Annotated in this window: 105 protein-coding genes (2 of these 105 only partly in view); 50 read left to right on the top strand and 55 right to left on the bottom strand. The window is 67.7% G+C overall.

The annotated features are described in order from the left end of the window. Together ACYJSS_RS16820 and ACYJSS_RS16815 are read right to left on the bottom strand one after the other, a co-directional pair. Positions 1–1,120 carry the 5' portion of an acetate kinase gene (locus ACYJSS_RS16820; RefSeq protein ID WP_111260019.1) on the bottom strand. The gene continues 65 nt to the left of window position 1, outside the view, so 1,120 of the gene's 1,185 nt are visible here — the first part of the coding sequence; the start codon lies at positions 1,118–1,120; its stop codon lies off the left edge, out of view. After that, a complete protein-coding gene (locus ACYJSS_RS16815) occupies positions 1,120–1,449 on the bottom strand; it encodes a DUF3565 domain-containing protein (RefSeq protein ID WP_111260100.1) in 330 nt (109 codons plus the stop codon). The genes ACYJSS_RS16820 and ACYJSS_RS16815 overlap by 1 nt, the downstream gene beginning before the upstream one ends. Here ACYJSS_RS16815 and ACYJSS_RS16810 point away from each other — a divergent pair. From ACYJSS_RS16810 to ACYJSS_RS16790, 5 genes are all read left to right on the top strand, one after another. Beyond that, on the top strand, positions 1,418–1,903 hold the full coding sequence (locus ACYJSS_RS16810) for an FKBP-type peptidyl-prolyl cis-trans isomerase (RefSeq protein ID WP_111260020.1): 486 nt from the start codon (positions 1,418–1,420) through the stop codon (positions 1,901–1,903). The two genes, ACYJSS_RS16815 and ACYJSS_RS16810, sit on opposite strands and share 32 nt — an antisense overlap. Positions 1,904–2,040: 137 nt before the next feature. Then, complete coding sequence (locus ACYJSS_RS16805) at positions 2,041–2,523, top strand: glutathione peroxidase (RefSeq protein WP_111260021.1); 483 nt, start codon at positions 2,041–2,043, stop codon at positions 2,521–2,523. Positions 2,524–3,606: 1,083 nt separating this feature from the next. Continuing rightward, positions 3,607–4,197: a TetR/AcrR family transcriptional regulator gene (locus tag ACYJSS_RS16800; protein WP_178082917.1), complete on the top strand. Its 591-nt coding sequence runs from the start codon at positions 3,607–3,609 to the stop codon at positions 4,195–4,197. 59 nt (positions 4,198–4,256) lie between these two features. Then, positions 4,257–5,366 carry an NADH:flavin oxidoreductase gene (locus tag ACYJSS_RS16795; RefSeq protein ID WP_111260023.1) on the top strand — a complete coding sequence of 370 codons (1,110 nt, stop codon included), beginning with the start codon at positions 4,257–4,259 and terminating at the stop codon, positions 5,364–5,366. Positions 5,367–5,552: 186 nt separating this feature from the next. Further along, positions 5,553–6,512, top strand: coding sequence for a DegV family protein (locus ACYJSS_RS16790; RefSeq protein ID WP_236205775.1), 960 nt, complete (start codon positions 5,553–5,555; stop codon positions 6,510–6,512). Here the strand turns inward: ACYJSS_RS16790 and ACYJSS_RS16785 are convergent, their stop codons facing one another. Then, positions 6,513–7,727, bottom strand: a complete 1,215-nt coding sequence (locus tag ACYJSS_RS16785; RefSeq protein ID WP_373874018.1) for a glycosyltransferase family 4 protein — start codon at positions 7,725–7,727, stop codon at positions 6,513–6,515. Between the two features lie 68 nt (positions 7,728–7,795). Further along, a complete protein-coding gene (cysZ, locus tag ACYJSS_RS16780; RefSeq protein ID WP_111260026.1) occupies positions 7,796–8,545 on the bottom strand; it encodes a sulfate transporter CysZ in 750 nt (249 codons plus the stop codon). A gap of 277 nt (positions 8,546–8,822) precedes the next feature. On the opposite strand from cysZ, the gene trxB reads away from it, so the two are divergent. After that, positions 8,823–9,770, top strand: a complete 948-nt coding sequence (trxB, locus tag ACYJSS_RS16775) for a thioredoxin-disulfide reductase (RefSeq protein WP_236205773.1) — start codon at positions 8,823–8,825, stop codon at positions 9,768–9,770. A gap of 114 nt (positions 9,771–9,884) precedes the next feature. Here trxB and ACYJSS_RS16770 read toward each other — a convergent pair whose 3' ends face one another. The 7 genes from ACYJSS_RS16770 to ACYJSS_RS16740 form a co-directional block, all read right to left on the bottom strand. Beyond that, positions 9,885–10,487, bottom strand: a complete 603-nt coding sequence (locus ACYJSS_RS16770) for a putative glycolipid-binding domain-containing protein (RefSeq protein WP_111260028.1) — start codon at positions 10,485–10,487, stop codon at positions 9,885–9,887. A 170-nt stretch (positions 10,488–10,657) separates the two neighbouring features. Further along, positions 10,658–10,996, bottom strand: coding sequence for a HopJ type III effector protein (locus ACYJSS_RS16765; protein ID WP_111260029.1), 339 nt, complete (start codon positions 10,994–10,996; stop codon positions 10,658–10,660). After that, positions 10,993–11,286, bottom strand: coding sequence for a DUF1244 domain-containing protein (locus ACYJSS_RS16760; protein ID WP_236205772.1), 294 nt, complete (start codon positions 11,284–11,286; stop codon positions 10,993–10,995). The genes ACYJSS_RS16765 and ACYJSS_RS16760 overlap by 4 nt, the downstream gene beginning before the upstream one ends. A gap of 100 nt (positions 11,287–11,386) precedes the next feature. After that, complete coding sequence (gene folX / locus ACYJSS_RS16755) at positions 11,387–11,758, bottom strand: dihydroneopterin triphosphate 2'-epimerase (protein ID WP_031286921.1); 372 nt, start codon at positions 11,756–11,758, stop codon at positions 11,387–11,389. Positions 11,759–11,760: 2 nt separating this feature from the next. Then, positions 11,761–12,321 (bottom strand): GTP cyclohydrolase I FolE, encoded by a 561-nt coding sequence (folE, locus tag ACYJSS_RS16750; protein WP_111260031.1) that lies wholly within the window; start codon positions 12,319–12,321, stop codon positions 11,761–11,763. A gap of 22 nt (positions 12,322–12,343) precedes the next feature. Then, positions 12,344–13,054 (bottom strand): dihydromonapterin reductase, encoded by a 711-nt coding sequence (gene folM / locus ACYJSS_RS16745; protein WP_111260032.1) that lies wholly within the window; start codon positions 13,052–13,054, stop codon positions 12,344–12,346. 208 nt (positions 13,055–13,262) lie between these two features. Then, a complete protein-coding gene (locus ACYJSS_RS16740) occupies positions 13,263–13,832 on the bottom strand; it encodes an antibiotic biosynthesis monooxygenase (protein ID WP_111260033.1) in 570 nt (189 codons plus the stop codon). 284 nt (positions 13,833–14,116) lie between these two features. On the opposite strand from ACYJSS_RS16740, the gene ACYJSS_RS16735 reads away from it, so the two are divergent. After that, positions 14,117–15,067: a MerR family transcriptional regulator gene (locus ACYJSS_RS16735; RefSeq protein WP_111260034.1), complete on the top strand. Its 951-nt coding sequence runs from the start codon at positions 14,117–14,119 to the stop codon at positions 15,065–15,067. A 194-nt stretch (positions 15,068–15,261) separates the two neighbouring features. Here ACYJSS_RS16735 and ACYJSS_RS16730 read toward each other — a convergent pair whose 3' ends face one another. After that, positions 15,262–15,705, bottom strand: coding sequence for a PAS domain-containing protein (locus ACYJSS_RS16730; protein ID WP_111260035.1), 444 nt, complete (start codon positions 15,703–15,705; stop codon positions 15,262–15,264). A 102-nt stretch (positions 15,706–15,807) separates the two neighbouring features. Here ACYJSS_RS16730 and ACYJSS_RS16725 point away from each other — a divergent pair, with 102 nt between their 5' ends. Further along, complete coding sequence (locus tag ACYJSS_RS16725; RefSeq protein WP_111260036.1) at positions 15,808–16,260, top strand: flavodoxin; 453 nt, start codon at positions 15,808–15,810, stop codon at positions 16,258–16,260. Between the two features lie 22 nt (positions 16,261–16,282). On the opposite strand, the gene ACYJSS_RS16720 is transcribed toward ACYJSS_RS16725, so the two are convergent. Then, on the bottom strand, positions 16,283–17,173 hold the full coding sequence (locus ACYJSS_RS16720; protein WP_111260037.1) for a LysR family transcriptional regulator: 891 nt from the start codon (positions 17,171–17,173) through the stop codon (positions 16,283–16,285). A 98-nt stretch (positions 17,174–17,271) separates the two neighbouring features. On the opposite strand from ACYJSS_RS16720, the gene ACYJSS_RS16715 reads away from it, so the two are divergent. The 8 genes from ACYJSS_RS16715 (at position 17,272) to ACYJSS_RS16680 (ending at position 22,935) form a co-directional block, all read left to right on the top strand. Further along, entirely contained in the window at positions 17,272–17,652 is a 381-nt protein-coding gene (locus ACYJSS_RS16715) for a CidA/LrgA family protein (RefSeq protein ID WP_111260038.1), read from the top strand. Further along, on the top strand, positions 17,642–18,328 hold the full coding sequence (locus tag ACYJSS_RS16710) for an LrgB family protein (protein ID WP_111260039.1): 687 nt from the start codon (positions 17,642–17,644) through the stop codon (positions 18,326–18,328). The genes ACYJSS_RS16715 and ACYJSS_RS16710 overlap by 11 nt, the downstream gene beginning before the upstream one ends. Before the next feature lie 119 nt (positions 18,329–18,447). Then, a complete protein-coding gene (locus ACYJSS_RS16705) occupies positions 18,448–19,212 on the top strand; it encodes a class II aldolase/adducin family protein (RefSeq protein WP_178082920.1) in 765 nt (254 codons plus the stop codon). Further along, complete coding sequence (locus ACYJSS_RS16700; protein ID WP_236205771.1) at positions 19,212–20,096, top strand: alpha/beta fold hydrolase; 885 nt, start codon at positions 19,212–19,214, stop codon at positions 20,094–20,096. Before ACYJSS_RS16705 ends, ACYJSS_RS16700 begins: the two co-directional genes overlap by 1 nt. Next, positions 20,093–20,623, top strand: a complete 531-nt coding sequence (locus tag ACYJSS_RS16695) for a DUF1569 domain-containing protein (RefSeq protein WP_236205770.1) — start codon at positions 20,093–20,095, stop codon at positions 20,621–20,623. Before ACYJSS_RS16700 ends, ACYJSS_RS16695 begins: the two co-directional genes overlap by 4 nt. 134 nt (positions 20,624–20,757) lie before the next feature. Then, positions 20,758–21,009 (top strand): hypothetical protein, encoded by a 252-nt coding sequence (locus ACYJSS_RS16690; RefSeq protein WP_236205769.1) that lies wholly within the window; start codon positions 20,758–20,760, stop codon positions 21,007–21,009. A 121-nt stretch (positions 21,010–21,130) separates the two neighbouring features. Next, complete coding sequence (locus tag ACYJSS_RS16685) at positions 21,131–22,042, top strand: SDR family oxidoreductase (protein WP_111260043.1); 912 nt, start codon at positions 21,131–21,133, stop codon at positions 22,040–22,042. A 122-nt stretch (positions 22,043–22,164) separates the two neighbouring features. Then, entirely contained in the window at positions 22,165–22,935 is a 771-nt protein-coding gene (locus tag ACYJSS_RS16680) for a crotonase/enoyl-CoA hydratase family protein (RefSeq protein ID WP_236205768.1), read from the top strand. Positions 22,936–23,745: 810 nt separating this feature from the next. Here the strand turns inward: ACYJSS_RS16680 and ACYJSS_RS16675 are convergent. The 3 genes from ACYJSS_RS16675 to ACYJSS_RS16665 form a co-directional block, all read right to left on the bottom strand. Further along, the gene (locus tag ACYJSS_RS16675) at positions 23,746–24,090 is read right to left on the bottom strand and encodes a cupin domain-containing protein (protein ID WP_236205418.1); all 345 of its coding nucleotides are present in this window, start codon (positions 24,088–24,090) and stop codon (positions 23,746–23,748) included. Between the two features lie 55 nt (positions 24,091–24,145). Then, complete coding sequence (locus ACYJSS_RS16670; protein WP_236205419.1) at positions 24,146–25,552, bottom strand: NAD(P)/FAD-dependent oxidoreductase; 1,407 nt, start codon at positions 25,550–25,552, stop codon at positions 24,146–24,148. Between the two features lie 128 nt (positions 25,553–25,680). Next, a complete protein-coding gene (locus ACYJSS_RS16665) occupies positions 25,681–26,412 on the bottom strand; it encodes a helix-turn-helix domain-containing protein (RefSeq protein ID WP_111260102.1) in 732 nt (243 codons plus the stop codon). A gap of 293 nt (positions 26,413–26,705) precedes the next feature. On the opposite strand from ACYJSS_RS16665, the gene ACYJSS_RS16660 reads away from it, so the two are divergent. From ACYJSS_RS16660 to ACYJSS_RS16650, 3 genes are all read left to right on the top strand, one after another. Further along, positions 26,706–28,499 (top strand): DUF1302 domain-containing protein, encoded by a 1,794-nt coding sequence (locus ACYJSS_RS16660; RefSeq protein WP_111260048.1) that lies wholly within the window; start codon positions 26,706–26,708, stop codon positions 28,497–28,499. 19 nt (positions 28,500–28,518) lie between these two features. Continuing rightward, positions 28,519–29,886, top strand: a complete 1,368-nt coding sequence (locus ACYJSS_RS16655) for a DUF1329 domain-containing protein (RefSeq protein ID WP_111260049.1) — start codon at positions 28,519–28,521, stop codon at positions 29,884–29,886. A 186-nt stretch (positions 29,887–30,072) separates the two neighbouring features. Then, positions 30,073–32,622, top strand: a complete 2,550-nt coding sequence (locus ACYJSS_RS16650) for a LuxR C-terminal-related transcriptional regulator (RefSeq protein ID WP_236205420.1) — start codon at positions 30,073–30,075, stop codon at positions 32,620–32,622. Positions 32,623–32,804: 182 nt separating this feature from the next. Here the strand turns inward: ACYJSS_RS16650 and ACYJSS_RS16645 are convergent, their stop codons facing one another. After that, a complete protein-coding gene (locus ACYJSS_RS16645) occupies positions 32,805–33,614 on the bottom strand; it encodes a SirB1 family protein (RefSeq protein ID WP_236205421.1) in 810 nt (269 codons plus the stop codon). Between the two features lie 123 nt (positions 33,615–33,737). Here ACYJSS_RS16645 and ACYJSS_RS16640 point away from each other — a divergent pair, with 123 nt between their 5' ends. From ACYJSS_RS16640 to ACYJSS_RS16600, 9 genes are all read left to right on the top strand, one after another. Then, positions 33,738–34,757, top strand: coding sequence for a Leu/Phe/Val dehydrogenase (locus ACYJSS_RS16640; RefSeq protein WP_236205422.1), 1,020 nt, complete (start codon positions 33,738–33,740; stop codon positions 34,755–34,757). Between the two features lie 121 nt (positions 34,758–34,878). Then, positions 34,879–35,973, top strand: a complete 1,095-nt coding sequence (pdhA, locus tag ACYJSS_RS16635; protein ID WP_111260053.1) for a pyruvate dehydrogenase (acetyl-transferring) E1 component subunit alpha — start codon at positions 34,879–34,881, stop codon at positions 35,971–35,973. Next, on the top strand, positions 35,966–36,964 hold the full coding sequence (locus tag ACYJSS_RS16630; RefSeq protein ID WP_111260054.1) for an alpha-ketoacid dehydrogenase subunit beta: 999 nt from the start codon (positions 35,966–35,968) through the stop codon (positions 36,962–36,964). Before pdhA ends, ACYJSS_RS16630 begins: the two co-directional genes overlap by 8 nt. An 18-nt stretch (positions 36,965–36,982) precedes the next feature. Further along, positions 36,983–38,089 (top strand): dihydrolipoamide acetyltransferase family protein, encoded by a 1,107-nt coding sequence (locus tag ACYJSS_RS16625; RefSeq protein WP_236205423.1) that lies wholly within the window; start codon positions 36,983–36,985, stop codon positions 38,087–38,089. 262 nt (positions 38,090–38,351) lie between these two features. Beyond that, positions 38,352–39,488 carry a PAS domain-containing protein gene (locus ACYJSS_RS16620; protein WP_236205424.1) on the top strand — a complete coding sequence of 379 codons (1,137 nt, stop codon included), beginning with the start codon at positions 38,352–38,354 and terminating at the stop codon, positions 39,486–39,488. 9 nt (positions 39,489–39,497) lie between these two features. Then, a complete protein-coding gene (locus tag ACYJSS_RS16615; RefSeq protein WP_111260057.1) occupies positions 39,498–39,872 on the top strand; it encodes an STAS domain-containing protein in 375 nt (124 codons plus the stop codon). Positions 39,873–39,875: 3 nt separating this feature from the next. Next, a complete protein-coding gene (locus ACYJSS_RS16610) occupies positions 39,876–40,940 on the top strand; it encodes a SpoIIE family protein phosphatase (protein ID WP_111260058.1) in 1,065 nt (354 codons plus the stop codon). After that, positions 40,941–43,610 (top strand): hybrid sensor histidine kinase/response regulator, encoded by a 2,670-nt coding sequence (locus ACYJSS_RS16605; protein WP_236205425.1) that lies wholly within the window; start codon positions 40,941–40,943, stop codon positions 43,608–43,610. A gap of 11 nt (positions 43,611–43,621) precedes the next feature. Continuing rightward, positions 43,622–44,725, top strand: coding sequence for a response regulator (locus ACYJSS_RS16600; protein ID WP_236205426.1), 1,104 nt, complete (start codon positions 43,622–43,624; stop codon positions 44,723–44,725). A 157-nt stretch (positions 44,726–44,882) separates the two neighbouring features. Here the strand turns inward: ACYJSS_RS16600 and ACYJSS_RS16595 are convergent, their stop codons facing one another. Further along, entirely contained in the window at positions 44,883–45,335 is a 453-nt protein-coding gene (locus tag ACYJSS_RS16595; protein WP_236205427.1) for a BRO-N domain-containing protein, read from the bottom strand. 570 nt (positions 45,336–45,905) lie between these two features. Here ACYJSS_RS16595 and ACYJSS_RS16590 point away from each other — a divergent pair. Next, a complete protein-coding gene (locus tag ACYJSS_RS16590; RefSeq protein WP_236205428.1) occupies positions 45,906–46,583 on the top strand; it encodes a helix-turn-helix domain-containing protein in 678 nt (225 codons plus the stop codon). Positions 46,584–46,882: 299 nt separating this feature from the next. Here the strand turns inward: ACYJSS_RS16590 and ACYJSS_RS16585 are convergent, their stop codons facing one another. Then, positions 46,883–47,767: a sterol desaturase family protein gene (locus tag ACYJSS_RS16585; RefSeq protein ID WP_236205429.1), complete on the bottom strand. Its 885-nt coding sequence runs from the start codon at positions 47,765–47,767 to the stop codon at positions 46,883–46,885. Positions 47,768–47,933: 166 nt separating this feature from the next. Beyond that, entirely contained in the window at positions 47,934–48,197 is a 264-nt protein-coding gene (locus ACYJSS_RS16580; protein ID WP_111260065.1) for a YebG family protein, read from the bottom strand. A gap of 269 nt (positions 48,198–48,466) precedes the next feature. Between ACYJSS_RS16580 and ACYJSS_RS16575 the strand changes: the two genes are divergently transcribed. Continuing rightward, positions 48,467–48,958: a phosphate-starvation-inducible protein PsiE gene (locus ACYJSS_RS16575; RefSeq protein ID WP_111260066.1), complete on the top strand. Its 492-nt coding sequence runs from the start codon at positions 48,467–48,469 to the stop codon at positions 48,956–48,958. A 22-nt stretch (positions 48,959–48,980) separates the two neighbouring features. Here ACYJSS_RS16575 and ACYJSS_RS16570 read toward each other — a convergent pair whose 3' ends face one another. The 4 genes from ACYJSS_RS16570 to ACYJSS_RS16555 all read right to left on the bottom strand — a co-directional run bounded on the left by ACYJSS_RS16570 (position 48,981) and on the right by ACYJSS_RS16555 (position 53,792). Then, the gene (locus tag ACYJSS_RS16570; RefSeq protein WP_111260067.1) at positions 48,981–49,304 is read right to left on the bottom strand and encodes a DUF3509 domain-containing protein; all 324 of its coding nucleotides are present in this window, start codon (positions 49,302–49,304) and stop codon (positions 48,981–48,983) included. A gap of 364 nt (positions 49,305–49,668) precedes the next feature. Further along, positions 49,669–52,212, bottom strand: a complete 2,544-nt coding sequence (locus ACYJSS_RS16565) for a TonB-dependent receptor (RefSeq protein ID WP_236205430.1) — start codon at positions 52,210–52,212, stop codon at positions 49,669–49,671. A 108-nt stretch (positions 52,213–52,320) separates the two neighbouring features. Further along, complete coding sequence (locus ACYJSS_RS16560; RefSeq protein WP_236205431.1) at positions 52,321–53,283, bottom strand: FecR domain-containing protein; 963 nt, start codon at positions 53,281–53,283, stop codon at positions 52,321–52,323. Next, complete coding sequence (locus tag ACYJSS_RS16555; RefSeq protein WP_165676810.1) at positions 53,283–53,792, bottom strand: sigma-70 family RNA polymerase sigma factor; 510 nt, start codon at positions 53,790–53,792, stop codon at positions 53,283–53,285. Before ACYJSS_RS16555 ends, ACYJSS_RS16560 begins: the two co-directional genes overlap by 1 nt. A 172-nt stretch (positions 53,793–53,964) precedes the next feature. Here ACYJSS_RS16555 and ACYJSS_RS16550 point away from each other — a divergent pair, with 172 nt between their 5' ends. Continuing rightward, positions 53,965–54,363 (top strand): PA2779 family protein, encoded by a 399-nt coding sequence (locus tag ACYJSS_RS16550; protein WP_111260070.1) that lies wholly within the window; start codon positions 53,965–53,967, stop codon positions 54,361–54,363. Beyond that, positions 54,363–55,319 (top strand): PA2778 family cysteine peptidase, encoded by a 957-nt coding sequence (locus ACYJSS_RS16545; RefSeq protein ID WP_236205432.1) that lies wholly within the window; start codon positions 54,363–54,365, stop codon positions 55,317–55,319. Before ACYJSS_RS16550 ends, ACYJSS_RS16545 begins: the two co-directional genes overlap by 1 nt. Positions 55,320–55,493: 174 nt before the next feature. Here the strand turns inward: ACYJSS_RS16545 and ACYJSS_RS16540 are convergent, their stop codons facing one another. Beyond that, entirely contained in the window at positions 55,494–56,366 is an 873-nt protein-coding gene (locus ACYJSS_RS16540; RefSeq protein ID WP_236205433.1) for a helix-turn-helix domain-containing protein, read from the bottom strand. A 150-nt stretch (positions 56,367–56,516) separates the two neighbouring features. Here ACYJSS_RS16540 and ACYJSS_RS16535 point away from each other — a divergent pair, with 150 nt between their 5' ends. Then, positions 56,517–57,422 (top strand): DMT family transporter, encoded by a 906-nt coding sequence (locus ACYJSS_RS16535; protein WP_236205434.1) that lies wholly within the window; start codon positions 56,517–56,519, stop codon positions 57,420–57,422. Then, the gene (locus tag ACYJSS_RS16530) at positions 57,419–57,736 is read left to right on the top strand and encodes a cupin domain-containing protein (RefSeq protein WP_021220921.1); all 318 of its coding nucleotides are present in this window, start codon (positions 57,419–57,421) and stop codon (positions 57,734–57,736) included. The genes ACYJSS_RS16535 and ACYJSS_RS16530 overlap by 4 nt, the downstream gene beginning before the upstream one ends. On the opposite strand, the gene ACYJSS_RS16525 is transcribed toward ACYJSS_RS16530, so the two are convergent. The 19 genes from ACYJSS_RS16525 to yaaA form a co-directional block, all read right to left on the bottom strand. Beyond that, on the bottom strand, positions 57,733–57,969 hold the full coding sequence (locus ACYJSS_RS16525) for a hypothetical protein (RefSeq protein WP_111260074.1): 237 nt from the start codon (positions 57,967–57,969) through the stop codon (positions 57,733–57,735). The two genes, ACYJSS_RS16530 and ACYJSS_RS16525, sit on opposite strands and share 4 nt — an antisense overlap. A 58-nt stretch (positions 57,970–58,027) precedes the next feature. Further along, positions 58,028–58,564: a GNAT family N-acetyltransferase gene (locus ACYJSS_RS16520; protein ID WP_111260075.1), complete on the bottom strand. Its 537-nt coding sequence runs from the start codon at positions 58,562–58,564 to the stop codon at positions 58,028–58,030. Between the two features lie 255 nt (positions 58,565–58,819). Continuing rightward, entirely contained in the window at positions 58,820–59,362 is a 543-nt protein-coding gene (locus ACYJSS_RS16515) for a hypothetical protein (RefSeq protein ID WP_236205435.1), read from the bottom strand. 372 nt (positions 59,363–59,734) lie between these two features. Beyond that, entirely contained in the window at positions 59,735–60,076 is a 342-nt protein-coding gene (locus ACYJSS_RS16510; RefSeq protein ID WP_111260105.1) for a hypothetical protein, read from the bottom strand. 23 nt (positions 60,077–60,099) lie between these two features. Continuing rightward, positions 60,100–60,939: an SDR family oxidoreductase gene (locus ACYJSS_RS16505; protein ID WP_213626172.1), complete on the bottom strand. Its 840-nt coding sequence runs from the start codon at positions 60,937–60,939 to the stop codon at positions 60,100–60,102. A 54-nt stretch (positions 60,940–60,993) separates the two neighbouring features. Next, a complete protein-coding gene (locus ACYJSS_RS16500) occupies positions 60,994–61,458 on the bottom strand; it encodes a multidrug transporter (RefSeq protein WP_111260078.1) in 465 nt (154 codons plus the stop codon). 169 nt (positions 61,459–61,627) lie between these two features. Further along, a complete protein-coding gene (locus ACYJSS_RS16495; RefSeq protein ID WP_111260079.1) occupies positions 61,628–63,073 on the bottom strand; it encodes a mannose-1-phosphate guanylyltransferase/mannose-6-phosphate isomerase in 1,446 nt (481 codons plus the stop codon). Positions 63,074–63,213: 140 nt separating this feature from the next. Beyond that, the gene (locus ACYJSS_RS16490; RefSeq protein ID WP_236205436.1) at positions 63,214–63,858 is read right to left on the bottom strand and encodes an alginate O-acetyltransferase AlgF; all 645 of its coding nucleotides are present in this window, start codon (positions 63,856–63,858) and stop codon (positions 63,214–63,216) included. Between the two features lie 87 nt (positions 63,859–63,945). After that, the gene (locus ACYJSS_RS16485) at positions 63,946–65,094 is read right to left on the bottom strand and encodes an alginate O-acetyltransferase (RefSeq protein ID WP_111260081.1); all 1,149 of its coding nucleotides are present in this window, start codon (positions 65,092–65,094) and stop codon (positions 63,946–63,948) included. An 11-nt stretch (positions 65,095–65,105) separates the two neighbouring features. Further along, the gene (locus ACYJSS_RS16480) at positions 65,106–66,662 is read right to left on the bottom strand and encodes an MBOAT family O-acyltransferase (RefSeq protein ID WP_111260082.1); all 1,557 of its coding nucleotides are present in this window, start codon (positions 66,660–66,662) and stop codon (positions 65,106–65,108) included. A 171-nt stretch (positions 66,663–66,833) separates the two neighbouring features. Further along, the gene (locus tag ACYJSS_RS16475) at positions 66,834–67,940 is read right to left on the bottom strand and encodes a mannuronate-specific alginate lyase (protein ID WP_236205437.1); all 1,107 of its coding nucleotides are present in this window, start codon (positions 67,938–67,940) and stop codon (positions 66,834–66,836) included. 14 nt (positions 67,941–67,954) lie between these two features. Next, a complete protein-coding gene (locus tag ACYJSS_RS16470; protein WP_236205438.1) occupies positions 67,955–69,385 on the bottom strand; it encodes an alginate O-acetyltransferase in 1,431 nt (476 codons plus the stop codon). Between the two features lie 11 nt (positions 69,386–69,396). Further along, the gene (gene algG / locus ACYJSS_RS16465; RefSeq protein ID WP_236205439.1) at positions 69,397–70,956 is read right to left on the bottom strand and encodes a mannuronan 5-epimerase AlgG; all 1,560 of its coding nucleotides are present in this window, start codon (positions 70,954–70,956) and stop codon (positions 69,397–69,399) included. A 28-nt stretch (positions 70,957–70,984) separates the two neighbouring features. Then, positions 70,985–72,436 carry an alginate export family protein gene (locus ACYJSS_RS16460; protein ID WP_111260086.1) on the bottom strand — a complete coding sequence of 484 codons (1,452 nt, stop codon included), beginning with the start codon at positions 72,434–72,436 and terminating at the stop codon, positions 70,985–70,987. Positions 72,437–72,446: 10 nt separating this feature from the next. Next, positions 72,447–73,796: an alginate biosynthesis TPR repeat lipoprotein AlgK gene (algK, locus tag ACYJSS_RS16455; protein ID WP_236205473.1), complete on the bottom strand. Its 1,350-nt coding sequence runs from the start codon at positions 73,794–73,796 to the stop codon at positions 72,447–72,449. A gap of 40 nt (positions 73,797–73,836) precedes the next feature. Beyond that, positions 73,837–75,006: an alginate biosynthesis protein Alg44 gene (locus ACYJSS_RS16450; RefSeq protein WP_236205440.1), complete on the bottom strand. Its 1,170-nt coding sequence runs from the start codon at positions 75,004–75,006 to the stop codon at positions 73,837–73,839. A 26-nt stretch (positions 75,007–75,032) separates the two neighbouring features. Further along, positions 75,033–76,514: a mannuronan synthase gene (gene alg8 / locus ACYJSS_RS16445; protein WP_111260089.1), complete on the bottom strand. Its 1,482-nt coding sequence runs from the start codon at positions 76,512–76,514 to the stop codon at positions 75,033–75,035. A 116-nt stretch (positions 76,515–76,630) separates the two neighbouring features. After that, a complete protein-coding gene (algD, locus tag ACYJSS_RS16440; RefSeq protein ID WP_111260106.1) occupies positions 76,631–77,941 on the bottom strand; it encodes a GDP-mannose 6-dehydrogenase in 1,311 nt (436 codons plus the stop codon). Positions 77,942–78,687: 746 nt separating this feature from the next. Further along, entirely contained in the window at positions 78,688–79,467 is a 780-nt protein-coding gene (yaaA, locus tag ACYJSS_RS16435; RefSeq protein WP_111260090.1) for a peroxide stress protein YaaA, read from the bottom strand. Between the two features lie 360 nt (positions 79,468–79,827). On the opposite strand from yaaA, the gene ACYJSS_RS16430 reads away from it, so the two are divergent. From ACYJSS_RS16430 to moaE, 6 genes are all read left to right on the top strand, one after another. Beyond that, a complete protein-coding gene (locus tag ACYJSS_RS16430; RefSeq protein ID WP_111260107.1) occupies positions 79,828–80,958 on the top strand; it encodes a tetratricopeptide repeat protein in 1,131 nt (376 codons plus the stop codon). Positions 80,959–81,017: 59 nt separating this feature from the next. Further along, positions 81,018–82,148, top strand: coding sequence for a polysaccharide deacetylase family protein (locus ACYJSS_RS16425; protein WP_111260091.1), 1,131 nt, complete (start codon positions 81,018–81,020; stop codon positions 82,146–82,148). 331 nt (positions 82,149–82,479) lie between these two features. Continuing rightward, the gene (locus tag ACYJSS_RS16420) at positions 82,480–83,871 is read left to right on the top strand and encodes a PhoH family protein (protein WP_111260092.1); all 1,392 of its coding nucleotides are present in this window, start codon (positions 82,480–82,482) and stop codon (positions 83,869–83,871) included. Between the two features lie 116 nt (positions 83,872–83,987). Continuing rightward, positions 83,988–84,458, top strand: a complete 471-nt coding sequence (gene moaC, locus ACYJSS_RS16415) for a cyclic pyranopterin monophosphate synthase MoaC (RefSeq protein WP_111260093.1) — start codon at positions 83,988–83,990, stop codon at positions 84,456–84,458. A 2-nt stretch (positions 84,459–84,460) separates the two neighbouring features. Next, a complete protein-coding gene (locus ACYJSS_RS16410; protein ID WP_111260094.1) occupies positions 84,461–84,709 on the top strand; it encodes a MoaD/ThiS family protein in 249 nt (82 codons plus the stop codon). Between the two features lie 2 nt (positions 84,710–84,711). Further along, positions 84,712–85,176 (top strand): molybdopterin synthase catalytic subunit MoaE, encoded by a 465-nt coding sequence (moaE, locus tag ACYJSS_RS16405; protein ID WP_111260095.1) that lies wholly within the window; start codon positions 84,712–84,714, stop codon positions 85,174–85,176. 9 nt (positions 85,177–85,185) lie between these two features. Here the strand turns inward: moaE and ACYJSS_RS16400 are convergent, their stop codons facing one another. Continuing rightward, positions 85,186–85,350, bottom strand: a complete 165-nt coding sequence (locus ACYJSS_RS16400; RefSeq protein ID WP_178082919.1) for a hypothetical protein — start codon at positions 85,348–85,350, stop codon at positions 85,186–85,188. A 323-nt stretch (positions 85,351–85,673) separates the two neighbouring features. Here ACYJSS_RS16400 and ACYJSS_RS16395 point away from each other — a divergent pair, with 323 nt between their 5' ends. Then, positions 85,674–86,450 carry an ABC transporter substrate-binding protein gene (locus ACYJSS_RS16395; protein WP_111260096.1) on the top strand — a complete coding sequence of 259 codons (777 nt, stop codon included), beginning with the start codon at positions 85,674–85,676 and terminating at the stop codon, positions 86,448–86,450. A gap of 284 nt (positions 86,451–86,734) precedes the next feature. Here the strand turns inward: ACYJSS_RS16395 and ACYJSS_RS16390 are convergent, their stop codons facing one another. The 8 genes from ACYJSS_RS16390 to ACYJSS_RS16355 form a co-directional block, all read right to left on the bottom strand. Continuing rightward, the gene (locus ACYJSS_RS16390; RefSeq protein ID WP_111260097.1) at positions 86,735–87,376 is read right to left on the bottom strand and encodes a helix-turn-helix transcriptional regulator; all 642 of its coding nucleotides are present in this window, start codon (positions 87,374–87,376) and stop codon (positions 86,735–86,737) included. 73 nt (positions 87,377–87,449) lie between these two features. Continuing rightward, entirely contained in the window at positions 87,450–88,574 is a 1,125-nt protein-coding gene (locus ACYJSS_RS16385; protein ID WP_111260098.1) for an NAD(P)/FAD-dependent oxidoreductase, read from the bottom strand. Continuing rightward, on the bottom strand, positions 88,571–89,527 hold the full coding sequence (locus ACYJSS_RS16380; protein ID WP_111260099.1) for an ornithine cyclodeaminase family protein: 957 nt from the start codon (positions 89,525–89,527) through the stop codon (positions 88,571–88,573). Before ACYJSS_RS16380 ends, ACYJSS_RS16385 begins: the two co-directional genes overlap by 4 nt. A 238-nt stretch (positions 89,528–89,765) precedes the next feature. Further along, positions 89,766–91,244 carry an ATP-dependent RNA helicase RhlB gene (rhlB, locus tag ACYJSS_RS16375; protein WP_236205441.1) on the bottom strand — a complete coding sequence of 493 codons (1,479 nt, stop codon included), beginning with the start codon at positions 91,242–91,244 and terminating at the stop codon, positions 89,766–89,768. 159 nt (positions 91,245–91,403) lie between these two features. After that, the gene (locus tag ACYJSS_RS16370) at positions 91,404–92,564 is read right to left on the bottom strand and encodes a dipeptidase (protein WP_111263771.1); all 1,161 of its coding nucleotides are present in this window, start codon (positions 92,562–92,564) and stop codon (positions 91,404–91,406) included. Between the two features lie 74 nt (positions 92,565–92,638). Further along, positions 92,639–93,577 carry a GGDEF domain-containing protein gene (locus ACYJSS_RS16365; RefSeq protein ID WP_111263770.1) on the bottom strand — a complete coding sequence of 313 codons (939 nt, stop codon included), beginning with the start codon at positions 93,575–93,577 and terminating at the stop codon, positions 92,639–92,641. A 293-nt stretch (positions 93,578–93,870) separates the two neighbouring features. Next, the gene (locus ACYJSS_RS16360; protein ID WP_111263769.1) at positions 93,871–95,778 is read right to left on the bottom strand and encodes an acyl-CoA synthetase; all 1,908 of its coding nucleotides are present in this window, start codon (positions 95,776–95,778) and stop codon (positions 93,871–93,873) included. Between the two features lie 27 nt (positions 95,779–95,805). Continuing rightward, on the bottom strand, positions 95,806–96,465 hold the full coding sequence (locus tag ACYJSS_RS16355; RefSeq protein ID WP_111263768.1) for an alpha/beta hydrolase: 660 nt from the start codon (positions 96,463–96,465) through the stop codon (positions 95,806–95,808). 474 nt (positions 96,466–96,939) lie between these two features. On the opposite strand from ACYJSS_RS16355, the gene ACYJSS_RS16350 reads away from it, so the two are divergent. From ACYJSS_RS16350 to ACYJSS_RS16335, 4 genes are all read left to right on the top strand, one after another. After that, positions 96,940–97,968: an amino acid ABC transporter substrate-binding protein gene (locus tag ACYJSS_RS16350; protein ID WP_111263767.1), complete on the top strand. Its 1,029-nt coding sequence runs from the start codon at positions 96,940–96,942 to the stop codon at positions 97,966–97,968. Between the two features lie 63 nt (positions 97,969–98,031). Next, a complete protein-coding gene (locus tag ACYJSS_RS16345; RefSeq protein WP_111263766.1) occupies positions 98,032–99,216 on the top strand; it encodes an amino acid ABC transporter permease in 1,185 nt (394 codons plus the stop codon). A gap of 10 nt (positions 99,217–99,226) precedes the next feature. Beyond that, positions 99,227–100,321 carry an amino acid ABC transporter permease gene (locus ACYJSS_RS16340; protein WP_111263765.1) on the top strand — a complete coding sequence of 365 codons (1,095 nt, stop codon included), beginning with the start codon at positions 99,227–99,229 and terminating at the stop codon, positions 100,319–100,321. Positions 100,322–100,334: 13 nt separating this feature from the next. Next, the gene (locus ACYJSS_RS16335; RefSeq protein ID WP_111263764.1) at positions 100,335–101,096 is read left to right on the top strand and encodes an amino acid ABC transporter ATP-binding protein; all 762 of its coding nucleotides are present in this window, start codon (positions 100,335–100,337) and stop codon (positions 101,094–101,096) included. A gap of 263 nt (positions 101,097–101,359) precedes the next feature. On the opposite strand, the gene ACYJSS_RS16330 is transcribed toward ACYJSS_RS16335, so the two are convergent. Beyond that, a complete protein-coding gene (locus ACYJSS_RS16330; protein ID WP_111263763.1) occupies positions 101,360–102,310 on the bottom strand; it encodes a GlxA family transcriptional regulator in 951 nt (316 codons plus the stop codon). A 116-nt stretch (positions 102,311–102,426) separates the two neighbouring features. Here ACYJSS_RS16330 and ACYJSS_RS16325 point away from each other — a divergent pair, with 116 nt between their 5' ends. The 4 genes from ACYJSS_RS16325 to ACYJSS_RS16310 all read left to right on the top strand — a co-directional run bounded on the left by ACYJSS_RS16325 (position 102,427) and on the right by ACYJSS_RS16310 (position 104,970). Further along, positions 102,427–102,897, top strand: a complete 471-nt coding sequence (locus tag ACYJSS_RS16325) for a nuclear transport factor 2 family protein (protein ID WP_111263762.1) — start codon at positions 102,427–102,429, stop codon at positions 102,895–102,897. A gap of 81 nt (positions 102,898–102,978) precedes the next feature. Then, the gene (locus tag ACYJSS_RS16320) at positions 102,979–103,677 is read left to right on the top strand and encodes a glutathione S-transferase family protein (RefSeq protein WP_111263761.1); all 699 of its coding nucleotides are present in this window, start codon (positions 102,979–102,981) and stop codon (positions 103,675–103,677) included. Continuing rightward, positions 103,674–103,982: a GIY-YIG nuclease family protein gene (locus tag ACYJSS_RS16315; RefSeq protein WP_111263760.1), complete on the top strand. Its 309-nt coding sequence runs from the start codon at positions 103,674–103,676 to the stop codon at positions 103,980–103,982. Before ACYJSS_RS16320 ends, ACYJSS_RS16315 begins: the two co-directional genes overlap by 4 nt. A gap of 52 nt (positions 103,983–104,034) precedes the next feature. Then, complete coding sequence (locus ACYJSS_RS16310) at positions 104,035–104,970, top strand: glutathione S-transferase family protein (protein WP_111263759.1); 936 nt, start codon at positions 104,035–104,037, stop codon at positions 104,968–104,970. Positions 104,971–105,027: 57 nt separating this feature from the next. On the opposite strand, the gene yejK is transcribed toward ACYJSS_RS16310, so the two are convergent. After that, the gene (yejK, locus tag ACYJSS_RS16305) at positions 105,028–106,035 is read right to left on the bottom strand and encodes a nucleoid-associated protein YejK (protein WP_111263758.1); all 1,008 of its coding nucleotides are present in this window, start codon (positions 106,033–106,035) and stop codon (positions 105,028–105,030) included. Positions 106,036–106,208: 173 nt separating this feature from the next. On the opposite strand from yejK, the gene ACYJSS_RS16300 reads away from it, so the two are divergent. Continuing rightward, positions 106,209–110,404: the 5' portion of a tetratricopeptide repeat protein gene (locus tag ACYJSS_RS16300; RefSeq protein WP_158545629.1), read on the top strand. Its footprint extends 772 nt past the window's final position; the window shows 4,196 of its 4,968 coding nt (coding positions 1–4,196); the start codon lies at positions 106,209–106,211; the stop codon falls past the right edge of the window.

The raw sequence follows: 110,404 nt of genomic DNA, 5'->3' as shown, positions 1-110,404 counted from the left end.
TGCGCGTATGACCGTATTTGTGGATCGGGCCGGCGATGCCACGGATGCAGCGGGCGTTGGCTTCCTTGTCGATGGCCAGGTCGAAGAGCTTCAGGTGCGTCACCGTCTTGCTGCGGATCAGCGGCGAGTTCTCGCCGATGCCGCCGGTGAAGATCAGACCGTCCAGCTGGGGCAGGGCGCAGCTCATGGCCGCGAGGCTCTTGGCCAGGCGGTAGCAGAACACCTCGATGGCCAGGGTGGCGCCGGGGTGGCCCTGCTCGCGGGCCTGTTCCAGGGCACGCATGTCGTTGGAGAGCCCGGACAGCCCCTTGAGGCCGCTCTCGCTGTTGAGCACGCGGGTGATCTCTTCGAGGCTCCAGCCCAGGGTGCTGGCCAGGTGGCTGTGCAGGTTGGGGTCGATGTCGCCGCTGCGGGTGCCCATCGCCAGGCCTTCGAGGGGCGTCAGGCCCATGCTGGTGTCGCGGCTCTGGCCGTCGACGATGGCGCAGGTGGAGCAGCCGTTGCCCAGGTGCGCCGAGAGCCAGCTGCTGTCGCCGATGGACAGCCCGGCGATCTCCGCCGCGCGGTGGCTGACGTAGCGGTGGCTGGTGCCATGGAAACCGTAGCGGCGCACGCCGTGGTCGCGGTAGAGGTGCTCCGGCACGGCGTAGCGGTAGGCGTGCTCGGGCAGGCTTTGATGGAAGGACGTGTCGAACACCGCCACCTGGGGCAATTGCGGGTAGACGCTCATGGCCGCCTCTATGCCCTGCAGCGCCGCCGGGTTGTGCAGCGGGGCGAGGGGGGCGATGGCGCGGATCGCGGCGATCACCTCCTGGTCCAGGCGGTGCGCCGAGGTGAAGCGTTCGCCGCCGTGCACCACGCGGTGGCCGATGCCGTGCAGCTTGCCGCCGGTGGCCGCCTGCACCAGGGGGAGCAACTGCGAGAGGGCGACGCGGTAGTCCCCGTTGGGAATCATCAGGCTGTCCTTGTCGCCGCCGCGCTGCCAGCGCAGTTCGGCGTCGCGGCTGCCCAGGCGCTCGGCGATGCCGAACAGGGGGAATTGCGAATGGGCCTCGCTGACCAGGGCGAACTTGATCGACGAGCTGCCACAGTTGATCACCAGAATGTTGCGTGAGGGCATCATTGCTCCTTGGTAGTTTCGGGGGCCGCGCCACGGGCGCACCAGCCACAGGAAAAAGGCTGGCCGCGCCGTGCTTCGCGCTGTGCCGGGTCCAGCACCCAGGCACGTGATTGCCAGGGCGGCTGGTGGCGCAGGTGCTGGGTGTGGCCGCAGGACAAGACTGCCACCCAATGGCCGTCGTCATCCTGGCGGAAGTCAAGCAAGCGTACGATCCGTCCGTCATCCTTCGGGTCGCAATCGGCCGACTTGGCAGTTAGACTTGCACGTTCTTCAATCTTCTCCAAAAGGTCTCGCACCATGCTGATCGCCGCCAACAAGGCTGTCTCCATCGACTATACGCTCACCAACGACGCCGGTGAGGTCATCGACAGCTCCGCTGGCGGCGCGCCGCTGGTGTACCTGCACGGTTCCGGCAACATCATCGTCGGCCTGGAAAAGGCCCTGGAAGGCAAGCAGGCCGGTGATGCGATCAAGGTCGCCATCGAGCCCGAGGAAGCCTACGGCGAATACAGCGCCGAGCTGGTCGCCACCCTCAGCCGCGCCATGTTCGAAGGCGTCGATCAACTGGAAGTCGGCATGCAGTTCCACGCCTCCGGCCCGGACGGCGGCATGCAGATCGTCACCATCCGCGACATCGACGGCGACGACGTGACCGTGGACGGCAACCACCCGCTGGCCGGCCAGCGCCTGAACTTCGACGTGAAAGTGGTCAACGTGCGTGAAGCCAACGCCGAAGAGATCGCCCACGGCCACATCCATGGCGAAGGTGGTCACCACCACTGATCGGCGAGCGGCCAGGCGACTTGCGGCAACGCTCTGTCGCCATTGGGCTGCTAAGCTCTGATCAACCGAAAAGGCGCCTACGGGCGCCTTTTTTGTCCCGCTGCGTTGTTCCCCTTGCGACGATCCAGGAGTTTGTCATGAGTGCATTCCACGACCTCAACCTGCGCGCCCTCGACGGTCAGGAGCTGCCTCTGGCGCCCTACAAGGGGCAAGTGGTTCTGGTGGTCAACGTAGCCTCCAAGTGCGGGCTGACACCGCAATACGCCGGGCTGGAAAAGCTCCAGCAGCAGTACCGCGACAAGGGCTTCACCGTGCTCGGCCTGCCCTGCAACCAGTTCGCCGGCCAGGAGCCGGGCAGCGAGGACGAGATCCGCGAGTTCTGCAGCCTCAACTACGGCGTCAGCTTCCCGCTGGGCAGCAAGCTGGAGGTCAACGGGCCGGGACGTCATCCGCTGTATCGCCTGCTGGCGGGAGAGGGCGCCGAGTTCCCCGGCGACATCACCTGGAACTTCGAGAAGTTCCTCGTCGGGCAGGACGGCCGCGTGCTGGCACGCTTCTCTCCGCGTACCGCCCCGGATGATCCCGCGCTGGTGCTGGCCATCGAGAAGGCGCTGGGCTGAGTCGTTCCCCCTGCTCGACGGCGGTACCGGTGTAGGGTGGATGGCGCTTTTTCATCCACCAGGCGAGGCCACCGGGAAGCCCCGTGGTGGCAGCCCTGCGGCCTGCCTGGCGACTGAAGTCGCCCCTACATGGGCCGTGGTGGGGATTGTTGGTCGGGTGCAACCCGACAACGCCGCACCCACCCTTCGCGGGTTTCACCCGCCCTACGGCCTGAAGTCGCCCCTACATGAGTCGTGATTGGGAGGCACATTCCGTGGGAGCGAATTCATTGGCTCTGTCTGCGTTAAGTGTTGCTAGAAGATTTGAGCCCAGCTGATTGCCGAGCTCTGATGATGTTTCTGGTTTCGCCCCCCCGGGCGAGTCTCTTTTGGCAGTCGTCGGGGTGCCGAACCACCCAAAAGAAACCAAAAGGGCTTGCCCCATCATCCGGCCCCGGCTTCGCCGGGGTTCCCTCACTCCATCGCCGTTACTCGCTACGCTCGCCCTTCGGGCCGCACTGAAGTGCGTTCGCCGCAAGCGTCGTCTGGGGGCCGGCGCGATGGGCCATCCATGGCCTGGCGCGCCTCTCGCGACATCCATGCCGCTCGTCCCCCGGCGCAACGACTGCGTTCGGCCTCCTGGAGGGGCGTTGGCGGCTGCTCCAACTTCTTCGTCCAGCGCATCTCCATGTGGTGCGCACGGGCTTTCGTAGGATGGTGTAGAGCGAAGCGAAACCCATGCGGTGGCGGTGGCACGAACCCTTGGGTGCCCGGAAAGAGCCGTGCTTGAGGGCTTGCATTAAAGCCACAACAGCTAACGCAGACAGAGCCAATTCATTCGCGATGGAGCCCCCAGTCGCTCGCAGCCAGGTGCCGGCGACGGGGCTTTCGCGGCTGAAGCCACTCCCACAGGGGGCTCGCAGCGGGGCCGAACATCGCTGCGTTGGGCCTCGCTGCCCTCGGCGCCAACCTACGACGCCCACACAGCCCTTACCTTCACCACAGGCCATTACCGCTGGGTAAGGCGCGCCTGCTTTCTGACCCAAAATCACCCTGATCAATAGTGCTGTGCCGAGCGAGACGACCGGTCATATGCTCGGCGCCATGAACAGCATCCGACTCGACAAGCGTGACCTGATCCTGGCCAAGGGCACCGGCGTGATGACCCGCTCGGGCTATCACGGCACCGGTGTGCAGGAGATCGTCCAGGCGGCGGGGATTCCCAAGGGGTCCTTCTACCATTACTTCGCCAGCAAGGAAGATTTCGCCCTGCAGGCACTGGACTACCTCTACTCGCCGCGCCTGGAGCGCTATGCCCAGGCCCTGTCCGATCCGGCGAAGAGCCCGTGCCAGCGAGTGCTCGACTACTACGGTGAACTGGTCAGCCACTTCACCCGCCACGAGAAGCTGGAATACCACTGCTTCATCGGCAGCCTGAGCTTCGAGATGGCCGAACTGTCGCCGGCCATCGGCGCCCAGGTGGACGCCATCCTGCAGCGCTCGGCGGACATCCTCCAGGCCTGCCTGGAAGAGGCGCAGCGTGCCGGCGAGCTGCCGGAGGACGAGGACTGCGCCAACCTCGCCGGCTTCATCGCCAACGCCTGGCAGGGCGTGCTCACCCGCCTCAAGGTCGGCGCCGGTGCCCGGCCGCTGTTCGATTTCATGACCCGCCTGCAGCGCCTGCTGCGGGTGTGACCCCCTAAAAAGCCCTTAAACGAGACGACCGGTCACTTGGCCGGAATCAGGAGACCCCGATGACCGCATCCGTAGACGCCCTGTTCGCCCCCTTCCGCCTCGGCGCCCTGGAGCTGCCGACCCGCGTGGTGATGGCGCCCATGACCCGCTCCTTCTCCCCGGGCGGCGTGCCCACCGAGCAGGTGGTCGAGTACTACCGCCGCCGTGCCGCGGCCGGCGTCGGCCTGATCGTCACCGAAGGCACCACCATCGGCCACCAGGCCGCCAATGGTTACCCCCACGTGCCGCGTTTCTACGGCGAGGACGCCCTGGCCGGCTGGAAGCAGGTGGTCGATGCCGTGCACGCCGAAGGCGGCAAGATCGTCCCGCAGCTGTGGCACGTGGGCAACGTGCGCCGCCTGGGCACCGAGCCGGACGCCAGCGTCCCCGGCTACGGCCCCAGCGAGAAGCTCAAGGACGGCCAGGTGGTGGTCCACGGCATGACCCAGCAGGACATCGATGACGTCGTCGCCGCCTACGCCCAGGCCGCCCGTGACGCCAAGGCCATCGGCATGGACGGCGTGGAACTGCACGGCGCCCACGGCTACCTGATCGACCAGTTCTTCTGGGAAGGCACCAACCAGCGCACCGACGGCTACGGCGGCAGCCTGGCCAACCGCTCGCGCTTCGCCATCGAGGTGATCAAGGCCGTGCGCGAGGCCGTCGGCCCCGACTACCCGATCATCTTCCGCTTCTCCCAGTGGAAGCAGCAGGACTACACCGCCCGCCTGGTGCAGACCGCCGAGGAGCTGGAAGGCTTCCTCAAGCCGCTGTCCGAGGCCGGCGTGGACATCTTCCACTGCTCCACCCGCCGCTTCTGGGAGCCGGAATTCGACGGCTCCGACCTCAACCTGGCCGGCTGGACCCGCAAGCTCACCGGCAAGCCCACCATCACCGTCGGCAGCGTCGGCCTGGATGGCGAGTTCCTGCAGTTCATGGTCAAGACCGACAAGGTCGCCCAGCCGGCCAACATCGAAGGCCTGCTGGAACGCCTGAACAAGGAGGAGTTCGACCTGGTGGCCGTGGGCCGCGCCCTGCTGGTGGACCCGGACTGGGCGACCAAGGTCCGCGAAGGCCGCATGCAGGACATCCTGCCGTTCAGCCGCGACGCCCTGACCAGCCTGGTCTGAGCATGACCCCCGGTGCGCCGGCCTGGCCGGCGCACCCATTTCCAGCCCCGTCTCGTGCGGGGCTTTTTTATGCCTCGCGATATGCCGTCGAACCCTCAATCGGTTGGGCTGACTTGGCCGGGTGGAAGGCGCATGGTCGCGAACATCACAACAAGCGCCGGTTCACCGGCCGAAGGAGTAGTCGTCATGCGCACTGGACTGGTAGTGGATGCCACTTGTGACCTGCCTCAGGAGTTCCTCGCCGCCCACGGCATCCGTGTGCTGCCGATCCGTATCCACCTGGGGCGCGAGGCCCTGGTGGACCGTCGCGTGCCGGAAGCCACGCGGCAGTTCTATGCCGAGCAGCTGGCCGGCGTCGCCCCCGGGGACCACAGCGACGCGCTGTCGGTGGCGGAGATGCAGCAGTGGTTCCTCGAAGAGCTGGTGACCGCCTACGACCATGTCATCTGCCTGACCATCTCCAGCCTGCGCAGCCCGATCTTCGAGCACGCCACCCAGGCCTCCTTCGGCCTGCTCCAGCATTACCGCGAGCGCCGTGCCGAGGCCGGCCTCAACAGCCCCTTCGCCATGCGCGTGGTGGATGGCCGCAGCATGTTCGCCGGCAGCGCCGTGCTCGCAGCAGAGGCGGCCCGGCTGATCGCCGGCGGCGCCCACCCGAGCGCCGTGCGTGCGCGCCTGGAACAGTTGTCGGAAAGCGTCTGCACCTTCCTCATCGCCGACGACCTCGGCCACCTGCGTCGGCGCGGCTTCCAGAAGGGCGAGCGCGGCGGCCTGCTCGACCGCATGCGCGGCGCGGCCCTGGGGCTGGGCTCGCTGCTGGATGTGAAACCGGTGATCAGCGTGCAGCAGGGCGAGGACAAGCCGGTGTCCCTGGCACCCAGCTTCGAGCGCGCGGCGGAGAAGCTGCTGGCCCACGCTACCGCCCAGGTGTTGGCGGGCGAGCTGCTGGCGCCGCAGCTGTGCCTGAGTTACGCGGGGGATTTGTCGGTGGTGCGCGACCTGCCGGGGTTCGCCCAGCTGGAGGCGACCTGCGCCCAGCGCGAGGTGAACCTGCAGGTGGCGATGCTCAGCCCCACCGGGGCCATCAACCTGGGCAAGGGCGCCCTGAGCCTGGCCTTCGCCGCCCCACCCCGGCCCTTCGGCTGATCAGCGCTGCAGGCGGTCCAGCCCCGGCGCCGGCTGGGGCTCGGGCAGTGCCTGGTGGACGCTGTGCAGGTGCTGTTCAAACTGCTGGATGATCGCCTCCCAGCCCTGGCGGCCCGCATGCTGGCGTGCGTTCAGGCGCACCCGGCGCAGGGTCTCGCTGTCTTCCAGCAGCCAGCAGGCGGCATCGCTGAAGGTCACCGGCACGTCCGGCATCGCCAGTGCGCCGTTGTGCCCGTGGCGGATGTGCTGCGCCGCCGCGGCCTGGTCGAAGGCCACCACGCCGAGCCCCGAGGCGAGGGCCTCGAGCACCACGTTGCCGAAGGTCTCGGAGAGGCTGGGGAACAGGAACAGGTCGCTGGAGGCGTAATGCCTGGCCAGCTCCTCGCCCCGTTGCAGGCCACGGAACAGGGCGTCCGGCAGTTCCGCCTGGAGTTGCGCGCGCTGCGGCCCGTCGCCCACCAGTATCAGCTTCATGGTCTTCTGTGGATAAGCCTGCTGCAGGGCGCGGAAAGTCGGGCCGAGCAGCTTGAGGTTCTTCTCCGGCGCCAGGCGGCCGACGTGCAGCACGGCGATGTCGTCCGGTCCCAGGCCCCAGGATTCACGCAGCGCGGCGCAGCGCCGGGCCGGGTTGAACAACTGGCCGTCGACGCCGCGCGAGAGCAGCGCCAGGCGCTCGAAGCCGCGACGCCGCAGTTCTTCGCTCTGGCTGGCGCTGGGCACCAGGGTCAGTTGCGAGGCGTTGTGGAACCAGCGCAGGTAGTTGGTCATCAGGCGGGTCAGCAGGCCGACGCCGTAGTGCCCGGTGTACTGCTGGAAGTTGGTGTGGAAGCCGCTGATCGCCGGGATGCCCAGGCGCCGCGCGGCGCGCAGGGCGGAGAGGCCGAGCGGGCCTTCGGTGGCGATGTAGAGCACGTCCGGGCGCTTGCGCTTCCAGCGCGCGACCAGCTTGTGCAGGCTCGACTGGCCCCATTGCAGGCCGGGGTAGCCGGGCAGCGGCCAGCCGCGCACCAGCAGCAGCTCGTCGCTGCTCTTGACCCCCTGGTCGCAGGCCTGGCGCGGGCGCACCAGTTGCAGGCGGTGGCCACGGGCGCGCAAGCCGTCGCACAGGCGCGCCAGGGTGTTGGCGACGCCGTTGATCTCCGGCAGGAAGGTTTCGCTGATCAGCGAGATGTTCAGGGGCAGCAGGCTCATGGATGCAGTGTCGATCAGCGCCATGTAGCCAGTGTGAAATTTGTATGACGGCTGGGTGACAGCCCCGGCGCGAGCGGCCGGGGCAGGGTGGTTCAGGCCTGCGGCAGGGCCTTCTCGCCGCCTTCACGGACCCAGAAAAGCGTGGCCCCGGCGACGGCGGCGGGCATCATCACGATGTTGACGAAGGGGATCAGCAGCGCCAGGTACACCGAGCCGCCGAAGCCCAGGCTCTGCCAGCGCTTCTCGCGCAGCCAGGCGAGCATCTCGTTCCAGCCCAGCTTGTGGTTGTCCGCCGGGTAGTCGATGTACTGCACGGCCATCATCCACACGCCGAAGAGGAACCACAGCGGCGTCGCCACCAGGTTCACCCCGGGAATGAAGCTGAGGATCAGCAGGCCGATGGCCCGTGGCAGGAAGTAGCCCAGCTTGCGCAGTTCGCGGCCCACGGTGCGCGGCACCATGGCGGTGAGTTCGGCCCAGCTGAAGGGGGGGAAATCATCCTGGCCGCGCACCACCACTTCCACCTTCTCGGCGAGGAAGCCGTTGAACGGCGCGGCGATGATGTTGGCGATCATGGTGAAGCTGAAGAACACCATCAGCAGTACCAGGATCACGAACAGCGGCCAGATCAGGTATTCGAGGAAGCTCGCCCAACTCGGCAGGCTGGGCATGAAGGCATCGACCCAGCCGCTGAACTGCTGCATGGCGAAGCCGATCAGGGCGATGAACAGGACCAGGTTGAGCGTCAGCGGCAGCAGTACGAACAGGCGCAGGCCTGGGCTGAGGATGAGTTTCAGGCCTTCGCCGAGGTATTGCGGGCCGGACAGGGCGGGGGCGGGCATCGAGGGCTCCAGAGGGTGGACATGGCGCGACCTTACCGGCTTTGCGTGACCGGTAAAAGCGGCTGCGTCGCGCTTCCCACCGAGCGATAGGACGGCCCTATGGTCGGGATAAGGAATACACATTTCCCGGCCCCGGGGGCGCTCGGTAGCCTTGCCAGCAATTTCGGGGCTCCGGCAGTCGCCAGGCCCGCCCCACCGGTTCGCGAGATCGCTGCATTCCTGAAAGCCTTCCCCAAGTGCCCGCAGCGATCTCCTTTTATTTCACGAGGTGTCAGCCATGTCCGCCACGCGCCATTCCCGGGTCATCATCCTCGGCTCCGGCCCCGCCGGTTACAGCGCGGCCGTCTATGCCGCGCGTGCCAACCTCAGGCCGCTGCTGATCACCGGCATGCAGGCCGGCGGCCAGCTGACCACCACCACCGAAGTCGACAACTGGCCCGGCGACCCCCACGGCCTCACCGGCCCGGCGCTGATGCAGCGCATGCAGGCGCACGCCGAGCGTTTCGAGACCGAGATCGTCTTCGACCACATCAATGCCGTGGACCTGGCCGGCAAGCCCTTCACCCTGCGCGGTGACAGCGGCACCTACACCTGTGACGCGCTGATCATCGCCACCGGTGCCAGCGCCCGCTACCTGGGGCTGTCGTCGGAGGAGCGCTTCATGGGCAAGGGCGTGTCCGCCTGTGCCACCTGCGACGGCTTCTTCTACCGCAACCGCGAAGTGGCGGTGGTGGGCGGTGGCAATACCGCCGTGGAGGAGGCGCTGTACCTGGCCAACATCGCCAGCAAGGTGACCCTGGTGCATCGCCGCGAGACCTTCCGTGCCGAGAAGATCCTGCAGGACAAGCTCACGGCGCGCATCGCCGAAGGCCGCATCGTGCTCAAGCTCAACGCCCAGGTGGAAGAAGTGCTGGGCGATGACATGGGCGTCACCGGCGTGCGCCTGCGCCACAACGACGGCAGTGCCGACGAGCTCAAGGTGGATGGCCTGTTCGTCGCCATCGGCCATACGCCTAACACCTCGCTGTTCGAGGGTCAGCTGGCCCTGCGCGACGGCTACCTGGTGGTCAACGGCGGCCGCGACGGCAATGCCACCGCCACCAACATCCCCGGCGTGTTCGCGGCGGGCGACGTGGCCGATCACGTCTACCGCCAGGCCATCACCTCGGCCGGTGCCGGGTGCATGGCGGCACTGGATGCGGAGCGCTACCTCGACGAGGTCTGAGGAGTGTGACTGTCCAGGTGTTGGGCCTCGCTGCGCTCGGCGCCAACCTGCGGTGCACGTCATCCTCGTGAACAAAAGGCCCCGCTTCGGCGGGGCTTTTTCATGGCGCGCGATTCACACCAGGGTGCTGATGGGCAATTCGTCCAGGCTCAGGGTGCGGGCGCTGATGCGCAGGAACTGGTCGCTGGCCTTGAGCACCAGGCCGTTGGGGTCGAGGGCAAGTTCTGTGCTGCGTCGGCCCTGGGGTTCGCAACGGTAGAGGGTCTGTTCCGCTTGCCGGCGCAGGCATTGGTAGCGCTGGCTGCGAGCCTGCACGGCGAGGCTGGGCAGGTCGATGAAGACGATCTGCATCTCCTCGCTCTGGCCGCATTCGAGGGCGCTGCGCTGCAGGATCGGCGTGTGGGTGAAGGGGCTGGCGGAGAGCATCACCTGCTGGCAGGCGTCGAGGTCGCCGCGCGGCTGGCCGTCCAGGCGCCACTGGCCACGGATGTCGCGCTGCAGGCGCAGGCTGGCCTGGCCGTGGTTGTCGACCTTTATCCACAGGCTGCGAAAGCGCCAGCAGGGGTCGTAGTCGAGCACGTAGGTGGCGGCGAAGCTCTGCCCGCCGGCACTGAGCATGAGGTGGCTGCTGGCGTGGATGCCGGCGCTGTCGACATGCAGGCGCAGGTTCTCGATGCCGGGGTTGGTCCAGGGTTTCCACACGAGGGTCTGTTGCATCCATGCGACTCCGAAACTGCACGGGAAGGGGAACGCACAACGGGCGTATATGCGTAGGACACCGTCCCTGGTGTTCCCGATACGTCGCGCAGAATACGTTGTTCCCTTTGTGACGTCTGTCAGCTTTCTCTGACAGATGAGCAGCGCCCGGAGCGCTGCCCGGCACCGCCTCAGGCCTTGCGCTTGAGCGGCTCGCCGTCGAAGCGAACACCGGCCAGGCCGGTTTCCATGAGGGCGCGGATGTTGCCGTGGTCGCTGCCCTGCGGCGTGGCCAGCACGGCGCGGTAGTGCTCGCCGAAGGCCAGCAGCGCCTCGTCCAGGCCCAGGCCTTCGAGCAGGGCCAGGCCGAGGGTCTTGCAGGAGCCCTCGTTCTGCCCGGCGGCGTTTTCCACCTTGCCGTTGGCGAAGGCGGTGGGTTGGTAGTCGTAGCCGGCGGCGATGAACGCCAGGGTGTCGGCGAAGGCGTGCTGGCCGCTGCGCAGGCGGGCGCGGAAATCGATCAGGGTCATTCTTTGTTCGCTTTGTTGAAGGCCGCTTGCTGCTCGGCACTGGCTTCTTTCTGGTACTTGGCCTTCCAGTCGGCATAAGGCATGCCGTAGACCTCTTCGCGGGCCTGGTCGGGAGTGACCTCGACGCCGAGGTCGTCGGCGGCGGCCTTGTACCACTTGGACAGGCAGTTGCGGCAGAAGCCGGCGAGGTTCATCAGGTCGATGTTCTGCACGTCCGGGCGGCTGCGCAGGTGCTGGATTAGTTGGCGGAAGGCGGCGGCTTCGAGTTCGAGGCGTTCTTGCTCGTTCATCGCAGTACTCCTGGGCTCGGGTGGCGGGTGCGCCGGGATGATAAGAGTGGCCCGCGGCGGCGGCAATGCCCGGAGAGCGCCCGGGCATCACGGGGTTTCGTCAGCGGTGGCCGGCGAGGGTGATGGACACCGACTCGGCGAAACGCAGGGCGTGGGGCTTGTCCACTTCCACTTCGGCGTAGCGCACGCTGGGGTTGGCCATGACCAGGTCGAGGATCTCCTGGGTCAGGCGCTCCAGCAGGGCGAAGCGGTTCTCCTCGACATGGCGGATGATCGCCTTGGTGATGGTGCGGTAGTTGAGTGCGTGCTCGATGTCGTTGCCTTCAACGGCCTCCACGGCGGGGTAGAGGATGGTCAGGTTGATCAGCACGTCCTGCTTGTTGAGGATCTCTTCTTCCTTGATCCCGATGAAGGTACGCAGGCGCAGGTCCTTGACGCGGATTCGCGCCATTCCGGGCTCCAGTCGCGGCATTGTTACTTGCTCCGTCCAATCAGTTGCAGGAATTCGTGACGGGTCGTCGAGCTCTCGCGGAACGCGCCGAGCATCACCGAGGTGAGCATCTGCGAATTCTGCTTCTCCACGCCACGCATCATCATGCACATGTGCTGGGCCTCGATGACCACGGCCACTCCGGCCGCGCCGGTCACGCTTCGGATCGCCTCGGCGATCTGCCGGGTCAGGTTCTCCTGGATCTGCAGCCGGCGCGCGAACATGTCGACGATGCGCGCCACCTTGGACAGCCCCAGCACCTTGCCGGTGGGAATGTACGCCACATGGGCCTTGCCGATGAAGGGCAGCAGGTGGTGCTCGCAGAGGGAATAGAGCTCGATGTCCCGCACGATGACCATCTCGTCGTTGTCGGACGCGAACAGCGCGCCGTTGACGATCTCGTCCAGCGATTGTTCATAGCCGTGGCACAGGTAGCGCATGGCCTTGGCGGCGCGCTTGGGGGTGTCCAGCAGGCCTTCGCGCTGCGGGTCCTCGCCCAGGCCGAGAAGGATTTCCCGGTAATGGTGGGGCAGTTGTTCGCTCATCGATGGTTTCCTCGCGGCCGCCTCACTTGAGGTGGCGGCCACCGTTCAGTGTCAGGGTGGTTCCGGTGACGTAGGGGGTGTCCAGCAGGTAGCGCAGGCCCTGGTAGACCACCTCGGCGCCCGGCTCGATGCCCAGCGCGGATTTGGCCAGGGTCTTCTCGCGGTACGCCGCGTCGTCGTTGTCGTTGAACATCACCAGCGCCGGCGCGATGCCGTTGACCTTGATGGCCGGGGCGTAGCGCGCGGCGAAGGAGAGGGTGAGGTTGTCCAGCCCGGCCTTGCTGGCGCAGTAGGCGATGCGCTTCTCGCTGCCCTTGCGCGCCACGTCGTCGCTGATGTGGACGATGTCGGCCGGGCCGCCGTGGCGCAGCAGCGCTTCGGCATGCAGGTTGATCAGGTAGGGCGCCAGCATGTGCACGCTGAACATCCGCTGGAAGGCCTCGGCTTCGTGGCCGGGGGCTTCGGTGAGCCAGTCGGAGGCGTTGTGCACGATGGCCCGCAGGTGCGGGGTGGCGGCCTTGAGACGTTCGATGAAGGCGAGGATCCCGGCTTCATCCGAGAAGTCCGCCGCGATCACGCAGGCACCGCGCTCACGCAGGCGGTGCACGCCATCGCGCTCGGTGCGGTAGCTGATGATCACCGGCTGGCCGTCGTCCAGCAGGCGCTCGGCGCAATGCAGGCCCACGCGCTGGCTGGCGCCGGTGATCAGGATGGGAGCGGCCGAAGGGCTCATGAGGGGCCTCGAGGCAGGACGATGCCCGGGGAGGGGCGGAATGCTGAAAACTTATACCAGAAGCCCGTATTTGTACAATTGTTGGCGCCGCAAAAATACGGATTCCGACTGTGATTTCAGCCAAGGCCTTGATTTATGTGGGGTTATAGAAGAGCTGAGCGCTTTTTTTTGGTTGTACAGGTGTGGCGCCTGTACAACCTTTGTGACGTTATCGCGAGGGAGCGGTGGCGCCTGGGCGGCGGGTGCGGGAGGCGGGTGCGTTGAGCCAGAAGGCCAGCAGGCGGGTGGACAACGGGATGAACCAGTAGGTCATCAGCGGCGTCAGCGCCAGGGTGCTGATCAGGACGCGCACCACCAGCGGCAGGTCGGTCAGCCAGGGACCGAAGCACAGGTTGAAACCCAGCGACACTGGGAAGAACGCCAGCCAGATGGCCACGCTCTGCTTCCAGCGTGGCGGGCGGCGATCGGCACTGCCGAACCACGCGTCCAGGCCCAGGGCGCGGTGTTCATGGGGCTGCTCGAAGAGGCCGGTGCCGCGCTCCAGCCAGGCGCGGCGCGAAGCGGAGTGCTCCCAGGCCGACAGGGTCGACTCGTCGGCAAAGCGGAAGATCATCTGGAATTCGTCGTCTTCAGGAGGCGGCGCGAGCACGCCGGAGCCGAGGTAGCCGGGGAAGTCGGCAGCCAGTTGCTCGCCTTCGCGCAGCCAGGCCATGAAAGCGGAGTAGCGCTCGCGGGAAACGCGGCGCGCCACCATGAGGGTGACGGGATCGGCAGACATCGTGTATCTCCACTGAACGGGCACCCGGCCGGGTAGGCGGGGCGCGAAACGCAGCCCGGGGTGATGGGCTGCGTATTCGAAGAGGCAAGGATTATTCCGGATTCGCGAAAAATCGCCAGGGGTACGTCTCCTTGCGGGGTGCAGGCAGACAGCCGGTCGCTGGCGTCGCGCGGGGTGGCATGCGCTGCACCGGGCTGGTGCAGCCCGCCCGTCAGAGATGCATTCGAGCGCGAGGCCCGTGCTGGGTTAAACTCAGGCGCATCGTCCATCCACCGCAGCCGATCATGATCGAACCCGCCGCCGCCCCTCAGGCCGATATCGCCATGCAGCAGGAAGAACTGTTCCCCATCCGCGAGGTTTCCCGCCTCACTGGCGTCAACCCGGTCACCCTGCGTGCGTGGGAGCGGCGCTATGGCCTGATCAAGCCGACCCGCACCGACAGCGGCCATCGCCTCTATTCCTTCGCCGACATCGAGGCGGTGCGCAACATCCTCGCCTGGATGGATCGCGGCGTGGCGGTGAGCAAGGTGGGCACCATCCTGGCCCGCAGCGCCCAGGCCAAGGCACCGGCGGTGCCGGCCTACCAGGGTGTGGCGAGCGCCGAGTGGGTCGAGCTCCAGGCGCAGCTGCGCCGGGTCCTGGCGAGCTTCGACGAAGCGGGCGTGGAGCGTCTCTACGGCCAGGTGTTCTCCACCTACCCGGTCCCGGTGGCGTTCCAGGATGTCCTGATGCCGGTGTGGCGCGACCTGCTGCTGCGCCAGGACGAATACGGCGCAGCCAGCGAATGGGCCTTCCTCGACGCCTTCCTGCGCGCGCGGGTGCTGCAGCGCCTGCAATTGGCGCGCAACCTTGCGGATGACCGCGTGCTGTTGGCACCCATTCCCGGCGAATGCCGCGAACTGGAGCTGCTGGTGGCCGGCCTGTTGATGGGCAGCGATGAGGTGGCGGTCAGCGTCCTGGGGCTCGAGCAACCCCTCCAGGAGCTGGCGCTGGTCTGCGAGAAGATGCGGCCCCAGGCGCTGGTGCTGTTCTCCAACCACCCGCCGCAGGACGATGCGGCCAGCCGCCTGTCCCGTCTCGCCCTGACCCTCGATTGCCCCCTGGCCCTGGCCGGTGAGGCGGCGGACCTCCTGGGTGACAGCCTCGATGGTTCGCCCGTCGCCTGCCTGGGCAATGACGGCCGTTCGATGCAGCGGCGCCTGGCGCAGTTCCTTGCGGGGCACCTGGACACCTGAGTCGGCTCGGGTTTGAAGTTTTTTCGATGCGATCCCTGTACAAATCTGTTTTATGTACAAGAATCGTCAGTGAACCTTCCAACTGCGCAACCGGCCGCCAACGCGTCCCCCTCCTTGTTCCTCTTCGGCCGCCGGTCTTTTATTCCCACAGGACGCCTCGCCTCGCGCGGGGCGTCCTGTCTCGTTTCCGCCGCTCAGCCCTTGGCCGCCAGCTCCGCCTTCAAGGCCGCCACTTCCGCCTCCAGCTCGCGGACCCGCTGCCGGGCCTCGATCTCGGGCGTGACGTTCTTCTGGATGCCGATGAAATAGGTCAACTGGTCACCCTCGTTGAACACGGGGGTGATCGACAGCTCGTTCCAGAAGGGGCTGCCGTCCTTGCGGTAGTTGCGCAGGATCTGCCGGCACGGTTCGCCCTTGCGGATCGCCTGGCGGATGGCGGCGAGGCCGATCTGGTCGCGGTCCTCGCCCTGCAGGAAACGGCAGTCCTGGTAGAGGATGTCGTCGCGGGCGTAGCCGGTGAGTTGCTCGAAGGCGCGGTTGGCGTAGATGAGGATGTTGTCCTCGCCCTCCTGCTCGGCGACGACGATGCCGTCGTTGGACGCGTCGATCACCAGTTGCAGCAGCTTGGCGTTGATCATGTAGAGGCTCTCGGTTCGGTGGCTCCGAGATTCTAAGACATCGGCCCAGGCTTTCCACTTGCGGCATAATGCGCGCCGTTTGCCAACGTTTCAGGAGTTGTCATGAAAGTCGCCATTCTCTCCGGGTCGGTCTACGGCACCGCCGAAGAAGTTGCCCGCCATGCCGAGCGCCTGCTCAAGGCCGCCGGTTTCGAGGCCTGGCACAAGGCCCACATGGGGCTCGACGAGCTCAAGGCCTTTGCCCCGGACGCCTTCCTCACCGTGACCTCGACCACCGGCATGGGCGAACTGCCGGACAACCTGCTGCCGCTCTACCACAGCATCCGCGACCAGCTCCCCGACTGGCGTGGCCGCCCCGGCGCCGTGCTGGCCCTGGGCGACTCCAGCTACGACCAGTTCTGCGGGGGAGGCGAGCAGGTGCGCGAGCTCTACGCCGAGCTGGGCATCCGTGAAGTCGTGGAAATGCTGCGCGTGGACTCCAGTGAGACCGTGACCCCCGAAGTCGACGCCGAGCCCTGGATCGCCGGGCTCATCCAGGCCCTGCGCGGCGCCTGATCCCGCCCTGATCGCGGCCCGGTCAGAGCCGGGCCAGCGGTCCCTTCTCCCGCAACAACGCCAGCCAGGCCTGCGCCGCCTTCGACAGGTAGCCGCCGCGTCGCCAGACGAAGGCGATGTCCCAGCGCAGGTCCGGTTCGCGCAGGGGCAGCCGGATGATCCCCGGCCGTTCCAGCTGGCGGGCGACGATGCGCGGCAGCAGCACCACCCCCTGGCCGGCCGCCACCAGCGCGGCGAGGAAGTCTGCCTGGCCGCTGCGCCCGGCCTCGCGCGGGGTGAAGCCGGCCTGCTTGCAGGCCTGCAGCAGGCGGTCGTTGAGGGTGAAGCTCTGCTGGTAGAGCAGGAAGGCCGAGTCGGCGAGCTGCGCCAGGGCCAGGCTTTGCTGGTCGTGCAGGGGATGGTCGGCCGGCAGCAGCACGTCCAGCGGCTCGTTGCAGAACGGCTGGTGGTCGAACGCCGGGTCGGTGGGCGTGAGGCTCCCGCTGAGTTCCAGTTCGCCCTGCAGGATGGCCTGCTCCAGCAGCTTGCTGCCGCCCTCGGCGAGGTGCACGTTGATGTTCGGGTAGCGCCGCCGGTATTCGCTGAACAGCTCGGCGAACAGCACCTCGCCCCCCAGCAGCGGCAGGCCCAGGCGCAACTCGCCGCGCTTGAGCTGGCTGAGGTCGTGGAGCTCGCTGTGCAGGTCCTGGCGCAGGCGCAGCATCTCCTCGGCGCGGCGCAGCACCAGCGCGCCGGCCTCGGTCAGGCGCAGGTGCGGGCCGTTGCGCTCGAGCAGTTGCACGTCGAGGCGCTGCTCCAGCTGCGCGACCTGTTTGCTGATGGTCGACTGGGTGGCGTGCAGGGCGCGCCCGGCCTGGGTGAAGCCGCCCTGGCGGACGACCTCGACGAAGCTGCGGAGCTGGTTGAATTCCATTGAGGTATTCCAGTTTCGAATGGCGGCAAGTCGAACAATTCGCTTTTGGGATGATAGGCGTCGCCCTAAGCTGGTGACCAGTCCCGGAGTCACCCGCCATGCCCCGTCTCATGCACCTTTCCCGTCTTTGCCTGCAGCTCGCCGTGCTCATCGGCCTCTACCTGCTCGGCTGCCAGATCGCCACCTGGCTCGCCTGGCCGATTCCGGGCGGGGTGATCGGCCTCGGCCTGCTGCTCGCCGCCTTCGCCAGCGGCCGGGTACAACCGGCCGCGCTGCAACTGGGCGCCGGCCTGCTGATGGCGGAGATGCTGCTGTTCTTCATCCCCGCCCTGATGAGCCTGCTGGACTACGGCGCCCTGCTGCGCAGCGAGGGCTGGCGCATCCTCCTGGTGATCGGCGCCAGCACCCTGATGGTGATGCTCGCCACCGCGCTGACCGTCGAGTTCGTCTGCCGCTGGAGCGACCGTCATGAACATTGAGCCCATGTCCTGGTTCTGGCTGGCGCTGACCCTGGGCGGCTACCTGTTCAGCCGCTGGCTGTACCGGCGCAGCGGGCGCTACCTGCTGTCGCCGCTGATCCTGGTGCCGGCGCTGCTGCTGGCCGTGGCGGTGCCGCTGCACACCGGCTACGCCGAGTACTCCGGCGCCACCCACTGGCTGATGCTGCTGCTCGGCCCGGCCACCGTGGCCTTCGCCGTGCCCATCTGGCAGCAGCGCGCCTTGCTGGTGCGGCACTGGCCGGCGTTGTCCCTGGGCATGCTCATGGGCAGCAGCGTCGCCATCGCCAGTTCCTGGTGGCTGGCCCACGCGCTGGCCCTGGAAGCCTCGGTGAGCCTGTCGCTGGTGCCGCGCTCGATCACCACGCCCTTCGCCATGCCGCTGGCCCAGGGGCTGGGTGGCGTGCCCGAGCTCACCGCGGTGTTCGTGATGGTCACCGGCGTCTTCGGCGCCCTGGCCGGCAGCCTGCTGATCCGCTGGCTGCCCCTGCGCAGCAGCCTCGCGCGGGGCGCGCTGTTGGGCGTCGGCGCCCACGGCGCGGGCGTCAGCCGGGCCCGGGAGGTGGGGGGCGAGGAAGGCACCGTGGCCGGCCTGGTGATGGTGCTGATGGGCCTGCTCAACCTCTTCGCCGCGCCCCTGGTGGCTGTCCTGTTGTGACTCCTGCGGTCATTCGGATGGCTGCCAAGGCGACTATCGGATCGCCGCGCCCTCGCTAGACTCCTGGGTCATTGCACACAACAAGAACCGAGGTGATCGCCGTGACCGCTGCCCAACCCCTGCACCCGAACTCCGTCAAGGACCAGGTTTCCGCTGCCGAGTGGCAGACCCGCGTCGACCTCGCCGCCTGCTACCGGCTCATCGCCCTGTACGGCTGGGACGACCTGATCTTCACCCACATCTCCGCCAAGGTGCCCGGCACCGAAGACTTCCTCATCAACCCCTATGGGCTGATGTTCCACGAGATCACCGCCTCCAGCCTGGTGAAGGTGGACCTGGCCGGCAACAAGCTGATGGACAGCCCCTACGACATCAACCCGGCCGGCTACACCATCCACAGCGCCGTGCACGAGGTGCGCCACGACGCCGCCTGCGTGCTGCACATCCACACCCCGGCCGGCATCGCCGTCTCGGCACAGAAGCAGGGCCTGCTGCCCTTGTCCCAGCAGTCGCTGTTCGTGCTCGCCAGCCTGGCTTACCACCAGTACGAGGGCGTGGCGCTGAACCACGAGGAGAAGGCCCGCCTGCAGGCCGACCTGGGCAACGCCAACTTCCTGATCCTGCCCAATCACGGCCTGCTCACCGCCTTCGGCAGCATCGCCGACGCCTTCCTCGGCATGTTCACCCTGCAGCGCGCCTGCGAGATCCAGGTCATGGCCCAGAGCGGCGGCGCCGAGCTCATCCACATCCCGCAGCAGATCCTCGACGGCGCCCGGGCGATGATCGCCGGCGTGATGAAGACCTCCTCCGGCATGGGGGGCGCGCTGCCTTGGCCGGCATTGCTGCGCAAGCTGGACCTGCAGAACCCGGGATACGCCGACTGATGGCCCTGCCGGGCATCCCCCTGGGCGACTGGCGCGCCCAGGGACGCGACCTGCTGTTCCACCGCCACCGCATCCGCTACTGGGAAGCCGGGCAGGGCGAGCCGCTGCTGCTCATCCACGGCTTCCCCACCGCCTCCTGGGACTGGCACTACATCTGGGGGCCGCTGGCCGAGCGCTACCGGGTGATCGCCTGCGACATGCTCGGCTTCGGCGATTCCGACAAGCCCCGTGGCCACGACTACCGGCTGCTGGAGCAGGCCGACCTGCAACTGGCGCTGCTGCGCCACCTGGGCATCTCCGGGCCGGTGCACCTGCTGGCCCATGACTATGGCGACAGCGTCGCCCAGGAGCTGCTGGCGCGGCACCACGAGGGGCGCTGCGTGCTCGGCAGTTGCGTGTTCCTCAACGGCGGCCTGTTCCCCGAGACGCACCGCCCGGTGCTGGTGCAGAAGCTGTTGCTCAGCCCGCTGGGGCCGCTGATCGGCCGGGGGTTCTCCCGCGCCAAGCTGGGGGCCAACTTCGGCAAGGTGTTCGGCCCCGCGACCCAGCCGTCGGAGGCGGAGCTCGACGACTTCTGGAGCTTGATCGCCCAGCAGCAGGGGCCGCGCGTCATGCACCGGCTGATCCGCTACATCCCCGAACGCCGCGAGCAGCGCGACCGCTGGGTGGCCGCCATGCAGAAGGGCGCTTTGCCGCTGCGGGTGATCGATGGCGCGGTGGACCCGATCTCCGGGGCGCACATGGTGGCGCGTTACCGCGAGCTGATCCCGCAGCCGGACACCGTGCTGCTCGACGGCATCGGCCACTACCCGCAGACCGAGGCGCCCGAAGCGGTGCTGGAGCACTACCTGGCCTTCCGCCAGGGGCTGGAGGTGCGCCCGTGAACCGTCGGCAACTGCTGAAACTGACCGCTGTCGCCGGCGTGGCCGGCGCCGGAGCCGGCTTCTGGGCGCTGCCCCGGGGGCCGCAGCCCGGTGTCACGGACCTTGCCGACGCCCAGCGGGTATTGGCGGGCCTGGCCGACAGGGCGCTGGTGAGCGTGCGCGGCTGGAGCCCGGCCGAGGTGTTCAACCACTGCGCGCAGAGCATCGAGTACTCCATGAGCGGCTACCCCGTACTCAAGCCGGCCTGGTTCCGTGGCAGCGTCGGGCCCCTGGCCTTCGGCGTGTTCGCCACGCGCGGCGCCATGCGTCACGCGTTGGACGAGGCCATTCCGGGGGCCCAGCCCCTCGACCAGCCCGCATCCCAGGCCCAGGCGCTGGCCCGGCTGCAACGGGCCTTCGCCGATTTCGCCAGTTACCGGGGCGAGCTCAAGCCGCACTTCGCCTACGGTGCGCTGGACCCTGCGGATTACGCCCGAGCCCATGTGATGCATCTCTACGACCACCTGAACCTGATCCGATCGGCGTAGGGCGGTCGATTTTCCGAGGCATCCGTCAGCCCCTGTCGGAATCCCCCGGCAGCCGTGGCTGGCCGGGTTTCCTAGCATCGCGACTCCACTCAACGACGATTCGCCGGGCCCTCGCCCGGCGCCTGGAGATCGCAATGCTCTACAAGCTGCTGGTGTTGCTGCACCCCTTCGTCCAGGGGCCGGGGCGGCCCCTCGCGTTTCTTCTCCTGCTGGGCAGCATCGGCCTGGTGGTCTACGGCTGCTATTACGAGAGCAGCCCGCGCATCTGGTGGTCCGCGGCAGGTGCTTTCGCAAGTTGCCTGGCGCTGACGCTGCTTTGCACCTTCCATGGCTGGTGGCTGTTCAAGCTGCGGCCGCGGGGGCGGATCTTCATGCCCTTCGAGTGACGGCCCCGGAGTCATCCCCTGGCGTTATCAGCCACCATTCATGCCCGCTGCCTTACTTGTGAGGCGGGCCCGGGCTGCAGGAAACTCGGCCGATACCAAAAACTGCCCTGGAGTCCATTGCATGAGCGAGTCGATCCGTTTCGAAGACAAAGTGGTCATAGTCACCGGCGCCGGTGGTGGCCTTGGCCGCGCCCATGCCCTGCTGTTCGCCAAGCACGGTGCCAAGGTGGTGGTGAACGACCTGGGCGGCAGCACCCATGGCGAGGGCGCCAACGCCTCGGCGGCCGACCGCGTGGTGGCCGAGATCCGCGAAGCGGGCGGCACCGCCGTGGCCAACCATGACTCGGTCACCGACGGCGACAAGATCGTGCAGACCGCCCTCGACAGCTTCGGCCGCATCGACGTGGTGGTGAACAACGCCGGCATCCTGCGTGACAAGACCTTCCACAAGATGGACGACGCCGACTGGGACCTGGTCTACAAGGTCCACGTCGAAGGCGCCTACAAGGTGACCCGCGCCGCCTGGCCGCACCTGCGTGAGCAGGGCTTCGGCCGGGTGATCTTCACCTCCTCCACTTCCGGCATCTACGGCAACTTCGGCCAGTCCAACTACGGCATGGCCAAGCTCGGCCTCTACGGCCTGACCCGCACCCTGGCGATCGAGGGCCGCAAGAACAACATCCTGGTCAACGCCATCGCCCCCACCGGCGGCACCCGCATGACCGAAGGCCTGATCCCGCCGCAGGTGTTCGAGCAGCTCAAGCCCGAGCTGGTCAGCCCGCTGGTGGTCTACCTCGGCAGCGAGCAGTGCCAGGAAACCTCCGGCCTGTTCGAAGTGGGCGGCGGCTGGATCGGCAAGGTGCGCTGGGAACGCAGCCTGGGCGCCGGCTTCGATCCGCGCGAAGGCTTCAGCGTCGAGGACGTGGCCGCCAGCTGGAAGCAGATCTGCGACTTCGAAGGCGCCGCCCACCCGGCGGACAACGTCGAGGCGCTGAAGGAAATGATGGCCAACCTGCAGAAATACGTGGGTTGATCCCGCCAGACTCCTAGGGAGTTCCGCCAGCGGGCTGAACATCTCCCCGGGGACGCACTATGTTGAAGGCCGTCAACCTTGCCGGCCTTTTTCATGCCCGTGTTTCAACCCGAGGAGTCCCGATGAGCATCCGAGTCGAGAAGAACGGCCCCGTCACCACCCTGACCATCGACCGCCCGCAGGTGCGCAACGCCGTCGACCGGCCCACCGCCGAGGGGCTGGCCGATGCCCTGCGTGCCTTCGAGGCGGACGACGAGGCGCGTGTGGCAGTGCTCACCGGTGCGGGCGGCACCTTCTGTGCGGGGGCGGACCTGGCGGCGGTGGCCGAGGATGGCGAGCGGCGCAACCGCCTGGAGGTGGACGGCGACGGGCCCATGGGGCCGAGCCGCATGCAACTCGCCAAGCCGCTGATCGCCGCCATCGAGGGCCATGCCGTGGCTGGCGGCCTGGAGCTGGCGCTGCTGGCGGACCTGCGGGTGGTGGCCGAGGACGCGGTGCTCGGCGTGTTCTGCCGGCGCTTCGGCGTACCGCTGATCGATGGCGGCACCGTGCGCCTGCCGCGCATCGTCGGCCAGGGGCGGGCGCTGGACCTGATCCTCACCGGCCGCCCGGTGCAGGCCGACGAAGCACTCGCCATGGGCCTGGCCAACCGCGTGGTGCCGCCCGGCTCGGCACTGGAGGCGGCGCAAGCCCTGGCCCTTGAGATCGCCGCCTTTCCGCAGCGCTGCATGCTCGCCGACCGCGCCAGCGCCTACGCCCAGTGGCAGCTGCCGTTCGAGGCGGCCATCGCCAACGAATTCGAGGGCGGGCTCGAGGTTATCCACAGCGGCGAGACCCGCGCTGGCGCCCAGGCGTTCAGCGCCGGGAAAGGCCGTCACGGGCAGTTTTCCTGACGGCGGGCCGTCATCCGCCGAACCCCGTCCGTGGGAGCGAATTCATTCGCGAATGGGCAGGCTTGGTGCGACCGATGGCGTTCGTTTGGTGGAGGTAAAAAGCGACCTCCACCCTACGCCTGGCATCCGCCCCGGCCCTTCCCGGGGGCGAATTCATTGGCTCTGTCTGCGTTAAGTGTTGCTAGATGATTTGAGTCCAGCTGATTGCCGAGCTCTGGTGATGTTTCTGGTTTCGCCCCCCCGGGCGAGTCCCTTTTCCAATCGCTGGAACGCCAGCCCGGTGAAAAGGAACCAAAAAACTTGCCCCATCATCCGGCCCGACTGCGTCGGGTTCCCTCACTCCATCGCCGTTACTCGCTACGCTCGCCCTTCGGGCCGCACTGAAGTGCGTTCGCCGCAAGCGTCGTCTGGGGGCCGGCGCGATGGGCCATCCATGGCCTGGCGCGCCTCTCGCGGCATCCATGCCGCTCGTCCCCCGGCGCAACAACTGCGTTCGGCCTCCTGGAGGGGCGTTGGCGGCTGCTCCAACTTCTTCGTCCAGCGCATCGCCACGTGGTGCGCACGGGCTTTCGTAGGATGGTGTAGAGCGGAGCGAAACCCATGCGGTGGGGCGCGCGACCCCTTGGGTGCCCGAAAATAATCGTGCTTGAGCGCTTGCATTAAAACCACAACAGCTAACGCCGACAGAGCCAATTCATTCGCGAATGGGCAGGCTCGGTGCGACCGATGGCGTTCGTTTGGTGGAGGTAAAAAGCTACCTCCACCCTGGCATCCGCCCAGGAGTTGCGCTCCCGGGCTGTACCGCCAGAGTCAGCGGCTGATGATCACGTAGGTCTTGCGCAGGGTTTCCTTCACATCCCAGATGCCCAGGCTGTTGGCGGGCAGCAGCAGGGCGTCGCCGGCCTTGATCTCGATGGGCTCGCCGCCGTCCGGGGTGAAGGTGCAGCTGCCGTGGGTGAAGTGGCAGAACTCCTGCTCGAGGATCTGCCGGCGGAACTTGCCGGGGCTGCATTCCCAGACGCCGGTTTCCACGCCGTCGGTGCGCTCCACCGAGTGCACGCGGGTATGCGGCACGGGCTCGCCGACCGGCACGGGCACCGGCGCCGGCGCAGAGAGTTGCAGGTCGTGGGTGTTCTTCAGCAGGGTGGCTTTCATGCAAGGGCTTCCAGTCTGGTGGTCGTGTCGGTGCGCGGGGGCCGGCATTGCCGGCTCAGCGCATCAGGCTTTCCATGAACCCGGCCAGGCGGCTGGCCAGGGCGCGGCGCCAGGGGGCGCTCTGGGGGTTGGCCAGCACCCGGTCCTCGTGGACGAAGCTGCGGATGATGGCGTTGTAGCCAAGCCAGCGGCAGGGCTCCGGCTCCCAGGCGGAGAGTCGGTTCAGCGGCCCGTCGCCCAGCACCCAGGGCTGGCGGGTGAGCAGGGTCTCGCGGCCGAGGATCAGGTCGGCCAGGGTGCGGCCGCCGAGGTTGGTCGCCCCCACGCCTTCGCCGCCGTAGCCGCCGGAGAGGGCGATGCCGCTGGCGCGGTCCACCAGCATGTGCGGCTGGAAGCGCCGGGCCATACCCAGGTTGCCGCCCCAGCTGTGGGTCAGGCGCACGTTGCGCAGCATCGGGAACAGTTCGCCGAACAGGTAGCGGCGCAGGGCGATCTCGTCGTCGTCGAGCTGGAAGTTCTCCCGCAGCTTGCCGCCGAAGCGGTAGCCGCCGCGGGCACCGAAGACCAGGCGGTTGTCGGCGGTGCGCTGGCCGTAGGTGACCTGGCGGCTGTTCTCGCTGAAGGCCTGGCCCTGTTCCAGGCCGATCTCGGCCCAGGTGGATTCCGGCAACGGCTCGGTGCCCACCAGCAGGCTCTGCACCGGCAACTGGTAGCGGCCGAGCGGGGGCAGGGCGGCGGCATAGCCTTCGATGGCGGGCACCACCCAGTGGGCCTTCACCTCGCCCTGCAGGGTGGTGATGCGCCCGGGCTGCCAGTCGGTGACGCGGCTCTGCTCGAACAGTTGCACGCCCATGCGCTCGACGGTACGGGCCAGGCCGCGCACCAGGCGTGCCGGCTGGATGGTCGCGCAGTGGGGCGTGAAGATGCCGCCCAGGGCGCCGGCCACGCGGATCTGCCGGCCCAGTTCGGGCGGCGTCAGCCAGCGGTAGTCGTCCTCGCCCAGGCCTTCGGCGTGCAGGTCGCGCAGTTGCTGGCGCAGGCGCACTTCCTGCTCGGGGTAGCGGGCCGCGCAATAGAGCACGCCGCCCTTGCGGTAGTCGCAGTCGATGCCTTCGCGCTGCAGCACCTCGGCCACTTCGTCGGGGATGCCGTGGAGCAGGTCGAAGGAGGTGCGGCGCTCCTCGCGGGAGAGCTTCGCCAGGGCGCGGTCCTCGCCCAGCAGGTTGCCCATCAGCCAGCCGCCGTTGCGCCCGCTGGCACCGAAACCGGCGATCTCGGCCTCGAGTATGGCGATGCGCAGCTCGGGGGCCTGGCGCTTGAGGTAGTAGGCGGTCCACAGGCCGGTGTAGCCGGCGCCAATGATGGCGACATCCACCTCCAGGCTGCCGCCCAGGGCGGGGCGTGGGGTGAGCGGCTCATCGAGCTGGTCCATCCACAGGCTGATCGATTGCCAGGCCGGCATAGCGGGGCTCCCAGTTGGAAAGGTTCGGATGGCGGCAAGACTAGAAGCTGGCGCGGGCGTTGTCGTGCGTGCGTGCACGCCGGGACTCGATGCGCAGGCGGGCTGCGCACGGTGCGGCGAGCCGACGCCTAGCCGTCCTGGCGCAGCTGCTTGAGGTAGGCCTTCGGCGACAGCCCCGTGTGCTGGCGGAAGCAGCGGTAGAAGGCCGACAGCGAGTTGAAGCCGGCGGCGAAGGCCATCTCGTCGATGCGCGGCGAGGCCGGCCCCTGCTTCAGCTGCGCCAGCAGATGCTGCAGGCGTGCCTGGTTGACGTACTGGTAGAAGCTCTGGCCGAGCATCTGGTTGAGCAGGTAGGAGATCTGGTTGCGCGTGTAGCCGGTGGCGGCGGCGACCTGATGCAGGTCCAGCGCCGGGTCGAGGTAGGGCTGGCTGCGCTGGAAATAGTCCTCCAGGTCCCGCGCCAGCAGGCTCAGTTGGCGGGCCGAGAGGCCCAGGCGGCTGGCGGCGGGACGTTGCACGCGGTCGCCGGGCTCGGCCTTGGCCTGGATCAGCAGGGCGTATTCGTTGATCCGCCAGATCAGGCCGTCACGCACGGTAATGGCCTCGCTGGTACGAAAGGTACCGCTGTGGCCCAGGCGCAGGCTGTACTGGATGAACGCGGTATCGCCGTCGACACGGATGCGGTCGCTGTGCACCAGGAACTCGTCCGGCCCGCTGGGCATGGTGGCGCGTACATAGTCGCCGAGCTCCGCCAGGTGCAGGCAGCGGTTCTGGAAGTAGTCGTTGTATTCCACGTCGGGGTGGTAGAGCGCCAGCACCGCGTCGATGTCGCGGTCCTTCCAGCTGAGGTGGTAACGCATCACCACTTCGCGGGTGGCGGCAGTTTCGTGATCGTGCTCGGTCATGGTCGTTCGGGAATCGGCAAGTGGCTCAGGATGCCAAAGCGCTGGCCGCGAGGGTAGGGGGCGGCTGAAGTTCCATCCATGCTCTCGATGGTGCGCCATAGCGCCGCCGGATAATGGCCCGGCAAGGAGTGTTCCAGAGCATGGATTCACTCTTTCGAGCTACAGGATGAATCCCTCCTTGGTGCGCTTATCGCCTGTGCGGGTGACTGGTTAGGGTGTGCTCCTCCTTCACCAACCAGGAAAGCCGCATGACAAAAACAACAATGCGCGCAGTTTTCCGGCCGCACGCGCTGGCCGCCGCCGTAGCCATGGGATTTGCCACCCAGGCCCACGCCGTCAACTTCAACATCGGCGAGATCGAAGGGCAGTTCGACTCCTCGCTGTCGGTGGGTGCCAGCTGGTCCATGCGCGGCGCCGACCCGGATCTGGTCAGCACCGTGAACGGCGGCAAGGGCCAGTCGTCCACCGGTGACGACGGCCGCCTCAACTTCAAGAAGGGCGAGACCTTCTCGAAGATCTTCAAGGGCATCCACGACCTGGAGCTGAAGTACGGCGACACCGGCGTCTTCGTCCGTGGCAAGTACTGGTACGACTTCGAGCTGAAGGACGAGAACCGCCAGTTCAAGGACATCAGCGACCACAACCGCAAGGAAGGCTCCAAGTCCGCCGGCGCCCAACTGCTCGACGCCTTCGTCTACCACAACTACAGCATCGCCGACCTGCCGGGTAACGTGCGCGTGGGCAAGCAGGTGGTGAGCTGGGGCGAGAGCACCTTCATCGGCAACAGCATCAACTCGATCAACCCGGTCGACGTCTCCGCCTTCCGCCGCCCCGGCGCGGAGATCAAGGAGGGCCTGATCCCGGTCAACATGTTCTACCTGTCCCAGACCCTGACCGACCAGCTCAGCGTCGAGGCCTTCTACCAGCTCGAATGGGACCAGACCGTCCTCGACAACTGCGGCACCTTCTTCGGCGGCGACGTGGCCTCCGACGGCTGCGAGACCGGCTACACCGTGGGTTCGCCCGCCATCGCCCCGCTGCAGCCCGTCGCGGCCGCCTTCGGCCAGGGCTTCGACGTCACCTCCGAGGGCGTGATCCTGCCCCGCGCCGGCGACCGTGACGCCCGTGACGGCGGCCAGTTCGGCGCAGCCCTGCGCTGGCTGGGCGACGAGACCGAGTACGGCCTGTACTTCATGAACTACCACAGCCGCACCCCGTTCGTGGGCACCAAGACGGCTGGCGCCGCGACCCTCGCCGCACTGCCCGGCATCATCGGCACCGCCAACGGCATCGTCCCCGGCTCCGGTGCGGGCCTCGCGCAGAGCACCATGCTCGGCAATGGCCGCTACTACCTGGAATACCCCGAGGACATCCAGCTCTACGGCCTGAGCTTCTCCACCACCCTGCCCACCGGCACGGCCTGGAGCGGCGAGATCAGCTACCGCCCGAACGCGCCGATCCAGCTCAACACCAACGACGTGACCCTGGCCCTGGTCAACCCGATCGCCGGCGGCACCGCCTCGCCGATCGCCACGGCGCCGGGCGCCGACAACACCGGCTACAAGCGCAAGGAAATCACCCAGGCCCAGACCACCCTGACCCACTTCATCGACCAGGTCCTGGGCGCCGAGCGCCTGACCCTGGTGGGCGAAGTCGGCGTGGTGCACGTCGGCGGCCTGGAGAATGCCCGCGAGCTGCGCTACGGCCGCGACTCGGTGTATGGCGCCTACGGCTTCGGCGGCGACACCCACGGGTTCGTCACCAGCACCTCCTGGGGCTACCGCACCCGGGCCATCCTCGACTACAGCAACGTCGTCGCCGGCATCAACCTGAAGCCGAACCTGGCCTGGTCCCATGACGTCGACGGCTACGGCCCCAACGGCCTGTTCAACGAGGGTGCCAAGGCGCTCAGCATCGGTGTCGATGCCGACTACCAGAACACCTACACCGCCAGCCTCAGCTACACGGACTTCTTCGGTGGCAAGTACAACACCCTGGTCGACCGCGACTTCCTCGCCCTCAGCTTCGGCATGAACTTCTGAGTGAACAGAGAACATGACTATGCGTAAGACGATCCTGCACAGCACCGCCCTGGTTCTCAGCCTGCTCGCCGCCAACGTGATGGCCGCCGTGTCCGCCGATGAAGCGGCCAAGCTCGGCACCAGCCTCACCCCGCTGGGTGCGGAGAAGGCCGGTAACGCCGACGGCAGCATTCCCGAATGGACCGGTGGCATCGGCAAGGACGCCGGCGCGGTGGACGCCAAGGGCTTCCTCGCCGACCCCTTCGCCAGCGAGAAACCGCTGTTCACCATCACCGCCGCCAACGTCGACCAGTACAAGGACAAGCTGTCCGACGGCCAGGTGGCGATGTTCAAGCGCTACCCCGAGACCTACAAGATCCCGGTCTACCCGACCCACCGCACCGTCGCCGTACCCGCCGCGGTCAACGAGGCGGCGAAGAAAAGCGCCGTCACCGTGCAGCCGATCAACGACGGCAACGGCCTGGCCAACTTCGCCGACAGCCGCTACTACGCCTTCCCGATTCCGAAGAACGGCGTGGAAGTGATCTGGAACCACATCACCCGCTACCGTGGCGGCAACCTGCGCCGGATCATCACTCAGGCCACGCCCCAGGTGAATGGCTCCTACACGCCGATCCGCTTCGAGGAAGAAGTGGCCGTGCCCCAGGAAATGCCGGACCTGCCGGCCGGCAAGGGCGAGAACGTGCTGCTGTTCTTCAAGCAGCAGGTGACCGCGCCGTCGCGCCTGGCCGGTAACGTCCTGCTGGTGCACGAGACCCTGGACCAGGTGAAGGAACCGCGCCTGGCGTGGATCTACAACGCCGGCCAGCGCCGTGTGCGCCGTGCGCCCCAGGTCGCCTACGATGGCCCGGGTACCGCCTCCGACGGCCTGCGCACCTCCGACAACTTCGACATGTTCTCCGGCGCCCCGGATCGCTACGACTGGAAGCTGGTGGGCAAGAAGGAGATGTACATCCCCTACAACAGCTACAAGCTGGACTCGCCCTCGCTCAAGTACGACGACGTGATCAAGGCCGGCCACATCAACCAGGACCTGACCCGCTACGAGCTGCATCGCGTCTGGGAAGTGGTCGCCACCGTGAAGAGCGGCGAGCGCCACATCTACGCCAAGCGCCACATGTACATCGACGAAGACAGCTGGCAGGTGGCCCTGGTCGACCACTACGACGGCCGTGGCCAGCTGTGGCGCGTCGCCGAGGGTCACGCCCAGTTCTATTACAACCAGCAGGTGCCGGCCTACACCCTGGAAGCCCTGTACGACATCATCGCCGGCCGCTACCTGGCCCTGGGCATGAAGAACGAAGAGAAGCACAGCTTCGAGTTCGGCTTCGTCGGCAAGGCCGCCGACTACACCCCGGCCGCCCTGCGCAACGCCGGCGTGCGCTGATGCCCCACACGCACAGGGATGTGCGTGACCCTGTCTTGTTGTCGTGACGCTCCCTTGCGAGGCGGCCTTTGGCCGCCTTTTTTATGAGCGTGGATCAGTGCCCTGAATGATCCTTCAAGGTGCGCGCCGCAGAGGCCTAGGCTGGCGCCCCGAGCAGCCCGAACAAGAACAACTGAGGCGTGCCGCATGTCCGCCATGACCCGTTTCGATTCCCACGCCTACCTGCCGCGCCTGCCCGCGCTGCATGTCCCGCGGCCGCGCCTCTGCGACGCCCTGGTCGCCTCCTCGGCGCGCCTGCGCCTGCTCTGCGCCCCGGCCGGCAGTGGCAAGAGCGTGTTGCTGATGGAATGCGTGCAACGCTGCCCGGCCGATCATTCGGTGCACTGGTTGCCGCTGGGAGGCGTGGCCCTCTCGCCGGCGGGCTTGTGTGCCGGCCTCGCGGCGGTCATGGGGCTGGAGGAGTCGGAGGAGACCTGCGTGCAGCGCGCCCTGGCCCAGTGGACGACGCCCGGCTGGATCATCCTCGACGACTATTGCCGCCAGCCCAACCCCGAACTCGACGCCTGCCTCGACCGCCTGCTGACCACCAGCAGCCCGGCGCTGCGCTGGTGGATCAGCGGCCGGCGGCGCCCGGCCTGCAACCTGCCGCGCCTGCTGATCGACGGCGAGCTGCTGGAGCTGGACGCCGCCGCCCTGGCGCTTAACGCCGAGGAACTGGCCCGGCTGCTGGAGCCGTCGCGCCACGGCTGGCCCAACGATGCGCCGGCGCGCCTGCTGGAAAGCACCGGCGGCTGGTGCGCCGGCGTGCGCATGGCGCTGCTGGAACCGGTGGACTGGGGCTTTGCCGACCCGCTGCAGCGCGGCGGCCATTCCGCCACCCTGGCCGCCTACCTCGACCACGAGCTCTTCGCCGGCCTCGGTCCCGAGCAGGCCGAGGCCTGGCTCGCCCTCGCGCACCTGCCGCGCTTCAACGCCGCCCTGTGCGAACACCTCTTCGGCCCCGGTGATGGCGCCCGCCTGCTGCGTGACCTCGACGCCCTGGGCAGCTTCATCGAACCCCTGGGCGATGCCCCCGGCTGGTTCCGCATCTTCGCCCCGCTTGCCCTGCAGATGCGCAACCGCGACGCCCACTCCGGGCGTGGCTGGCACCTGCGCGCCTGCCAGTGGTTCGCCGCCGAAGGCGACTGGCAGGCCGCTGCCGAACACGCCCTGGAAGCCGAGCAGCCCGAGGCCGCCGTCAGCCTGCTGCAGCACTTCGGTGTGCAGCACCTGTTCCAGGGACGCAACGTCGCCCTGTTGCTGCGCCTGCACCAGGAAGTGGAAGAAAGCCTGCTGCTGGTCTCCCCGCATTCCCTGCGCCTGCTGGCAGGGGCGCTGCTGTTCTCCGGCAAGCTCGATGAGGCCGCGCGCTGCATCGCCGAGCAGGGCCGCTTCCTGCCCCAGCCCGATGCCGAGCGGCAGCGCGAGCTGGTGGCCTACTGGCAGGCCCAGTACGGCCTGCTCGCCCACCTCCAGGGCGACGGCCCCGGCGCGCGCCTGCACCTGGCCGAGGCGCTGGCGACCCTGGGCGACGACGCCTGGGAACAGAAGCTGATCTGCTATTCCGGCCTCACCCAGCAGGCGTTGCTGGCCGGTGATCTGGATGTCGCCCAGGAGCTGAGCCGCGAGGCCCTGCAACTGGCGCGCAGCCACGGCAGCCTGCTGCTGGAGGCCTTCCTCGAACTGGACCACTCGCAGCTGCTGGAACATCGCGGCGCCCTGCTGCGCGCCGACGCGGTACTCGAGCGCGCCCAGGAATTCCTCATGGGGCAGGGCCGCAACGCCAGCCCGCTGCTCGGCCGCCTGGCCTTGCGTCGCGGGCGCCTGGCCCTGCGCCAGGGGCGTGACGAGGAGGCCCGCAAGCACTACCAGTACGGGCTGCAGGAAGCGCGCAACTGCGGCGATTACCGCGCCCTGTTCGGCTACCTCGGCCTGGCCACGCTGGACGCCAACCGCCGCGAGTTCGACCGCGCCTTCGACCGCCTGCGCGAAGCCGAGCGGCTGATGCAGATGCGCCACATCCCCGAGCGGGTCTACCGTGCCGTGCTCCTGCAGGTCAGCAGCAGCCTGCTGCTGATGCAGGGCCGGGCCGGCCAGGCCCGCCACGCGCTGCTGCGGGTGCTGCGGCACTTCCGTGGCGAGAATGCGGTGCAGGCACCGCCCGCGACCCTCGACCTGATCCCGCGCATCGAGTGGCAGCTGGCCCTGGCCGAACTCTACGAAGGCGAGGCCTTCAACGCCCGCCAGCGCCTGCTGGGCCAGTTGCACAAGGCCCGGGAGAACGGCATGCACGCCCTGGAAGTGGAAATCCACCTGGCCCTGGCCGAGGCGGAATACCTCGGTGGCGACCTGGCCCAGGCCGCCGCCACCCTGCGCGACGGCCTGACCCTGGCCGAACAGTTCAACCTGCAACAACCCCTGCGCGAACTGCAGCTGCGCCAACCGGCCATGCTCAAGGCGCTGGACATGGACCCGGGCGAGGAGCCCGATGACAGCCTCGCCGGTGGCCCGTTGAGCCAGCGCGAGCTGGAAGTGCTCGGGCTGATCGCCCAGGGCAGCTCCAACCAGGAAATCGCCGAGCGCCTGTTCATCTCCCTGCACACCGTCAAGACCCATGCCCGGCGCATCAACGGCAAGCTCGGCGTCAAGCGCCGCACCCAGGCGGTCGCCCACGCCAAGGCGCTGGGCTTGATGTAGGCCAGGGACGCGTGGTCGCTGGGTGGGGGCGTGTAATTCCTGGCCGTGCAACGATGGGTTTCGTGGGGCTCTACCCATCCTGCGCAGGGGTCACGTTCACTCCGTGGTTAGGGGGCGTTCCTGCAGTTCGTAGGATGGTGTAGAGCGACGCGAAACCCATCACCACGGAGCGACAGGCCCACTCAGTGCAACGCCGGCGCCGCCGCCTGCCCCAGCTGCTCCAGGCGCTGGGTCAGCAGCAGGCGCTGGGCCGGGTCTTCGCAGAGCAACAGGGCGTGCTGCAGGTCGAAGCGTTCGGCCTGGGGGCATTCCAGTTGCTTGTAGATGTCGGCGCGGGAGAGGTGGTCCACCAGGTTGGCGGTGCCGAGCTCCAGCACCCGCTCGGCGTCCTTCAGCGCCTCCAGCGGCTTCTCCGCCTGCAGATGCAGCTGGCGCAGGTTGCGTGACAGCCGTTGCAGCTGCTCGCGGGGGGTGCAGGGTTGCAGGTGGCCGGCCTGGAGTTCGGCCTTGGGGCCGAGGTTGCGCAGCAGCAGCTCGCGGCAGTCGCGGGTATAGAGGCGGCGCCCACCGCAGGGGTCGAGCAGGTGATCGGCACCGGGCACCCGCAGCAGGAAGTGCCCGGGAAAGTTCACCCCCACCAGCGGCACGTCCAGGCGCCGGGCCAGCTCAAGGGCCAGCAGGGCGAGGGACAACGGCTGCCCGCGGCGGCGCAGCAACACCTGGTCCAGCAGCGCGGCACGGGGGCGCAGCGGCTGGTCGTCGTCCTCGTTGAAGTCCAGCTCGCTGAGGCGGCGCAGCAGCGGTTGCGCCAACTCCACCGCCGGCAGTTGCGGCAGGCCGGCGGCCACCTGCTGGGCGAGGCCGGCGACATCACGCATCAGTGCCGCCGGGTTCACTGCTGGCTCATGCTCGGCAGCGATCCAGAACGCCGCTTCCAGGGTCGCGGGCGGGTCGGCTTCAAGGCAGGCGAGGCAGTGTTGGCGGGGGGTCATGAGGCATCTCCAGTTCGCCTCAGGTTTGTAGCCGGCCCCTGGATTTTCGTCCAGTGGGCGGGCGGCGACCCGCTGCGGCGGCTGACGCCTATACTGGCTCCTAAAGTCAGCAAGGGGCTCGCCATGTTCAGCATGATGGAGGCCGCGCGGCTCGAAGCGCTGCACCTCGCCCAGGATCCGGTCACCGGGCTCCGCGCCGTCATCGCCATCCACGACACCCGGCTCGGCCCGGCGCTGGGTGGCTGCCGATACCTGGCCTACCCCAATGAAGAAAGCGCCATCCGCGACGCCATCCGCCTCGCCCAAGGCATGAGCTACAAGGCCGCGCTCGCCGGCCTCGAGCAGGGCGGTGGCAAGGCGGTGATCATGCGTCCCGCCCATGTGGATGACCGCGCCGCGCTGTTCGAAGCCTTCGGCCGCATGATCGAGTCCCTGGGCGGGCGCTACATCACCGCGGTGGACAGCGGCACCTCCAGCGCCGACATGGATTGCATCGCCCAGCAGACCCGCCACGTCACCAGCACCAGTTCCGCCGGCGACCCCTCGCCGCACACCGCCATGGGCGTGTTCGCCGGCATCCGCGCCAGCGCCCGGGCGCGCCTCGGCAGCGACGACCTCGAAGGCCTGCGCGTGGCCATCCAGGGGCTCGGCAACGTCGGCTTCGCCCTTGCCGAGCAACTGGTGGCGGCCGGCGCCGAGCTGCTGGTCAGTGACCTCGACCCCGGCCGCGTGCAACTGGCGGTGGAGCAACTCGGCGCCCAGCCGGTGGCCAGCGAAGCGCTGCTCACCACGCCCTGCGACATCCTCGCCCCCTGCGGCCTGGGCGGCGTGCTCAACCCGCAGACCATCCCCCAGCTGCGTTGCGCGGCGGTGGCGGGCGCGGCGAACAACCAACTGGCCAGCACCGACAGCGCCGACGGGCTGGAGGCCCGCGGCATCCTCTACGCCCCCGACTACGTGATCAATTCCGGCGGGCTCATCTACGTCGCCCTCAGGCACAAGGGTGACGAACTGCCCGCCATCACCGCGCACCTGTCGCGCATCGGTCAGCGCCTGACCGAAATCTACGCCCACGCCCAGGCCGACAAGCGCTCACCCGCGCGCGTCGCCGATGCCCTGGCGGAGCGCCTGCTCAACCGTTGAGCGGGGCCTCCCGCGCCCGTCGCGGGAGCCGGGACCAGGGCCGTGATCCGGCCCGCCGTCCCCCATGCGGCGCCACGAGCGCCGCCACCCTTGAAGCACCCATGAGGTGAGGAGGAGTGACATGCACAACCCACGGATCGACATCCCCTACACGCGCCACCTGGACCCCGAAGGGCGCCTGCTCGGCGAATTGCCCGCCTGGGCCGACGACTTCAACCTGCTGACCCGGCTCTACCGGCAGATGGTCCTGACCCGCCTGTTCGACCAGAAGGCCGTGGCCCTGCAGCGCACCGGCCGCATCGGCACCTACGCGCCGACCCTCGGCCAGGAGGCGATCGGCGTCGCCATCGGCAGCCTGATGCGCAAGGAGGACGTGCTGGTGCCCTACTACCGCGACACTGCCGTGCAGCTCATGCGTGGCGTGCGCATGGAGGAGATCCTCCTCTACTGGGGCGGCGACGAACGCGGCAGCGCCTACGCCGACCCGGCCGTGGCGCAGGACTTCCCGCTCTGCGTGCCCATCGCCACCCAGGCCCTGCACGCCTGCGGGGTGGCCACCGCGTTCAAGATCCGTGGCCAGCACCGGGTCGCCGTCACCACCTGCGGCGACGGCGCCACCAGCAAGGGCGACTTCCTCGAAGCGCTCAACGTCGCCGGTGCCTGGCAGCTGCCCATGGTCTTCGTGGTCAACAACAACCAGTGGGCCATCTCGGTGCCGCGCAGCATCCAGTGCGGCGCCGCCACCCTGGCGCAGAAGGCCATCGGCGCCGGCTTCCCCGGCGAGCAGGTGGACGGCAACGACATGCTCGCCGTCTACGACCGCATGCGCGCGGCGCTGGACCGGGCCCGCCACGGCAAGGGCCCGGTGCTGCTGGAGTGCATCAGCTACCGCCTGGGCGATCACACCACCGCCGACGACGCCACCCGCTACCGCAGCGCCGACGAGGTGAAGAAGGCCTGGCAGGAGGAACCCATCAAGCGCCTGCAGGCCTACCTCGCCGCCAGCGCGGTGTGGGACGAGGGCCGCGAGCAGGCGCTCATCGCCGAGTGCCAGAAAGAGGTCCAGGCGGCGGTGGAGCGCTTCGAGGCGGCCGGCAACCAGCCGGTGGAATCCGTCATCGACCATGTCTATGCCCGCTGGCCGACGCCCCTGTCCGAGCAGCGCGAAATGCTCCTGGAGCGGGCTGCCCGTCGCGAGGTGACCCGCCATGAATAAGCCTGTGACCCTGGAAAGGCGCGCCCTGCTGGAAGCCGTCAACCTGGCCCTGCACCGCGCCATGCAAGAGGACGAGAACGTCGTCGTGCTGGGCGAGGACGTCGGCGTCAACGGCGGCGTGTTCCGCGCCACCCTCGGCCTGCGCGAGGCCTTCGGCTTCAAGCGGGTGATCGACACGCCGCTGGCGGAAACCATGATCGCCGGGCTCTGCGTCGGCATGGCTGCCCAGGGCCTGAAGCCGGTGATGGAAATCCAGTTCCTCGGCTTCATCTACGCCGCCATGGAGCACCTGGTGTCCCACGCCAGCCGCATGCGCAACCGCACCCGGGGCCGCCTCGGCTGCTCCATGGTGCTGCGCAGCCCCATGGGCGCCGGCATCCGTGCGCCGGAACACCACAGCGAGAGCACCGAGGCGATCTTCGCCCAGATCCCCGGCGTGCGCGTGGTCATCCCCTCGTCACCGGCCCGCGCCTACGGCCTGCTGCTGGCGGCCATCGACGACCCGGACCCGGTGGTCTTCCTCGAGCCCACGCGGCTGTATCGGATGAATCCGCAACCCCTGGTGGACGACGGCCAGCGCCTGCCCCTGGACAGCTGCTTCACCCTGCGCGAGGGCGCCGACATCACCCTCGTCAGCTGGGGCGCCAGCGTCCACGAGACCCTGCAGGCCGCGCAGCGCCTGGAGGAGCAGGGCATCAGCGCCGAGGTGATCGACGTCGCCTGCATCAAGCCCCTGGACCTCGACACCCTCGAAGCCTCGGTGCGCAAGACCGGGCGCTGCGTGATCGTGCACGAGGCGCCGCGCTCCTGCGGGGTGGGCGCTGAGATCGCCGCCAGCCTCTACGAACGGGCACTGCTCGATTTGCAGGCGCCGATCCAGCGCGTCACCGCGCCGGATATCCCGCCGCCCCTGTACCGCCTGGAGCAGCTCTACATCCCCAGCCCCGAGGACATCCTCGCGGCCTGCGAACTGGTGCTGGACTACGCCTGACGAGCCGAGGAGACGACCATGAAGCATTTCAAACTGCCCGACCTTGGCGAAGGCCTGCAGGAGGCCGAGATCGTCGAGTGGCACATCAAGGCCGGCGACAGCGTGCACGCCGACCAGCTGGTGGTCTCGGTGGAAACCGCCAAGGCCCTGGTGGACATCCCCGCGCCTCACGACGGCGTGGTGGCCAAGCTGTTCGGCCGCGAGGGCGACATCCTCCATGTCGGCGAGCCGCTGCTGGCCTACGAGGGCGAAGACAGCGACGCCGGCACCGTGGTCGGCCGCCTGGAGGGCGGAGGCGATGCCCGTGCCGACGCCTTCTTCGTCGGCGCCGCCCCCTCCACCCGCGAACACCTCGCGCCCCGTGCCACCCCGGCGGTGCGCCAGCTGGCGCAACGGCTGGGTGTCGAGCTGGCCGGGCTGCAGGGCAGCGGCGCGGAAGGCCTGGTCACCCGCGCCGATGTCGAGGCCGCCGCGCAGAGCGCCCGCGACCGCTTCGGTGGCGAGCGCCTGCGCGGGGTGCGCCGCAGCATGGCGATCAACATGGCGCGTTCCCACGCCGAGGTGGTGCCGGTAACGATCTACGGCGACGCCGACCTGCACCGCTGGGAACGGGCGCGTGATCCGCTGATCCGCCTCGGCAAGGCCATCGCCGCCGCCTGCCAGGTGGAGCCCATCCTCAACAGCTGGTTCGATGGCCGCGTGCTGTCCATCCGCCGGCATGACAAGCTCGACCTCGGCATCGCCATCGACACGCCGGACGGCCTGTTCGTCCCGGTGCTGCGCGATGTGGGCGGGCGCAGCGCCGAAGACCTCAAGGCCGGCATGGCGCGGCTGCGCGCGGACGTCCAGGCGCGCTCCATCCCGCCGCAGGAAATGATGGGCGCGACCCTCACCCTGTCCAACTTCGGCACCCTGTTCGGCCGCTACGCCAACCCGGTGGTGGTGCCGCCCCAGGTGGCGATCATCGGTGCCGGCGGCATCCGCGACGAAGTGGTGGCCTGGGAGGGCAAGCCGGCGGTGCACCCGATCCTGCCGCTGTCGCTGACCTTCGACCACCGTGCCGTCACCGGCGGCGAGGCCGCGCGCTTCCTCAAGGCGCTGGTGGCGGCGCTGGAGCAACCCTGACCCATCGAGCCCCAGGGATGGGGCGACCGAGCTTCGCGCCTCACCAGTCCATAGCCCGTTCCATCGCCCCCGGCGAAGCGCCGGTCGGGTGTTTGGCGCTGCCCCCTCGCAATCGGTGCCGCTGGGCTATAACTCCTGTAGCCCTGAGTCAACACCTCTTCCTCTCGGAGAGACCATGGACGTTCAAGCCTCCTCTGATCAGTTCGACTCTGCTTCTGCTTTTGCCTTTGCTCAGGCCCAGTTGGGCGCCGTCGATCAGGTGATGACCCGTTTGGAGGTCTCCCCGGACGGGCGGATACTGGACGCCAATCCACGCTTGCTCCGTGTCACGGGGTACGACCTGGCCGACCTTCGCGGTCAGTCCCATCGCATCCTGCTTCCTCCCGAGGAGAGCCGCTCCCCGGCCTACGAGGCGCTCTGGGAAAACCTGCGCAACGGCCAGGCCTGGGAGGGGGAGCTCCACTACCGCGACAGCCAGGGGCGGGACGTCTGGCTGCGGGGCGGCTGTTGCCCGTTGCAGGATGCCGAGGGCCGCACCCAGCGCATCCTCGAGTACGCCATCGACCTGACCGAGAAGAAGCAGGCCACCGCCAACTTCGAAGGCCAGATCAATGCCCTGAGCCGGGTCATGGGCAAGGTGGAGTTCGCCCTGGACGGCACCATCCTCGACGCCAACCCGCGCTTCCTGGAGACCGTGGGCTACCAGCTGGAGGAGTTGAAGGGCCAGCACCACCGCCTTCTGGTGGACCCGGACTACGCCCAGTCGGCGGACTACCGCGCCTTCTGGGACACCCTGCGGCGCGGCGAGTACCTGGCCGGCGAGTTCTGCCGGGTGGCGAAGGACGGGCACGAGGTCTGGATCCAGGGCTCCTACAACCCGGTGCTGGACCTGGACCGCAAGCCCTGCAAGATCGTCAAGTTCGCCACCGACATCACCGCCCAGGTCGAGCAGAACCGCCGTCTCAAGCAGGCGATGGAGGAGGCCGAGGAGGCTGCCCGGGTGCGCGAGGAGCTGCACAAGTCGCTGCAGGAGATGTCCACCCCGGTCACCCCCATCTGGGACGGCATCCTCCTCCTGCCCCTGGTGGGCATCATCGACTCCATGCGCACCGCCGACGTCATGAACAAGTCGCTGACCAAGATCGCCGAGACCCGTGCCCGGGTCTTCGTGCTGGACATCGCCGGCGTCGCCACGGTGGACACCGGCGTCGCCAACCAGCTGATCAAGATCACCAAGGCCACCCAGTTCATGGGCTGCGAGGCGATCATCTCCGGGGTGTCCCCGGCCATCGCCCGGACCATGGTGGAACTGGGCGTCTCGGTGGGCGACATCCGCACCACCGCCACCCTGCGCGACGCCTTCGAGATCGCCCTCAAGCGAGTCGGGTCCGCGCTCTAGGAGGCGGTCATGGAGCTGGAAAGCAACGACCTGGGCATCGCCGACGTCGCCGATTGCATCGTCGTCAGCATGCGCCCGGACCTGGGCGACGAGGGCATGCAGCGCTTCATGCAGGTGCTGTCGCAACGCCTGCTCTCGGGGCGCCAGCATGCCGTGCTGCTGGATTTCTCGGCGGTCACGCTGCTCGACCACCACGAGTTCAAGCAAGTGCGCAAGGTGGCCGACGTGTGCCGCCTGCTCGGCGCGAACTGCCTGCTGGTGGGCCTGAATCCCGGGATCGCTGCCTTCCTCGCATTGGCCGATGCCGACCCCGGCCCGTTGCGCTGCTTCATCGACATGGACGACGCCCTGGCCCACGCGCGCAGCTGCAAGGGAGCGGCCTAGGCCATGGCCGGGGAACGGGACGCCAGGGAGGCCCGCTACCCGTTGCGCCACGACGTGGACCTGCACCTGGCGGTGATGTCGGTGCGCCGGCTGCCCTTCCTTGCCGGCCTGTCCGAGGTGGACCGCGCGATGCTCTCCACCGTGGTGTCGGAGCTTGGCAGCAACATCCTCAAGTACGCCGTGAAGGGCGAGGTGACGCTGGCCCTCAACCAGGCCGAGGGTCGTCCCTGCATCGACATCGTCGCTCGTGACCAGGGCCCCGGCATCGAGGACGTGCACAAGGCCGTGCAGGACCACTACAGCACCTCCGGCACCCTGGGGCTGGGGCTGCCAGGCGTGCGCCGGATGATGTCCGAGCTGTCCATCACCCTGCCGCCGGAGGGCGGTACGCAGGTACTGGCGCGCAAGTGGCTGGGGCCGGCCCCCAATACCGCGCGTCTCTTCCTGCCGGAACCGGGCGCGGGGCGGGGGGGCCTGCAACTGGAATGGGCCAGCGAGAACCGCCCCTGCCACCCGGAGCGCGTTTCCGGTGACCTGGCCTTCACACGGGCAGGGCCGGACGGGGTGTCGCTGGTGCTGATCGACGTCAGCGGCCATGGCGCCTCGGCCCACCAGCTGGCCCGTGCCCTCGAGGCGGTTTTGCAGCAGACCCCGGAGCAGGAGCCCACCCGCCTGCTGCAGCTGCTGCACCAGCACTGCATCGGCACCCGTGGCGCGGCGGCCGGCGTGGCGCTGGTCAACGGCGAGCGCGGCGAGCTGAGCTACGCCGGCATCGGCAACACCCGCATCTGCCTGCGGGGCCGCGAGGCCTGGCGCGGCGTCTCCCGCGACGGCGTGCTCGGCGAGCGCTACCCAACGCCCTTGCTGCAACGCCAGCCGATCGATTCCGGGGATGTTGTGATGCTGTACTCCGACGGGGTCAGCGAAACGCTGAACCTGCGCGACGGCCTGCTCGACCTGGGTGCCGATCCGGCGTCACTGGCCCGCCAGGTCATCACCCACAGCGGGCGCAGCACCGACGATGCGAGCTGCATCGTGCTGCGCGTGCTGGCAGGCGAGGGCGGCTAGATGCGGCACGTGGTCGGCGACATCACCCTCAATGGCCCGGCCTCCGCGTTGGTGGCCCGGCGCAAGGTCGCGCAGGTGCTCGCCTGCATCGATCCGCACCCCGCCTTCATGGCGCCGCTGGCGAGCACCACCTCCGAGCTGGTACGCCAGTTGGCGGCCACCGTGCCCGCCCTGCACCTGCAGCTGTGGCTGGACGACAGGACCCAGGAGCTGGGGCTCGGCCTGTCGGCGGACCAGCCGCTGCAGCACCAGTTGCCCAGGGCCTTGCAGGGCGGCGTCCGCCTGCTCGTCCTGGCGGAGGGCGGGCTCGCCCTGTCCTGCCGGCTGCCACGCTGGCCCGATGCCGAGTTGCAGCAGCGCATGCGCCAGCAGTTCGCCGAGCCTTCCCGCGAGGAACTCTTCGCCCTGATGCAGGCCAAGAACCAGGAACTGGAGCAGGCCTATGTCCTGGCGGAAAGCGCCACCCGGGCCAAGAGCGATTTCCTTGCCAACATGAGCCACGAGATCCGCACGCCGATGAACGCCATCCTCGGCATGGCCCACCTCGCCCTGCAGAGCCCCCTCGACCCGCAGCAGTTCGACTACCTGAGCAAGATCCAGCGCTCGGCCCAGCACCTGCTGGGGATCATCAACGACATCCTCGACTTCTCGAAGATCGAGGCCGGCAAGCTGGACCTGGAGCGGATCGAGTTCGACCTTGACCACGTGCTGGAGAACCTCGCCACCCTGGTGGGAGAGAAGGCCGAGGCCAAGGGCATCGAACTGCTGTTCGAGATCGACCACCGGCTGGACACGCTGCTGCTCGGCGACCCGCTGCGCCTGGGCCAGATCCTGATCAACTACGCCAACAACGCGGTCAAGTTCACCGAGCAGGGCGAGATCCTGGTCAAGGTCAACTGCCTGGAGACCTGGCCGGAGGAGGTGCTGCTGCATTTCTCCGTGCAGGACACCGGCATCGGCATGAGCCCGGAGCAGCAGCAGCGGCTGTTCCAGTCCTTCCAGCAGGCCGACACCTCCACCACCCGCAAGTACGGCGGCACCGGGCTGGGCCTGGCCATCTCGCGGCGCCTGGCGGAACTGATGGGGGGCGAGGTGGGCGTGCACAGCGAGCCGGGCCAGGGCAGCACCTTCTGGTTCACCGCGAGGCTCGGCCGGGGGCGGCGACGCGCCCGCTACCTGCCCAGCCTGGACCTGCGCGGCCGGCGCATGCTGGTGGTTGACGACAGTCCCAGCGCGCGCAACATCCTCGCCACCCTGCTCGCCAGCATGACCTTTGCCGTGGATACGGCCGAATCGGGCCAGCAGGCGTTGCAGATGATCGCTGACGCCGAACAGGACGGGCACCCCTACGACGTGGTGCTACTGGACTGGCACATGCCGGGGCTCGACGGCATCGAGACCGGGCGCCGGCTCATCGCGCGCGGCATGACCAGCCGGCCCCACCGCATCATGGTCACCGGCTACGGCCGCGAACAGGTGTTCCGCGAGGCCGAAGGCGCCGGGTTCGACCGGGTACTGGTCAAGCCGGTGTGCGCCTCCGTGCTGTTCGACACCCTCATCGGCCTGTTCGGCCAGCAGGCGACCTCCCTGCCCCAGCGCAGCGCCGGCCCGCCCGTGCCCCAGCGCTTCGATGGCGCGAGGATTCTCCTGGCCGAGGACAACGAGCTGAACCAGCAGGTCGCCAAGGGGCTGTTGCGGCTGGTCGGCGCCGAGGTGGTGGTGGCCGAGAACGGCGCCATTGCGGTGGAAATGGCCGCCCAGGTGCCCGTCGACCTGATCCTCATGGACATGCAGATGCCGGTGATGGACGGCCTGGCTGCGACCCGTTGCCTGCGCGAGCGCGAGCAGGGCGGGGCGCGCATCCCGATCCTGGCGATGACGGCCAATGCTATGGCCGGCGACCGCGAGCGCTGCCTGGAGGCCGGCATGGACGACCACATCGCCAAGCCCATCGACCCCGAGAAACTCTATGCCGCCCTGCTGCGCTGGCTGCCCGCCTTCGCCCACCAGGCCGAGGCGCCGAGCGAGCCGCCAGCCCCGCAACCGGCCTCGCCGGAGCATGGGCTGGAGCCGCTGCAGGCACTGGGCCTGAACGCCGAGACGGCGTTGCAGCGCCTGATGCACAACTGGCAGTGGTACGAGGACCTGCTGCGCAGCTTCGCCCGCCAGGGCAGCCAGCCCATGCAGAACCTGGTCGCCGCCCTGCGGGCCGGCCAGCGGGAGGAAGCGCACCGTCACGCCCACACCTTGAAGGGCATCGCCGCCACCCTGGGCGCCGAGTCGCTGCGGGAACTCTCCGCCCGGCTCGAAGGCGCCCTGTCCGGGCAGGAAGACCTCGGCGGCCTCCTGGCCCTGGCCGAGGAAGGCGTGCAGCTGCAGCAGCGCCTGGCCGAGGGCCTGCAAGCGCTGCTGCCGGCGGAGAACGCCGCCCCGCCCGGGCAGGAGGCACCCGACATGCCCGGCCTGGTGGCACGCCTGATGGCCCTGCTGGCCGATGACGACGCCGATGCCCTGGCCCTCTTCCAGCAGCACCGGCCATCGCTCGACGATGCCCTGGGCGGCGCTGCGCCGGCCATGGCAGAGGCCATGACGCAGTTCCGCTTCACCGATGCCCTGGCACATCTGCACGAACTCCGGACCGCCAGGCCCGAACTGTTCAACATGGAGTGAGGTCACCTTCGATGCTCAACCTGATGGATCCCGACAGCAAACCCACCCTGCTGGTGGTCGACGACACGCCGGAGAACCTCTCGCTGCTCAGCGCCCTGCTGGGGCCCCACTACCGGGTCAAGGTCGCCATCAATGGCCAGCGGGCCCTGGACATCCTCACCTCGGGCACCCGGGTGGATCTCATCCTCCTCGACGTGGTGATGCCCCACATGGACGGCTACCAGGTGATGCAGGCGCTGCAGGAAATCCCCCAGGCGCGCGGCGTGCCGGTGATCTTCCTCACCGCCCAGGTGGAGGAGAGCGCCGAGGCCCACGGGTTGGCCCTCGGCGCCGTGGACTACATCCACAAGCCCATCACCCCCGCCATCGTCCTCGCCCGGGTGCGCAACCACCTGGAACTGAAGACCGCGCGGGACCTGCTCTACAACCAGAACGCCTACCTCGAACAGGAGGTGGAGCGGCGCACCCGGGAGAACGAGCTGATCCAGAACATCACCATCCACTCCCTCGCGTCCCTCGCCGAAACCCGCGACAACGAGACCGGCAACCACATCCTGCGTACCCAGCACTACGTGAAGCTGCTGGCGGAGGAATTGTGCGACCACCCGCGCTTCCAGGATGAACTCACGCCCAAGACCATCGACCTGCTGTTCAAGTCCGCCCCCCTGCACGACATCGGCAAGGTCGGCGTGCCGGACCGGATCCTGCTCAAGCCCGGCAAGCTGGAGCCCGAGGAATTCGCCCAGATGAAGAACCACCCCATCCTGGGCAAGGAAGCCATCGTCCACGCCGAGGAGGCCCTGGGGGTGGAAGTGGAGTTCCTGCGCCTGGCCAAGGAGATCGCCTGTCACCACCATGAGAAATGGGACGGCAGCGGCTACCCGACCGGGCTGGCCGGTGACGAGATCCCACTCTCCGCGCGGCTGATGGCCCTGGCCGACGTGTACGACGCGCTCATCAGCAAGCGCTGCTACAAGGCCGCCATGCCTCACGAGGACGTGGTGCCGATCATCCTCGCGGGGCGGGGCAATCACTTCGACCCGGACATCACCGACGCCTTCGCCCGCATCCACCCCCAGTTCCAGGACATCGCCCGGCGCTTCCACGACGACTAGGCCAAGGGGCTCCAGGCCGCTCCCGCAGCAGGCGGCATGCCCGTAGCCCGGGGAATACCGAGCGGCACGGGTCTTCCCCGTGGGAGCGAATTCATTCGCGATCAGGCCCGGCGCACGGACCTTCGCGGTTGAAACCGCTCCCACAAAAGTGACCTGCCTAGCCCGAGTACACCAGGCTCGGCATGTCCTCCAGCGGCACCCAGAGTTCCCCCTGCCAGTCGAGCATCACCACCCGCGTGCCCTGCCAGGCCAGCAACACGCGACGCGGCACCTGGCGGTCACACGCATGGGCATCGCGCAGCGTGGGAATCACCTGGCGATTGAGCCAGCGCTCCAGGTGCGGGTTCTCGGGGTGGCCGAAGCGCACCAGCGCCTTGTACAGGCCGGCCTCGCTGATCACATCCACCGGTTCCTCCAGGCCGCTGGCGCAGGCGAGGAACACGCGCCGTGCATGGTCGCTGCCAAGGCGACGGTGCAGGGTCTGCGGATGCTGCATGCCCAGGATGCGGGCGAAATCCTCTGCGACGAACCAGGGCTGGTTGTCCAGCATCAGCGCGCGCAGCGGGCGGTTGTGGCGGTAGAAGGAGAGGGGGATAAATGCATCGTGCATGGTGAAGCTCCATCTCTGGGTACAGGAGCCGCCACTCTGTTTCGTCAAGGTAAGGGTGGCGGACCACGCGGGGTTGACGAACCGGCGAGATGTAGACCGGCAGACCTCAGGGTCTCCCCGCGCAGTCCGCCATTGAGCGATGTGGAGGTTTGCAGGCTCGGGCACGTCTGCAAAAGGCATGCGCCGCCCTCCACATGTGCCAGTGGGCACGATGCGCCATCTCTTCGGGCCGTCAACGCCCGGTCGCGGGATTGACCGCGACCGCCGGAGGATAGGGAGGGGGTACTGAGCGAACAATCGGACTGCTGGGGAGATCGTCCCGTTTGCATGTCAGAAGATGGCGATGAAAGGAGGCGGAGCGCGTGAGGTTAGCGAACCGGCAAGACGGGAACCGGCAGACCCGAAGGTCTCCTCACGCGACCCGCCATAACGCCAGGCAAATCGACAAGGACAGCACCCTAGGCAGACGACCTTCGAACTGCAATGGGCTTGGGCTCGGCAGCTTCCTCTTGCCCTATCGGCCTCCGCCCCCCAATGCTGTCCGCCCCGCAACCGACAACATGTCCCCCGATGATCGAATCCCCCTGGCAAGGCGCCCTCTGGCTGGCCCACGACTTCTGCCTGATCGACGGCGCCAATGGCGACACCGGCTCCCATGCCCATTACGCCCACCAGGTGCTCATTGCCCGCGAGGCCCAGGTTCACCTGCGGGTGGAAGGCGAGCCGGTGGGCGACCAGGTGGTGCTGGTGGAATCCATGCGCGAGCACGCGCTGGCCTTGCCTGGGCAGGCACTGCTGGCCGTCTACGCCGAACCCCTGGCCTTCGCTCCGCAGGCCTTGCTGGCGCTGGTGGCCGACGCCGGCACGGGTCTGCAGACCCTGGCCGAACGCCTGCTGGCCGCGCCGCGCCCGACGCTGGACGCTCGCCTGCAACGGGCCCTGGACGAGGTGGACGAGCTGCTGGCCGACAAGGTCAGCGCCCAGGCCCTGGCCAACCGCGCCTGCCTGTCCCTGAGCCAACTGGAGCGGCTGTTCGGCGAGCAGGTCGGCCTGTCGGTCCGCCGGCTGGTGCTCTGGCGCCGACTGCGCCTCGCCGTGCGCCTGGCTCTGGAAGGCCACTCCCTCACCCAGGCCGCCCACGGCGCCGGCTTCGCCGACGCCTCCCACTTCTCCCGCACCATGCGCGCCACCTTCGGCATCCGTGCCGACCGCAACCTCGGCAGCCTGCAACTGCGTTTGATCGGCTAAGCGTGGGCACCCTGGGGTCGCCAGTGATGGGTTTCGCGGAGCTCAACCCATCCTACGGTTCGTGCTTGCGGGCGGCATTCGCGCTCGATTCAGCCCCCGGGGCTGACCGGGATGTAGGGTGGATGACGCTCTTCTCATCCACCGGTGCTTGCGTTGGTGGGCTGAAGCCCACCCTACCGCGGAGCAGCCATTGCTGCCGGTTGCATTGGTGTAGGGGCGAATTCATTCGCCCGCTTTGGGCATTGGGGCCGCTGCGCTGCCCTTGGCGACTGAAGTCGCCGCTACGCGGGATTCGGCGGCTACGAACGCACCAACCCCCGTGGCATCTCCGGGGCGGGGTGTTCGCCCGTGCTTTCGCGGAAGGGTTCGGCCAGCTGCGCGAGGTAGGCGTCGGGGTAGTCGGGGCGGCTGCCGATGCCCAGGTCGTCGCCGCGCATGCGGTAGTCGCTGTGGAAGGCGGTGCCCAGCAGGCGGTCCCAGAGGCTGAAGAACAGGGCGAAGTTCACATCGCCCGCGCGGCCGTATTTCATGTGGTGGAAGCGGTGCACCGGCGCCCAGGCGAACAGGTGGCGCAGCGCGCCGATGCGCATGTCGACGTTGCTGTGCTGGAGCAGCAGCTGCAGGGTGATGGCCAGGGCGAGGAGGGCGGCGACCCGTTCCGGCATGCCCAGCAGCAACAGCGGCAGGGTGCCGGCCAGGGCTTCGCAGCCCAGGTGCAGCGGGTGCTTCATCAGGCCGTTGAAGCCGTACATGCGCTTCACGCTGTGGTGCACGGCGTGCAGGCGCCAGAGGAAACCCACCCGATGGCTGGCGTAGTGCATGAGGGTGATGCCCAGGTCCGCGACGATGATGGCGGCCAGCAGTTGCAACGCCAGCGGCCAGTGATGGGGCCAGAGCCCGGCCTCCGGCAGCAGCGCCGCACTCAACGGGATGACCAGGATGCCCAGGCAGTTGAGCCCTTCGTTGACCAGCGCGTGCAGCGAGTCGCGCAGGCGGTCGCCGTGGTTTCGGTTCCAGGCCCGTTCATAGGGCAGCCAGGCTTCGGCGAGAAAGCAGGCGGTGATGGCCGGGATCAGCAACAACAGCAACCAGCGCAAGGGCAGGTGCTCGGTCATCCACAGGGCCAGGGCGAGAAAGCCGAGGAGAAAGACCGGGGCATAGAGGCAGGCGAACAGACGGCGCATGGCGAAGCTCCTTCATAAGGGGCTTGCAGCATGCGATCGGGCGGTGGCCTGGGGCTTGAACAAACGGCGCAAGGTGCCGGCGCGGACTTTTGCCGGGCAAAAAAAAGCCCGCTGGGGCAGCGGGCTCGGTGCAGGACGGGCATGCCTGCAATGAGGGGTGTTGGGGTCATTCCTCGGCGGGGACGGCGTCCAGTTCGGCGAGGGCGTCTGGCTGGTTCTTGAAGGCGCGGGCGAAGATGTCGCGGTTGCGCGCCATGTAGATGCCCAGGTCCTCGACCTGCTGTTCGCTCAGCGAAGGCACGGCCTTGTGCAGGACGGTGGCCAGGGACTCGGCCAGTTCGAGCATCTTGTCGTAACGGTCGGCTTCGGCTTTATCCATGAACAAGCGCTCCGGGTCGCGGCTGCTGCGGTACACCACTTCGACGGCCATTCATCACCTCTCACCTTTGAAATCGGTCTGTAAGATACTGGATGTGTGTACAGTATATGGGTCGGATTTCTCCGTCAACAGATGTCATTCATAGGCCATGCCAGCCGCTACGTCCTGCTGCTCGTCGGCCCCTGCGACAACCTGTCCCGTGGCGTCTGGTCGCACCCGCGCATCTCATTGGGCCGGGACCGCTGGCCTTCATCCTGCAAGGTCGGATCGTCATCCCGGTGATGCACCATCGCCACCAAGACGTACCGAGGAGCTGGATCGTGAAAATCAAATGGGCTGAAGAGCTGCGCGGCAATGTGCACGGGCTGGCCGAGTCGCTGGGCAACCTGCTGGTGGAGAGCTTCCACTACCTGGCGTTGTTCGCCATCGGGGGGATCACCGCCTGGGCGGCGGTGGTGGCGTTCCTGGGCATGGTGGAGAAGGGGCACATCACGGTGGATGACATCCTGCTGCTGTTCATCTACCTGGAGCTGGGCGCGATGGTGGGGATCTACTTCAAGACCAACCACATGCCGGTGCGCTTTCTGATCTACGTGGCGATCACCGCGCTGACGCGCCTGTTGATCTCCGACGTTTCGCACCATAACCGCCCCGACGAGAGCATCGTGTATGTCTGCGGTGCGATCCTGCTGCTGGCGCTGTCGATCCTGGTGGTGCGCTTCGCCTCGTCGCGATTCCCCTCGGAGGCCAGTGACAGCTTGAACCCGAGGCGGCGCCTGCAGGTGGCGCGCGGTGGCGAAGGGGACGCCTGAGCACGAGCGCCCGTGAGGGCGCTCAGATACCGACGGCGAGCGGGCCGGTGACCCGACCGGGCTGGCGCTCGACCAGCGTGGGGAGGGCCTTGCCTCCCGTCATGGCGCTGAGCATTTCCCCGACGTTGTGCCCTTTTTCGATGGCGATGCCAAAACGGATGCTTTCGATCACCCGCTCCAGGCGCTTCGGATCGTTGCGCTGCGCGGGGCTGATCATGCGCCGCGCGACCACGCCGGTCTCATCGGCCAGGGTGAGCATGATGTTGCCGTCCAGGCGCTCCAGGCTGAGGTTGACCCGGTAATCGGCCTGGAAGGCGTCGGTCAGAATCTGAAAGGGGTTGTACATGGCGAGCTACCTGAGTTGTTGACGCATGGAGCGATTGACTGAGGCTGGCTCTGCAAAGTTCGATCCCATTGGACGAACGGAAAACCGGTTTCACGACGCCTGTTGCAAACGGCCAATTCCGTGTCGTTCGGTCAGGAGTCTGATGAGGGGGGAGCCCGGACTTCAGTCCGGGGTTGGCGGAGGCCCCTCCCGGGCTGAGGCCCGGGCTACGGTGCATGCGTTCGGCCTTCGTCGCGGATGAATCCGCTCCCACTGCGGCGTTTACCCATCACACCGACGGTGGACCGATGAAGCGTGGTCCACCCTACGCACCGAGGGGGCGATGTAGCCCGGACTTCAGCCCGTGGCCTGTATGGGGCGGGGCTCAGAACTCGACGCTGTAGCTCAGGCTGTAGGTGCGGCCACGGCCGTGGTAGTCGAACAGGTCGGCGGTGGCGTTGGTGCCGTAGAACACCTGGGCGCGCTGGCCCCAGACGGTGGTGTAGTCCTTGTCCAGCAGGTTCTGGATGCCGAAGTTGAGGGTGCCCACCGGCAGCGCCTGGCTGCCCAGCAGGTCGAAGGTGGTGTAGCCGTCGATCTTGTGGTCGTTGCCGTCGAAGGTGCCGCTGGCCAGGACGTTGCCATCGTCGCTGAGGTTGAAGCTGCGCACGGCCTGCAGGCGCAGGCTGGTCTCGCCGTTCTGCCAGCCGGCGAAGGCGGTGAGCTTGGACGGGCTGGCGGCGGTGACGTCCTGCTTCTGCCAGCGCTGGGCGATCTTCTGCTGGGAGCGGATGGCCAGGGCGCTGGCGCCGATCTGCCAGTTGTCGTCCAGCCAGTAGGTGGCCTGGCCTTCGAGGCCGTAGTTGCGCTTCTTGTTGTCCAGCTGCTCCACCAGCAGGGTGGTGCGGTTGTAGGTGATGCTCTTGTCCGACCAGGCGTAAAAGGCCGCCAGCTGGGCATCCAGGCCATCGGCGTAGTGGCGCCAGCCGAGCTCCACCTGCTTGGTCTTGATGCCGTCCAGGGCCGAGTCCTCGACGTTGACGTGGCGGCCCAGGCTCCAGTGGTTGCCCACCAGGGTGTAGCTGCCCTGGCCGTAGTACTTGGCCGGGTCGGGCAACTCGAAGCCCTCGGAGTAGTTGGCCCAGACCTGTTGTGCCTTGCTCAGCTTGTAGACGGCGCCGGCGTTGTAGAGGTCCACCTGGTAGTCCTTGGAACCGCCGGGCACGGCGTCGGCGCTGGTGCCGTTGCCCTTGCTGATCTGGATCTGCTGGGCGGCGGCGACGAAGGAGCCGACGTCGTTGCCGATGCGCTGGTGGCGCACGCCGGCGGACAGGGTCAGGTCGTCGGTGGCCTTCCAGCTGGCCTGGGCGAACAGCGATTTGCTGTCGGTGTCGATGCCTGGGTAGCGGCCGACGCGGGCGTACTCGTCGGCCACCAGCCCGCCGGTGTTGGCGGCGGTATCGAGGTTGAACAGGGCCTGGTCGGAGTCGAAGCTCTCCCACTCGAAGTCGGCGCCATAGGTCAGGCTGACGCGGTCCCATTCCTTGACCAGCACGGACTTGAGGCCGAAGTAGTCGGTGTCCTGCTGCGAGGCGGAGTAGTAGGAGCGGTTGGTGTCGATGGCGCCGCTGGCGAAGGTGATGGAGGGGTAGGGCTGGAACGCCATCTCCTCGCTGCGGTAGTAGGCCTGCAGGTAGAAGTCGTGGCCCAGCACCTCCGGCACGTGCCAGGTGGCGTTGAACTGCTGGCGCTCGGTGTGCGGTTCGCGGTCGAAGCTGGCGCCGCCTTCCACTTCGAAGGGCGTCTGGCCGCGCAGGCCCTGGAAGTTGCGCCCCAGGTTCACGCCCTTCTCGCCGTCGTAGCCGGAGTCGTACCACTGCATGCCCAGGTTCAGGGTCTGGCCGTTGGCGAAGGCGAAGTCCAGGCTGCCCATCACGTCCACCGCCTGGTTGTACTGCAGGTCGGTCTGGGTGATGTCGAGCATCACCTGGTCGCCGTTGCCGTTGTAGGCGGCGCCGTTCTTCTGGTAGGCCACCGAGACGCGGCCCTTGACCTGCTCGCTGCCGCCGCTGACCGACTGGGCCACGCGCCAGTCGTGGTCCTGGTGGGTCTCGAAGCCGCTGCGCACGCCGATTTCGCTGGTGAAGCGCGCCTCGCCCGCCTCGGCGCGCTTGGTGACGATGTTGATGATGCCGCCGGTGGCGCCGCCGCCGTACACGGCACTGGCGCCGGAGAGCACTTCGATGCGCTCGATGTTGAACGGGTCGATGGAGTCGAACTGGCGGCTGATGCCCCGGGAGCTGTTCAGCGACACGCCATCGATCATCACCAGGGCGCTGCGGCCGCGCATGTTCTGGCCGTAGTTGGTGCGGCCCTGGGGGCCGATGTCCAGGCCCGGGATCAGTTGCCCGAGGGCTTCCTTGAGGGGCACGCCGCCCTTGGTCTGCTCCTGCAGCTGCTGGCTGTCGATCACCCAGACGGTACCCGGCAGCTCGCTGATGCTCACCGGCGCGCGGGAGCCGATCACCACCTGGCGGTCGATCTCCAGCGCCGCGCCTTCGGAGGCGGTGTGCAGGCTGAAGCCACCGTCGGCGGCCTCGGCGCGCAGGCCGCTGCCGGCGAGCAGGTGGTCGAGGCCCTCGGCCACGGCGAATTCGCCCTTCAGGCCCTGGGTGCTGCGGCCCTGGGTCAGCTCCGGGCTGAAGGCCAGCAGCACGCCGGCTTCGCGGCCGAAGCGGTTGAGCGCGGGCTCCAGGGCGCCAGCCGGGATGTCGAAGGCCTGACGCTGGTCGGCTCCGATCACCGCATCCTGGGCGTAGGCGACGGTGGGCAGCCCGGTGGCGGCCAGGCTCAGGCCCAGCAGCAGTGGTTGCAGGGCGCGGGCCAGGGGCGTGCGGGTGAAGCGGCGGAGGGTCGGGTCGGCGTTCATGGCGGCACTCGTCGAGAGAGGGAAAGGGGGTTCTGCCTTCCCTGTCACGCGAGGCCGGGAAAAAGGTTCAGGTCGGTGGAAATTTTTTTCACAGGGCCGATGCGCGGCTCAGGAGGCGGCCCTGGGATGCACGCTGATCCAGTAGCGGGTGACGCTGCGCACCTCCACCGGCAGGGTGCGCGGCAGCAGGGCGAGGATGCGGTCGGTGTGGTCCAGCGGGTAGGTGCCGGACAGGCGCAGGTCGGCGATGGCCGGGTCGCAGCCGATGCGCCCGTGGCGATAGCGGCCGAGTTCGGCGAGGAAGTCGCCCAGGCGCATGGCACTGGCCACCAGCATGCCGTTGATCCAGGCCACGCTGTTCTCGTCCACCGCCTGGGCCGCCCCACTGCCACGGGCGTCGAGGTCCAGGCGCTGGCCGGGGTGCAAGGCCAGGCGCTGGCCATGGCTGAACACCTGGGCATCGCCGGCGAACAGGCTGACCTGGCTGCGGCTGTCCTGCAGGCGCACGGCGAGGCGACCGCCGTTGAGCAGGACCAGCCCCTGGGGCGTTTCCACCCGCAGCGGGCGAGCCTCGTCCACCGCGTCCACCAGCATCTCGCCCTGGCGCAGGTGCAGCAGGCGCTGGCGGGCGTCGAAGCGGATGTCCAGCGCGCTGTCGGTGTTCAGCGACAGGGTCGAGCCATCGTCCAGGGTCAGGTTGCGCCGCTCGCCCACGGCGGTGCTCTGGTCGGCGCGCAGGGCCAGCAGCGGCTCGCTGTCCCGCACCGCCAGGGCGCCGCCACCGGCGATCACCAGCAGGGTGAGCAGCTTCAGGGCGTCGCGACGGCCGCGCGAGGTGGGGGCATCCAGGGCGGCAAGGGCAGTGGGCGTGTTCAACCCGCGCAGGCCCTGGTTGACCGACTCGATACGCTGCCAGGCGCGCTCGTGCTCCGGGTCGGCGGCGCGCCAGCGTTGCCAGTCCTCCTCGCGCTGGCGCGACGGCGTGCCGTCCTGCAGCTCCACCAGCCACTGCACGGCCTGGGCGGCGACGGCGGGGGCGATGCGGTGCTCGCCGCTCTTGCGCAGGGCCATCAGAGGCACTCCGCGAAGTAGCAGCGCTCGGCGGCCTTGGCCATGTAGCGCTTGACGCTGGAGAGGGAGAGGCCGAGCTGTTCGGCGATCTCGGCGTAGGTGCAACCGTCCACCTGGGCCAGCAGGAAGACCTTCTTGGCTTGGGGCGGCAGGCCGTCCAGCAGGCGGTCCAGCTCCACCAGGGTCTCCAGGATGATGGCGCGGGCCTCCTCGCTGGGGGCCTCGTCCTCCGGCAGCGCGGCGAGGGCCAGCAGGTAGGCGCGCTCGATGTCCTGGCGGCGGTAATGGTTGGCCAGCACGCGCTTGGCGAGGGTGGTGAGGAACGCCCGGGGTTCGAGGATGCGGTGCGCCTCGCGCCCCAGCAGCACCTTGAGGAAGGTGTCCTGGGCCAGGTCGGCAGCACTCTGCGGGCAGCCGAGCTTGCGCTGCAGCCAGTGGCGGAGCCAGCCGTTGTGGTCGCTGTAGAGCTTGTGCAACGCCTGCTCGGGGGCTGCCGGGCTGTGGGTCAAGGAGGGCTCCGGAAGGGGGATTCGGCAATGGATCAAATAGGAATGCTTCGCATTCTATTTGTGCCGTGGCCATTGCGCAATGCGGCGGTGAACACCGGGCGATCGGACGGTGGAACCCGGGAAGCGAGGCGCGGGTCAATCGATCACAACAACAGAATCCAGGAGAACCACCATGCTCAATCCCGCCATCAACCGCCGACTCGCCGCCGTGCTGGTCGCCAGCCAACTCACCTTCTTCGCCCAGGTGCCGCTGGCCCAGGCCGCCATGATCGGTACGCCCCAGGCGCTGCAGGAACAGCAGCAGCAGGTCGACCGCGCGCAGCTGCGCGGCATGCTCGACAACCAGGACGTGCAGAAGAAGTTGCAGGAGTACGGGGTGCCCCGCGAGCAGGTGGAGGCGCGCATCAACAGCCTCACCCCGGCCGAGCTGGCGCAGTTCAACCAGCAGCTGCAGCAGGAGCCCGCCGGTGCCGGCGTGGTCGGCATCATCGTGCTGTTCCTGGTGATCTTCATCATCACCGACATGCTCTGCGCCACGGATATCTTCAGCTTCATCAAGTGCATCCGTTGATGCGTGTGCTGCGGCCGGGGCTCCTCGCCCTGACCGTGCTGCTCGGCGGTTGCGCCAGCGGCCCGCTGCTGCCCCCGCAGAGCGGGCGGCTGCCCGAGCGCATCGAGCTGGTGGACGTGCCCTTCTACCCGCAGGAGGACTACCAGTGCGGCCCGGCGGCGCTGGCCACGGTGCTGGTGCACCGCGGCGTGGCCACCTCGCCGGAGGCGCTGGTGCCCAAGGTCTACCTGCCCGAGCGGCGCGGCAGCCTCAAGCTGGAACTGGTGGCGGCGGCGCGGCAGAGCGGCATGCTGGTCTACCCGCTGCAACCCAGCCTGGATGCCCTGCTGGCCCAGGTGGCGGAGGGCAACCCGGTGCTGGTGATGCAGAACCTCGGGCTCGACTGGTACCCGCAATGGCACTTCGCGGTGGTGGTCGGCTATGACCGTGCGAAGGACGAGCTGGTGCTGCGTTCGGCCACCACACGGCGCTGGGTCACCGACCTGCGCAGTTTCGATCGCACCTGGGCGCGCGCCGAGCGCTGGGCGGTGGTGACCCTGCCCCCCGAGCAACTGCCGGCCGAGCCGCGCCTGGAAGCCTGGATGCAGGGTGCCAGCGACCTGGAACAGACCGGCCAGCGCGAACGCGCCGAACGGGCCTACCTCACGGCTTCCGGGCACTGGTACCGCGAGCCGCTGCCGTTGTTCGCCCTGGCCAATGCGCGCTACTCCGAGGGCGACCGCGAGGGCGCGGAGAAGGCCCTGCGCCAGAGCATCACCCGCAAGCCGGACTATGCCCTGGGCTGGTTCAACCTCTCCGAGCTGCTGGCCGAACGCGGCTGCCCGGGTCAGGCCGAACAGGCCCGCGCCTGCGCCCGCCAGCTGGCCCCGGACGACACGCGCATGGCCGCACCCCTCGGTGACGCAGCCAAGGCCGGCGGCCGTTGTGAAGCCGTGCCAGCGTGCGGGGGGCAATGATTTCCCTGTAGGGGCGAATTCATTCGCCCAGCGGCGCCACCTTCATCGCTCAGCGGATGGGACGACGTTCTCCTGATCGTCTTTTCCGATAGGCGCGCCGCATTACGTGGCACCCGTAGGATGGGTAGAGCTCCGCGAAACCCATCACGTCGGCGCCCCCAGGAGGCCCGTCGCTTACCCCATCGCGGCCCGATAGTCCCCCGGCGTGCCGCCGACCGCGCTGCGGAAGCGGTTGCTGAAGTGGCTGGCGCTGGCGAAGCCGCAGGCCAGGGCGACCTCGCCCAGGGGCAGGGCGGTGCGGGCCAGCAGGTGGCGGGCGTGGGCCAGGCGGCGGGCGAGGACGTACTGGTGCGGCGGCAGGCCGAAGCTTTCGCGGAACATCCGCGCGAAGTGGTATTCCGAGAGTGCCGAGAAGGCCGCCAGCTCGCCCAGGCTCAGCGGCTCGGCCAGGTGTTCGTCGATGTAGTCCATCAGCCGCTTGCGCACCGCGGGGGCGAGGCCACCCTTGAGTTGCGGGCCCTGGCGCAGGCCGACCTGGGTCAGCAGGGTGTGGCCGAGCATCTCGTGGGCGAGGCTGCTGGTGAGCATGCGCTCGCCGGGTTCGTTCCAGTCCAGGCGGATCAGGCGGTGAAAGCGTGCGGCTTGCTCGGCGTCGTCGAGGAAGGTCGCTTCGCGCATTTCCAGCTCGCGCGGTTCACGGTCCAGCAGGGTGACGGCGGCGTGGGCGAATTGCGCCGGGGCGATGTACAGGTGCGCCAGGCGGATCTCGCCGTTGATCACCCAGGAGGACTCGTGCCCGGCGGGGAGGATGCACAGCTTGTCCGGGGCGCCCTTGGTGTCCGGGCGCTCGCGGCGGAAGGTGCCGGTGCCGCCGGCCAGGTAGCACGACAGCGTGTGCAGGCGGGTGCCCTGGTAGTCGCGGGCGTCGTGGTGGTTGCTCCACAGCGCCGCGCCCATGCCATCGCCCAGCTCGGCGGCATGCTCCAGGCGGGCATGGGGCGAGCTGGCGAGGGACTGGAAGACCTGGTTCTGCAGGAGTGACGACATGCTCGGGGCAACCGCGGGGCTTGGGTGTTCATGCTAGCGCGGGCGCCCGCGCGACGCAGCGGGGCGGCGCAGATAAGCGCAAGTTTTTGCAAGCGCGCCGACGGGCTGCGCGGGAGACTGGGCACACGACGCACCACCCGGATGACCGCCATGAATCTCTCGCTGTACCTGCTCACCGTCCTGATCTGGGGCACCACCTGGATTGCCATCAAGCTGCAGATGGGCGAGGTGGCGATCCCCGTGTCCATTGCCTACCGCTTCGCCCTGGCCGCCGTGGTGCTGTTCGCCATCCTGCTGCTCGGCCGCCGCCTGCAGAAGCTCGACGGCCGCGCGCAGATGATCTGCCTGGCCCAGGGGCTGTGCCTGTTCTGCGTCAACTTCATGTGCTTCTACACCGCCAGCCAGTGGATCCCCAGCGGGCTGATCGCCGTGGTGTTCTCCACCGCCACCCTGTGGAACGCGCTGAATGCACGGGTGTTCTTCGGCCAGCGCATCGCCGCCAACGTGCTGGCTGGCGGCGGGCTCGGCCTGGCCGGGCTGGCGCTGCTGTTCTGGCCCGAGCTGGCCGGCCACCAGGCCAGCCGCGAAACCCTGCTGGGCCTCGGCCTGGCGCTGTTGGGCACGCTGTGCTTCTCCGCCGGCAACATGCTCTCCAGCCTGCAGCAGAAGGCCGGCTACCGGCCGCTGACCACCAACGCCTGGGGCATGTTCTACGGCGCCTCGCTGCTGGCCCTGTGGTGCCTGGCCAGCGGCACGCCCTTTGCCATGGAATGGAACACCCGCTACCTCGGCTCGCTGCTGTACCTGGCGATCCCCGGCTCGGTGATCGGCTTCACCGCCTACCTGACCCTGGTGGGGCGCATGGGGCCGGAGCGCGCGGCCTACTGCACGGTGCTGTTCCCGGTGGTGGCGCTGAACATCTCGGCCTTCGCCGAAGGCTACACCTGGACCGCCCCGGCGCTGCTCGGCCTGGTGCTGGTGATGGCCGGCAACCTGCTGGTGTTCCGCAAGCCGAAAGCGCCGGTGGCCACCGCGCCCCTGGGGAGCCGCGCATGAGCCAGCGCGTGGTCCGCAGCCGCGACTTCACCGCCGAGCGTGCCTGGGGCGCGCTGGACATCGCCAACCTCGACGGCACCACGGTGCGCCTGCACTGGACCGACCAGCCATACATCTGGCACGTCAACGACGGCAGCGAAGTCTTCGTGGTGCTCGATGGCGAGGTGGAGATGCGCTACCGCGAGGGCGGCGAGGAGCACGCGGTGCTGCTGGGCGTGGGCGACCTGTTCCACGCCGGCCCCGGTTGCGAGCACGTGGCCCACCCCCGTGGGGCGGCGCGCATCCTGGTGGTGGAGCGCGAGGGCAGCGTCTAGCTCGCCTCGTCGGCCTTCTTCGCCCCGCGCAGGTTCATTGCCGCGAGGCACAGTTGCAGCACGATCAGCGCCCAGGCGTGGGCGTGCAGGCCCCAGGCGATCCACAGGGCGTTGCTGGCCAGGAACACCCAGAAGCCGATGTGGCGCCGGGCGGGTGTCTTCGAGCCGATCAGCCAGGCGGCGGCCACGGTGACCAGCATGGCCGGCCATTGCAGCAGGTCGAGATAGTCCATCGGATCCCCCCTTGTTCTCTTTTTAGTGAGGCGGGGAGGGCAACGGTTCCAACGTTTTTCAGGTCTCCAGGGGCTGGTTGAAGAACAGCGCGACTTCCTCGGGCGCGGTCTCGCGCGGGTCGTAGAGCGCGGTGTCCAGGCCGCTGAAGGCGAAGCCGGATTTCAGGTAGAAGCCGATGGCAGGGTGGTTGCTGCTCTGGGTTTCCAGCCACAGGCAGCGCGCGCCGCAGCTGCGGGCGAACGCCGTTGCCTGGTCCAGCAACCGCCGGCCCAGCCCCTGGCCCTTGCAGGCCGGCGCGACGAACAGCGCGCTCAACTCGGCGCTGCGGTTCCACTCATCCAGGCGCACGCAGGCGAACCCGGCCAGGCTGCCGTCCTCGGCTTCGGCGGCGACGGTGAAGTCCGCGTCCTCGACATCCTCGGCGAACCCCTCGGCGTCGTAGCGCTTGCGGAAGGGCGCCGCGCGGCGTTCCTCGACCAGCGCAAAGGCCAGGCCCTGCCGCTCCACGCGGTAGATGAGAGAGGTGTCGTAGCCGGCCTCGAAGGCGCTCAGGGCTTCGGCGTCGCGGGGCAGTTCGAGGGGGCGCAGGTGCATGGTGTCCGTTCCTTTGGTGAGAGGGAGGATTCTACTGGGGTCGGCTCACCAGCGGTGCTTGACCGGGCATCGCATGGTGGATGCAAAGAGCGGCATCCACCCTACACACCGGTGAAGCCCGTGTGGGGATGGGCGTAGGTTGGCGCCGAGCGCAGCGAGGCCCAACGGTGCGGGGGGCGGGATCGCTGCGTTGGGTTTCGTGCCTCAGCGGAGCGCCGCCCTGGCCAACCTACGGGGCGTGCCTTGGAGGAGAGCTCAGTCCAGCAGGCAGGCGAGCAGGTCGGGCGGCACCTGGGGGGCTTCGCGCAGGAACAGCTCATGGATCAGCGCGTAGCGCTGGCCTTTCGGGGTGGTGCCAACGTAATAGCTCGCCACCGAGTAGCCCTGGCCGGCAGGCGCGAGGAGGAAGCTCATGGGGCCAAGGCGCTCGTATTCGGCCTCCACCAGCAGCCAGCCATTGCGGTGGGCCAGCCTGTTCAGGCGCTTCATCGCGACCTTCTGCTGGCCATCCTCGGCGAGGCGTTGCTCGATGGCTGCGAATGCCTGGGTGTAGGCGCTCGGTGACTCACGGCGAGGGCAGGTGGGGTCGGGCGGTGGTGGCGGTGCCTTCTCGGCGATGACCCACTCGGGCTCGTGGCTCCGTCCCTTGCGTGGCTCCGTGCTGATCAGGCCCATGTAGAGGGTCGAGGCCTCGTCGCCGAGGGTCACGATTTCCTGGCGGCTGGCCAGCAGCGTGCCGTCGGGGGCCTTGCAGTCGACGCGGACGGTGTACAGATCGTCGCCGAATGGCGACACCATCATGCCGTCGTAAAAGGCGGCCTCGCGGATTTCTGACGAGGATGACTTCCCCGTCGAGTTTCGAATGAACGACTCGCATTTGGAGCGCGCGAACAGCCGGGGTTCGATGGTGCCTTCCACCGTGACAATGGCATCGCACCCCGCGAGTGTTGCCGCTACCAGCGCCAGTGCTGTCAGTCTTCCCTGCATTTTGCCGCTCCTTGTCCACCGACGGGCGTGCCAGCAGGTCGCGTTTATAGCCTGAGGCCGTGATGCTCGGGAAGAGTCTGCTGGTGGATGCGAAGAGCGGCATCCACCCTACGCAGCGGTGAAGCCCGGGCGCGACGGCGATGTAGGTTGGCGCCGAGCGCAGCGAGGCCCGACGGTGCGGGGTCAGCGGCGGGGGAGGAGGGTTAACCAGGCGAGGACGGGGTAGCAGAGGTAGTGCAGGAAGAACAGGAAGACGGCCATGGGGCTGGGTTGGTCCTGCAGGGTCATCATGCCGAGCAGGCCGAGGTAGAGGACGCCGAGCAGGGCGCCGTAGCCGACGAGGATGCGCCAGGCCTCGCCCCGGGTCGGGGCGCGGCGCTGGATGAGGCGGAAGGCCCCGGCGAGCAGCAGGGCGACGGCGCCGGCGATGATCAGGGTGGCGAGCAGGCCGCCGACCTTGACCAGGCTGCGCAGGGCGAGGTTGAGCACCATCGCCAGCACGACGCCGCCGATGGCGTAGCGCATCGGGAAGGTGGGGCGCGGATCGTTCACGGGCGCTCCAGGGCCACGTCGAGGCCGAAGCGTTTCTTCAGCACCGATTCCAGCAGGCCCTTGGGCAGCAGCGCGGCGAGCAGCGGCAGGGCGCGGCTGCCATTGCCCAGGCGCAGCAGTCGCGGGCGCGGGTGGCGCTGGGCGGCGGCGAGCAGGTCGCGGGCGAATTCTGTGGCGGGGGTGGGGTTGTCCTGGGAGGCCTTGGCGCGGGCGCGGATGCCGTCGCGGATCGGCCACCAGGGCGAACCCTCGGCGATCACCGCCTCGGCTTCGCGGCTGGCGTTGGCACCGAAGCTGGAGGCGATGGCGCCGGGCTGCACTTCCATCACGTCGATGCCGAAGGGGGCGAGTTCCAGGCGCAGGGCGTCGGAGAGGGCGTGCACGGCGGCCTTGGAGGCGCAGTAGGCGCCGGCGAAGGGGGTGACCAGCACGCCGGAGACGCTGCCGATGTTGACCACCAGGCCACGGCTGGCGCGCAGCACGGGGAAGCAGGCGCGGGTCAGGCCGATCAGGGAGAAGACATTGGTCTCGAACTGCCGGCGCAGGGCGTCGGTGCCGCCGTCCAGCAGCGGGCCCATGGCGCCGTAGCCGGCGTTGTTGACCAGCACGTCGAGGCGGCCGATCTCCCGTTGCAGGCGCTCGCCCAGCTGCGCCACCGCGGCCTCGTCGTTGACGTCCAGCTGCACGCCGGTGAAGCCGGCGACGTTCAGGGCGTCGACGTCATTGGCCTTGCGCGCGCAGGCCCAGACGCTGTAGCCGGCCTGCTTGAAGGCATCGGCCAGGGCGCGGCCGATGCCACTGGAGCAGCCGGTGATGAGGGCGACGGGTTGGCTCATTGCTGGGTTCCTTGTTGGTCTTGTTGTGAGGGAGGCGGGGCGGCGGTTCGCGCATCAGTCGGCGAATCTGCCATGTAATCGCTCGGCGCGGAACTCCAGGGTCTGCGGACGGTAGCCGCTGCGCAGGGGCGGCACGGGCAGGCAGTGGCTCCAGTCGGCGCCGGCCTGCAGGCGCGGCGGGCCGAGGGAGCGTTCGGCATCGAAGGCCGACTGGGTGAGGTTGATGGCGTCGCCCGGACGGTAGGCCTGGATCACCCAGGCGAGGTCCAGCAGGGTGGTGCTGCTGCCGTTGTGCACGCGGATCTGCAGCGGGCGGTCGGCGGGGCACGCGTCGGGGGCGTAGGTGACGCGGACGTCGAGCAGGGCCAGCTGGCGGTCCACCACGCGCTCTTCCCAGAGCACCCAGGCGGCGACCAGGCCGATGCCGAGCACGGCGACCAGCGAGATGGGCAGGGCCTTGGCGGGTTGGCGGATGACCAGGATCAGCCAGGTCAGGGTGAGGATCGCACCGATCAGCATGGGGACGCCCGTGGGGATTGGAGGGGCTCAATGCTAGCGCATTACGCCGGGGCGATGCGGGTGGATGGTGGTGCCGGGCGCGGGGGCCCGGCGGGGCCCCCTTGGGTTGGCGCACGCCATCCCCCCTGCTGGCACAGGGGGAATGGGCCTCCCGATGGGGGAAGGAGGCTCAGCGTGCTGTCACATGGCTCACGGAGACGGAGTCGCTGCGGCCGTAGACGTCTTCCAGGCGCTCGATGTCGTCCTCGCCCAGGTAGCTGCCGGACTGCACCTCGATGATCTCCAGGGGGATCTTGCCGGGGTTGGTCAGGCGGTGCACCGCGGTCATGGGGATGTAGGTCGACTGGTTCTCGGTGAGCAGGAAGGTCTTGTCGTCACAGGTCACCTCGGCGGTGCCGGAGACCACGATCCAGTGCTCGGCGCGGTGGTGGTGCATCTGCAGCGAGAGCTGCGCGCCGGGCTTGACGGTGATGTGCTTGACCTGGAAGCGGCCGCCCATGTCCACCGAGTCGTACGAGCCCCAGGGGCGGTACACGGCGCAGTGGTTCTGGGTCTCGCTGCGGCCCTGGGCGTCCAGTTCGTTGACCAGCTTCTTGACGTCCTGCACGCGGTCGCGGTGGGCGATCATCATGGCGTCCTTGGTCTCGACGACGACGATGTCCTCCAGGCCGATCACCGACACCAGCTTGCCGTTGCCGTGCACCAGGCAGTTGTGGCTGTCGTGCACCACCACGTCGCCCTTGGTGACGTTGCCGTCCTTGTCCTTGTCGTGCACTTCCCAGATCGAGCTCCAGCTGCCGACGTCGTTCCAGCCGGCGGAGAGCGGCACCACGCAGGCACGCTGGGTCTTCTCCATCACCGCGTAGTCGATGGAGTTGTCCGGGCAGCAGGCGAAGGTGGCGGCGTCGATGGTCACCGTGGTGCCGTCGCGCTGGCTGCGTTCCAGGGCCAGCAGGCAGGTGTCGTAGATGTCCACGTCGTGGTGCTTGAGCTCGTCGAGGAAGCGGCTGGCGCGGAACAGGAACATGCCGCTGTTCCAGAAGTAGTCGCCGGAATCCACGTACTGCTGGGCACGCTCGGCGTCGGGCTTCTCGACGAACTGGGCGACGCGGCTGATGCCGTCCGGCAGGCTGCCGGCCGAATCCTTGCCACGGATGTAGCCGTAGCCGGTCTCGGGGCGCAGGGCGGGCACGCCGAACAGCACCATCTCGCCCTTCTCGGCGGCGATGGTGGCCAGGGCCAGGGCCTGCTGGAAGGCGCGCTGGTCTTCCAGCACGTGGTCGGCCGGCATCACCAGCATCAGCTCGTCGCGGCCTTCGGCCAGCAGCTGCATGGCGGCGATGGCGACGGCGGGCGCGGTGTTGCGGCCGAAGGGTTCGAGCAGCATGGCCTGCGGGGTGATGCCGATGGCGTCCAGCTGCTCCTGGACGATGAAGCGGTGATCCTTGTTGGCCACCAGCACCGGGGCCTGCATGCCTTCGAAGTTCAGGCGCTCCAGGGTCTGCTGGAACAGGGTGTGGTCACCGGTCAGGGCCAGGAACTGCTTGGGGTACTGCTTGCGCGAAAGGGGCCAGAGTCGGGAGCCGCTACCGCCAGAGAGGATCACAGGAATCATGGGTGTATCTCCTAGAATCGTTCATCGTTTGTGGATAGGTTTCTCATCACATCGATCACTGATTTCTGTCTTGTAGTCCCACTGTCTCGTGCGGCGGGTACGAAGCGTTCGCCCGGGGCGCGAGCCCCGGGCCGGGTACATCAGGATTCGGCCGGGCGCTTGACCCAGACCGGGGAGAGCTTGCCGCCGCTGCCGGTGATGTAGAGACAGACGACTTCGCCGCGTTGCAGCGAGACGGGCTTGAGGTCACTGACCTTGCGGGTGCCGTCGAACAGGGCGAGGTTGACCTTCACCGGGTTGATCTCGCGTTCGCCACGGCCCTGGGCGGCCACGTCCTCGACCACGGCGGTCTTGCCGTCGGCGGTCTTGACGGTGAGCTTGGCGTCGGAGAGGTTCTGCACCCGCAGCAGGGCCTTCTGCTTGTTCTTGAAGGGCGGCTCTTCCACCAGCTTGGGTTCGGCACCCGGCTGGTTGACCAGGGTGTAGTAGCGGTCGGATTCCAGTTTCACCGGCAGGTTGGTGGCACCGACCTGGGCGCTGTAGTTGCCCGCGGGCAGGAACTTGAAGTCGCTGGAGCCGAGCGGGGCGACATCGTTCAGCGCGGTGTTGCCGACGTTGACGCTGAGTTCGCTGCTGCCGGCGTTGTAGGCGCGGACGAAGGCCGATCCCTTGGGTGCCTGGGGCCCGTAGAGCCCGCCCTCGTCGGCCTGTGCATGCACGGCGGCGAGGCCCAGGGCGATGGCGCAGGCGTACGACGTCCAGTTACGTTTCTTCTGTCGGTTCATGGTGTTCCTCCATCTTTCTTTCTTGGAATGGCCCGGTGGGGCCACAGTCGTCGAGGGCTCGCGGGGCGGGCCCTCACTGCTGGGTTTCTAGTTGGCGGCGGCGGCCGCGAGGCGCTCGCCGGGGTTGCCGCCCTTGCGCAGCTCGGCGATCCACTGCGGGTCGAATTCGCTGAGGTCGTTGGGCATGGGCAGGTAGCGCTCGGGAAATTCCCAGATCACCAGTTGCGGAGCGGCGTCCTTCAGCTCGTCGCTCTTGAGGTACTTGAGCATCGGCAGGATCGGGCCGTGGCCGTCCTCGGCGTGGTTGACCAGGTCGCGTTGCAGCGACTGGCGCAGCGCACCGGCGAAGTTCCAGTTCTGGTTGGCGCTGTAGCTGGTGCCCACCAGCACCACCGGGACGGTACTGTCGGCGAACAGGGAGTCGCCGCTGGCCTCACCTTCGACCGCGGCGCGGGTCTCGCGTTTCTGCAATTTGTCCGGGGCCGGCATCAGGTTCTCGAACATCGGGTCCAGGGGCAGGAAGCGGGTCAGGTCGCCCTTGTAGTCCTCGTTCTTAACCGCCTCGGTGACGTACTCCTGGGCGTCGCCCGAGAGCGGCGCCGCACTGCGCACGGCCTCGCCCAGGGCGTTGGCCACCACCTCGGCGCCCAGGGGCGTCCAGTGGGTGTCGGTGCGCAGGAAGACCTGGCCGTTGCTCTTGGCCTGCTCCAGGGTACCGAGCAGGTCCGGGGCGATGATCCCGGCCTTGCGCGCGGCGCCGCGGAACTGGGCGTAGAGGTCCTGGCGCAGGGCGGTGGGGCGGGCATCGCCCGTGTACTCGGGGTACAGGCGCGATTTGGACGGCACGATGGCCAGCACCAGGGTCACGCCCCGGTTGGCCAGCTCGTCGCGCACGCCCTGGATCATCGCCAGGTTCTCCTGCAGGTGGCGGCTGCCATCGGCGACGGGGTCGAATTCCTCGTCGGAGAACAGCCAGCCGTCCTTGCCGATGACCACGCCCTGGCGGCCTTCGCCGAACAGGCCGAAGTCCACCAGCGCCCAGAGGTTGGTGCCGATCTGCTTGATCGGGAATTGGTCGTCGTAGTGCTTCTCGAAGGCATGGGCCAGCTTGCCGTTGAGCACGGTGGTCTCCTTGGCCACGCTGAAGCCGACGATGCCGCGCATGGACCACAGGCTCAGGGCCAGCAGCATGCCGGCGAAGACGACGATGTAGAGGGTGTTTGCAGTTCTGCTCATGGTCGCGCTCCTCAGAACTGGAAGTAGAGGAAGGGGGAGAAGCTCTGCGCCGAGAGCTTCAGGATCGAGGCGGCGAACAGCACCAGCAGGGCGATGCGGGTCGCCAGCATCGGCAGCTGGGTCATCCAGGCCTGCTGCCACACCAGGCCGCCGCTCGGCGAGTAGGCGATGGCCGCCGGGTCATTGGCGCCGCCCTGCTGGGTGCGCGGCTGGGCGGTGGCCGGGCCGTCGGCGTCGATGTGTTCCTCGGCGCGGGCCTTGGGCGCACCGGCCAGGGGCTTGGTGTAGAACTGGCGGATGCCGAAGATGGCCAGCACCACGTAGGCCAGTACCAGGGTGGCGATCTGCAGGCTGGTCAGCTGGGCGCGGTTGAGCTCGGAGAGGCCCAGTTCGCCGAAGCTGAACATCGCGGCGTACATGCGCCAGGCGACGTCGAGGTTCTCGGCGCGGAAGATCACCCAGCCGATCACCACCAGCAGGAAGGTGAAGGCCCAGCGCAGCGGGTTGAGCACGCGCGGCGCGGCGTCCACGCCCAGGGCGCGTTCGATCGCCAGCCACATGCCGTGCCAGGCGCCCCAGATGATGTAGGTGAAGTTGGCGCCGTGCCACAGGCCGCCCAGCAACATGGTCAGGAACAGGTTGCGGTAGGTCTGGAAGGTGGTGCCGCGGTTGCCGCCCAGGCTGATGTACAGGTAGTCGCGCAGCCAGGTGGAGAGGCTGATGTGCCAGCGCCGCCAGAACTCGGTGATGGACTGGCTGATGTAGGGCTGGTTGAAGTTCTCCATGAAGCGGAAGCCCATCATCAGGCCGAGGCCGATGGCCATGTCGCTGTAGCCGGAGAAGTCGAAGTACAGCTGCGCGGTGTAGGCCAGCGCACCGAGCCAGGCATCCCCCGTGGTCGGGTCGGAGAGGGCGAAGCAGTGGTCGGCGATGGGCGCGATGCTGTCGGCGATGAAGACCTTCTTGATGAAGCCCTGCATGAACCGGGTGCAGCCCTCGGCGAACTTGTCGACGGTGTGGGTGCGGTGGTTGAACTGGTCGACCAGGTCGCGGAAGCGCAGCACGGGGCCGGCGATCAGGTGCGGGAAGATCGCCACGAAGGCGGCGAAGTCGATCAGGTTGTGGGTCGCCGGGGTGTCGCCACGGTACACGTCGATGATGTAGCTGATGGACTCGAAGATGTAGAACGAGATACCGATCGGCAGCAGGATGTGGGTGAGGACGAAGGGCTCCATGCCGAACGAGGTGACGATGGCGTTGAGGCTGTCGACGCCGAAGTTGGCGTACTTGAAGTAGCCCAGCACGCACAGGTCCACCACCACGCCGAGGATCAGCCATTTCTGCGCCGTCTTCGTGCGGACCCCGGCGGCGCCTATGCGCAGGCCGATCCAGTAGTTGAACACCGTGACCGCCGCGAACAGCGCGAGGAAGTCGATCCGCCACCAGGCGTAGAACACGTAGCTGGCGACGAGCAGCAGCAGGTTTCGATAGCGCGTCCCGACCAGGTAGTACAAGCCGAGGAAGATCGGCAGGAACAGGAACAGGAACACGTTTGAAGAAAAGACCATCCGAGTCTCTCCACTTGTACGTCAACTTTCTGGGCCGCCGCCGGACGTTCCAGCCCGGTGTGCGACCCGCCATTCCCTCCCCAGGGTGTGGCGTTCAAATCCTTGCGCCGCCGCGTCTGCTGCGCGGTCGGTTGATTCCTCCAGGCGCCTCCCCGAGGGGAGGGCGCTGCATCAGCTACCGCTGCCGCCCTCCTTCTTCGGGTGGAAGACCTGGGTGACGTCGCCGCCCAGGCGGAAGGTCTTGTAGGGGCCCATGGAGTCCTTCCACTCGACCGTGTCGGGCTTGCAGCCGTAGAGGGCGCACCAGGGCTCGAGCCAGGCGAACTTGGCGTGTTTCTCCAACTCGTCCATGTCCTGGTCCTTGCCGGTCCTGTCGTCGAAGGGCTCCTGGTCGTCGACGCCGGCGATGACCCTCTCGCCGAGGCGACGCAGCGCACCGTTGTTCTCCTCGCGCAGGTCCACGCCGTTGGCCTGGGCGAACGCGGCGATCATCGCCAGCGGCGGCAGGCTGTAGTTGTGGTAGGCGAGGGCGCGCTGTTCGCGCTTGAGTTCGTTGGGCAGGAAGCCGTCCTTGTCGACCTGGCTGGCGGCGACGCGGAACTGGTCCACCGACCAGTCGAACAGGTCGCGGCGGTTGGTGGCCACGGCCGTGGCCATCACCGACCAGGCGGCCCAGTAGGAGTGGTTGTTGATCTTCTTCAGCGGCAGGCCGCTCCAGTCGTGCACCGTCTGGTCGGCCAGGCGCGAGAACCAGGATTCGATGACCTGGGTCTGGCCCTTGTAGGCGTCCAGCGGGTGGCTGTCGGAGAACTTCAGCCGCAGGTAGGCGGAGGACAGGCTGCCCAGCGCCCATTTGCGGATCGACTTGCCGGTGTGGTTGTACTCGGTGCTGAGCAGGGCGTTGGCCTGGGCCCAGCTGGTCATCCACTGCAGGGCGCATTCGAGCTGCGGACGCTGCCCTTCGCGCATGTAGACCATGACCATCTTGTTGACGCCGCGCTCCATCTCGGTGATGTCGGCGGTCTTCTCGCGGAAGGCCTTCTCGGCATCCGGGTTGAGGGTCGCGCGGGCCTTGCCGGAGCCTTCGTACTTGCTGCGGAAGTCGAGCTTGGCCGTGTAGGGCTGCGGCGGCGCCTTGCAGGCCTCGGGCTTCTTGTCGTCGATATCCACCGGCGCGTAGTAGCCGCGTGGCGGTACCAGGTCGGCGGCACTGGCCTGGCCGACGAGCAGGAAGCCGCCGAGCAGGCAGGGTGCGAGCAGGCTGAGTGGATGCTTCATGGGGACCTCCTTCCTCACTCGGCCTTGGCCGTGAGGGTGTCGCCACCGTTGCCGGGTCGCTTGCACAGGGTCACGTCGACGCTGAGGTTTTCCGGCATTTCTTCGGGGCTGTGGATTTCCAGGGCGAGGACGTTCAGGTCCCGCCAGTCGGGGTCGTCGCGCAGTTCGAAGACATAGCGACCACCGGTGTCGACGCGGTCGCTCTGTTCGATCTTGAAGTTCTCGCGGCGGCCGTTGAGGTACCAGATGGTGGCCTTGGATTCGTGCACGGACGGGTCGCTGAAGGTCAGGTCGACCTGGTAGTCGCCGCTGCGGATGTCCTTGACCGCGCCGTTCTGGCCGTTGACGAAGACCTCGTTGGCACCGGGCTTCATCTTCACCTTGTTGTGCATCACCGCCTTCCGGCCTTCGCAGCCGTTGTTCACCAGCGGCACGGCCTGGCGGTAGAAGCTCTTCTGCGCCATGTCGTAGTGGGTGGCGAACTCCCAGACGATGATCTTCGGCGGGTTCTCGTGGAATTCCTTGCTGGTCATGTACTGCAGCAGGGCGCTGTCGAAGCCGCCGCCGCTGACCGCCATGTTGAGCACTTCGGCACCGCTGTGCTGTTGCAGGAAACCGCCGAAGTTGTACGCCGGGCCGCTGTTGCTGGTGCCCACCAGGACGATCTGCGGGTTCGACTCGTCGCCGAACAGGCTGTCGCCGCCCGCCTCGCCCGAGGCTTCGGTCTCGTAGCGCTCGACGTACTGGGTGGCGTAGGTGGTGCCGCACAGCTGGCCGGCGGTCTTGTGCAGGGTGCCGGCTTTGGGCAGCAGGCCGACGACCTTGCTGGAGAATTCCTTCTTGGGGATGTCGGCGAAGCCGGGTATCTCCTTCAGCGTCTCGGCCACCAGCTTGGCGGTGCGGTCGGCGCCGGCCGGGGTCCAGTGGTGGTCGGCCTTGAAGTAGTAGTCGGTGTCCACGCCCTGCTCGTCGAACAGCGGCGAGAGGTCGGTGACCCAGATGCCGGTCTTGCGGAAGTCCGCCACCGTCTTGAGGTAGTTCTTCTTCGCCAGCTCGAAGTCGAAGCGGGCCTTCTCCTGCTCGGTCAGCTTCTCGCGGTTGATCAGCCCGCGGGTGGGCTGGTAGACCACCATCAGCTCGATGCCCTTGGCCTTGAGCGCGTCGCGCAGGCGCTTGAACTCGCTATAGCCGTAGGGGGTGGTGCCGAAGTCGGTGCGCAGGTCGTTGCGGGAGCGGAACAGCCAGTCGTCCTTGGCCTGCACCAGCGCGGTGAAGAAGCTCAGGTACTTGGTGTTGTAGGTGTTCGGGTTCTGCGCCGCGGCGCACAGCGGACCGGTGCGCTGCACGCTGTACTGCGGTTCGGCCGCCTGGGCGGTGTGGGCGCCGGCCAGCAGGGCGGCGGCCAGTGCGGAGGGGGCGAACCAACGGGTGCTGTTGTTGTGCATGATCTGTTGCCTCAATCCTGGAGTTCGGCCTGGCTTTCGACGGGGTCGATGAGCACCGCTTTCTTGCGGCGCACCATGAGGTCGAGGATTTCTTCCTGTTTCTCGCCCAGCACGCCGGCGAAGCTGATGCCGGTGGACTTGCTCGGGGCGAGCATCTCCACGCGGTAGAGCTCCACGGAGAGCGGCGAGTCGATGGACAGCGGGCTGGAGCCGTTACCGGCGAGCTTGCCGCCGACCACGATCATCGAGACCTTGGTGTCGAAGGGGTCGAGCTCGATGTCGCGGTCGGTGTTGGACAGGTCCTTGATGTGCCCGTACACGCCGGTCAGCCCGTTGGCGATGGCGAGGTTCTCGTACAGGCGGATGTTCACGCTGTTGCGCAGGCGGATGCCGTGGCGCTGGTTGTTGACGATCTTGTTGCCCCACAACAGGTTGTTGGAGCTCTCGTACAGGGTGATACCGTCGGCATGGTTCTGGTAGACCTCGTTGTAGGCCACCAGGTTGTTCACCGAGTTACGGTCGATGACGATGCCCGAGAGTTTGTTGTCGTAGGTCTTGTTGTTGATGATCCAGCTGTCGTCCACCTCGCGGGAGATGATGATCCCGTGCTTCTTCTTGGTCCCGAACACGGTGTTCTCGGCGATGATCAGGCCGTGGGAACGGTCGTGCGGGTCGATGCCGTAGACGATGTTGTCGCGGTAGGTGTTGCCCTTGATCACCACGTCGCGCGCTTCGTAGCAGTAGAAGCCGTACCAGTGGTCGACGAACTCCGAATCCACCAGCCAGCCGGTGGGCTCCGGGCGCTTGAGGCGCGCGTGCATGCCGGGGGTGTACTGGGTGATGGAGACGCCGTAGGACTTGGAGTTGTTGTAGCCGAGGCTGGTGACGGTGCTGCCGACGATGTACAGCTCGCTGCCGCCCCAGGAGACCAGGAAGGGGCGGAATTCATCGGGCGTGCGGAAGGTGGCCGGGCCCTTGTCCTGCTCGCGCCAGGCGGTGAGCTTGGTGCCGGTGATGAACAGCTTGCCGTCGTTGACCAGGAACGCGCCGCGCTCCTGGGAGAGGCGGAAGTCCTTGGTGTCCTTGCCGATCTCGAGGTTCGCGTCCTGGGCCACCACCACGGGCAGGCGGGCCAGGTACACGCCCGGCTCGGTCTCGCTGAACTGGGTGTCGGGCAGGGCCTTGGCGATGTCGGCGGGGGTGACGTGGCCACCCTCGATGAAGATCGCCTGGGGCATGCCGCGCTGGCGGGTGACCCATTCGCGCATGCGTTCGTTGCCGCCGATGAAGTCCTTCAGGGCGTCCTGCTGCAGCATGCGCCGCACCACGACCTTGCCCTGTTTCGAGCGGTCGATCTTGGCGTCCACCGCCTGGGCGGTGTAGCCGGAGAGGTCGGGCAGGGTGGGCGCGTCCAGGTGCAACTGGTCCACCGGCGCGCTGGTGACGGTGTAGTTCTTGGTTTCCTTGAGTTCCTTGGTCGGCTCGGCGGCCTGGACCCAGGGCGCGGCGATGAGCAGCGCGCCAAGCACCACGCCGCTGAGCGGCAGGGGGGTTCCGATGGGGTTTCTCATGGCTGTTCTCCCTTCGCGCATGGCGGCCTCAGAAGCGCCAGATGAAGTCGACGAAGGCGCGATGCATCAGCGAGTCGGTGCCGCTGCCATAGGCATCGCCCGGTTTGAACACGCCACCACGCAAGCGCACCAGGGCGGAGGCGTCGTCCATGTGCTCGGCCATCGAGGCCGGCAGCAGGCCCTGCTTGAAGTACTTGGTGACGACGAAGTCGAGCTCCTGGCCGACGTCCTTCTCGCCGTCCTCCAGCGGGGCGATGATCCCGGCCTGGCCGATGTCCTGGTTGTCGTCGATACGCCAGAAGCGGTGGTAGACGACGCTGGCGTCGTAGTCCTCGCGCAGCTGCCAGGAGGCGAAGGCGGTGCCCACCTGGAGGTTGCTCAGCTCGCCGCGGAAGGCTTCGCCGAAGCGGTGCATGCGCGAGTTGGTGCCGGTGAAGTTGGAGCGGTTGCTCTCCATGCCGGTCTGGCGGAACTGCTCGGAGCTGTCCTCGTCGCCACCGCCGCTGCCACGGGCGTAGGCGCCACCGACCTTCCACTGGTCGTCGATATTCCAGCGCAGGCCGAGGTCCAGCGCCCAGGCGTCGACGTCGACGTTGCGCGAGCCGTTGGCCAGGCGGTCGTTGCCGACCACGGTCTGGTTCAGTTCGTCGATGTCGCCGGTGAGCCAGGTGGCCTGGGCCCAGTAGTTGAGGGTCTCGGGCGAGCGGCGGTCGAAGAAGCCGTTGTCGGCGTTGATGCCGAGCCAGGTGAGGTCGCCGGTGTAGCGCTTGTCCAGCGGGTCCACCACCTCGCCGTTGTCGGGCAGGCTGCCGTTGTCGCGGCTGTGGTGGAGCTTGAGGCCGACCCAGTGGTTGGGCATCCACTGGGTGGCGACGTCGCCGAAGAGGTGCTGGCGGTCCTTGTCCTCGGGGGCCAGTTCGTCGATGTCGGTGCGGTACTCGCTGAAGCGTTCGGCGACGCCGACGTTAGCGCTCAGCAGGGTGGTGTCGAAGGTCCAGCGCAGGGCTTCGATGTTGGTGTCCCACCAGGTGCCTTCGTCGCTGCGTACGCGCTGGCGGCCGAAGCGCAGGTGCTCGCCCGGGTAGGCGGTGAGGCCGGCGTAGTCGACCCAGAATTCGCGCAGGGCGAGGTAGCTCTTGTCCGGTTCGCGGCCGTCGCTGTTCTGGCTGGATTCGCTGTCGATGTCGCTGGATTCGAGGGTGTCGGTCTCGACGATGTCGGTCGCGGTCACCGCCTGGCCCATGGCGAAGGCGCTCCACTCGCCGCGCTGGCCGTAGACCCAGGGACGCAGGTCGAGGCCGATGCCGTTGACGTCGCCGCCTTTCTGGGTGCCGAGGTCGCGGTCGTCTTCGGACTGCGCGGTGATCTTGATGTCGAGGCCGAAGTTCTTGTCGCTCATCTGCACGGCGAAGGCGCTGCTCGCGGTGATCAGCGTGATGCCCAGGCCCAGGCTGGCATTCGTCCAGAGATTGAATTTCATAGCGGTTCCTTCAAGGGGTCTGCATGGCTTGCATCTGCGCGGCGTCTTGCAACGCGGCGCCTCTCAGCTGGCGCTCGTCGCGCAGCAGCTGCTCGGCCCGGGCACGTTCCGCAGGCTGCAGTTGTTGTTCCACCGCCTGGGCCAGTTCGGTGGCCTGGGGGGTGTTCTTGGGCAGCGCGAGCTGGCTGAAGACGTAGGCGTTGACCAGGTTGGGCTGGATGCCCTTGCCCTGGGCGAACATCTGGCCGAGGGCGAAGTCGGCGTTGATCTGGCCGCTGCGGGCAGCGCTCAGCAGGTAGTCCAGCGCCTTGTCCGGGTAGATGTCGCCGAGGTAGCCGCGGATGTAGATCTGCCCCAGCAGGTAGTTGGCGGCCGGCTCGGTGGGCGCGGCCTTCATCAGGTGTTCCTCGGCCTTGCGTGGGTCCTGCGGCAGCAGCTTGCCTTCGTAGTAGAGGCGGCCCAGCAGCAGCTCGGCGCGCGGCAGTGCCGCTTCGCGGCCGTGGTCGAGGTACTCCATCATCTTGTCGATGTCGCCCAGGCCCGGGTACTCGTAGAGCAGCTTGGCGAGGCTGACCCAGGCGGCGGGGTAGGCCGGGGCGATCTCTTCGAGCATTTCCTGGGCCTTGCCTTCGTCGGGTTTGCCGCCGAGCTCGGCGTCGGCCAGCACCTGGGCGACCGAGTCCACGCGCTGGGCGGGAATGACGCCCGCGTGGTAGCCGTTCATCAACTGGGCGACCAGGGCCTGCTGTTCCTCGGCCTTGCCCTGCTTCTGGTACACGGTGGCGAGCTCGACGTAGCAGACGTCGGCCTGGGCCAGGGTGCGCTTGCAGATGTCCTCGATCTCGCCCAGGTGCTGGTCGTAGGTGCCCTGGCTCCGATAGAAGAGGATCTGCGCCAGCTCGGCCTGGGGCTGGCCGTCGGCGCGCCACTGGGCGATGCGCTGCTGCACGTTCACGCCGGGGAAGTCCTGCGGGAAGGTCAGGTAGAGCATCACCAGGGGCAGCAGGCTGCTCGGCTCGCCGGCCTTGAAGGCTTCGTCCAGCAGCTTGGCCGCTTCCTGGCGCTCGGCCGGGGTGGCGTCGGGCTTGCGCGCCAGCAGCTTGCCGAGGCGGGCCTTGGCGCGGGGGGACTCGTCCATGGCCTGGCGGTAGATCTGCTCGGCCTGGCGCATCTGCTCCGGGTCACCGCTGTTGACCTGCAGGTCGGCGAGGCCGACCTGGGCACTGACGTAGCCCAGGTCCGCCAGCTGGCGGTAGTTGCGCTCGGCGGTGGCGGTGTCGCCACGCTTGAGCGCTTCGTTGGCCAGGCGTTGGTCGGGCAGGCCGGCACAGCCGGCCAGCGCGACCGCGGCGCCGAGCATCAGGTAACGGGATGGGAATGTCGCCACTGCGGGTCCCTCCTCAGAAACCGGCCGCCAGGGCGCGGTCGATCATCCAGTCGAAGGACGGGCCAAGGTCGATGCTGACTTCCACCGGCTGGCCGGCGAGTTTGCTGTCCAGGGTCTGGTCGGGCTGGATCACCACGCGGATGTCGGAGGACAGGCCGCTGTCGATCAGGCTGCTGCTGATGATCTTGCCGTGGCGCGGGCTGTCTTCGCCGGCCACCTGGAAGGTGACGCTGGCGCCGGGCTTGGCCTGGGCGAAGTTGCGGTAGGGGAAGCGGGCGCTGACGGTGGCTTCGAAGTCCTGGGGCACCAGTTCGAAGATGACGTCGCCCTTACCGGCGAACTGGCCGTCGGCGACCAGCTGGCGCGCGACCTTGCAGTTGCAGGGGCTGGTCAGGGTGCCTTTCATCTGCTTGCCGAACAGTTCCTCGACGTTGGCCGGGGTGAGCTGGTCGTCGGTCAGGTGGCCCTTGAGCATCTCCAGCATGGTGGCGGAGAAGGAGGCGATGGGCGCGCCCTTGTCCACGGTGGTGCCTTCGCCGCCGATCAGGCTCTGCACGGTGCCTTCGCGGGGCATGGTGACCTGCATGCTGGGCACGGCGACCATGCCGGACTCGGCGTGGGTCACGAAGTACAGGCCGTACAGGGACTTGAAGATGAAGCCGAAGGCGGCCAGGCCCACGATGAACAGGCCGGCGCTGAAGGTCACCGCCTTGAGGCGGCCGAACACGCCCATGCCGCCACCATTGCCACCGTTCTTGCGCGGCTTGGTGAAGTTCTCGCGCTGCAGGGTGTTGAGCATGTCGCCGGCGCTGATCACCTCACCGGACAGGTGGGCGCTGATCAGGTAGCGCAGGGTGGCGATGTCGCGCGGCTTGAGGCTGTGGAACTGGCAGCCGGCGCGGCCGCTGTCCAGGTCCACGGTGCGCACCTGGAATTCGACGTCCAGGCCCAGGGTCAGGCTGTCGAGCTGGAACAGCATGCGGCCCTGGTGGTAGTCGCCGACCTGGGCGCGGTGCTTGGGCCCGGTCTGGAAGGAGAAGCCACCGGCGGAGAGGTCGAGCAGGCGGTGCTCGACCCGTTCGTTGTTGGCCAGGTAGCGGATCTTGGCCGGTATCTTGACCCGGGCGTGCTGGCGCTGGGCTTCGGATTCGTGCACCACATTGACGTTGACGGCTGTATTCATGGCTTGGATTTCCTATTCAAGTTCTGTCACACGAACGCCATCAGCGTGGCGACGAATACGCTGGTTGCGGTGAAGGTCATGGCGCGTGAGGACCAGGTGTTGAACCAGCGCGTGAAGCTGGCGAGATCACGGTTGAGCTTGGTGTTCTGGCGCGTCCAGGACTGCTGGTCCAGGCGGAAGAAGACGTAGATCTTCACCAGGGCGCCGACGATCTGGTTGTAATAGAGGATCAGCGGGTAGGCCGGCCCTATGTGGTGCCCTGAAACGCTCAGCAGCAGGGTGAGGATGAAGCGGGTGAGGCCGATCCACAGCAGGTACACGAGCAGGTAGGCGATGCTGTACTTGATGCTGGCGATGACCGCGACGGCCAGGCCCAGCAGGCAGGTCCACATCGATACGCGCTGGTCGCTGAGCACCAGGGTGGTGAACCAGCCCAGGCGGCTCGGCCCCAGGCGCAGGGCCCGGGAGTTCTGCCGCAGGTTGTTGCCGTACCAGCGGAACATCAGCTTGCGGCTGGCCTTGATGAAGCTCTTCTCCGGCGGGTGCTCGACGGTGTTGATCGCCGCGTCCGGCACGTAGAAGGTGTCGTAGCCCAGGCGCATCAGGCTGTACCAGCTGGACTTGTCGTCACCGGTGAGGAACTGGAAGCGGCCGAGGCGCCAGTGGTCCAGGTGGTCGCTTTCCACGTCGGCGATGAAGTCCGGGTCGGTCACGACCTTGGCGCGGAATACCGACATGCGCCCGGTCATGGTCAGCACCCGCTTGGAGAGCGCCATGGAGCACATGTTGATGTGGCGCTGGGCGAAGCGCAGCTTGTGCCACTCGGACATGATGTAGCTGCCACGCACCTCGCAGAACTCGTTGGTGGTGAGGCCGCCGACATTGGGGAAGAGCTTGAACCAGGGCACGGTCTTCTTCACCACGCCTTCGGCGAGCACGGTGTCGCCATCGACCACGGCGACCACGGCGTTCTCGTCCGGCAGCCGCCGGGAGATGGCGCGGAAGCCATAGGCCAGGCCGTCGCGCTTGCCGGTGCCGGGGATGCGCACGAAGTCGAGGGTGACGTGCTGGGGCGGGTTCATCTTCGCCCACAGGCCCTTGACCAGGAGTTCATCGGACAGCTCGACGATCGAGCACACCACGGTGGTGGGGTAGCCGCAGTCGATCGCTTCCTGGATCACCGAGCGGTAGACCATGGCGGTGGTCAGCGCGTCGATGCGGAAGCTGGTCACCAGCAGGAACACGTGGGACGGGTCCGCTGCCTCGCCCAGCTGGCGGACCTTGCGCCGGTAGTGCGGGTAGACCACATAGAGGAACAGCATGCCGCGGATGAAATGCAGGCCGCCCATGGAGTAGCGCCAGATGCCGACCAGGCCGATCAGCAGCAGGAAATGCTTGGAGTCGGGGTCGAAGACCGACTTGGGCAGGGCCAGTGCGAGCAGCCCCAGGCCCGTCAGGTAGAAAAGCCAACCCGCCGCCTCGTTGAGGCTTAGCTTGAGCTTGTCCATACGTTTATCCATTCCGTCGTTGGCGCCGGACAAACCTCGGGCGTGGGCGCGGCTTCTTGTTGTTCGCCGACCCGAGGTTCATCACTTGCGTTGCGCTTAGAAGCTGGTGTCCGGGGTTACCAGCAGATGCCTTCGGCCTGTGCGTTGGTCGCCTTGGGCATGAAGCCCACCAGGTCGATCACGCGCTTGCCTTCGGGCGCCCGTTGCGCCAGCGGAGCGAAGAGCTCGTCGCGGTTGCCGAGGACGATGATGTCGGCATCGCCGACCACGCCGTCGAAGTCGCTGTCGAGCAGGGAGGACACATGGGGAATCTTCGATTCGATGTAGTCCTTGTTGGCGCCGTGCACGCGTGCGTACTCGACGTTGCGGTCGTAGATGCGCAGGTCGAAGCCCTTGCCGATGAGCATCTCGGCCAGTTCGACCAGGGGGCTCTCGCGCAGGTCGTCGGTGCCGGCCTTGAAGGACAGGCCGAGCAGGGCGACCTTGCGCTTGTCCTGGGCGGCGATGATGTCGAAGGCCTTCTGCACCTGGTAGGCGTTGCTGCGCATCAGCGAGCCGATCAGCGGGGCCTCGACGTCCAGGGAGCTGGCGCGGTAGTTGAGGGCGCGCACGTCCTTGGGCAGGCAGGAGCCGCCGAAGGCGAAGCCGGGGCGCATGTAGTACTTGGAGAGGTTGAGCTTGTGGTCCTGGCAGATCACGTCCATCACTTCGCGGCCGTCGACACCCACCGCCTTGGCGATGTTGCCGATCTCGTTGGCGAAGGTGACCTTGGCCGCGTGCCAGACGTTGCAGGTGTACTTGATCATCTCGGCGACCTGGACTTCCTTGCGGATGATCGGTGCGTCGAGTTCGCGGTACAGGGTTTCCAGCAGGTCGCCGGAGGCCTTGTCCAGTTCGCCGATGACGGTCATGGGCGGGAAGTCGTAGTCCTTGATCGCGGTGCTTTCGCGCAGGAACTCGGGGTTCACCGCGACGCCGAAGTCTTCGCCGGCCTTCTTGCCGGAGCAGTCTTCGATGATCGGGATGACCACGTTCATCACGGTGCCCGGCAGCACGGTGCTGCGGACGACGACGGTGTGGCGCTCGGACTTGTCGCGCAGGGCGAAGCCGATCTCGCGGCAGACGCCTTCGATGTAGTCCAGTTCCAGGTCGCCGTTCTTCTTGCTCGGGGTGCCGACGCAGATGAAGGAGACTTCGGTGTCGCGGACCGCGGCGGCGACATCGGTGGTGCCGCGCAGGCGGCCGGTCTTGCGGCCTTGCTGCAGGAGCTCTTCGAGCCCGGGTTCGACGATGGGGGACTTCCCGTTGTTGATCAGGTCGATCTTGGTGGTGGAGACGTCTACACCGACAACTTCATGACCACGAGCCGACAGGCAACCGGCACATACTGCACCGACATAGCCCAAACCAAAGATGCTGATACGCATCGCATTCACCTCATCCATTTAGCACGCTGTTAATTGGTGGCATAATCGCCACTTCCGTTTTGCAGCCGTTACATTCAATTCGTAACTTTCAGCTGCGTGCAGGCATGACAAACACCTGGCACCGAAACTGCGGGTACCTGAAGCGGAGCCTGTGAATTCGCTGGCTCCAAGGTTTCCTGGACTGATTACCTTACTGGCTCTTGTCCCTGGTTCTTGTCAGTCGATCCTGTGTCCAACTTCTCCTCTTAGTTCGCCTGTTTCGTTTCTGGCGCACAACTTCCCCCTCGGAGCATTCCGATACATGGGGGCAGTTTGGAATCACGCTGAAATATTGCGTGAAGAATTAAGCGTCGGGGTTATGAGTGTTAGGGTTTTCGGATAGTTCCTACCGTTCGTCATCAATTTGATTTGTTGCAATTCATCGACTACGGCCATTTGTAATTGCACCTTGATGGCAAACTTCGGGTGTTTCAACGCGCCGTAAAAGTTCCCTCTATTTAATCCGTGCAAGCGCAGCGGTAGTTCGCTATCGCCCGTGCTAGAGCCTGCGCGCTGTTTACGCAACGGCGCGGAAGTTCCCTGGCCAGTTGTGAGGCAGGCGGTACGTTAGTTCCAGCGGCGATTAAAGGTGATCGCACCGGGCCGGCGCGCAGAAGTGGCGGGAGGAGGGAACTTCGCCGATTGGACGACTCCCAGCGGAGCCGCCCAACCAATGGCAGGTTGTGGGGGGAAACGAGGCGGGGAAATCAGTCCTGCGGGGTGTCGCGGAGAAATACCAGCTTGTCCGGCGAAGAGGCTTCGGCGCTGTAGCGGTAGCCCTGGTAGTCGAAGTCCTTCAGGCCTTGCGGGTCGGTCAGGCGCTCCTTGATCACGTAGCGGGCCATGAGGCCGCGGGCCTTCTTGGCGTAGAAGCTGATGATCTTGTACTGGCCGTTCTTCAGGTCCTTGAACTCGGTGTCGATGATGCGGGCATCGAGGGCCTTGCGCTTCACCGAGCTGAAGTATTCGTTGGAGGCGAGGTTGAGCAGGATGTCGTCGCCCTGTTCGGCCAGCGCCTGGTTGAGCCAGGTGCTGATGCGATCGCCCCAGAAGGCGTAGAGGTCCTTGCCCCGGGCGTTGGCCAGCTTGGTGCCCATCTCCAGGCGGTAGGGCTGCATCAGGTCCAGCGGGCGCAGCAGGCCGTAGAGGCCGGAGAGCATGCGCAGGTGGCGCTGGGCGAAGTCGAAGTCGGCCTCGGCGAAGCTCTCGGCGTCGAGCCCGGTATAGACGTCGCCCTTGAAGGCCAGCAGCGCCTGCTTGGCGTTCTCGGGGGTGAATTCCGGGTGCCAGCTGCCATAGCGCGCGGCGTTGAGGCCGGCGAGCTTGTCGGACAGGTGCATGAGCTCGGCGATGTCGCTCGGGGCCAGGGTGCGCAGTTGCTGGATCAGCTCCTGGGCGTGGTCCAGGTGCTGGGGCAGGGTGTGGCGCGGGGTCACCGGCGGGGTTTCGTAGTCCAGGGTCTTGGCGGGGGAAATCACCAGCAGCATCGAATCGTCTCCTTCGGGAATGCGGCGATTCTAGGGATTTGCGGCGGTGGGCTCCACCTATGGGGACGATTGACGCTGCCAGTGCTCCCGCGAGGGCCGCCGTCTCGCTGCGCGCAGGCCTTCTATAGGGACACGCGGCATGGCTGCGTGGCTCTGCCGCGGGGTGGGCTTCAGCCCGCCGCTGTCCGAGCCATTTCCCTCGCCCGGTTGCCACGCATCACATTCGGCGTCCGGGGCGTTGCGCTATAGTGCGGCGCCCGGCACGTGCGCCGGCCCCCTCTCATCCACTTTGACAAGGAGGTCGCAGTGAAGACCCTCTCGAGAATCGCCCTATCCCTGCTGCTGGGTTCCGGTGCCGTCATGGCCCAGGCCGAGCAGTTGCCCATCGAAGTGCTCAGCGCCGTGGTCAAGGACCAGAAGATCGAAGGCGCCGAGGTGCTGGTGCAGAAGAATGGCGCGCAGACCGCCAGCGGCAAGACCGACGCCCAGGGCCAGGTGACGCTGGACAGCGCCTTCGCCGACGACGCCGACAGCCTGCTGATCATCAAGAAACCCGGCTATTCCAACCTCGTCGCCAAGTGCCCGTGCAAGGGCATGACCTACGCGGTGAGCCCGGTGATGCAGGACCTGGACGGCATGCGCATCGTGCTGAGCTGGGGCGAGACCCCGGCGGACCTCGATTCGCACATCGCCTTCCCCGGCAACCACATCTACTTCGACGCCAAGGAAGGCACCGACGCCGACCTGGACGTGGATGACACCGACAGCTTCGGCCCGGAAACCATCACCCTGCACAAGAAGCGCTTCGGCGAGACGTACGTGTACGCAGTGCATGACTTCACCAATATCAACAACCCGTCTTCCAAGGCACTGTCGGCCAGCCAGGCCAAGGTCTTCGTCTATGTCGGCCAGTCCCTGGTGCGCACCTACTATGTGCCGAAGGACCAGCGCGGCAACCTGTGGAAGGTGTTCCGCCTGTCCGGCAACGGCGACTTCCAGGACATCAACACCCTCGAAGGCAGCAAGGCCCAGGACGCCAACTACGTGCTCGGCGACATCGAGCCGCTGCTGGGCAATGGCCAGGACGTGGCTGCCCAGGCCGTGACCCAGGCCGCCCAGGGCGACGCCAAGGCGCTGAACAAGCAGGGCGAAGCCGCCTACCACGACGGCAAGCTGGACCAGGCCATCGACCTCTATCGCCAGGCCATCGAGCTCAATGCCAACTTCGGCCAGGCCTACAGCAACCTGGGCCTGGCCTACCAGAAGGCCGGCCGCACCGCCGAGGCCATCTGGGCCAACCGCAAGGCCATCGCCCTGGCCAGCGGTCCCAGCGCGGCCACCGTGCGTGCGAGCTCCTACTACAACATCGCGCGCATCTACGAGGCGGCCGAGCAATTCGACGACGCCCTGCGCCATTACCACCTGGCCAAGGAGCAGAAGGCGAACCCGGTGTACGACAAGGCGATCCAGCGGGTCCAGGATCGCCACTGATCGTCTTCCCCGACACCAGCGCGCCCTTCGGGGCGCGTTTTTCATTGGAGTGCAGGTTCATGTTCAGAGTCATTTCCCTGGGGCTCGTCCTGGCCCTCGGCGCCGGCGTGGCCCAGGCCGCCGGCCCTCGGGCGGTCGCCACCCTCGATCGCAGTACCTGGCCCGCCGCGCTCGACAGCCCGGCGGCCTTCGACGATGCCTCGCGGGCGGAGATCCTGGTGTTCGCCCAGGCCCTGTTGCAGAGCGAGACGCTGGATGCCGGCGCCTGGCAGCGGCGCCTGGACCTGAAGGCGGTCAACCTCGACGGGATCGACACCGTGCGCAGGCATTTCTGGGCGCGCCTTGTGGATAACTACCGGCTGGCCAGCCAGGGCTGCACGGCGGCCAGCCCCTTCTGCCCGCCGGCGAGCGACGAGGCCGCGCTGCGCGAGCAGGCGAAGCGCTTCGATGTGGCGCCGGATTCGTCCTTCTTCGCCTGGGCCGAGGCCAGCCGCCGCTTCCACCAGGTCTACCTCGACGAGGAGATGCGCCTGGCCGCGCTGTTCCCCCGGATCAGCAGCGAGATCGGCCTGTTCTCCGCGCAGGAGCGCAACGGCGAGGAGCTGGCGGACCGGCACTTCCTGCTGACCTTCGACGATGGCCCGGCGCCGGTGGGTGGCCACAGCGACCGCCTCACCGCCTGGCTGCGGGAGAACGGCGTCAACGGCACCTTCTTCGTCCTCGGCCAGAGCCTGCAGGCGCGCCTGCGGAAGACCTCGCCCGAGGCGCTGAACGCGCTCTATGCCGGCCAGTGCGTCGCCTCCCACGGCTGGGAGCACAAGTCCCATGCCAGCTGGGATCAGTGGCAGGACTCGGTGACCCGCGTGCAGGCGCTGCTGGGCGAGACGTTGCCGGACAAGGCCGTTCCGCTGTTCCGCCCACCCTATGGCCAGCGCCAGGCCGACAGCGGCGCCTTCTTCGCCGGGCAGGGGCTGCGCGTGGCGCTGTGGAACATCGATTCCCAGGACTGGAACGCCCGCGTCAGCGGCGACGTGGCCGGCCAGCGCGTGCTCAGCCTGATGCTGCTGTGGCGGCGTGGCGTGATCCTCTTCCACGATATCCACGCCAAGGCGCAGACGGCGGTGCCCTGGCTGCATGCGCAAACGGGCGCGGCGGGGCTGACCTGGGAAGATTGCCGGGCGTATCGGTAGGGAGGGGTGACCGGGGCGGTCGGAACGCGGGAAGAGCGGTGACAGGACTTTCGACTTTAGCGACGGCCAGGGATGGCGCCAAGGGTTTTTCGTCGCCTGGAAAAAAAACCGGCCGGCGGTGAAAAATTACTTTTTTCTGTCATCCGTATTGGGTTATTAACGAATCAGACCGCCGAATCCTGAAGACAGGTGGCGGCCCCAGGCCCTCACCTCTGCTTCTCGGGCTCCCTTGGCGACCGGCATGACCCGGCCAGATGGGGACGGTGGTCCTTCCTCGGCGGAGAGCCGTCATGGCATTCCGTCGCCCGGACCGACAAGAAGGTGACCGAGTATGGATGATCACGGACGCGCCCGCCCCACCGCTCCAACCCTCTACGCCCTCGATACCAACGTTCTGATCCACGATCCCAACGCCATCCTCAACTTCGAAGAACACCACGTGGCCATCCCCATGACCGTGCTGGAGGAACTCGACAAGCTGAAGACGGGCAAGCAAGGCGTAGCCGCCGAATGCCGCCAGGCCATCCGGCTGATCGACAAGATCCTGGGCGAGGCCTCGCCCGAGCAAGTGGAGCACGGCGTACCTATCCAGCGGGAAAAGAGCGGCCCCTGCGGCTTCCTCTCGATACTCATGAGCAAGAGCGCAGCCCCCATCACCTGGCTGCCCGAAGACCTGAACGACAACAAGATCATCAACCAACTGGTGGAATTGAAGACCCGCCGCCCGGGCATGGCCGTGGTGCTGGTGACCAAGGACATCAACATGCGCCTGAAGGCGCGCGCCTGCGGCATCGACTCGGAGGACTACCACACCGACCAGCTGGTCGACGACGTCTCGCTGCTTTCCCGTGGCTACCACACCATGGCCGGCTCGTTCTGGGAGCGCGTGAGCAAGGTGGAGACCCGCCAGGACCACGGCCGCACCTGGCACCGGGTGCAACTCACCGACAACCTGCCGGCGGTCCACGTCAACGAGTTCATCGTCGACGAGCAGGGCTTCGTCGGCTGGATCAAGGGCATCAAGGCCGATGAGCTGCTGATCCTCGACCTGCACCAGGAGCCCTTGCTGCATCAGGAAGCCTGGGGCCTGCGCCCGCGTGACATCTACCAGGCCCTGGCGCTGTTCGCCCTGCTCGACCCGGACATCCACCTGGTCAACCTCTCGGGTGCGGCGGGCTCCGGCAAGACCATCCTGGCGCTGGCGGCGGCCATCGAGCAGACCATGGTCAGCAAGCGCTACCGGCGCATCATCGCCACCCGCAGCGTGCAGGGGCTGGACCAGGAGATCGGCTTCCTGCCCGGCACCGAGGCCGAGAAGATGGAGCCCTGGCTGGGCGCCATCACCGACAACCTCGAAGCCCTGCACATGGATGACGAGAGTACCCACGGCAGCGTCGACTACATCCTCAGCAAGGTGCCGCTGCAGTTCAAATCCCTCAACTACATACGTGGGCGCAGCTTCCAGCAGAGCCTGATCCTGATCGACGAGTGCCAGAACCTGACGCCGCACCAGATGAAGACCATCATCACCCGTGCCGGCACCGGTTCGAAGGTGATCTGCCTGGGCAACCTGGCGCAGATCGACACCCCCTACCTGTCCGCACCCAGCTCCGGCCTGACCTACCTCACCGAGCGCTTCAAGGACTTCCCCCATGGCGTGCACATCACCCTGCAGGGCGTGCCCCGCTCGGTGCTGGCGGAATACGCCGAAACCCACATGTGACGAACGGCCGCCGGGCGGAGCGATCCGCCCGGCGAAAGGCCTTCGATAATTCTGGGATTTGTATACAATCCGCTTCCTGCGGGCCCTTTCACGGTGCCCGCCAGAGGAGCCAAGCCGTGTTGACCCATCTCGATTCCCAAGGCCGCGCCAGCATGGTCGACGTCACCGAAAAAGCGGTGACCGCCCGTGAGGCGACGGCCGAAGCGCGGGTGCGCATGCGCCCGGAAACCCTCGCCATGATCCAGTCCGGCGGCCACCCCAAGGGCGACGTGTTCGCCGTGGCGCGCATCGCCGGCATCCAGGCGGCGAAGAAGACCTCGGACCTGATCCCCCTGTGCCACCCGCTGATGCTCACCAGCGTCAAGGTCGAGCTCGCCGCCGAGGGCGACGACGCGGTGCGCATCGTCGCCCGCTGCAAGCTGGCCGGGCAGACCGGGGTGGAAATGGAAGCGCTGACCGCCGCCAGCGTCGCCGCCCTGACCCTTTACGACATGTGCAAGGCGGTGGATCGCGGCATGACCATCGAAAGCGTCCGCCTGCTGGAAAAGCTCGGCGGCAAGAGCGGCCATTACCAGGCCGGGGAGTGAAGATGATTCGCGTGCAGTATTTCGCCCGTTACCGTGAAGCGCTCGGCCTCGATGGCGAGCAGCTCGCCTGGGACCCGGCGTTCGCGAAGCTGGATGACCTGCGTCGCCACCTGCTGGCCCGTGGCGGCGTGTGGGACGTGCTCGACGAGCAGAACCTGATGTGCGCCCGCAACCAGGAGCTGTGCAGCCTCGACGAGGCGCTGGCCGATGGCGACGAGGTCGCCTTCTTCCCCACCGTGACCGGGGGCTGAGCATGGGCATTCGCGTACAGGCTGCGGCCTTCGACCCCGGCACCGAGCTGAACGCCCTGCATGCGGCCAACGTCGGCGTCGGCGCGGTGGTCGGCTTCGTCGGCTACGTGCGCGATTTCAACGAGGGCCAGGATGTTTCCGGGATGTTCCTCGAACACTACCCGGGCATGACCGAGAAGGCCCTGGAGAAGATCGCCGAGGAAGCCCGGCAGCGCTGGCCGCTGCTCAAGGTCGACATCCTCCACCGCATCGGCCGCCTGGAACCGGGCGAGCCGATCGTCTTCGTCGGCACCGCCAGTGCCCACCGCCAGGCGGCGTTCGATGCCTGCAACTTCATCATGGACTACCTCAAGACCCGAGCCCCCTTCTGGAAGAAGGAAGACACCGCCGAAGGCCCGCGCTGGGTCGAAGGGCGCTGCAGCGACCAGGCGGCGGCGCGGCGCTGGGAAGGCGACAAGCGCGACTGAGCCTGCGGCTCAGCCCAGTTCGATGTACATCTTCAACAGGATGGGCGCGAACATCGAGGCCGTGCCCAGGCCTGTCAACCAGACCCCCCATTCCCTCTCGCGGTTGCTGAAGCCGATGCCGAGCATGAGAAAGCCTGCGACAAGCAGGCCGATCATGATGTGCACGTAGTCCATGCCGTTCTCCAATTGCGTCCGGGGCCAGGTTCCAGACTAGTCGCCGCTGCCCGCCCGCATGCTGACCCGGGTCATTTCCATTGGATCGGCGCGACTATCGGGGCGTGGGAATGAGCTGGACGGCGATTGACGATTTGTACGGATAAGTCCAGAGTGGACAAATAAGTACAAAACGGGGCCGCGCCATGCACGCTACCTTTCTCGATCGCGGTCCACTCGGCGGCTGGAGTCCTTCCGGCTGCGCTTCTCTGCCCTCCATCAACGCCCACACGAACCGGCCCACCGTCCTGGCGGGCCCAGCTATGCATCGCGGGAGTCGCACCATGAAGAAAATCGTATTGCTCGGCGGTATCGCCCTGAGCCTCGTGGCATCCAGCCTGTTCGCCGCCGACAAGCCCCTGCGCCTGGGGATCGAGGCGGCCTACCCGCCGTTCGCCTACAAGACCCCGGCAGGGCAGATCGAGGGGTTCGACTACGACATCGGCAATGCGCTGTGCGAGGAGATGAAGGTCAAGTGCCAGTGGATCGAACAGGAGTTCGATGGCCTGATCCCCTCGCTGAAGGTGAAGAAGGTGGATGCGATCCTGTCGTCCATGACCATCACCGACGAGCGTCGCAAGTCGGTGGATTTCACCCACAAGTACTATTACAGCCCCGCGCGCCTGGCGATGAAGAAGGGCAGTGCGGTGAGCGAGGACTTCGCCCAGCTGGTGGGCAAGACCGTCGGCACCCAGCGCTCCACCACCACTGATCGCTTCGCCACCGAGGTGCTCGAGCCCAAGGGCGTGAAGGTGGTGCGCTACAGCACCCAGAACGAGATCTACCTGGACCTGCTCTCCGGGCGCCTGGATGCGGTGCTGGCGGACGCCTTCCCGCTCAACGAGGGCTTCCTCAAGACGGCCAACGGCAAGGACTACGAGTTCGTCGGCCCGGTGCTGAAGGACCCGCACTACTTCGGCGAAGGCGCCGGGATCGCCGTGCGCAAGGGCGATGCCGAGCTGCGCGACAAGCTGGACGCGGCCATCACCGCCCTGCGCGCCAACGGCACCTACCAGAAGATCCAGGCGAAGTACTTCGACTTCGACATCTACGGGGATTGAGGTGGAGCGGGGCGGTGCGATGCGCCGCCCCGCCCCGGTTCCGGCGTGAGGAACGTCCGTAGGTTGGCGCCGAGCGTAGCGAGGCCCAACGTTTGCCGGTGGGCCCGATCGCGAATGAATGTGCTCCTACGGGGGGCTACGGGGTGGGTCGGTGCGTAGGGTGGAGGTCGCTTTTTACCTCCTCCATGCGGAGGTGGGGTTGGCGATTGGCAGCATGGGTTTCGCTGCGCTCTACGCCATCCTACGGGGCCCCGGTGTGTGGGTGTGGGCCAATGAATTCGCCCCTACATCTCGTTTTCGGGTTCTTCCTTGAGTTCGCGCAGGTGCTTGTAGACGGTGGCGCGGCCCATGTTGAGGACGTTGGCGACATAGTTGGCCGCGCTCTTGCCCTTGAAGGCGCCTTCGGCGTGCAGGGCCAGGACCAGCTCGCGCTTGTGCTCGCGGCTGAGCAGGTTGAGGCCGAGCTGGCGCTGGCGCATCCAGTTGTGCAGGAAGGTGTTGATGCGCTCCTGCCAGTCGTCGCGGAACAGTGCGTCGGGCTGGGGGATCAGCTTGCCCGGCGCGAGGAACAGGTCCAGGGCCGCCTTGGCGCTCTCGAACAGCGAGATGTTGAGGTTGATGCACAGCACTGCCAGCGGCTTGCCCTTGGCGTCCTGCAGCACGGTGCTGACGGAGCGGATCTTCTGCCCGTCCCAGTTGAGCTTCTCGTAGGGGCCGATGTTCCGCTCCTCGCCGCCATCCTCGAGCATGTCTTCCAGGGCCGCGTCGTCGCCGATGCTGCGCTTGGAGATGTTGTTGGCGATGTAGGCGACCTTCTGCGTGCGCAGGTCGTGCACCACCACCTCGGCATGGGGGAAGAACAGGGTGGCGATGCCGTCGGCTATGGCCCGGAAGTTGTCGAATGCCGGATCGGGACGAGGCGTCATGGAAGGCTCCGCAAAGGCTTGGCCGCGCCCCCTTGGCGCGGCCGGGCGAGTGTGGCGCAAAGCGCGCCGGGCGTCACCTGAGGCGGGCCGGGGAGAGCATCGCCGCATTCAGGCCGAAGCGGCCCAGGTGTTCCGGCAGCGGCTGGCGCAGGATCAGGCTGGCACTGGCTTCGCCCATGGCTGCCGAGGTCTGGATACCGTAGCCGCCCTGGCCGGCGACCCAGAAGAAGCCCGGCGCCTGGTCGTCGTAGCCGGCCACCAGGTCGCCGTCGGCGAAGAACGAGCGCAGCCCGGCCCAGGTACGGGCGGGGCGGCGGATGCTCATGTGGGTGTGCTCCTCGATCTGGTAGATGCCCAGGGCGATGTCCAGCTCCTCGGGCTGCACGTCGTGGGCGTCCACCGGGTCGGCGTTGGCGGGTGAGCCCAGCAGCATGCCGGCGTCGGGCTTGAAGTAGAAGGATTCGTCCAGGCTCACCAGTGCCGGCCAGGCATGGCTGTCGATGCCTTCCGGCGCGGCGAAGATGAAGGCCGCGCGGCGTTTCGGTTGCAGGCCCAGCGGGCGTACGCCGGCGAGGGTGGCGAGGCCGTCGCACCAGGCGCCGGCTGCGTTGACCAGCACGGGCGCGGTGAACTCGCCCTGGCCGGTGGTGACGCGCCACAGGTCGGCCTCACGGGTGATGGTCCGCACCTCATGGCCGGTGTGCACGCTGCCGCCGTTGCGGCGGATGCCACGCAGGTAGCCCTGGTGCAGGGCGTCGGTGTCGATGTCGGCGGCGCTGGGGTCGAGCATGGCGCCGAAGACCTTTTCCCGGCGCAGCACCGGCACCAGGGCGCAGGCCTGGTCGGCGTCCAGCAGCTGCACCTCGGGAACGCTTTCGCGGGCGCTGTCGAACTGGCGGCGCAGCTCGTCCGGGTCGTCGCTGAAATCCACCACCATCTCGCCCCGGGGCGTGAGGATCGGGTGCTCGCTGAAGCCTTGCGGCGGGTTGTCGAAGAAGGCCCGGCTGGCGCCGGTCAGGGCGCGCACCTGGGGCGTACCGTAGGCGACGGTGTAGAGCGCGGCGGAGCGGCCGGTGGAGTGGTAGCCGGGGTGCTCCTCGCGCTCCAGCACGGCGACCTTGCCCTGGCGGGACAGCCAGTAGCCGGTGGAGGCGCCGGCGATGCCCGCACCGATGATGATGAAGTCCACCTGGTTCATGCCGACTCCTCGCACTTGAGGTGATAGAGCGCGTTGGCCAGGGCGACGTCTTCGAGGCCGAGGCCGATGGAGCGGAAGAATACCGGACGCCTGTAGTCGGGGCGCGGTGCACGGTCGGTGAGCAATTCGGGCAGGTCGCCGCGCAGTGCGTCGACGTCCCAGCCGTGCTGTTGGGCGGCGATGCGCATCTCGCCGGCGCTGCCGGGCGTGGTGGCGCGGTAGTCGCAATAGACGTCCATTTCCGCCAGGGCCTGGGGCGGCACTTCATGGGCGCGCGGGGCGTTGGTGCTGATGGAGGTGACCAGCGTGGCGCGGCCGAGCTGGCGCGGGTCCAGCACCGGGGCGGCGGATGAGGTGCACAGCAGGATCACCTCTGCGTCGGCCAGGGCGGTTTCCTGGGTGGCGCAGACCTCCACGCGCGGGTCGAGGGCGCGCAGGGCGTCGGCACGCTCGCTGCCGGGCTGCAGGCGTGGCGAGTACACACGCACGCGCTGCCAGGGGCGCAGGGCCAGGCAATGACGGATGTGCGCGCGGGCCACGGCGCCGCTGCCGATCACCGCCAGCTGCGTGACCGCTTCCGGCGCCAGGGCATCGACCGCCACGGCGGTGGTGGCGGCGGTGCGCTCTGTGGTCAGGAGTGCGGCGTCGCAGAGCATCAGCGGCTGGCCGCTGGTCATGGACATCAGCAGGGTCCAGGCGGTGACCACGGCGCCATCCGGGCGCGGCAGGTAGGGCGAGGTCTTGACCCCGTAGACCTGCTCGCTGGCCAGCACGCCGAGGTAGTTGATGAAGTCGCCACCGCCGGGGAATTCCACCAGCTGCTGCGCCGGCTGCACCGCGTCACCGGCGGCGAGGTCGAGGAACATGCGGCGCAAGGCGTCCTGCACGTCGATGCGTTGCAGCAGGCGTTCGGCTTCGGAAGAAGGGACGACCAGGGGAAGGACGCTGGACATGGCGGGGCTCCGATATAAACAATTTGTCCATATTGGAATTTATTGTCTTGGTCGGCAAGGGGCGGGCGACGGGGCGCAAGGAAATGGCGCCTGGGTGAACATTCTTTCTGTGGGGGAGAGTGGCTTGGGGGAAAGGAGAAACGGTGGGCTGAAGCCCACCCTACTACCGCTCCAAGGGAGCGGAAATGAAAAAGGCGAAGCCCGGGGGCTTCGCCTTTTCTGTGCGCGACCGCTGCGATCAGTGCTTGCGCGGCACCGGCTTGAGCAGCTCGGCGGGCGGGGTTTCGCAGTTGATCTTGCGACCCAGCAGTTCCTCGATCGGCGGCAGGGCGAAGGCATCGTCCTCGCCGGCGAAGCTGATGGAGGTGCCGCTGGTGCCGGCGCGGCCGGTACGACCGATGCGGTGCACGTAGTCGTCCGGGTCTTCCGGCAGGGTGAAGTTGATCACGTGGCTGATGGCGTCGACGTGGATGCCGCGGCCGGCGACGTCGGTGGCGACCAGTACGCGGATCTTGCCTTCGCGGAAGCCTTCCAGGGTCTTGATGCGCTTGTGCTGGGGCACGTCGCCGGACATCTGGGCGGCGCTGATGCCGTCCTTGGTCAGGCGTTCCTCGATGCGGCGCACCTCGTCCTTGCGGTTGGCGAAGACCATCACCCGCTCCCAGTTGTTCTGGGCGACCAGGTTGTAGAGCAGCTTGTACTTGTCGCTGCCGGCGACGGCATAGACGTGCTGCTCGACGGTGTCGCTGGCGACGTTCTCCGGCTCGATCTCGACGATGGCCGGTTCGACGGTCCACTGCTTGGCCAGGTTCATCACGTCATCGGTGAAGGTGGCGGAGAACAGCAGGGTCTGGCGCTCGCCCTTGGGCGGGGTCTGGCGGATGATCTGGCGGACCTGCGGGATGAAGCCCATGTCGAGCATGCGGTCGGCTTCGTCCAGCACCATCACCTCGACCATGTCCAGGTGCACGTCGCCGCGCTGGTTGAAGTCCAGCAGGCGGCCGGGGGTGGCCACGAGGATGTCGCAGAAGCGCGACTCCAGCTGCTTGAGCTGCTTGTCGAAGTCCATGCCGCCGACGAAGCTCATGACGTTCAGGCCGGTGTACTTGGTCAGGGCCTGGGCGTCCTTGGCGATCTGCACCACCAGCTCGCGGGTCGGCGCGATGATCAGCGCACGGGGCTCGCCCATGTAGCGCTCTTTCGGCGGCGGGGTCTGCAGCAGCTGGGTGATGATCGAGATCAGGAAGGCGGCGGTCTTGCCGGTGCCGGTCTGGGCGCGGCCGATGGCATCCTGGCCCTTGAGGGTGAAGCCCAGTACGCCCGCCTGGATCGGCGTGCAGTAGGGGAAGCCCAGGTCGTGGATGGCGTGCATCAGGGTCGGTGCCAGCTTGAAGTCGTGGAAGCGGGTCTTGCCTTCCATCGGCTCCACCACGAAGTCTTCCAGCTTCCAGGTGTCCACCGGTTTGGCCGGGCGCTCGCGGCGCGGCTTGTCTGTCCTGGGCTTGTCGCTGCGGGGCTTCTTCTCGGCGCGGGGGGCCGGCTCGGCAGCGGCGGGGGTGGCGGGTTTTTCAGCCGGGGCGCGCGGCGCCTTCTTGGGCTGGGCGGGGCGTTTCTCGCTCTCGGTGCGAGTCGGGGCCTGGGTGGCCGGGGCGGTCGGGGCGACGCCGGAGACGGGCTCTTCGCCCTTGCCAAAGATTTTTTTGAGTGCTTTGAGCACGGTCATCTCGTCGATTGGTTAAGGAATGAACGGGCGCCAGTGTAAAGCAAGATGTCATCGCGGCGAAGTGCCCTGGCGGATTGTCGTGGGCAGCCGCTCTGTTCCGGGCCTTTCGGTGCTACGGGGAGTCGCCGCCCCCGGGGGGCGGCGCGTTGAACGTCACTCGGTGGGCAGGCTCGCCAGGAGCAGGCGCTGGACGTTGCCGCCCATGATCTTGGCGATATCGCCCTCGCTGTAGCCGGCTTCCTGCAGGCCCTGGGTCAGCTGGGGCAGGCCGGTGGTGTCGAAGGGCGCATGGATGGTGCCGTCGAAGTCAGAACCCAGGGCGACGTGGTCGACGCCCACCAGGTCGCTGGTGTAGCGGATGGCCTTGACGATGGCCTTGACCGAGGTGTCGCAGACGGCGGTTTCCCAGTAGCCGATGCCGATCACCCCGCCGGTGGCGGCGATGCGCCTGACGTGGTCGTCGCTGAGGTTGCGCGGGCCGGGGCAGGTGCCTTCGACACCGCCGTGGGAAACCAGTACCGGGCGCTCGGCCATCTCCAGCACGTCGTCGATCAGCGCGCGCGAGGCGTGGGCCAGGTCGATGATCATCTTCTTCTCTTCCAGGCGGGCGACCACGCGGCGGCCGAAGCGGGTCAGGCCGCCTTTCTCCATGCCGTGGGCGGAGCCGCCGATCTCATTGTCGAAGAAGTGGGTCAGCCCGGTGATGCGGAAGCCCGCGTCATACAGGCGGTCGACGTTCTCGAGCTTGCCTTCCAGCGGGTGCAGGCCCTCGGTGGCGAGGATCGCGGCGACGCGGTTCGGGTCCTTCTTCCAGGCGGCGATGAAGGCTTCGAAGTCGGCGCGGGTGCGCACCTGCACCAGCTTGCCTTCGCTGCCCTTGGCGGCTGCGGCGAGTTTTTCGCCCTGGTACAGCGCGCGCTCCAGCAGGCTGCGCCAGGTACGTGGCGGCCAGCGTTGGGCCATGGCGAGCACGGTGATGTTGTCGCTGTCGGCGTCGTTCCTGTCGTAGTTGATGCCGCGCGGGGTCTTGGTCACGGTGGAGAACACCTGCAGCGCGACCTTGCCTTCGAGCAGGCGCGGCAGGTCGCTGTGGCCGAAGTCGTGGCGCTCCAGCAGGTCGCGTTGCCAGAGCAGGGCATCGTCGTGCAGGTCGGCGATGAACAGTTTCTCGTGCAGTGCGTTGGCGGCCTCGCTGGCCGGGTAGGGGGCAGGGGACTCGACGCTGTTCATCCGCCGGTCGAGCACGCTGGGCAAGGTGAAGAACACCGCCAGGCCGATCACGACCAGTGCCAGCAGGATCAGGAGTTTGCGCATTGAGGGAGCTTCCGGGCTTCGTTGTTGTAGTGGCCCGGAACTCTAGCAAGGCCCTCGCCGCGCTGCAGCAGGGCTTAGCCGTTAAGGCAGTTACGTCCCTGCAACTTGGCCTTATAGAGGGCGGCGTCGGCGCGGGCGATGAGGTCCTGCAGGTCGTCCTTGGGCTGCATCTGGGTCAGGCCGATGGAAACCGTGACGCCGGGCAGTATCCCCACCGGTGAATAGAAGGAGGGCACCTGCTCCAGGCTCATGCGCAGCCTTTCGCCGATGTTGCGCGCTTCCTCCACGGCGATCTCGGGCAGCAGGATGACGAATTCCTCGCCGCCGAAGCGGGCCATGCTGTCCTTGGGCCGCAGCTGGTTGCGCAGGGTGTGGGCCACCAGGCACAGGGCGTAGTCGCCGGCCAGGTGGCCGTGGCGGTCGTTGTAGGCCTTGAAATGGTCGACATCGAGCATCAGCAGGCACATGGGATGGCCATTGAAGGCGCAGCGGGTGCTCTCGCGCTCGTAGATGTGTTCCAGCCAGCGCCGGTTGTAGAGGCCGGTGAGGGTGTCGACGTTGGCGTTCTGCTCGGTGTCGAGAATGATCCGGTTGCCGGTGCGCACGCGCTCGCAGAGCAGCTCCAGGAGGTTCTGCATCATCTGCGGCGACTGCTGGAACAGCTTCGACAGTGCCTCGCGGTGCAGGCGCAGGACGGTGCTGGGGCGCGTGGCGACCACGTAGGCGGAAGGGTGGTCGTTGTCGATGAAGCTGATCTCGCCCGCGCAATCACCGGCTTCCAGGGTGGACATCGGCTGGTTGTCGAGCGAACCCAGGTAGACCTGCAACTGGCCATCGAGCAGCAGGTACAGGTACTGGTTGCGGTTGAAGGGGGAGAGCAGGACCTCGCCCTTTTCCAGGTCGCAGGCAGCGAACTCCTGCAGGATCTGCTGCAGGTTGTTGGCGGCGACGTTCTGGAACAGTCGCTGACGTCCGAGCAGCTGTGGATCGGCCTGCCAGTGCGCATTCTTCATGGGCTACATCTGACCTGGGGTAGCAACGTGGTGAGCTGGCATCGCAAAACACTCCCTGTCTTTGCGTTGAAAACCGTTATCGACCTTATGCCCGCCCCCAACGGCTTTCAATGCTTGGCGGAAGGTAGGCCGACCAGTGGTTTGGAAACAGTAGCAGCGTCACATTCCCGGGCAATCGTGTCGGACAATGTGCATTTATGCGGAAGTGGTCTCGTTCGAGCGGGGCGGCAGAGGCCCTGGGACGGGCCTTGCGGGGGATTCCGCCCCCGGCTGTGCACCGGGGGCGTGAGGCTTCAGGCTTCCTGGTGCAGCTCGTAGCGCACGGCGAAGCCGGCCAGCCGTTGCTCCAGGGCGCGGCGGCGCTGGTCGTGCAGGTCGGGCACGCGGATGTGGGCGAGCTGGCCGTGGCGGTCGTCGGCACGCACCTCGACGCTGAGACCGGGTGCCAGCGGCGCCAGCACCTGCTCGAAGACCCGGCGGATGGCGTCGTGGCGCAGGGTCGGCTTGAAGGTCTTGCCCACCGCCGTGACCGGCAGCGCGTCGATGATCCACACGTCCTTGGGCACCGCCGCGCGTTCCGGCACGTGGTCCGCGGCGTGGGCCAGCAGCTCGGCCTCGCTGGCCTGCTGGCCGGGCTTGAGCTGGACGTAGACCACCGGCAGTTCGCCGGCCTTCTCGTCGGGCTTGCCGACGGCGGCGGCCATGGCCACGGCGGGGTGGCCGTGCAGGGCTTCCTCGATCATCTGCGGGTCGATGTTGTGGCCGCCACGGATGATCAGGTCCTTGCTGCGGCCGGTGAGCCAGATGTAACCGTCGGCGTCCATGCGGCCCAGGTCACCGGTGTTGAACCAGTCGCCATCCACCCAGATGCCGGCGTTCTTGCCGGCCTGCAGGTAGCCCTTGAACACGGTGATGCCGCGCAGGCAGACGTTGCCGATCTCGTTGGCCCGTGCGTCGCGGAGGAAGGCGCCCTGTTCGTCGAGCACCTTGATCGCCACTTCGCAGTAGGGCATGCGCAGGCCGATGGAGCCCGGCCGGCGTTCGCCCGCGCTGGGGTTGCCGCAGCTGCCGCAGGTGCCCTCGGTGAGGCCGTAGCCCTCGATCAGGGTGAGGCCGGTCTTGGCCTCGAACTGGCGGATCAGCTCCACCGGCATCGGCGCCGCGCCGCACAGGGCGTAGCGCAGGCTGGAGAGGTCGTGGCCCTCGCTGGGCACCTGCAACAGCCCGGCATAGATGGTGGGCACGCCGCTGAAGAAGCTCACCCTGTAGCGCTCGATGATCGTCCAGAAGTTCTGGATCAGCGCGGTGTTGCGGTAGCCCTGGGGCGTGGCCAGCAGGACCTGCGCGCCACTGAAGAAGGGGGCGAGGCCGGTGACCATCACGCCGTTGACGTGGAACAGCGGCAGGCCGCAGAGGGTCACGTCGTCCGGGCCGAGGTTGATGGTGTAGGCGAGGATCATCGCCATCGCCACCTCGTTGCGGTGGCTGTGCGGCGCCAGCTTCGGCGTGCCGGTGGTGCCGCCGGTGTGGAAATACGAGGCGATGTCGTCGGGGGCGATGACACGGCCGCTTTCCAGGTGGTCGGCGGGGCAGCCGGCGATCAGTTCGTCGAAGTCCAGCACGCCTTCCGGCAGGGCGCCGCGCTGGGCCTTGAGGCCGCTGCGCTGGGGCTCGGGCAGGTAGTTGGCCAAATCGACCGTGACGATGGCCTTGAGGCCCGGCAGTTCATCGCGCAGGCCGGCGACCTTGTCCCACAGGTCGGTGCCGGGGAAGGGCGCCAGGGTCACCAGCACCTCGGAATCGGCGGCGCGCACCAGTTCGGCGATGTGCTCGGGGTCGAGCAGCGGGTTGATGGCGTTGACGATGCCCGCCGCCTCGCCGCCCCACAGGGTGAAGTGGGTGTGCGGCAGGTTGGGCAGCAGGAAGGACACCGCCTTGCCCGGGCGCACGCCCAGGCGGTGGAAGGCGTTGGCGGTGCGGGTGACCTGCGCCAGCAGCTCGCCGTAGCTCAGCTGCCAGGGCGCCTCGTCGGCCGTGCCCTGCATGAGGAAGGTCATGGCGATGGCGTCCGGGGCGCGCCGGGCGCTCTGGCGGATCAGCTCGTAGGTGCTGTCCGGCATGCCGCGTTGCTGTAGCGAAACCTGCTCGATCAGCTCGATGTCGCGCAGGGAGGTGATGGGCGGTACGGGAGTCTGGGTCATGGCCAATTCTTGTTGTGGGTTGACGGATCAACGGGCCAGTCGTGCGCTCAGCCAGGCGCCGATATCGCGGATTTCCTCCGGCAGCACTTCGTGGCCCATCGGGTAGTCCTGCCACTGCACCGGGACGCCGGCGGCGGCGAGCTTGTCGTGTGCGGCACGGCCCATGGCCAGCGGCACCACGTCGTCGAAGGTGCCATGCAGGCTGAAAACCGGCAGTTGTAGTTTTGTATCCGACAGCGCCAGGGTGTCGCCGAAGGTCGGCGCATAGGTGGACAGCGCCAGCACCCCGCCGAGGGGGCCTTCCCAGCGCAGCAGGCCGGTGTGCAGCACCACCGCGCCACCCTGGGAGAAGCCGGCGAGGACGATGCGTGCCGGATCGATGCCGGCGTCGCGCTGGGCTTCGATCAGGGCGATCACGCGTTGCGCCGATTCCTCCAGCTGCGCCTGGTCGATGGCCCGCGCGGGGCTCATGGCGAGGATGTCGTACCAGGAGGGCATGGCGTAGCCGCCATTGATGGTCACGGCGCGGGTGGGGGCCTGGGGCATGATGAAGCGGGTGGTGGCCAGGCGTTCCTGCAGCACCTCGGCCACCGGCAGGAAGTCATAGCGGTCCGCCCCCAGGCCGTGCAACCAGATGACGCACGCATCGGCTGCTTGTGTGGGCTCCAGAATCAACGGATTACTCATGTTCGGCTCCAATTCGGGGCGCCTGCACCAAAACGGTGCTGGCGCCGGGCGGTGATGGGGTCTATCAGTGAAAAATATGTCGCACCAACAAAACTTTCCCTATTGACCTGTCGGAAGCGTCGTACAGGCACTGTGCTGGTACGGGGATTGCTAAACAGCAGCAGACTTAACAGGCGGCCTGCGCAGCGGTAACACTTCGCGGGGCGTTCAACGGGTTGGGCGTCGATCCAGGTCGGCGCCTTGCAAACGACCGCTGGCACGTTCCCCACGTGGCGGTGGTCGAAAATCCGTCTCCAGCCCATTCGACCAATGGGCGAGGAGGGAGGCCGGTGGCGCGCGGAGCAGCGCCAACTAGACTTCCTCCTTAGGTCCGATTCCCCGGTTGACCGTCGTTTCGCGCGGTTGAACCTGCCTCACGAGGGTACGGCGGTAGGACCGAGACTCCAACACAAAAAAAAGCAACTGGAGGTTTTGATGAAGATGGTGAAATCCACCCTGGCTGTGCTGACTGCGGCAGCTGTTCTCGGTGTCAGCGGCTTCGCTCAGGCGGGCGCCACCCTGGATGCGGTCAAGAAGAAAGGCTACGTGCAGTGCGGCATCAGTGACGGCCTCCCGGGCTTTTCCTACGCCGACTCCAAGGGCGAATACAAAGGTATCGACGTCGACATCTGCCGCGCCGTAGCGGCAGCCGTGTTCGGTGATGCGAGCAAGGTCAAGTTCAGCCCGCTCACCGCCAAGGAGCGTTTCACCGCGCTGCAGTCCGGCGAAGTGGACATCCTCTCCCGCAACACCACCTGGACCAGCTCCCGCGACGCGGCGATGGGCCTGAACTTCACCGGCGTGACCTACTACGACGGCCAGGGCTTTTTGGTGAACAAGAAGCTCGGCGTCTCCAGCGCCAAGGAACTCGATGGCGCCACCGTCTGCATCCAGGCCGGCACCACCACCGAGCTGAACCTGGCCGACTACTTCCGCGCCAACGGCCTGAAGTACACCCCCATCACCTATGACACCTCCGACGAGAGCGCCAAGTCGCTGGAATCGGGCCGTTGCGACGTGCTGACCTCCGACCAGTCGCAGCTGTACGCCCAGCGCATCAAGCTGGCCGCGCCGGACGAGTACGTGGTGCTGCCGGAAGTCATCTCCAAGGAACCCCTCGGCCCAGCCGTTCGCCAGGGTGACGAGGAGTGGTTCGACATCGTGCGCTGGAGCCTGTTCGCCCAGTTGAACGCTGAAGAGCTCGGCGTCGACTCGAAGAACGTCGTGGAAACCGCCAAGTCCACCAAGAACCCGGACGTGGCCCGCCTGCTGGGTGCTGAAGGCGACTTCGGCAAGGATCTGAAGCTGCCCAAAGACTGGGCCGTGCAGATCGTCAAGCAGGTCGGCAACTATGCCGAGATCTTCGATCGCAACGTCGGTGCCGGCAGCGAGCTGAAGATCGAACGCGGTCTCAACGCCCTGTGGAACAAGGGTGGTCTGCAGTACGCACCGCCGGTGCGCTGACCCACCACGCTGCCGCCCGCGGATGCGGGCGGTAGCGTCCAGTTCCAACCGACGAGGGCTGTCATGCAGAACACTTCCCAAGCCCCGCGTGTCCGTGGATCGGTGCTGACCGACCCACAGACGCGCGCGTGGCTATTCCAGATCATCGCCGTAGTCGCCGTCGTGGCGTTCGGCTGGTTCCTCTTCCACAACACCCAGGTCAACCTCGAGAAGCGCGGGATCATCTCCGGCTTCGGCTTCCTCGACCAGAGCGCCGGCTTCGGCATCTCCCAGCACCTGATCGACTACAAGGAAAGCGACACCTACGGTCGCGTCTTCTTCATCGGCCTGCTCAACACGCTGCTGGTGACCGTGGTCGGCATCATCCTGGCGACCATCCTCGGCTTCATCCTCGGTGTCGCGCGGCTGTCGCCCAACTGGCTGATCCGCAAGCTGGCGACGGTCTACATCGAGACCTTCCGCAACATCCCGCCGCTGCTGCAGATCTTCTTCTGGTACTTCGCCGTGATGCTGCCCATGCCGGGCCCGCGGCAGAGCATGAACTTCGGCGACACCTTCTTCATCAACAACCGCGGCCTGTACATGCCGTCGCCGAACATGGCCGAGGGCTTCTGGCCCTTCGTGATCGCCGTCGCGCTGTCGGTGGTGGCCATCGGCGTGCTGTGGCGCTGGGCCCGTGCGCGCCGCCACGAGACCGGCCAGCGCTTCCCCGTGCTGCTGAGCGCGATCGCCATCCTGGTGCTGGTGCCCGGCCTCTCGGCCCTGGTGCTGGGCAGCCCCTTCCACTGGGAAGTGCCGCAATTGACCGGTTTCAACTTCCGCGGTGGCTGGGTGGTGATCCCCGAACTGATCGCCCTGATGCTGGCGCTGTCGATCTACACCGCCGCCTTCATCGGCGAGACGGTGCGCGCGGGCATCCAGTCGGTCAGCCATGGCCAGACCGAAGCGGCGCATTCCCTGGGCATCCGCCCCGGGCAGACGCTGCGCCTGGTCATCGTGCCGCAGGCCCTGCGGGTGATCATCCCGCCGCTCACCAGCCAGTACCTGAACCTGGCGAAGAACTCGTCCCTGGCCGCCGGCATCGGCTACCCGGACATGGTCTCGCTGTTCGCCGGTACCACGCTCAACCAGACCGGCCAGGCCATCGAGGTCATGGCGATCACCATGAGCGTCTACCTGGCCATCAGCATCAGCATTTCCCTGCTGATGAACTGGTACAACAAGCGCATCGCGCTGATCGAGCGGTGAGGGCACTGACATGACATCGCATACCTTCAAGCCCGACCAGCCGCCACCCAGCACCGTGGTGGGCCCGGTCGCCTGGCTGCGTCACAACCTGTTCGCCAGCCCGCTGCACGTGGTGCTCACCGCACTGTCGCTGTACCTGCTGTGGCTGATCGTCCCGCCCATCCTCAACTGGGCCTTCATCCACGCCACCTGGACCGGCACCACCCGTGCCGACTGCACCGGCGAGGGCGCCTGCTGGGTGTTCATCCAGCAGCGCTTCGGCCAGTTCATGTACGGCTTCTACCCCAGCGAGCTGCGCTGGCGCGTGGATGTCACCGTGTGGCTGGCGATCATCGGCGTGGCGCCGCTGTTCATCAAACGCACCCCGCACAAGGCCTTCTACGGCATCGGTTTCCTGGTGATCTATCCGCTGGTGGCCTTCTGGCTGCTGCACGGCGGCCTGGGTCTGCAGGAGGTGTCGACCAGCCGCTGGGGCGGCCTGATGCTGACCCTGGTGATCGCCTACGTGGGCATCGCCGGTGCATTGCCGCTGGGCATCCTGCTGGCGCTGGGACGGCGGTCGAAGCTGCCGGCGATCAAGGTCATCTGCGTGACCTTCATCGAGTTCTGGCGCGGCGTGCCGCTGATCACCGTGCTGTTCATGTCCTCGGTGATGCTGCCGCTGTTCCTGCCCGAGGGCATGAACCTCGACAAGCTGCTGCGCGCCCTGGTGATGGTGATCTTCTTCGAGGCGGCCTATATCGCCGAGGTGGTCCGCGGAGGCCTGCAGGCCATCCCCAAGGGCCAGTACGAAGCCGCCGCCGGCCTCGGCCTGGGCTACTGGCGCAGCACCGCGCTGGTGATCCTGCCGCAGGCCCTGAAGATGGTCATCCCCGGCATCGTCAACACCTTCATCGCCCTGTTCAAGGACACCAGCCTGGTGATCATCATCGGCCTGTTCGACCTGCTCAACAGCATCAAGCAGGCGACCACCGACCCGAAATGGCTGGGCATGTCCACCGAAGGCTACGTATTCGCCGCCCTGGTCTACTGGATCTTCTGCTTCAGCATGTCGCGCTATTCCATGCGCCTCGAACAGAAGCTGAACACCGGGCACAAGCGTTAGGAGAGAGATTCGAATGAGTGAAGCCATCCAGAAAGACGCCGCTGCGCCGATCATCCAGCTGCAGGGCGTGAACAAGTGGTACGGGCAGTTCCATGTGCTCAAGGACATCAACCTGAACGTCAAGCAGGGCGAGCGCATCGTCCTCTGCGGTCCGTCCGGCTCCGGCAAGTCGACCACCATCCGCTGCATCAACCGCCTGGAAGAACACCAGCAGGGGCGGATCATCGTCGACGGCACCGAGCTGACCAACGATCTCAAGCAGATCGAGGCGATCCGCCGCGAAGTGGGCATGGTGTTCCAGCACTTCAACCTGTTCCCGCACCTCACCGTGCTGCAGAACTGCACCCTGGCACCGATGTGGGTGCGCAAGCTGCCCAAGCGCAAGGCCGAGGAAATCGCCATGCACTACCTGGAGCGCGTGCGTATCCCCGAGCAGGCCAACAAGTTCCCCGGCCAGCTCTCCGGCGGCCAGCAGCAGCGCGTGGCCATCGCCCGCGCCCTGTGCATGAAGCCGAAGATCATGCTGTTCGACGAACCCACCTCCGCCCTCGACCCCGAGATGGTGAAGGAAGTGCTCGACACCATGGTCGGCCTCGCCCAGGACGGCATGACCATGCTCTGCGTGACCCACGAGATGGGCTTCGCCCGTACCGTGGCGGACCGGGTGATCTTCATGGACAAGGGCGAGATCGTCGAACAGAACGAGCCCAATGCGTTCTTCGACAACCCGCAGAACGAGCGCACCAAGCTGTTCCTCGGGCAGATCCTGCACTGATTGCCAGCGCTATATGGAAAGGGGCCTTCGGGCCCCTTTTCATTTTCCCTACGGGGGCGATTTCAGCGACTAGAGGATGTGAGTCCAGCTGATTGCCGAGTTCTGGTGATGCGTCTGGTTTCGCCCTCCCGGGCGAGTCCCTTTTCCAAGAATCCTCACCTTGATGTGGGCACTGACCCAGCACGCAGGTGGAGGCGGCTTTCGTAGGGTGGGTAGAGCTTGGCGAAACCCACGCGGTGGAGGCTACAGGGGCATCACGCGGATCATGCCTGTTCCCGCAGGCGCCGGCGGAAGGCTCCCGGCGTCTCGCCGCAGAGCTGCTTGAACAGCTTGGCGAAGGTGGCGCGGTCGGCGTAGCCCACCTGTTGCGCCACCTGCTCCAGCGAGCGCGAAGGGTTGCGCAGGGCGGACTGGGCGGCGGCGATGCGCAGGCGTTGCACGTAGTCGTTGGGCGTCAGGCCGGTGGCGGTGCGGAAGCGCCGCAGCAGGGTGCGGGTCGAGCAGTGCGCGCGTTCGGCCAGGCCCTTGAGGTCGATGGGCTCGGCGTGGTGGCGTTGCAGCCAGGCCAGCAGCGGGCCGAGCTGGGCGTCTCCCGGCACGTCCGGCAGCAGCGGGGTGAAGCGTGACTGGCGGCCGCGCTCGCGGTCGAACACCAGCGCACCGGCTACCCGTTGTGCCAGCCAGTCGCCGCCGTGCCAGGCGATCAGGTGCAGGCACAGGTCGAGCCCGGCCTGGGCGCCGCCGGAGCAGAACAGGTTGCCGTCCTCGGTGAGCAGCTCATCGGGTTGCAGGCGCACCTGGGGGAAGCGTTGGCGGAAGGCGCCGGCCAGCGCCCAGTGGGTGGTGGCACGGCGGCCGTCGAGCAGGCCGGCGGCGCCGAGCAGGAAGGCGCTGCTGCACAGGCTGGCCACCTGCTGGGTGGCCGGGCGCTGCGCCAGCCAGGCCAGCAGTTCCGTGTTGCCCGCGATGCTGCGGTCCACCGCGCTGCCGGTGGCGGGCAGCATCACCAGGCGGGCCCCGGCGGCCAGGGCCAGGTCGCCGTCGACGCGGATGCTGGCCATGCCCAGGTCCACCGGCTGGCCATCGCGGCTGACCCGCAGCACCTCGAACAGCGCCTCACCGGCCAGGGTATTGGCCAGGCGGAAGGCGTCGTCGGCCATGGCCAGGCTGGAGCAGACCGTCTGGGGGCAGACCAGCAAAGCGATGCGGATCATCGGGTGGGTCTCCGTAAAGGGTGGCGATTATTGCCACAAAGTTGGCGATGCAGCCAATCGCCGCCCGGCGGAAAGCCGTCGATACTCTCCTCATCCCAATCGCCACGAGCCTCGCCATGAGCCATCCCAACGCCGCCCTCATCGAACGCTTCTACCGCGCCTTCCAGGTCCTGGACGCCGAGACCATGGCCGCCTGCTACGCCGCCGACGTGCGCTTCGCCGACCCGGTGTTCACCGACCTGCGCGGCAGCGAGGCCGCCGACATGTGGCGCATGCTGGCCAGCCGCGCCCAGGCCTTCTCGCTGACGTTCGACGGTGTCGAGGCCGATGACCACGAGGGCCGTGCGCGCTGGGTCGCCACCTACCTGTTCAGCCAGACCGGGCGCACCGTGGTCAACCGCATCGAGGCGCGCTTCCGTTTCGAGGACGGCCTGATCGTCGAGCACCGCGACAGCTTCGACCTGTGGCGCTGGGCCCGCCAGGCGCTGGGCGCCAAGGGCCTGCTGCTGGGCTGGCTGCCGCCGGTGCAGAACGCCATCCGCCAGCAGGCGGCCCGAGGCCTGGCGGCATTTCGCGCACAACGCTGAATCCGCTGCCGGCCATTGGCTGGTGGCTGCGCCGCGCAATATTGCCTAAGCTCGCCGGCGACTCTCTCGCCGGTGCCCATCATGATCAGGCTGTTCCAGTTCCCCGCCGGGTTCGACGTGCCCAATGCCAGCCCCTTCTGCCTCAAGCTGGAGACCTTCCTGCGCCTTACGCGGGTGCAGTACCAGGCGCAGGCCTTGATGGACCCCCGGCGCGGCCCCAAGGGCAAGCTGCCCTACATCGACTTCGACGGCGAGCTGATCGCCGATACCGCGATCATCCAGCGGGTGCTCACCGAGCGCCTGCACCTGCAGCTGGACGAGCACCTCGACGACGCCGGCCGTGGTCGCGCCCTGGCCGTCACCCGCCTCTGCGACGAGCACCTCTACTGGTTGCTGGTGTACTTCCGCTGGCTGGAGGACGAGGGCTGGGCGCAGACCCGCCAGGCCTTTTTCGGCAATCTCGGCCCGCTGGCCGGGCGCCTGGTGCCGCCGCTGGTGCGTCGCAAGGTCCGCCGCGACCTGTTGGCCCAGGGCCTCGGCCGGCATGATCGCGAAGAGCTGCTGGTGTTCGCCCGCGAGGACCTGCAAGGCCTCACCGACCTGCTCGGCGACGACACCTTCTTCGGCGGTACGCGTCCCTGCAGCGCCGACGCCTCGGCCTACGGGCTGCTGGCCAACCTGGTGCAGTGCACCCTGGAAACCCCGCTCAACCGCCTGGCCCGCGAGTACCCGCGCCTGGTCGATTACTGCCAGCGCATGCGCACGGTGGCCTGGGCATGAGCGAGGCTCCACCGCGTCCCTGGTTCGTCTACCTGGTGCGTGCCGCCAACGGTGCGCTCTACTGCGGCATCAGCGACGACCCGCAGCGTCGTTTCGCCCAGCACCAGAGCGGCAAGGGCGCGCGTTTCTTCCATTCCAGCCCGGCCCAGGCGCTGGTCTATATCGAGGAATGCCCGGGCAAGGGCGATGCCCTGCGCCGCGAACGCGCCATCAAGAACCTGCGCAAGGCCGCCAAGGAAGCGCTGGCCAAGGCGTACATAGCCGCGGCTGATGGCATGCCATCAGCGCCAGCGGATAGGCCCTGAACCCGAGGGCGGCTAAGCTGCCCACCCTGACAAGAACGATAAGGAGCCCGACATGCACGAGTTGATCCTGCACCACTACCCGACGTCCCCCTTCGCCGAGAAGGCCCGCCTGCTGCTGGGCTTCAAGCAGCTGTCCTGGCGTTCGGTGCACATTCCGCCGCTGATGCCCAAGCCGGACCTGATGCCGCTCACCGGCGGCTACCGCAAGACCCCGGTGCTGCAGGTCGGCGCCGACATCTACTGCGACACCGCGCTGATCGCCCGCCGCCTGGAGGCGGAGAAGGCCGTGCCGGCGCTGATCCCGGCGGGCCTGGAATTCAACGTGGCGAGCTTCTGCCACTGGGTGGATTCGGTGATCTTCCAGCACGCGGTGAGCCTGGTGTTCCAGCCCGAATCCATCGCCGTGCGTTTCGGCAAGCTGCCGCCTGAAGCCATCAAGGCCTTCATCGCCGACCGCGCCGGGCTGTTCAGCGGCGGCACCACCACGCGGCTGCCCGCCGAGGTGGCCAAGCACAACTGGCCGACCTTCATGGCGCGCCTGGAACAGCAACTGGGTCGCGAGGAAGGTGACTTCCTCTTCGGCGAGCCGAGCATGGCCGACTTCTCCCTGGCCCACTGCCTCTGGTTCCTCAAGGCCACCCCGGTCACTGCCCCGCTGGTGGACGACTACCCGGCGGTCGCCGCCTGGCTGGGCCGCGTGCTCGGCTTCGGCCATGGCGCCTCCAGCGAGCTGAGCGCCGCCGAGGCCATCGAGATCGCCCGCGCCGCAGAGCCGGCAGCGCTGCCGGACGAGCCCTTCTTCGACGTCAACGGCTTCACCGCCGGGCAGAAGGTGGCCATCGCCGCCACCGACTATGGCGTCGACCCGGTGGAGGGCGAGCTGGTGTTCGCCGGCCGCGAGGAGCTGATCCTGCGTCGCGAGGACGAGCGTGCCGGCGTGGTGCACGTGCACTTCCCGCGTGTGGGCTTCCGCATCGAAGCGCGCTGATCCGCAGGCGCACAAAAAAGCCCGGCATCGAGCCGGGCTTTTTTCCTACGGCGGACTTCAGTCCTTGCGGCGCTTGAGCTGGTCCTTCAGCTGGGTCGGGACCTGGCGGATGATCAGCATGTCGCGGCCCTCGTCGTACTCGATCTTCGAGCCCAGCAGGTGGGCCTCGAAGCTGATGGACAGGCCCTCGGCGCGGCCGGTGAAGCGCTGGAACTGGCTGAGGGTGCGCTTGTCCGGCGGGATTTCCGGCGACAGGCCGTAATCCTTGTTGCGGATGTGCTCGTAGAAGGCGCGCGGGCGGTCCTCGTCGATCAGCCCGGACAGCTCCTGCAAGGTGATCGGCTCGCCCAGCTTGGCCTGGGTGCTGGCGTAGTCCACCAGGGTCTTGGTCTTCTCGCGGGCCTGCTCCTCGGCGAAGTCCTCGTGCTCGACGAAGTCGCTGAAGGCCTTGAGCAGGGTGCGGGTCTCGCTCGGCGCGTCGACGCCTTCCTGGCAGCCGATGAAGTCGCGGAAGTAGTCCGAGACCTTCTTGCCGTTCTTGCCCTTGATGAAGGAGATGTACTGCTTCGACTGCGCGTTGTTGCGCCACTCGGAGAGGTTGATGCGCGCCGCCAGGTGCAGCTGGCCCAGGTCCAGGTGGCGGGCCGGCGCCAGGTCCAGCGCGTCGGTGACGGTGACGCCTTCGTTGTGGTGCAGCAGGGCGATGGCCAGGTAGTCGGTCATGCCCTGCTGGTAGTGGGCGAAGAGCACGTGGCCGCCGGTGGAGAGGTTGGACTCCTCCATCAGCTTCTGCAGGTGCGCCACCGCCTCGCGGCTGAAGGCGGTGAAATCGCGACCGCCCTCCATGTAGTCCTTGAGCCAGCCACTGAAGGGGTAGGCGCCGGACTCCTCGTGGAACAGCCCCCAGGCCTTGCCCTGCTTGGCGTTGTAGCTTTCGTTGAGATCGGCCAGCAGGTTCTCGATGGCCTTGGATTCGCCCAGCTCGCTGTCGCGTGCATGGAGCACGGCGGCGCTGCCATCGGGCTTCTTGTCGATGAGGTGGACGATGCAGTGACGGATCGGCATGGGCGTACCTGTGAAGCTGTGGATAAGGGCGCGCGGGTGGCTCGCCCGGCAGGCCGCAGAGTTTACCTCAGCCTCGCAGGGGATGAGGGGCCTTGTGACCCGATCGCTTGTTGCCGGGCCCGAGCCTCCCTAAAGTGACGGCATTTCCGCTGCAATGACCAAGGATGGTTCCGATGTCCAGCCTGACCCTCGATACGCCCCTGCTCACAGTCGACGCCGAGTCCATCCGCGCCCTCGAAGCGCTGGCCGACCGCGGCCTGTTCCTCCAGGCCCATGCTCGGGCTTCCGAGTTCGGCGACTACCGCCACTGGCGCGGTGCCGCCGCCATGGTGCTGGCCTCGCGCCTCGCCGGGCAACTGGGAGCCCCGCGCCTGGGGGACGCCCTGGCCTGGCTCGGCCACCGCCGCTACCCGGAGGCCGCCGAGTCGCGCCTGCGCTATGCCCGCTTCCTGCTCGCCCGTCGTGGCCAGTACCGTGCCTGGGAATTCCTCCAGCGCTTTTCCGACTGGCTGCCGGAGGAGCCCGGCCTGCGCGCCGAATGGCTGTCGTTCCAGGGCTACCTGCGGGCGCTGCTGCGCGACTTCGGCCGCAGCGCCGAGCTGCACGACGCGGCCATGCAACTGGGCACCGCCGACCCCTGGCTGCTGGTGGAGCGCTCCTACAGCCTGGAACAGGAAGACCGCTACGCCGAGGCGCTGGAGCTTTGCGAGGGCGCCCTGGCGATGCTCCCCGGCTTCCGCTCCGCGACCCTGCAGGCCGCCCAGCTCGAACTGCAGCTGGGGCGCGAGGAGGCCGCCCGTACCCGCCTGCTGGAGGCCACCCGGCGGATGGAGAGCGCCGGGCTCTGTGCGCAGCTGATCGACCTGCTGATCGAGCGCGAGGAACTGGACGAGGCCGAGCGCCTGATCGAGCGCTCCCTGGAGCTGGCGCTGCTGCTGGAGAAGGGCATGCGTGGCTGGTACGCCGGCCGTCGTTGCGACATCGCCTGCCTGCGCGGTGACCACGAGCAGGGCCGGGCCCTGGCCCTGGAGGCGCAGAGCCCCTTCTACACGATGGTCGCCGAGCGCCTGGCGGAACCGAAGGGCGGTCGCGTCCTGCTGCCGGTCACCTTCGTCCGCCAGCACCACATGACCTGCGTCCCCGCCACCCTGACCGCGCTCTCCACCTACTGGGGGCGCCCCGTGGCGCACCTGGAGGTGGCCGAGGAGATCTGCTACGACGGCACCTCCTACCAGGCCGAGCGCGCCTGGGCCGAGCGCAACGGCTGGCTGGTGCGCGAATTCACCGTCGACTGGGCCACCAGCCGCGCGCTGATCGACCGCGGCCTGCCCTTCACCCTGTCCCTGCAGTACACCGGCAGCGGCCACCTGCAGGCGGTGGTCGGCTACGACGAGCCCCGTGGCACCGTGCTGATCCGCGACCCCGGCCAGGCGCAGTTCGGCGAGAGCATCGCCGAAGGCCTGTACCAGACCCAGCGCGCGTCCGGGCCGCGCGGCCTGCTCCTGCTGCCCCCCGAGGAAGCCCATCGGCTGGATGGCCTGGAGCTGCCCGAGCATGCGACCTGGGACCTCTACTACCGCCTGGTCAGCGCCCTGGAGGTGCATGACCGCGAAGAGGCTCTGGCCGCCTTCGAGGCCCTGCGCGAGCAGGCGCCCGGGCACCGCCTGACCCTCCAGGGCCAGCGCACCCTGGGCTGGTACGACGGCCGCGAGGCGCAGGTGCTGGAGGCCACCGAAGCACTGCTGGAGCGCTTCCCCGACGATGCCAACCTGATCCTTTCCAAGTCCACCTCCCTGGCCCACCTGCATGCCCGCGAACAGCAGCTGGACTGGCTGGCCGGCCATTGCCAGGCGCGCTGGAGCGACGCCGGCATCCTGGTGCGCTACACCAGCCTCCTGGTGGAGGACGGCAGCCAGCTGGACACCGCACGCCACCTGCTGGGCCGCGCCCTGCGCCAGGCGCCGGGGCATGCCCAGGCCTGGAACGAGCTGGCCAGCCTGCGCTGGAACGAAGGCAGCCGCGAGCAGGCCTGCGAGCTGTACCGCATCGCCGCCTGCCTGCACGACACCAACGAGGGCTACAGCAGCCAGTACTTCCGCGCCCTGCGCTGCCTGGGCCGCACCGAAGCGGGCCTGGAGTTCCTGCGCCAGCGCCAGGCGCGCCTCGGCGCCCTGGCCGCCGGCCCGACCCTGACCCTCTGCGAATTCATCGAGGAGCTGTCCGATCCGCTGCAATGCCGGCAGATCCTCGAACAGGCCCTGGAGCGCCGGCCCCAGGACCCGGCGCTGCTGCTCAACCTGGCCGACTTCTACGGTCGCCACGGCGAGCTGGAGCTGAACGAGGCCATGCTGCGCCGCGCCGAGCCGGTGAGCCGCCGGGGCACCTGGCTGCGCGCCGCCGTGCTGCACAGCCAGCGCAGCGATGGCGACACCCAGCGTGCCCTGGCCTGGTGCCGCGAGGCGGTGGAGCTGGACCCGCTGAACATGAGCCTGCACCGCATGCAGGTGCAGCTGCTGCGCCAGAGCGCCGGCGAAGAGGCGGTGGACGAGTACGTCACCGCGCTGGCCGAACGCTTTCCCCACCACTGCGGCATCGCCGAGCTGGCGGTGGAGCGTGCCCAGCGCCGTTCCCTGGAAGACGCCGAGGTCGCCCTGCGGCGCCTGCTGGCCAGCCACCCGGAGTACGCCTGGGCGATCCGCGAACTGGCCGTGACCCTGGCGCGCCTGGGCCGCCACGAAGAGGCCCTGGAATACTGCGAGCAGGCCCGGCGCACCGACCCGCGCAGCTCCAGCAGCTATTCCACCCGAGGCTTCGTGCAGCTCCAGGCTGGCCAGCGCGAGGCCGCCCGCGCCGCCTTCCGCGAGGCGCTGGAGCGGTCCGCCGACAACGACTACGCCAGCAACATGCTGCTGGAAACCTGCACCACCCAGGGCGAGGCCCTGGACGATCTCGACTTCATCCACCGCCAGCTGGTGGCGCAGGTGACCTTCGGCGACGGTTGGCTGGCCTACCCGGAGCAGGCGCGCAGGCTGCTGGAGCCGCAGGTGCTGCTGGAGCAGTTGAGCGAGGCCCTGCGGCAGCGTGCCGACCTCTGGCAACTGTGGGTGGTGGTCGCCGCCCAGCAGGCCGAGATGGGCCATCCGGAGCAGGCCGAGAACCTGCTGCAATCGGCCATCGAGCGCTTCCCGCTGATGCCGCGCCTGGCCCTGGAGCGCGCCCAGCTGCAAAGCAGCCAGAAGCAGTACGCCGAGTGCCGCCAGACCCTGCGCGAGAGCTTCCGCATCAACCCGCTGTGGACCCGCAGCGTGCGCCTCTACGTCGAGAGCCTGCTGGACGAGGGCGCCGACCTGGAGGAGGCCGAGCAGTTGCTGCGCAGCGTGCTCGCCCGCACCCCCGACAACACCGAGCTGCGTGCCTACCTGGGCTACGTGCTGGGCGAGCGCGACAACCCGGCCGAAGGTGCCATCGAGGCGGAGAGGGTGCTGCGCGAGGAACCCGGCAATGGCTGGGTGTGGAACCAGCTGCGCCGCTACAGCGCTGCCCTGGAGACGCCCGGGCGGCCCCTGGAACTGGCCCGCGAACTGACGCGCCTGCGCGCCGGCGACGCCGACGCCTGGCTGGCGCTGGCCGAGCAGGAAGAGGGCTTCGAGGCCAGGGAGCCGGCATTGCGCCAGGCCCTGGAGTTGAGCCCGCGCCACCGCAGCGCCAACACCCAGCTGGCCGAGGGGTTGCTGGCCGCGGGGCGCTTCGAGGAACTGCGCCAACTGCTGGAGGCGCCCTGCTGGGGCGGTGCGACACCACCCGAACTGGCGCTGTTCGGCCCCCGCGCCACGCGCGAAGAACAGGACCTGCCCAGCGCCCTGGCCGAGCTGCGCCAGCTGCTGGAGCGCCAGCCGGCCTTCTTCGAGGGCTGGCGCACCCTGGCCGACTGGCAGGACGATGCCGGCGACTATGCCGCCTACGTGGAGTCGGCCCGCGAGATGGTGCGCCTGGAACCCCGGCAGGCCATCGCCCATGGCTTCCTCGGCCACGCCCTGTGGCTCGATGGCCGGGGCGAGGAGGCGCTGCCGTCCTTCCTCCGTGCCTACGAACTGGATGCCTGCTACACCTTCGCCGGCCTGCACGCGTTCGACCTGCTGCTCGAGCACGGCACGGTCGACGCCACGCGGGAGGTGCTGGAGCGGCTGCTGGAGGCGTCCAGCCAAGCCTCCGTGCTGATCCGCGCCCTGCGCTTCGCCGTGCCCCGGGGCGACGAGGCGCTCAAGCGTCGCGTGCTGCAGCCGCTGTGCCGTGACGGCGGCGTGGTCGAGGCCTGGTCGGACGTGCTGAAGATCCTCGGCCAGCCGGACAAGGACAAGCTGCTGTGGGA

It is taken from the genome of Pseudomonas sp. No.21, from assembly GCF_054558415.1.
This window is presented reverse-complemented; position numbering and strand designations above follow the sequence as displayed.

Coding starts and splice junctions, on each gene's coding strand:
- ACYJSS_RS16340 (WP_111263765.1), top strand. CDS start 99,227: ATGACATCGCATACCTTCAAGCCCGACCAGCCGCCACCCAGCACCGTG.
- ACYJSS_RS16590 (WP_236205428.1), top strand. CDS start 45,906: ATGATCGAATCCCCCTGGCAAGGCGCCCTCTGGCTGGCCCACGACTTC.
- ACYJSS_RS16560 (WP_236205431.1), bottom strand. CDS start 53,283: ATGGCCCTGCGCAAGAGCGGCGAGCACCGCATCGCCCCCGCCGTCGCC.
- ACYJSS_RS16310 (WP_111263759.1), top strand. CDS start 104,035: ATGCACGAGTTGATCCTGCACCACTACCCGACGTCCCCCTTCGCCGAG.
- ACYJSS_RS16520 (WP_111260075.1), bottom strand. CDS start 58,564: ATGCACCTGCGCCCCCTCGAACTGCCCCGCGACGCCGAAGCCCTGAGC.
- ACYJSS_RS16540 (WP_236205433.1), bottom strand. CDS start 56,366: ATGTCGTCACTCCTGCAGAACCAGGTCTTCCAGTCCCTCGCCAGCTCG.
- ACYJSS_RS16585 (WP_236205429.1), bottom strand. CDS start 47,767: ATGCGCCGTCTGTTCGCCTGCCTCTATGCCCCGGTCTTTCTCCTCGGC.
- ACYJSS_RS16420 (WP_111260092.1), top strand. CDS start 82,480: ATGGATGATCACGGACGCGCCCGCCCCACCGCTCCAACCCTCTACGCC.
- ACYJSS_RS16450 (WP_236205440.1), bottom strand. CDS start 75,006: ATGAATACAGCCGTCAACGTCAATGTGGTGCACGAATCCGAAGCCCAG.
- ACYJSS_RS16460 (WP_111260086.1), bottom strand. CDS start 72,436: ATGAAATTCAATCTCTGGACGAATGCCAGCCTGGGCCTGGGCATCACG.
- ACYJSS_RS16550 (WP_111260070.1), top strand. CDS start 53,965: ATGCTCAATCCCGCCATCAACCGCCGACTCGCCGCCGTGCTGGTCGCC.
- algG (WP_236205439.1), bottom strand. CDS start 70,956: ATGAGAAACCCCATCGGAACCCCCCTGCCGCTCAGCGGCGTGGTGCTT.
- ACYJSS_RS16500 (WP_111260078.1), bottom strand. CDS start 61,458: ATGCTGATCGGTGCGATCCTCACCCTGACCTGGCTGATCCTGGTCATC.
- ACYJSS_RS16655 (WP_111260049.1), top strand. CDS start 28,519: ATGCGTAAGACGATCCTGCACAGCACCGCCCTGGTTCTCAGCCTGCTC.
- ACYJSS_RS16805 (WP_111260021.1), top strand. CDS start 2,041: ATGAGTGCATTCCACGACCTCAACCTGCGCGCCCTCGACGGTCAGGAG.
- ACYJSS_RS16510 (WP_111260105.1), bottom strand. CDS start 60,076: ATGCGCTACGCCATCGGCGGCGTCGTGCTGGCGATGGTGCTCAACCTC.
- ACYJSS_RS16515 (WP_236205435.1), bottom strand. CDS start 59,362: ATGGTGTCGCCATTCGGCGACGATCTGTACACCGTCCGCGTCGACTGC.
- ACYJSS_RS16345 (WP_111263766.1), top strand. CDS start 98,032: ATGCAGAACACTTCCCAAGCCCCGCGTGTCCGTGGATCGGTGCTGACC.
- ACYJSS_RS16800 (WP_178082917.1), top strand. CDS start 3,607: ATGAACAGCATCCGACTCGACAAGCGTGACCTGATCCTGGCCAAGGGC.
- ACYJSS_RS16580 (WP_111260065.1), bottom strand. CDS start 48,197: ATGGCCGTCGAAGTGGTGTACCGCAGCAGCCGCGACCCGGAGCGCTTG.
- yejK (WP_111263758.1), bottom strand. CDS start 106,035: ATGCCGATCCGTCACTGCATCGTCCACCTCATCGACAAGAAGCCCGAT.
- ACYJSS_RS16380 (WP_111260099.1), bottom strand. CDS start 89,527: ATGTCCAGCGTCCTTCCCCTGGTCGTCCCTTCTTCCGAAGCCGAACGC.
- trxB (WP_236205773.1), top strand. CDS start 8,823: ATGTCCGCCACGCGCCATTCCCGGGTCATCATCCTCGGCTCCGGCCCC.
- ACYJSS_RS16685 (WP_111260043.1), top strand. CDS start 21,131: ATGAGCGAGTCGATCCGTTTCGAAGACAAAGTGGTCATAGTCACCGGC.
- ACYJSS_RS16715 (WP_111260038.1), top strand. CDS start 17,272: ATGCCCCGTCTCATGCACCTTTCCCGTCTTTGCCTGCAGCTCGCCGTG.
- ACYJSS_RS16480 (WP_111260082.1), bottom strand. CDS start 66,662: ATGGTCTTTTCTTCAAACGTGTTCCTGTTCCTGTTCCTGCCGATCTTC.
- ACYJSS_RS16645 (WP_236205421.1), bottom strand. CDS start 33,614: ATGACCCCCCGCCAACACTGCCTCGCCTGCCTTGAAGCCGACCCGCCC.
- folX (WP_031286921.1), bottom strand. CDS start 11,758: ATGCCGCGACTGGAGCCCGGAATGGCGCGAATCCGCGTCAAGGACCTG.
- ACYJSS_RS16630 (WP_111260054.1), top strand. CDS start 35,966: ATGAATAAGCCTGTGACCCTGGAAAGGCGCGCCCTGCTGGAAGCCGTC.
- ACYJSS_RS16765 (WP_111260029.1), bottom strand. CDS start 10,996: ATGACCCTGATCGATTTCCGCGCCCGCCTGCGCAGCGGCCAGCACGCC.
- ACYJSS_RS16760 (WP_236205772.1), bottom strand. CDS start 11,286: ATGAACGAGCAAGAACGCCTCGAACTCGAAGCCGCCGCCTTCCGCCAA.
- ACYJSS_RS16315 (WP_111263760.1), top strand. CDS start 103,674: ATGAGCGAGGCTCCACCGCGTCCCTGGTTCGTCTACCTGGTGCGTGCC.
- pdhA (WP_111260053.1), top strand. CDS start 34,879: ATGCACAACCCACGGATCGACATCCCCTACACGCGCCACCTGGACCCC.
- ACYJSS_RS16615 (WP_111260057.1), top strand. CDS start 39,498: ATGGAGCTGGAAAGCAACGACCTGGGCATCGCCGACGTCGCCGATTGC.
- ACYJSS_RS16325 (WP_111263762.1), top strand. CDS start 102,427: ATGAGCCATCCCAACGCCGCCCTCATCGAACGCTTCTACCGCGCCTTC.
- ACYJSS_RS16725 (WP_111260036.1), top strand. CDS start 15,808: ATGAAAGTCGCCATTCTCTCCGGGTCGGTCTACGGCACCGCCGAAGAA.
- folE (WP_111260031.1), bottom strand. CDS start 12,321: ATGAGCGAACAACTGCCCCACCATTACCGGGAAATCCTTCTCGGCCTG.
- ACYJSS_RS16735 (WP_111260034.1), top strand. CDS start 14,117: ATGATCGAACCCGCCGCCGCCCCTCAGGCCGATATCGCCATGCAGCAG.
- ACYJSS_RS16360 (WP_111263769.1), bottom strand. CDS start 95,778: ATGACCCAGACTCCCGTACCGCCCATCACCTCCCTGCGCGACATCGAG.
- ACYJSS_RS16495 (WP_111260079.1), bottom strand. CDS start 63,073: ATGATTCCTGTGATCCTCTCTGGCGGTAGCGGCTCCCGACTCTGGCCC.
- ACYJSS_RS16660 (WP_111260048.1), top strand. CDS start 26,706: ATGACAAAAACAACAATGCGCGCAGTTTTCCGGCCGCACGCGCTGGCC.
- ACYJSS_RS16410 (WP_111260094.1), top strand. CDS start 84,461: ATGATTCGCGTGCAGTATTTCGCCCGTTACCGTGAAGCGCTCGGCCTC.
- ACYJSS_RS16335 (WP_111263764.1), top strand. CDS start 100,335: ATGAGTGAAGCCATCCAGAAAGACGCCGCTGCGCCGATCATCCAGCTG.
- ACYJSS_RS16600 (WP_236205426.1), top strand. CDS start 43,622: ATGCTCAACCTGATGGATCCCGACAGCAAACCCACCCTGCTGGTGGTC.
- ACYJSS_RS16425 (WP_111260091.1), top strand. CDS start 81,018: ATGTTCAGAGTCATTTCCCTGGGGCTCGTCCTGGCCCTCGGCGCCGGC.
- ACYJSS_RS16675 (WP_236205418.1), bottom strand. CDS start 24,090: ATGAAAGCCACCCTGCTGAAGAACACCCACGACCTGCAACTCTCTGCG.
- ACYJSS_RS16475 (WP_236205437.1), bottom strand. CDS start 67,940: ATGAAGCATCCACTCAGCCTGCTCGCACCCTGCCTGCTCGGCGGCTTC.
- ACYJSS_RS16690 (WP_236205769.1), top strand. CDS start 20,758: ATGCTCTACAAGCTGCTGGTGTTGCTGCACCCCTTCGTCCAGGGGCCG.
- moaE (WP_111260095.1), top strand. CDS start 84,712: ATGGGCATTCGCGTACAGGCTGCGGCCTTCGACCCCGGCACCGAGCTG.
- ACYJSS_RS16320 (WP_111263761.1), top strand. CDS start 102,979: ATGATCAGGCTGTTCCAGTTCCCCGCCGGGTTCGACGTGCCCAATGCC.
- alg8 (WP_111260089.1), bottom strand. CDS start 76,514: ATGGACAAGCTCAAGCTAAGCCTCAACGAGGCGGCGGGTTGGCTTTTC.
- cysZ (WP_111260026.1), bottom strand. CDS start 8,545: ATGCCCGCCCCCGCCCTGTCCGGCCCGCAATACCTCGGCGAAGGCCTG.
- ACYJSS_RS16485 (WP_111260081.1), bottom strand. CDS start 65,094: ATGAGCAGAACTGCAAACACCCTCTACATCGTCGTCTTCGCCGGCATG.
- yaaA (WP_111260090.1), bottom strand. CDS start 79,467: ATGCTGCTGGTGATTTCCCCCGCCAAGACCCTGGACTACGAAACCCCG.
- ACYJSS_RS16350 (WP_111263767.1), top strand. CDS start 96,940: ATGAAGATGGTGAAATCCACCCTGGCTGTGCTGACTGCGGCAGCTGTT.
- ACYJSS_RS16530 (WP_021220921.1), top strand. CDS start 57,419: ATGAGCCAGCGCGTGGTCCGCAGCCGCGACTTCACCGCCGAGCGTGCC.
- ACYJSS_RS16795 (WP_111260023.1), top strand. CDS start 4,257: ATGACCGCATCCGTAGACGCCCTGTTCGCCCCCTTCCGCCTCGGCGCC.
- ACYJSS_RS16680 (WP_236205768.1), top strand. CDS start 22,165: ATGAGCATCCGAGTCGAGAAGAACGGCCCCGTCACCACCCTGACCATC.
- ACYJSS_RS16625 (WP_236205423.1), top strand. CDS start 36,983: ATGAAGCATTTCAAACTGCCCGACCTTGGCGAAGGCCTGCAGGAGGCC.
- algD (WP_111260106.1), bottom strand. CDS start 77,941: ATGCGTATCAGCATCTTTGGTTTGGGCTATGTCGGTGCAGTATGTGCC.
- ACYJSS_RS16700 (WP_236205771.1), top strand. CDS start 19,212: ATGGCCCTGCCGGGCATCCCCCTGGGCGACTGGCGCGCCCAGGGACGC.
- ACYJSS_RS16650 (WP_236205420.1), top strand. CDS start 30,073: ATGTCCGCCATGACCCGTTTCGATTCCCACGCCTACCTGCCGCGCCTG.
- ACYJSS_RS16365 (WP_111263770.1), bottom strand. CDS start 93,577: ATGAAGAATGCGCACTGGCAGGCCGATCCACAGCTGCTCGGACGTCAG.
- ACYJSS_RS16740 (WP_111260033.1), bottom strand. CDS start 13,832: ATGTCTGCCGATCCCGTCACCCTCATGGTGGCGCGCCGCGTTTCCCGC.
- ACYJSS_RS16785 (WP_373874018.1), bottom strand. CDS start 7,727: ATGGCGCTGATCGACACTGCATCCATGAGCCTGCTGCCCCTGAACATC.
- ACYJSS_RS16490 (WP_236205436.1), bottom strand. CDS start 63,858: ATGAACCGACAGAAGAAACGTAACTGGACGTCGTACGCCTGCGCCATC.
- ACYJSS_RS16640 (WP_236205422.1), top strand. CDS start 33,738: ATGTTCAGCATGATGGAGGCCGCGCGGCTCGAAGCGCTGCACCTCGCC.
- ACYJSS_RS16810 (WP_111260020.1), top strand. CDS start 1,418: ATGCTGATCGCCGCCAACAAGGCTGTCTCCATCGACTATACGCTCACC.
- ACYJSS_RS16605 (WP_236205425.1), top strand. CDS start 40,941: ATGCGGCACGTGGTCGGCGACATCACCCTCAATGGCCCGGCCTCCGCG.
- ACYJSS_RS16770 (WP_111260028.1), bottom strand. CDS start 10,487: ATGCAACAGACCCTCGTGTGGAAACCCTGGACCAACCCCGGCATCGAG.
- ACYJSS_RS16790 (WP_236205775.1), top strand. CDS start 5,553: ATGCGCACTGGACTGGTAGTGGATGCCACTTGTGACCTGCCTCAGGAG.
- ACYJSS_RS16545 (WP_236205432.1), top strand. CDS start 54,363: ATGCGTGTGCTGCGGCCGGGGCTCCTCGCCCTGACCGTGCTGCTCGGC.
- ACYJSS_RS16505 (WP_213626172.1), bottom strand. CDS start 60,939: ATGAGCCAACCCGTCGCCCTCATCACCGGCTGCTCCAGTGGCATCGGC.
- ACYJSS_RS16730 (WP_111260035.1), bottom strand. CDS start 15,705: ATGATCAACGCCAAGCTGCTGCAACTGGTGATCGACGCGTCCAACGAC.
- folM (WP_111260032.1), bottom strand. CDS start 13,054: ATGAGCCCTTCGGCCGCTCCCATCCTGATCACCGGCGCCAGCCAGCGC.
- ACYJSS_RS16390 (WP_111260097.1), bottom strand. CDS start 87,376: ATGACGCCTCGTCCCGATCCGGCATTCGACAACTTCCGGGCCATAGCC.
- ACYJSS_RS16720 (WP_111260037.1), bottom strand. CDS start 17,173: ATGGAATTCAACCAGCTCCGCAGCTTCGTCGAGGTCGTCCGCCAGGGC.
- algK (WP_236205473.1), bottom strand. CDS start 73,796: ATGCTCGGCGCCGCGGTCGCGCTGGCCGGCTGTGCCGGCCTGCCCGAC.
- ACYJSS_RS16710 (WP_111260039.1), top strand. CDS start 17,642: ATGAACATTGAGCCCATGTCCTGGTTCTGGCTGGCGCTGACCCTGGGC.
- ACYJSS_RS16370 (WP_111263771.1), bottom strand. CDS start 92,564: ATGCGCAAACTCCTGATCCTGCTGGCACTGGTCGTGATCGGCCTGGCG.
- ACYJSS_RS16400 (WP_178082919.1), bottom strand. CDS start 85,350: ATGGACTACGTGCACATCATGATCGGCCTGCTTGTCGCAGGCTTTCTC.
- ACYJSS_RS16570 (WP_111260067.1), bottom strand. CDS start 49,304: ATGTACAACCCCTTTCAGATTCTGACCGACGCCTTCCAGGCCGATTAC.
- ACYJSS_RS16355 (WP_111263768.1), bottom strand. CDS start 96,465: ATGAGTAATCCGTTGATTCTGGAGCCCACACAAGCAGCCGATGCGTGC.
- ACYJSS_RS16665 (WP_111260102.1), bottom strand. CDS start 26,412: ATGCGTTACCACCTCAGCTGGAAGGACCGCGACATCGACGCGGTGCTG.
- ACYJSS_RS16620 (WP_236205424.1), top strand. CDS start 38,352: ATGACCCGTTTGGAGGTCTCCCCGGACGGGCGGATACTGGACGCCAAT.
- ACYJSS_RS16430 (WP_111260107.1), top strand. CDS start 79,828: ATGGCCCAGGCCGAGCAGTTGCCCATCGAAGTGCTCAGCGCCGTGGTC.
- ACYJSS_RS16385 (WP_111260098.1), bottom strand. CDS start 88,574: ATGAACCAGGTGGACTTCATCATCATCGGTGCGGGCATCGCCGGCGCC.
- ACYJSS_RS16395 (WP_111260096.1), top strand. CDS start 85,674: ATGAAGAAAATCGTATTGCTCGGCGGTATCGCCCTGAGCCTCGTGGCA.
- ACYJSS_RS16565 (WP_236205430.1), bottom strand. CDS start 52,212: ATGAACGCCGACCCGACCCTCCGCCGCTTCACCCGCACGCCCCTGGCC.
- ACYJSS_RS16670 (WP_236205419.1), bottom strand. CDS start 25,552: ATGCCGGCCTGGCAATCGATCAGCCTGTGGATGGACCAGCTCGATGAG.
- ACYJSS_RS16330 (WP_111263763.1), bottom strand. CDS start 102,310: ATGATCCGCATCGCTTTGCTGGTCTGCCCCCAGACGGTCTGCTCCAGC.
- ACYJSS_RS16815 (WP_111260100.1), bottom strand. CDS start 1,449: ATGGAGACAGCCTTGTTGGCGGCGATCAGCATGGTGCGAGACCTTTTG.
- ACYJSS_RS16535 (WP_236205434.1), top strand. CDS start 56,517: ATGAATCTCTCGCTGTACCTGCTCACCGTCCTGATCTGGGGCACCACC.
- ACYJSS_RS16610 (WP_111260058.1), top strand. CDS start 39,876: ATGGCCGGGGAACGGGACGCCAGGGAGGCCCGCTACCCGTTGCGCCAC.
- ACYJSS_RS16470 (WP_236205438.1), bottom strand. CDS start 69,385: ATGCACAACAACAGCACCCGTTGGTTCGCCCCCTCCGCACTGGCCGCC.
- ACYJSS_RS16595 (WP_236205427.1), bottom strand. CDS start 45,335: ATGCACGATGCATTTATCCCCCTCTCCTTCTACCGCCACAACCGCCCG.
- ACYJSS_RS16525 (WP_111260074.1), bottom strand. CDS start 57,969: ATGGACTATCTCGACCTGCTGCAATGGCCGGCCATGCTGGTCACCGTG.